Below are 113,085 nucleotides of genomic sequence, written 5' to 3' on the forward strand. Positions count from 1 at the left end.
TACGACTCAGACGACGCCCGATCCGCCACCTACGCCGCTTGGCTCCATCACTACAATCACCACCGACCCCACACCGGAATCGGCGGATCAACCCCCGCAGAACGCGTCCACAACCTCACGGGGAACTACATCTAGCGGACATGTCCGCTTGCGGACAGAAGTGCCGGGCGAGCGACCCGTGCCGCGGACTCGGCCGTTCGTCGATCCGACCGGCGTGCCCCGCCGTCCGCCGGCCGACCCCTCACTCGGGTGCAGGGATGGTCCGGCGGAAGGTGATCACCTCGGAAGCGACCTCCCGCAGGTCGAGGGTCAGCGCTCGGGCCTCGTCGCGCAGAGCGGCGAACGCCGCGTCCGCGCTCAGGCGCAGGCTCACGCTGAGGAAGCCGACCGCCTGCAGGACCGGCACGTCGTCGTCGCCCACCTCCTCGAGCGCGCCGACCCAGGACAGGAAGGGGCCCGGCTCCTCGCCCGGCTCAGTCACGGCGGTCTCCGCCGCCGGCCGGGAAGGAGCTCCGGAGGGCGTTGCTCAGCTGCTGCACCGTTCCATGGTCGGCGATGCGACGCCCGGGCGGGGACGGGGTTGCCGGGACCGGCGAGCAGGAGGTAGCCGACCGCCGCTCGTCCTGCGGAGCGAGGCGCTCCGCGCGGCCGCGCAGGTCGGGTCGGCTCCGCACTGCGGCGCCCGTCGGTCACGCCGAAGTGCGCGCAGCCGACGGGAACCCGCGCAGAGGCGGCGCCGCCAGGACAGTGAGCCCCCTCCTCACGGCCTCCGATCCGGATCCGGAACCCCGTGTGTCTGCAACCTAGACCTCCCGAGTCGCTCTGGGAAGCGCTCGGGGGAGCCAGGAGCGGGATGTCGCACCGATATCGACGAAGCGTGAGGATTCCGGCCCGTTCGGGCGTAGCCTCCGTTCCGACCCCATCCGGACCCCTTTCGCGTGGCCACGGCATCCATTCCGGATGCACCCGACGTCAGGATCCCCATGGGACGACTCGTCTACGACTCGCGGCTCGACGTGGACTTCGAGGACCGCCTCCTCGGTCACCTCCAGGTCGTCATCGGCACCAAGCTCGGCCGGGGCGAGAGCTTCTACCTCTCCTGGAAGGACCTGCCGGCCGTGGGCAGCGGTCGCACCTCGATCTGGCTGCATCCCGCCAGCGCGCTCCGTTTCCGGTACGCCAATGCCGATCGCGTCGTCCTCAACCAGGCCTGGGTGCGGCGCTGGATCGCGGACTCCTACGCCCCGGGCGGGCTGCGCCTCACCGACGAGCCGGAACCCGAGGGGGACCGTCCGACGAGGACCGTGACTCCGGCATCGTCCCCGCGGGCGCCGCGGCTCTGACATCGTCCCGGGGACCGTCAGTCGCGCGCCCCGAGGGCGGACTCGGATGTGCTGCCGTCCCAGGCCGCGAGCAGGCGGAGGCGGTCCGCGCTGTCGCCCTGCTCGTCGGGGTAGTAGATCACCAGGACGAGCCCGTCGACCGGCAGCTTCTCGCGGTGCAGGTCGAGGGGACCGACGCGGGGGTGGTCGACCGTCGCGGTGCCGCCGCGGAGCGGGCGGACGTCGTGCCGGGCCCAGAGGGTGCGGAAGCGGGCGCTGGCGAGGGACAGCTCGCCGACGAGCTCGACCGCGCGGGGGTCGCTCGCGTCCTGGCCGAGGGTCTGCCGGGCCACGCCGACGAACGACTCGACCGCCGTCTCCCAGTCGCGGTGGAACAGGCGCTCCTCCGGATCGAGCAGCAGCGACCGCAGGCGGTTGTGGCCGGGAGCGAGTCGCGGTGAGAGCGACACGGCCGCCCGGTTCGAGGCGAGGACGTCGAAGTAGCGGCCCTCGACGAACGCGGGGACCTCGAGTGCGGCGAGGAGGTGGTGCAGCCGCGCGGGGACCTGCTCCGCCGGCCGCGCGCGCCGCCGCACGCGGGGCTTCGGCGCGGCGAGGTCGTGCAGCCAGGCGGTCTCGACGTCGTCCAGCTGCAGGACGCGGGCGAGGGCTTCGAGCACCTGCGCGGAGGGATTGTCGTCGCGGCCGCGCTCGAGCCGGACGTAGTAGTCGGCGCTGATGCCGGCGAGGAGGGCGACCTCCTCCCGGCGGAGGCCCGGCACCCGCCGCCGCGTCCCCGGTGGCAGGCCCACCCGCTCGGGAGCGACGAGCGCGCGCCGGGCCTGCAGGTACTCGCCGAGCGCGTTCGCCGGTGCGTCGACATCCATGGGGCCGACGATACCCACCCCGTCGCGCGGGGAGAGAGAGGCCCTGCCACTCCCCGGATCCGCCGGGACCTGGCTGCCCCCGGCGGCGGCGACGACCATCGACCCGAGCCGCTCACCGCGGACCCGTTCCCCCAGGAGGAGACACCATGGACATCACCGACCGCACCGTCCTCGTCATCGGCGGTACCTCGGGCATCGGCCTCGGCCTCGCCCGCCGCTTCGCCGCCGCCGGGAGCACCGTCGTCGTCGGCGGACGCGACACCGCCCGGGTCGACGACCTCGAGACCGTCCGGATCGACGTCACCGACGCCGACTCCGTGATCCGGGCGAGGGACGAGGTGCTGGCGGCGCATCCCGGCCTCGACACGGTCGTCACCATGTCCGGGGTCCTGCTCCAGGAGGACCTCCGCGACCCCGCCCACTTCGCCACCGCGGAGCGGACCGTCGCCGTCAACCTGCTCGGCACGATCCGCGCCGTCGACGCCTTCACCCCGCACCTCCTCGGCCGGGGCGGCGGCGACATCGTCACCGTGTCCTCGGGGATCGCCTTCCTGCCGTTCCCGCTGATGCCCAGCTACGGTGCGTCGAAGGCGGGCGTCCACGCGTACACCGAGTCGCTGCGGGCGCAGCTGGCCGGCGCGGGCGTCCGGGTGACCGAGCTCGTCCCGCCGGCCGTCGCGACCGCGGGTCAGGAGGCCGTCAACCCGGCGGCCCTGCCCCTCGACGCCTACCTCGACGAGGTCCTCGAGCTGCTGACGCAGGAGCCGACCCCGGACGAGATCGTCGTCCGGGCCGCGCAGCGACTGCGCTGGGCCGAGCGGGACGGCACCTACGCCGAGCTCCTCGCCGCGCGTTCCCGGTCGCTCGACACCCTGCCGGGGCGCTGAGCCGGCGCCGGGAGACCGCGAGGCACTACCCGGGGAGGCGCGAGCGGCCCGGCAGTCGTATCGTAATCGAGGAGGTCGTCATGGTTCGTTCGGCAAGCAGGAAGACCCGTCCGTTCATGCCCCGTCTGCTCGTGCTCTCCGTCGCGGTGATCGGCGGACTCGCCGGCGTGACGGGCTGCTCGACGGGCACGGCTCAGGAGACGCCGGCGTCGATGGCGCCCTCGGCGTCCACGTCGACGGCTGCGTCCAGCGCGACGGCCGAACCGGCGAGCCCTTCCGCGTCCGCACCGTCGTCCGCACCGCCCGCGTCCTCGGCCGGCTGCACCCCGAACGACACCCCCGTCCCGGCCGGCGTCACGACGGCGGAGATCGGCGACGTCGACGGCGACGGCCGGGCGGACCAGGCGTTCTACGACGAGGACGGCGGCTTCGACTACGGCATCCGCACCGCCTCGGGCGCGACCTTCCTGCAGCAGGACACGCTGGCGGGCCCGGCGACCCACCAAGGTTGGACGGTCGCGGTGAGCCCGACCCTCGCGGCCACCGTTCTCAGCGACGGCAGGACCGCCGCGCTCTTCGCGTTCACCGACTGCGCGTTCGTGACGCCGGTCGGTGTCGACGGGGAGCCGTACCGGTTCGTGCTCGCCGGGTTCGGCGACGCCGGCACGGGCGTCACCTGCGGCACGGCCGACGCCGACGGCTACCACTCGATCTCCGGCGTCCTCGCCGCGCGGGACGCCGATGGGCGCTACAGCATCACCTCGACGCAGGTGGAGCTCTCGGCCGACGGGCGCACCGCGACCAACGGTGCCGTCACGAGCGGCGGCGACGACCTCGCGCAGGACGACCCCGCGGTCGTCGCGGCGATGACGGCGACCTGCGACGGCGTGGCGAGCGTTCAGACCAGCGGGGAGTGACCGCCCGGAGTTCCGCTCGGTCCGAGCGGGGCGCCCGGACCGCGGAGATCGACAGCACTCGACCACCTCGCCTCCGGCGGTGGCGTCGAGGCGTCACCGATGTCCGCCGCGCGAGTCGAGGACGGCGCGTGTCGGTGACATCGGGGGTCAAGCGGGGTCGTACCCGCCCTCCTCGTCCCACTGGTCGAGACCCTCGCGGGCGGGCGACCGGGGGGCCGGGGCAGGGCGCCGCCACGTCGACAGAGCGGCGTCGGCCCAGGCGGTGAGCGACCCGGGTGCGGCGTCGTACGAGGCCCAGAACCGCGTGTGGCGAGCCGCCTCCTCCTGCAGATCGTCCGCGGGGACGACCGGCACGGCGGTGCGCGGTCGAGGTGCCACCGGGAGGCGTGTCATCGGGGATCCGGTCGTCGGCGCCGTGCTGATGAGTGCGGTCATGGCCGGACCATACGCCCTTCTCGAGGCCTCGAACGGAGGAGCCGCGAACACGTCCGCGCAAGCGACTCGAAGTCGGTCCGCCGCACCCCTCCGCGGCGGCTCCGGTCCTGACTCCGGGTGCTCTGGTCCGCCTGGTGCTCCTTCACACGCCTGTTGCGGAGAGCTCGTTCGGGTGGGGCCACCTCAGAGGGCCTCGATCTCTCCTCTGACCTGCCCACGTGAGCAGGGGGCCCACAGCATGTTGGGGGCGCTGAACGCGAGTGGAGGGGCGACGGGTGCTCGACGTCGACGTTGGGTAGCTTCGGGACATGGATGAACCCACTGAGCCGTCCGCTCGAGGGTGGCGAATCGATTTCAACGAGCCGCCGAGCCTTCTGTGCAGCGAAGCGGAGGCAGCTCTCGTGCGCGCGTCGGAGGAGAGTGCACTTCTTCGGAGTCGGCCCTCGGGATCCGGGGGGAGGGAGAGAGTCGTCTCCGCTGCATGCTCCGCTGCTCTTCTCGGTGCCAACGAGCACGAGCTCGCCGTCACGATGGGGTTCACGATCGAGGCCGTTCAATCGATGCTTCGCGGCGCTTGAACTAGGCCCGGGTCGTCCCGTATGGGGATGGTCTACCGAGATGCCGGGGTCGATACTGAGGAGCGCTGTCGGGTGGATGCCAGAGCGTCGAGTCCGCAGTGTCCTGTGAGCCCGGGCCGGCGATGCCCTGATGACGATCGGATCGACCATGCAACGCAAGCAGGCAGTCCTCGTTCTGGCCTCGTTGGTGCTTCTTGGAGCGACCGTCACCGGCGCGGGTATCGCACTGGCCGCACCCCCGGCAGTGCCCAGTGCGACGCCCAGCACGGTCACCCTTCCGAGCGAAGTCGTGGCGACGATCGCTCCTGGCACGCTGCACAGCGGGGAAGCATCCGCACCAACCGAAACGCCGTCGCTCGAGCCCGGTGCTCCCGGTGCCGAAAGGGCGCCGGTGGAGTCGGCTGATGCCGCGATCGCCCTCGCCCTCCAGGACGAAGCGTCCATCGAAGTCGCCACGAGCACCGATGCCGTCAGGACCACCTCGGAGGAGGCGTATGGCAGCGAAGGACTGCTCGCTGGCTTCTCTCCGCCGTCGGACAGCCCCTCCGCCGACGATCTCTGGCTCGTCGGTGTCACCGGCGAGATCCGCAACAGCTTCGGCGCCATCGCGGTTCCCCTCGACTGGATGATTTTCGTCATCGATGCGAAGACAGGTGCTCTCATCGGCCGGTGGGGCGACACCGGTAACTTGCCGGACATCTTCGACTGACGCCGTGATTGAGGCTCGGCGAGCAAGCCGTAACAGCGCAGGCCGACCGTCCCGAAAGGGGATGGTCTGACGGACGCGAAGGCTGGGGTCAGGGCAGAGGGGCGACGTAGACACTCGAGCTCCCGGCTCGGCCCGCCTGAGTTCGCTCTACTTTCACGATGTGGGTCGGGTCGAGTCCGGCGGGTGTATCGAGGACATAGCTGGCGAGTACGTAGCTCTCCGAGCACCCCTCCTCCTGCGGGTCCTCCTGCAGCTTCGACTCGATCCGTAGGTGGTCGGGCGCGACGACCTCGAGAGCGACGGGTTCGTTCAGGCACTGACCGCTCCCGCCCGTGGTCATCGTGAAGGTGCTCCCGTCCTCCAGCCACTGAATCGGCCGGCTCGAGGTCGGATTCTTCAGTCCACCCCAGTAGCCGTATCGGTACACCGCGCCCGCGGGGGAGAAAGTCGGTGCGGCGGTCGGTGCGCCGGCGGAGGGCACCCGGTCCGGCCACCTGCCCGCGTAGTCCCCGAGGAGCCACAGGCTCGCTCCGGCTGCCACCGTCAGTGCGGTGATGCGCAGGACCTTCGAGAGACCATGGCTTCGGTGAGTGGACACCACTCGATTCTGCCTTCGCGAAACGCCGGGTGCGCAATGATCCCGTCTGTCTCTGGAAGAGCAGTGAGATGGTGCGAGGCATGTGGACTCCCGGCGGGTGGAGCGGCGCGCTCCGTTCGGCTGAGCAAAGCACGCTCGCGCCGGTGCTGCTACGCGCTGAGCAGTTCCAACGCGACCAGACCCCTGCATGTCCGGGGAACGTCGACGATGCGTCGTCTGTCCCGAAAGGCAATCGCCTCACGCGTCACACCCGGCGTATCTCTCCAGATCCGAGTGCCTGTTCCGAGGGCAGCGGGGACAGCAGGTCACCGAGTTCGCGCTTCGCCTTCTGGTATCGACTGCGTGCCGTGGACGGTGGGACGGAGAGGATCTGGGCCGCCTCGCTGAGAGAGAAGCCCTCCCAGTGCACGAGTCGCACGACCTCTGCCAGCTCCGGAGTGAGTTTGCTCAGCGCTGCTCGAACGTCGAGGACGACGTCGGAAGGTTCTCCGATCACGCCGATGGGGTCGACGATGCCGCGAAGCTTCTCGGCGAGGAGGTCTTGACGCCTGCGCGTCCTACTGGTGTTCAGCGCGACGTTCCGCGCTACCCCGAACAGCCACAGGCGGGCGTCCTCGTCCGGCAAGGGCATGGACGACGACCGGCGCCACGCGATCGTCATCGTCTCGGAGAGCGCATCGGCAGCGTCATCGGTGCCGACTCGGCGTTCGAGGTAGTTCAGAAGGTCACGGGCTGTGGCGTCGAGGATGGCCACGATGCGATCGGCTTGCGTGTCGCGGCGGCTCACTGGGTGAGGTTCGCCTGGGTGAATTTTGCGCAGTCGTCTTGGCTTCCGAAGGAGAGATCTGATCCGGTGACGGGATCGACCACTCCTCGGTCTTCGAGCTCGTCCCAGACGACGTTGATGATCGCGCCCACCACCGCTTGGCGGTACAGCTCGTCTCCCGAGTACAACTCGGTCGCGGGCACCACGGTGTCGCCGTCGTCGCCGCGGACGGTCACGTCCCGAGCGACGATCCGGGCCAGCTCGCCGTCGATGTCCGCGAGGGCGAGCACATCGGTGGTGCGAAGCACGTCCTGCGCCTCCTTGACGTCCTCCGGGTCGCCTTCCCTGGCGACGCTGCGGAACTCGCATTCTCTTCCGCTGGGCAGCGTGAAGTGGACGACGGAGTCCGGATTCGTCACCCACGGCTCCCACCCGGAGAGCGTCGTCGCCGCGGCCGCACCCGCGCCGCCCAGCGTGAGAGCGACGACGGTGCCGATCACGGCGGCACGAGGCGTGACTGGCCGCCGGCCGCGTCGTGTCTCCCGCTCCGCCCCGCGGACCATCTCTCGAAGGGCGTCGTCGGGGACTGCATCCGCCAGTGGAGTCGGTGGCACCGATTCGTCGAGGAGCGCCTTCATCGCCCGATCGCTGGCGGCGTCGTGAGGTTCGGTCGTCATGATCTGCTCCTGGGTGCTCGACTGGCCTTCACTCTGTACATGTCCAGCAGGACCCCGAACTGACGACACGAAGAGGGAATCAGTCGAGAACGTGTCCCGCTCGAGCGGGCATCGTCTCCTGCAGGGGTCGCTCGGCCGGGACGGTCTGTGAGTGGTGAGCGTCAGCGCGAGCGGACGTTCGTGTCTTCACCCTGCCGTGACTGCGGTGCGACCGTTGTCGCTTATCGGTTCGAGCCGGAACGAGCGCATCGGCCGTCTCGCCTGATCATCGATCATCGGCTCACCGGTGCCCGCGGTGAGCGCCGATCCAGAGGAGCAGCACTCCGACGATCGCCGCGACGGCTCCGAGTGCCATCACCGTCGCGTCCGCGGGGTGCATCGCGCAGGCCGCGGCCACGTCGTCGTCGGCGCAGGTGCGCCACGGCTGGAAGAGGAACACGACGGCCACGATCACTCCGAGGGGAGCGAGAACCGCTCCGGTCGTGGTCAGCAGGTCGATTCGTTCTCGCGCAGCCATGTCCTGAAGGCAGCTCCCACCGTTGCGCCTCTACTGGTGCTCGATGCGCGACGCCGGGTCCAGGCCGAAGGTGCGGAGGGGGTCGGGGCCGTCGAGAGTGATGGACGTGCTCGGGTCGCCAGCGAACTCGTCTGCTGAGCGCTCCTGGGTTCCACGGCCCGCATACACGTCGCGGAGGACACTGGCTGCGGCGCCGGCGGGAGCCACGGCTTCTCGGAAGCGTCGGAGGAGTCCCAGAGTGAAGCCGACCGCGATGACGAGGCCGAAGGCCATGATGAGCAGTGCTTCGGACATCGTGATCTCCGTTCGTTGATGTCGGTTCAGTCGAACACGCCCGCTCAGCGAATGCAACGCCGCCCGTGGGCGACCGGGCCTCCCCTCAGGGGAGGAGCCCGGACGTATCGCCGAGTCGTCTGCAATCGCTCCCTGAAGTCTGAGACGAAACCGTGCTCTGGGGGCATTCACTACTGAGGGGGGTGATGTCGGTGGTCGGTGCTGCTGAGCTGACGCTGGTGGATCGTCTTCGCAGCGGCGACCCCTCGGCGCTGGATGCTCTCTTCCGGATGCACGGCCGCGCGGTCCACCGGGCCGCGGGGAGCTTCCTCGTCCAAGCCGACCAGGCGGAGGACGTCGTGCAGGAGACCTTCTTCCTGCTCTGGAAGCGCCGCTCGGGTGTGCGCATCGTGGGGGAGTCGGTGCTGCCGTGGCTGCTGGTGACGGCGCGCAACCTCAGCTCCTCGATTGACCGCCGCGAGCAGCGCCGACGCCACCTGCCCCTCTCCGACGACACCGCCTCTCGCGGCGTCGATGCGGACACGAGCGACCGGCTGCTCGACGTGCGGCGTCTGGTCGAGCAGATGAGTGCGACGGACCGCGCGATCTGGACGGCCTGCATCGAGGACGACCTCAGCTACAGCGACGCCGCTCGCTCCCTCGGCCTGTCCCACGGGACGGTCCGCAACCGCCTCTCGCGGGTGCGGGCATCACTGGCGAGAACCCTGACGGAACGGACAGAGGACCATGGACGATCCTGACCTGAGCGACGAGCAGCTCGAGCGCATCAGCGCACGCCTCGCGCACCGCATCCGCCGCCGCCGACGTCTCGGCCAGGCCGCGGCGGTGACGCTCGCCGGCATCGCCGGCGCGGTCCTCAGCGCCGCAGTCGTCACGGCAGTGCCGACGGACCGCGGCATCCCAGTCGCGGCGCCCGTCACCTGCTGGGAACAGGACGGGCAGGGCGTCGCCCTGTCGGGCGAGATCCGGACTCCGGCAGAAGAGCCCACCGAGTCGCTCGCTGCGGCATGCGCTGCACTCACGGAGTCGGGTACCGACGGCGTCACAGACGCGGCGGACGCCGCACTGTTCTCCCTCGCGGGAACCCAGGTGTGCCAGGAGGGCGGGCGGATCCGGATCTTCACGGGACTGAATACCCCGGTCGACTGCACCGACCGGCCCGTGAACCAGAACGGAGTCGACCAGTGATCACCAGTCGCGCGAGAAGCCTCCCCTTCAGCATCCTCTGCCTCTCCGGGGCGCTCCTTCTCAGCGGATGCGGGACGAGTGCCACCGTGTCCGGCGCGCCGTCGTCATCGCAGGTCCCGGGTGAACAGCTGCGAGCCGAAGACGTGACGAAGCTCACCTACGAGAGCACCGCGGTCATCGGTGATCAAGGATCAGGCGGGTGGGTGCTGAATCATCCGGTCGGCTTCCACATCGTCAGCATCGACGGCCAGTCGAAGCTCAGCGTGAACGAGCCTTGCAACGGGCTCACCTACGAGCTGCAAGCGGCCGGCCTGCAGCCTTCCGTCTGGGTCATCACCGCGGGCCCTGCGACGACGATCGTCACCTGCAACGACGGCGAGCAGTGGCTGATGGACGTCCTGGGCGCCGAGGACGTGAGCCTCACACAGACCACGACCACGATGCGCATCCGCTCCGGCCCCGTCACCATCGACGCCACCGCGAAGACGACGCCCACCTCGACGGAGACACGGGCAGCACCGGCCTCGACTCGGGACCCCCAGCCGTCTTCACTCCCGACGGAAGCCCCGCCGTGCCCCCTGACTGCTGACACCGCAGACGGGCCGATGATCGACGTCCAGCAGCTGACGAACCCGGCGCTCGACCTGGCCGACGGCGCCGGAAGTCAACTCTCCACGCTCAGCGCGGAGGAGAAGAAGCAGTACCCGATCTATGCGGTGCGGGCGACGTATGCGGAGCTGTCCTCCTGCGCCCCGGGACTCGGCGGCGACACTCGAATCTCACCGGAAGCGCCGATGTGGGCTCTGAGCGTGCACGCCCCTGTCATGAACGACGCGCCCTACGGGATTCCGGCCAAGAGGTGGGACGTCTACACCGTCGTCTACGACGGCGATACCGGAGAGGCGATCGTCTCCTCGACGGGTGTCGACCTCCAGGCGCTCGGGATGCGCGGTGAGGTGATCACCGCACGGTAGACGATCTCGGAGGTGATCGGCGATGGTGCACCGGCCGCCTCATCGGCCGGAGAGACCATCCCGCGACCGTCTCGAGAGGCGGCATCGATCTCGAGACCCTCGGCGCGCCGGGCGCACTGATCACCGCCGACTGGATCCGCAGTCGACCGCCTCGGAAGAGGGGGATCACGCGGGCGGATCGTGGGAGAAGTCGAGCGATCCGGCGAGGATGAGTGCGGCCACGTCGCGCACTCCGATGCCTTCCGCGAAGGCGTAGGCGCGGATGATCGCGAGGGCGTCCGCCGGTGTCGACCGGGTCTGGCCGATCACCATCCCGGTCGCCTGGTGCACTTCCCGGCGCGAGAGCGCGGGATCACGGGCGAGCCTCCCGTTCTCCGGCAGGCTGATCGCCTGATCGACCACGGCCCTGGCGAGCGCTCCTGAGAGTCGGCTCGCGAGCTGCAGCTGTTCGGCGTCGAGCCGCATCGAGGTGCTGCTGTACAGGGTGACCGCGCCGATGCTCGAGGTGCCGATGACCAGGGGGACGGCGAGGACCGTCCTCGTTCCTGCCGCCTCCGCGGAGAGCGCGAAGACGGGCCAGGCGGCGAAGTGCCGCTCGTCGTCGACCTGCATCTCGACGGGGCGGTAGGCGCGGTACGCGCTCCAGGCGGGCCCTTCGCCGAGGTCGATCTGCGTCTCGTCGAGAGTCGCCGCTCGACGGCTGGTCGCCGCGAGTGTCTGCATGTCGAAGGGAGCGCCGAGCACGGAGGTGGCCGCGTCTTCGGCGGGCAGCAGCGTGGCGAAGGAGGCGAGAAGCCGGTCGATCTCCTCGCCGAAGGCGCCGCCCGCCCGGCTGGTGCTCACGAGAGGAGGCCGGGTACGCGCGTGCACTCGCTCGTGCCGAGCTCCGTCCCGATCATGAGCTGCAGGGGAGCGAGGAGCCGGTCGTCGACGTCGGTCCCGCGGCCGGAGTCGTCGTGCAGCCTGCCCATGGGGGTCCCGCCGTCGCGTGCGCCCGGGAAGGGTGCGGTTCGCCACGCGAGGTCTCGGATGGGCTCTGAGACTAACCCCGTTCCGCACTGCCCGCACCGATCCGGGACGATCGGTCGCGCAATCGCCCGGACGGAGACGCGAAGGGCTGTTTCTGCGGTGTCACCGGGATATTCGTGAAACACCTCTCCGGGGTCGTCCGAGGCGTACTGTGACGGATGCCGGCCGCGTCGCGGAGGTGCACGACCTCTCTCCCGCCGATGGGTGACATCGCTCGGCCGAGCGGGCTTCTCCTAGCGATCCGAGCCGCCATGACCCCGCGGGACGAGAATCAGCACGACTCCGTCCGTGCCCTCCAGGACCTGATCTCCGCGTTCTCCGGACCGCACTGGGTGCACCCCGCCTACGTCGAGCACGTCCTCGCGCATGCCGCGGACCTGCTCGCCGCCGCGCTGATCCTCGGCGAGCCCGAGCGGAAGCGCATGCCGACGCTGATGTGGCCGCGGTCGGCCGTCTTCGAGATCCCGAACCCACCACCGGTGCCACCTGCCGCCCTCTGAGCGGCAGGCGTCTCCGGCCCTCGCTCGAGACGTCCCGGTTGAGCCGATGCGCAGGGCAGCGCGACCGACGTCCGAGCAGGGGAGGGGCACCAGCGCCGCCGGTCGCGAGTGTGGTGGAGTGGAGCGCACCGCCCGTCACCACCCCCGAGGAGCCACCATGCACGTCGTCGTCATCGGCGGGAGCGGCCACATCGGCTCCTTCCTCGTCCCCCGGCTCGTCCGCGCCGGGCACGAGGTCACGACCATCACCCGCGGCACCAGCACCCCCTACACCGCCGGCCCGGAGTGGGAGCAGGTGCGGAGCGTCGTCGCCGATCGGCAGCAGGAGGACGAGGACGGCGTCTTCGCCGCCCGGGTCCGCGATCTGGCTCCGGACGTGGTGATCGATCTGGTCTGCTTCACCGTCGACTCGGCGCGTGACCTCGTCGAGGGGCTCCGCGGGCACGTCGGCCACCTGATCAGCTGCGGATCGGTCTGGCGCTACGGCCCCACCCTGAAGCTCCCGATCCGGGAGGGCGAGGGGACGCCCGCGATCGACGAGTACGGCCGCCAGAAGGAGGCGATCGCCCTCCTCCTGAAGGCCGAGACCGCCGCGGGCGGCCTGCGCACCACCACGCTGCACCCGGGCCACATCAGCGGACCCGGCTGGGCGCCGATCGGCCCGCTGGGCAACCTCGACCCCGCCGTCTGGGAGACCCTGGCCACCGGCGGGACGCTGCGCATGCCGGGCTCGGGCGCGGAGTCCCTGCACCACGTGCACGCCGACGACGTCGCCCAGGCGTTCGAGCTCGCGGTCGCCCGGCCGGAGGCGGCCGCGGGGGAGGACTTCCACATCGTGGCCCCCTCGGCGCTCACGGTCCGCGGGTTCGCGCAGATCGCCGCGGGCTGGTTCGGGCGGGAGGCCGTGCTGGAGAGCGTCGGCTGGGAGGAGTTCCGCCGCAGCGCGGGCGACGACCTCGCCGACGCGAGCTGGGGCCACCTGCACCGCAGCCAGTACTTCTCCATCGAGAAGGCGACGACGCTCCTCGGCTATGCGCCGCGGTACGAGCCGGAGGCCGCCGTCCTCGAAGCCCTCCAGAGCCTGGTCGAGCGCGGCGAGCTGACCCTCCCGGTCGCGCTCCAGCCGCGAGCGCATTAGGCCGCAGCATCCGGCGCGGCCGGGCTTCGCGCGGGTCTCGATACGCGCCCACGGCGCTACTCGACCAGCATGGGTCGGACTCGGTCGAGCGTCTGCAGGGCATGAGCGATTCATGCTGATCGAGCAGCCCGCGGAGCGGGCTTATCGAGATCCACATGTGCACGGAGGCGCTGGTCTCGATACGCCCCTAAAGGGCTACTCGACCAGCATGTGTCGACCAGTATGCGTGTGCCCTCCCATGCTGATCGAGTAGCCCGCGGAGCGGGCGTATCGAGATCCACCGCGTATTCGAGAGCCCTTGCTGCAGTCCGGCGGGTGCCCGCATCACTCGGTGGCGCGGCGGTCCTCGGCGAGGAGGAGCGCCAGCTCGTCGCGGCTCAACGACTCGACGGGTGCCTGCGCGGCCATGGCGAGGTAGCCGCCGTCCGCCGCTTCGTAGCTGCCCGCGCCCCCGCCGAGGAGGGCGGGACGCTCGCCCTCGTGCAGGAAGAGCAGGTAGGAGCTCCCGGGTACGAGCAGGGGCTCCTGCACGGTCGTGTAGCGGACACCGTCCAGGACGCCGCCGGTCTGCGTGATGGTGAGCCGGTCACCCGCCTCGCCCTTGTGGACGGCGGTCACCTCGAGCTCGACCTCCGTCACGGCGATGGCGCCCTCGAGGCTGGCGGCGCGCTGCTCCTCCTCCGACGCCTCGCTCAGCGGATTCAGGAGCGGATCGGTGCCCTCGTAGGTCGGATACAGGACGGCGTCGCGGGTCGAGACGGCGGTGCCCTCGATGATGCGATCGGCCTGCCCGACGAGCTGCGGCAGGTCGTAGGAGGGGTAGTCGACGGCCATCTGCGACGTCCGCTCGACGATCGGCTCCGCGGGAGTTCCTGCACAGCCGGAGAGCAGAGCGGACGAGAGAACGGCCGCCGCGACCACCGAGATCCGGACCGCTGTCGTGGGCTGCATGCGGATCACCCTCTCACGGGAGATCGCTCAGGCCGGGGCCGTCCCGTCAGGGGGTCGATCACCGCCACGAGTGGTCAGCGGTTCCAACGTCCGTCCCCGGCACGTGCTCGATCGGATGCGGCTCCACGAGTTCGACCTCGAGAGGACGCCGGAGAGGGAACCATAGTCATGCCGGCGGCACCCAGCCCGACGGCCACCGACGTCGCCGTCCAGCTACCGGAGGAGGTCCGTCGTCCCTCTCGACGTGTCCGATCGATGCGGCGTCCGGCGACTCGGGCCCCGGCGCGGGTAACCTGTGACGCATGATAGAAGGCGTCGGCGCTCAGCTTCGAAAGGGCGTTGCTGAGTTCTGCATCCTCGGGCTCCTGGACAGTGTGCCGATGTACGGGTGGGAGCTGTCGACACGCCTGCAGGAGGTGGGGGTCATCGGGAGCATCGGGACGCTGTATCCCCTTCTGGGGCGGTTGCGTGATCGGGGGTCCATCGCTGCTGTCGTCGTGCCGAGCGATCAAGGCCCTGCGCGGAAGTACTACTCACTGACTGACGTGGGGAAGATCGAACTCGGCCGTTTCAGAGCGGAGTGGCCGTCGTTCGTCAGTCAGGTGAACCAGACGATCGGAAGGGGAACCCCATGACTGCCTCCACCTCGCGGGTAGCTGACCGCTACCTGGAAGAGTTGAAGGTCGCGCTCGCCGATGTGCGCGCCGAACTCCGCGAGGAGATCTACGGGGGGGATAGCGGAGGAACTGGACGGCCTCGATGACGACGCTGCGCGAGAGCGCATCTCCGAGCTCGGGACCCCTGCGCGTATCGCTTCGGCGGCCGGCGGGTCGTCCAGCAGTAGTGGACTCGTCTTCGATCGCCCGTGGTTCGCCGTTGCGAGCTCGTTGTCGTACGCGTTCGGCTGGCTGCTGATCCCGGGCGCGGGCTGGCTGATCGGGATCGTTGCGCTGCTGCTCTGCTCCTCGTGGACTCTCGCAGAGAAGAGGGCGGCCGTGATCGCACCGGTGGTCACGGCTGCAGTCGTCGGCGGTGGCACCGGGCTCTTCTACTGGGTCACTCTCACTCCGAGTTCCACCATGACGACCTGGACGGTCCTGGTCGCAGCGACGCTCGTCGGCGGGGTGGTGAGTCTGATCCTGGGAACGCGCTTGTGCGCCCGCTACGCGAGAACGCGGCGGGCGCACGAGGCGACGATGCAGTCGTGTAGCCGATGATGCACATCTGCGCGTTGATGTTCATCTGGGCACTGAGCCGGCGGCGCAGAGAAGGCGGCACCACCGGGCCGGCGGGAAGCTCCGTCATGCTGATCGAGTAGCCCGCGAAGCGGGCGTATCGAGATCCACCGCCGCCGGAAGCCGGGTCTGCGGACCCGCCGTGCTGATGACGGCGGGTCTCGATACGCCCCTCTGGGGCAACTCGACCAGCATGTCTGCAAGCGTCTCTTCCAAGGAGATCGACCGCCCTCGGAAGCCGGGTCTGCGGACCCGCCGTCCTCAGAAGGCCGCGCCCGCGCGGAACGCGGCACCGGGGTGGCCCGCGGGCAGCGTGGGCGCGGTGAGTCCGAGGATCCGCTCGCGCATCGATCCGGAGCGGGGCGTCTCGGGCAGCATGCCGCGCTCGCGCAGCAGCGGCACGACCTGCTCGGCGAAGTCGCGGTAGGTCTCCCACGCGCCGTAGGTGTATTCGATCAGGAAGCCGTCGACGTCGGTCCGGTCGACGATCTCCTGCAGCTGATCGGCGACGGACTCCGCGGTGCCGGTGACGCGCATCCCTCCGATCGAGGACGTGATCACGTCGAGGATCTCGGCGACGGTCGGGCTGTACTCGGGCTGCTGGAACATCGCCAGCATGGTCTGCCCGACCTCGGTCGTCACCTCGGCGAGGGTCGCGTCGAGCGGGAACGACATCAGGTCGACTCCGCTCCACCCCATGAACAGCGCGGCGGCGGCCTCGCGCGAGGGGGTCGCGTCGAGCTCGGCGCGCAGTCGAGACGCCTCCTCCTCGGTGTCTCCGACGATGATCGAGACGGAGGGGATGACCGTGATGTGCCGCGGGTCGCGGCCGTTCGCCTCCGCCCTCGTCCGCAGGTCGGCGACCGTGGCGGCGGCCTTGTCGAGGTCGCGGTCCTGGATGAAGACGCACTCGCCGTACCGGCCGGCGAAGGCGCGACCGGCGGAGGAGGTGCCCGCCTGCAGCAGCAGCGGTGTGCGCTGCACCGACGGGATCGCCGGGAAGTAGCCGTCGTAGCGGAAGTACTCGCCCTGGTGGGTGATGCGGTGCACCTTGGCGGGGTCGGCGTAGGTCCGGGTGGCCTTGTCGTACACGACCGCGTCGTCCTCCCACGCGCCCTCCCAGAGCTTCAGGCACAGCTCGACGAACTCGGTGGCGCGGCGGTAGCGCTCGTCGTGGGGCGTGACTCCGTCGTGCCCCAGGAGCTTCGTGAGTGCGACCTGGTTGTCGGAGGTGACGATGTTCCAGGCGATGCGTCCCTTCGTCAGGTGATCGAGCGTGGTGAAGGTCCGTGCGTTGAGGTAGGGCTGCTGTGCCGTGGTGGAGGCGGTGACGACGAAGCCGAGGCGATCGACGGTCGCCGCGAGACCACTGACGAGGACGAGCGGATCGTGCACGGGGACCTGCACGGCTTCGCGGATCACCACCTCCGGAACGTCGTCGCCGCTCATCGGATAGCCCAGTGCCTCAGCGAGGAAGAGGAAGTCGAAGCCGGCGTCCTCGAGCTTCCGGGCGAGGTCCTGCCAGTACTCGAGAGTGGCGAAACCGCGGGTGTCGCCGCGGGGGTGGTGCCAGGCGTTGCTGATGAAGTTCGGCGTGAACTCCTCGAACGCGCCGAGGAAGATCTGCTTGGTCACGGTGCTGCCCTTCGGTGGCGATCGGATGCTCCCGAGCGGAGGGCTGATAACCTGACGTTATCAACCCGCTGATGATAACCGTGGGTTATCATTCTCGGCAAGACCGCCGCACCGCACCACCCGGGAGGACCGATGAGCGATGACGCCGTCGTGGCGCCGGCCCTCGCCTCCGAGATCGGCGTGCTCGTGCGCACCCTGCGCACCGCACGCGGACTCTCGATGCGCGCGCTCGCGGCCGAGGCCGGGGTCTCGCAGCCGTTCCTCTCCAAGCTCGAGAACGGCCGCCTGCTGCCGAGTCTCTCGACCCTCTACGCGCTGGCCGCAGCCTTCGACGTGCCGCCGGCCGAGCTGGTGCCGGCGATCGCCTCCTCCGACGACACGACACCGGAGGCGCATCTGCGCGCGAGCGACGCGCCGCACGCCCCGCGCGCTCGGCTGGTGGCGGGCGGCCCGGGCCGGCGGACGGAGGCGTACCTCTTCACTGCGCAGCCGGGACAGTCCGACGACGTCGACTTCGTGCATCAGGGCGAGGAGTTCGTCTTCGTCACCGAGGGCACCGCGGTGCTGACCTACGCCGACGGAGCGTCTCACACGGTGTCGGCCGGCGAGTCGATCACGATCGAGACGTCGCGCCCGCACCGCTGGTCGGTGCCCGCGGACGCTGGAGGCGCGGCACGGTACCTGCTCGTGACCACTCCTCCAGGTGCCCCCGCGGGCTGAGGGCGAGCGCCGGCGACGGGAGGCGATCATCGCTCGTCTTTTGTGAGGACAAGCCGAGGCGCCGCCGCATCGCAGGGCGCGCTCGTCGGCGCTATTCGACGTACTCTCCCTCGATCCCGAGCGCTTCGATGTCCGTCCCCGTGCCGGAGGCGATCATGTCGCCCGTGGGTCCATCGCAGACGAGTGTGTAGACGTCCCAGGTCTTGGCCACCGTGCCCGAGAGCGCGCCCCAGTTCTGGATCGTGTGATGCACCGTCAGGACGTAGACCGGATGGTCGGCAGAGATCTGCACGTCCGAGGCCAGACTCGGCAGGGCGACCCGCAGATCTCCGTAGGACAGGAGGGCTGCGTAGACAGGGCTCTTCTCGGCGCCGACGTCGACGACCGCTCGTGCGGAGCCGACCAGCTCGGCGACGGGCACCAGAGGCTGAGAGGCGTCGTACGGTTGAAGTGCAGGGAAGTGCTCCACGCGTTCTGCAGATGCTTCGTCCGGCGAGACGGCGGGCTCAGCAGCGGCCGGTTCAGTGCGAGCGGTCTCCACGGGAGTGCTCGGACCATCTCCGCCGGCCTGCGCAGCCGAGACACCCATCGTCGTCGCCACTGCCGCCGCCGCAAGCACGGCGCCGGCGATGCCGAGCGTGATCCTCGTGACTCTCATCAGTACCCCGTCCCCCAGAGCGACGCCGCACGCGTGCTCGCCGTCCGTCCGGCAGTCACGTCCCGGCTCAGCCACTCGGTCTTCGCGAAGGCGAAGAGCCGGTCGCCGTCACTCGTATCTGGACCGTACTGCCCAACCGTTCCCTCCTGCGACCTTTCTCCACGATCGGACCGGCCTGCGCGAAGCGACCTGACGGGGGAGCTGCGTCCCATCGAGGGAGCGGACATCAGCATGGTCCTCCCCAGGAGTGGAGCCGGTCGCCGTCACCGGTTCTCGGACCGGGCGCTCGTGCGAGCGCTCCTTTCAGCGGAGTGGTGAGTGAACCTGTGATGAGCAATATCTGTCGGTCGTCGACTCGCGGCGAGGTCGAACGAACTCGGACATTCGCTGGCGATCGAGCTCGGTGCTCTCGATGAATCAGACGTCCGGAATCTCGTCAGGAGGACCGCGTCTCCGCTAGGTTCCCCGAGTGACGACAGAAAGCTCTCCTCCCGCTCAGAGCGGTTCTCCCAGCGGCCGAAGGACGATGACCGAGAGCCAGCAGCGCTCGAATCGAGTGGTGACGATCGTCGGATTCGTCCTCGCATTCATCGGTTTCCTCAATGTGGCGGGGCTGATCCTCAGTCTCATCGCGCTCATCCGATCTCGGCGAGCGGGTCAGAGGAACGGCCTGGCCCTCGCCGGTGTGATCATCGCGGCAGTCGGAGTGGCCTTCATTGCGGTGCTTCTCGTCGTCCTGGTCCCGATCCTCGTGGATGCGGCACAGACGTGCTCGCGCTTGGGCGAGGGAGTCCACGTCGTGGGCGGCTCCACCTATACCTGCACGGGGACGTCGTTCTCCGTCTCCTCGCGGCCGTGAGAGGGCGCGCCCCGCACCCGTGGAAGAACCGTCAACCGGTCGATTCCACTGCGTGCCTCCTGCGTCTCCACTCGTCCGCGAGGATCGCGTAGACCGCTGAGTCGATCCAGGTCTCGCCGCGTCTCTCGCTCTGCAGGAAGAGGGCCTCGCGCCGCAGTCCCAGCCGCTCCATCGCGTGCACGGAGCCGCGGTTGTCGGCTGCGGCGCGTCCGATGATGCGATGCAGGCCGAGCGTCCCGAACCCGACGTCGAGGAGAGCGCCGCCCGCTTCGAGCGAGTAGCCCAGGCCGGCCGTGTCCGGGTGGAGGAACATGCCGATCTCACCCTGCTGCCCGTCCGCCGATCGGACGAGGACGGCGTCACCGACGAGCGCCGCCGTCGCCCGGACCTCGATGCCGTAGAAGCGGCGGTGACCCGGCTCGCGCAGGTCCCACTCGGCGTCCCGCTCCTCGAACCAGGAGGCGTACTGCCCCTCCGCGAGCAGACCGTGACCGAGGAACCGAGAGGCGCGGGCGTCACCCCGGTACGCCGTCACCGCTGCCTCGTCCTCCCGGGTGAGTCGCCGGAGCCGGAGTCTCCGTGTGAGCAGATCGACCGTGCCGTCCATCCGCCCAGGGTAGGGCCGGTGATCCCGGGCCCGCGGGACACCGATCCGTCCGCGGAGGTGAGACGCGACATCGCCGCCTCGGGCTCGGACCCGCTCGTAGGATCTCTCCGTGGGATCGGCCGCTGCCTATGCTCGCCGGTACCACTCGCCACCGGAGAGGATCGATCGTGACGCGCAGCTCTCGCACCGTGCCGCTTCTGGCGGGCCTCGCGGCCACTGCACTGCTCACCGGCTGCGCCCCGACCCTCTACGGCCCCGGTGACGCGACCAGGGAGGTCGCCGAGACGACCGCGCGCGAGAGTGCCGCCGCGCTAGCGGATCGGATCGGCACAGACCGGCCGGATGACATCGACGAGGTCGCGAGGGAGGCCGCCGCCGAGGGCGCCGACCTGGTCGGGATCGAGTCTTTCGACGCGCCCGAGCTCGACGATGCGTTCGGCGCCCTCACCACGCGCATGGTCGGCGTGGACGGACAGCCCTACTGCTTCCGGATCGAGTTCGACTTCTACGGCCGGCACAGCGTCGACGGCGTCACCGTCTTCGGCACCACGACCGGGGTGCAGGACGTCGAGTGCGACGCGTCGACGCCGAGCGTCACTGCGCCGCCCGACACGCGCGAGGCCGTCGTGCCGGCCGCGAACGCGGAGGAGGCCGCGGTCGAGGTGCTGACCGCGCTGCCCGAGGACCCGGGCACGATCGAGGACATCGCCGCCGCGATCAGCGAGCGTCTGGCGGCTCCGACGGGACCTCGGGAGGTGGCCGCACAGCCGACGGTCGTGCTGCGGGGCACGGACGTCGGAGTGGCGATGGGGCACGCCGAGGACTGCGTCCTCGTCAAGCGCGAGGCGGGCGCCGTCACCCGCGTCGTCGTGGCGCCGGTGCTGCTCCAGCCGGGCGAGCTCGGCTGCACCGCCGACACGGCTCTGAGCCCGGCCGAGTCGCTGCGCCCACCGCACTGACCCGACATCCAGACGTCGAGCGCGACGCGGCGTCAGCGCGACACGCGTCGGCCGGCCCGCCGGTTCTCGATCGCGAGGATCGCGGCGGCGAGGAGCGCGCCGAGGACGGCGCCGATGGTGTTCATCAACCAGTCGTTGGTGTCGCAGGAGCGGCCGATCGCCGGGACGCTCGCCTGGACCAGCTCGATCAGGGCGGACAGGCCGGAGACGGCGGCGGCGACGAGCACCGGGCGGCCGACCGCCACCGCGAGCAGCAGGGCCCCGGGGAGCAGGAGGGCGATGTTCGCGAGGGTGTCGATGCCGTCGAACGGCACCGAGAACTGCACGGTGCAGAAGACCGGCGGCGTGCCGTCCGGCGGGTACATCGTCAGCGCGATGCCCGCGAGGAAGGCCAGCGCGGCGAGGACGAGGAGGGTCCTCCTCGCGCCGCGCCGGTGCAGCAGCCAGGCGAGCGCCGTGACCAGCGCGACCGCGATCCAGAAGCCGATCGGCACGAGCGCGGCGTGCTCGACGAGGAAGGTGCTGATCATGGCGCTCTGCTCTCGGGTGGCGGGGTGGCGGGATCGGTATCAGCGGGCGGAGGGACGGATGCGCGATCACCGACGGCGTCGACGTACGGGGGAGACGTCCGCGCAGCCCGAATCGAGCCCTCGGCGGAGGCAGGCCCCGGAGGTCGGCCCCGGAGACCGGTCCCGGGGGTCAGCTGCGGAGCGGAGAGCCCACGACGTCGAAGCGGTGGCCGCCGAAGGCGCCGCTGAGCAGCGGGCGCGCCCACGCGATCGCGGCCTGGACCTGGGGGAGTGCCAGCGAAGACCGGTGCGCCTCGGCGCTCTCCCACAGCTCGACGACGAAGACGGTGTCGGGCTGCTCGTCGTCCACGCCGACCTCGTAGGCCAGGCAGCCGGCGTCGACGAGGGCGCCGTTGTGCTCGATGAGGAGGGCGACGAGCTCGTCCCGTCTGCCGGGTGCGGCCCCCAGGGTGCCGACGTTCGCGAAGGTCATGCCGCGAGGCTACCGGTGCCGGCGCCTCCGCTCCTCGCCTCGATCCTCCGCGCCGGTGCTCGGCGGCCGGCTCCGGCGGCGGCCGTCGCGACCGCGGCGACGGCGAAGGCGACCGTGGCGCCGGCCCCTCCGAGCAGCGCTCCCGGCCCCACGGCGCCCACAGCCTGGCCCGCGATGAGCACCACGAAGAGCAGTGCCGTGCCGGTCGCCGCGCGGTACGGGTCGAGGGCGGTGGTCCAGGCGATGAGCGCTCCGGTTCCGGCGGTGCAGCCCCAGCCGAAGAGGAGGCACGCCAGGAGGGCGAGCGGCGAGGAGGCCGTGAGCGCCAGGCCGAGGGTCCCGACGGCGGCCGTCGCCGTGGTGATCGTCCAGGCCGTGCGCGGCGGCAGGGCGCTGGTCCAGCGGGCGGTGGCGATCGCGACGGTGCCGCCGATCCCGAGGACGATCCACGCGACGACCGACTCCGCGGTGCTGCTCCCGCCCTCGACCAGCAGGGTCCTGCCGAAGTTCCAGACTCCGGCGGATCCGGCGCCCAGCAGCGCCGCCGCCAGGATCGCCCCGCGATGTGCGCGCAGCCAGGCCGTGGAGAGAGCGGTCGGGGTCTCGCGGCGCGGGGTGGCGCCGTCGAGAGCGGCGACGGCGAGGGCGGCCGCGACCACGACGACCGCCGCGACGACCCACAGGGCGCGCCAGCCCGGGAGCAGCGTCAGGGCGAGGGCACCCGCTCCGACCAGCCCGGGGCCCGTCCCGGAGTTCACGATCGTCTGCGCTCGCGCCTGCCGTCCCGGGCGGACGCCCGTCGGAGCACGTCGACCAGTGCGGGGGAGGCGAGGCCTGCGCCGACGGAGCTCATGACGGCGGCGATCGCGAAGGGGACGAACTCCTGGCTGAGCGCCATCCCGAGCGACCCGGCGCCCGCCGTCGCACCGGCGGCCAGCACGAGGACGCGGGCCGCGCGGGAGGCGAGCACGAAGCCCGCGACGGCGCCGAGGCAGTAGGCGAGGGAGGCGCCGGCCGAGACACCGCCCGCCGTGGCCGCGTCGAAGCCCAGCTCGGAGCGCATCTCCGGCAGCAGGAGACCGTAGGCGAAGCGCACGAGACCGTAGGTCGCCGCGATGAGCCCGGTGGCGGCGAGGACGAGGGGGACCGGGGACGAGAACGAAAACGTGCGTTTCATATACAGAGTCTAGGCTGGAGGCATGTCCACTCCACTCCGAGCCGCGTCGATCAGACCTCGTACCGAGGCGAAGCTGCTCGACGCGGCCGAGGAGCTCTTCTTCAGCCGCGGGATCGCCGCGACCCCGATCGACGCCGTGCTGGCGCTGGCCGGCGTCTCGGCCGCCACCCTCTACCGCGGCTACTCCAGCAAGGAGGCGCTGGTCGCCGCCGCCCTCGCCCGTCGGCAGATGGCCTGGCTCGAGACCTGGGACGCCGAGATCGCGCGGGCGGACTCGGACCGGGAGCGGCTGCTGGCCGTGCTCCCCGCACTCGAGCGCTTCCGGGAGCGGCCGCACGGCGCCCGCTGGTGCGCGTTCCTGGCGTCGTCCGCGGAGTACCTCGACCCGCCGGCCGAGCTCGCCGACGCGGTCCGCGCCGATACGGAGTCACTGCGCGGACGGCTGACCGAGCTCGCCGCACCGCTGGTGGGGGAGGAGGCGCCGCAGCTCGCGGAGGAGCTCCTGCTCGTCGTGACCGGCGAGCTCGCCATGCGGCTGCGCGGCGGCCCGCTCGGCGAGACGAGCACGGCCGGGCGCGTGGCGGACGCGGTGGTGAGTGCGCACCTGCAGGATCAGGGCCTGCGGGCGGAGCGGTAGCGGCACGGAGGGCGTCGCCGCCGTCGGGGTCGACGCAGCTGCCGAGGACGCCGGCACTGGCGACCGCGACTGCCGAGCAGCGAGGCGTCGACGACAATCACACGCTTCCGGAACAAGATCAAACTGACATGATCTCGATCATCGCCCAAAAATGGCACTCGGCCCTCCTCAGCGCGAGCCTGCAGCCCCTCATCCGCATGCCGCCCGATCACCGACGTCTACGAGTGGACGACGAAACCAGGCGACGAGACGGCCGGAGACATCCTGGCCTCGAGCGATTTCCCGCTGATGGCCAAAAGCTTGCAGGGCGCAACGCGGTTGGAGCACCGGGAGCGCGGGTCGGTGTACTCCACTGCCCGGCGCATGGCGTCCTGCTTGAAGGACTCCGGCACCCGCCAGTGGGTGAACCGCACCGGCGAGAACGACACCCGGCCGGAGTTCGACCCGGCAGCCTTCGTGCGCTCCACCGGGACGCTCTACAGCCTGTCCAAGGAGGGCGCCGGCAGCGCCGGCCCCCTCGTCCTCGCCCTCACCGCGGCGACCGTCGAAGCCGCGGAAGAGCTGGCGGCCGTCTCGCCGGGAGGTCGGATGCAGACACCGATGCTCGGCGTGCTCGACGAGGCAGCGAACGTCTGCCGCTGGCGGGACCTCCCCGACCTCTACAGCCACTACGGCTCCCGAGGCATCCCCATCATGTCTGTGTTCCAGTCCTGGTCGCAGGGCGTCAGCGTGTTCGGACGGGAGGGCATGGACAAGCTCTGGTCGGCCGCGAACGCGAAGATCTACGCCGGCGGAATCTCCGAGACGGGCTTCCTGCGGATGGTGTCCGAGCTGATCGGCACCTACGACCGCGAGACGACCTCCGCGAGCATCAACAAGGGCGTGCGCTCCACCACCAGCGCGTTGAAGCGGGAACTGATCCTCGACGTCGCCGAGCTCGCGAACCTCCCCACACCGAAAAAGCGACGCAAGATCGGGAGGGCGATCCTCATGTCCTCCGGCTCCCGCGCCGCCATCCTGCGCCCCGTCCCATGGTTCGACGGCCCCAAGCCGCTCGTCGCCGCAATCAACGCTTCCCTCGCGAACCACAGACCAGGTCCAGCGCCACCGCTGACGCCCACGCCGTCCACCGAGCAGGGGCACGACCTCACGCCGGCGACTCACGCATGAGCGACTACGACGACGACGACCCGTTCGGCGCCGACGAGCCCACCACCGCAGCGGTGAGCGTCGACGTCGACGCGGGGGAGCAGCCGACAACGCACTTCGGATCCGCGGATGAGTTCGTGCGCAAGCAGCTCATTGGCACCTACCGGCGCCGAGTCATGGCGCAGGGCTCCGGCGGCGGTTCGCGGTGGAAAGCAGCCTGGTGGGAGTCCAAGGAAGCGCAGCAGCGCATCGAAGCCCTGTGGCGGGCGTGGGAGGCCGCACGCGCCGACCCGAAAGCCGGGATGAGCGCGTGGTGGATCAACCACTGCGACCCGCACATGAGCGTCCTACTCTCCCCAGACGGGCCCTTCGCGGACTCCACCGACGAGAACCGCATCGGGGAGGCGCTGCCCTACGAACCACCGGTCGAGGGTGCGTTCCCACCCGACCTACAACCGCCGCTGTACACGCAGCGTCCGCGCAATGAGCACCGGTGATTTGGAGGAGGCGGCACGATTCCGGCCGTGATTGCCGGGCTGGCGATCGCGACGCACCACCCGGTACCGAGAGACCCTCGAAGCAGCGGGAACATCGGTAATAGGCATCCCCGGAGCGGAAGACGCCACATTCCCCGGCGCGCTACGTGCCGCCGTGGACTCCGGAGTCACGGCCGTCATGGCCGGTGACGACCCGACCGCGGTCAGTGCTCTGGAAGTACTCGCCACCTCGGGAATCTTGAGTCCTCAAGCCGTCTCTGTCACCGGGTTCGACGGAGTTGGCGTGTACCGGTCGCCACTTTTCGGCCTCGCAACTATGCGCCAACCCGTGGAGGCGATGGCGATAGCAGCGACCGACATCATGATGCGCCGCTTGGACAACACCCAGACCGAGCCCGCGCACGAGGTATTCCGAGGAGAATACGTGCCCGGAACCACCCTCGGATTGCTACAAGCTGAGCACGCACTTAATTCGAGCGCCTGAAGTACTTTCGCTCAGGGTCTTCGGTCCGAAGACATCGAGAATCGTCGTTGCAACTTTCTTGAACGAGATGTAGCCCGCGGCGCGACCTGCGGTCGATTCGAAGCTTCCAGCCTGTGTCCTGTGATCGGGCCCAACGGGTGATGAGTGCGTACGATCCGAGGGCGCGACTGGTCCGATCGCGGTGGGCATGCTCGCGCAGGGTGAGTGCGCGAGCGGACGGGAGACGACCTTGCTCGTACTGGTCATCTCAGCAAGCAGCGCCGAAGCGTAGCTGTCAGCCGCCTCATCCGCAGGTAGTGATCGGCTTGCTCGGGAACGCTTCTGCGCTTGAAACCCGGCTCTCGGACGGAGAACGGAGCCGTGTTAGAGCTCGGCCCGTGTTGGGGGATCGGCGCCTGCTCGGGATGTTGTCACGCCCGCGACGCAAGCGGCCCACCGCCCGATCGCGCGCAACGACGGTTCATCGAGCAGCATCCCCTGCGGCGCGCCCAGCCCCTGCCGGAAGGCCTCGTCGAGGATCGCTCCCATCGCGGAGTCGCCCGCGCCGATCGTGTCCGCGACCACGATCCTCGCGGCGGACACCGTGACGCGCGCAACGGAGGAGGCGAGCAACAGCCCCTCGCCTCCACGCGTGATCACCGCGAGCTGCGCGCCGAGTGCGAGCAGCCGGGTCAGCACTTCGTCGAGCTGCATTGTCGGGTAGAGCCACTCGGAGTCCTCGTCACTGAGCTTGACGATCTCGCAGGTCGCCGCGACCCGCTCGAAGCGCGCGAGTGCCTCCCGGTGTTCTCCAACAAGGGCCGGGCGGATGTTCGCGTCGACACTCGCGGTGACTCCGGCCGGCAGCCCCTCGAGTAGCTCGAGCACGGCGGAGCCGCCCGGCTCGAGGTAGAGAGCGATGGAGCCGGTGTGCACGTGGGTGGCGTCGCTCGGATCGGCTGTAGGCGGGTTCCACGAGAGGTCGAAGACATACTCGGCCGAGCCGTCCTCACGCAGCACGGCGCGAGCGGTCGAAGTGCGTGGCGCGTCACCGTGGATTACATCCACCCCGGAGGCGCCGAGGTGCTCGGCAATGCGCCGGCCGCGGTCATCATCGGCGATGTCGGTCACTAGGGACACGTTGCGGCCCAGACGGGCGAGGGTGAGAGCGACGTTGGCGGGGGAGCCGCCGACGTATTCCTTGCTCGCGCCGTCCCTCTCGACAATGTCAATCAGAGCTTCACCGATGACCAGGATGTGGGGAGCCACGCTATTAGGGCGCTGTTTCTCGATAGCCGGCTGATGCCCTGTCGTGGTCATTCTTCCCTCCGGGGCTTGTGTCTTCGAGATGGTGTTGTTCGACGCGCGACAGCGCCTGCGCCGATAGAGCCGTGGGTGGTGGCTTATTGGTGTAGGCACGGTTGCTGCTGGGTTGGTGTTCTCAGCGGCGCTTGTAGAGCTGCTGTCGGCGGAGGTGGTCGACGGCGACGGCGCAGACGAGGATGGCGCCGACGACGATGTTGTTGAACTGGGGTGGGATGCGGGACACGATGAGCGCGTTGTCGATGAGGGAGAGCAGGACGGCGCCGATGGCGACGCCGGTGATGTTCCCGAGTCCTCCGAGCAGGCTCACGCCTCCGATGAGGACGGCGGTGACGACGACGAGTGTGGTCGCGGAGCCGCCTGCTTCGACTTGCCCGGCGCCCACTCGTGCGGAGTAGAGCAGGCCGGCGATGCCGCCGGTGACTGCTGCGATGGCGTAGAGCGCGAGGTCGAGCTTCTTGACGTGAAGTCCGTTGGCGACGGCTGCTGCTCGGTTGCCGCCGAGGGCGCGGATGTTGACACCGAATCGGGTGTGTTCGAGAGCGAACCAGGTGACGATGCCGACGAGGACGGCGATCCAGATGATGTTGGGGATGCCGATGAAGTAGCCCTGTCCGAGACGGACGAACTCAGGAGGGAGGGGGAGGACGTCGAGGCCGCCGGTGATGAGGGAGTTGGCGCCGAGGACGACGAAGAAGACTCCGAGGGTGGCGATGATCGGCGGGACATGCCAGTAGGTGATGATCAGGTGGTTGAGCACGCCGACGAGGGCGGCGATGACGAGGGCGGCGAGGATCGCGAGGGGGATCGGAACACCGATCTTCATCAGCGACGTGCCGGTGAGGGCGCTCAGCGTGAAGATCGCGCCGACGGAGAAGTCCAGTCCTCCGCCAATGATGAGCAGCGCCGCGCCGCAGGCCATGACGAAGTAGATCACGGAGCTGCGGAGGATCTCCGTAATGTTGTCGCCGGTCAGGAACGCCGGGTTGATCAGTGTCGCCGCGATGACGATGACGGCGACGACACCGAGCAGGGAGGCTTCTTGGCGGACTAGAAGCGAGGGGATCCGGCGTGCTGCTTTCGCGGTCACGACGGGAGCGGGGGCGGTCGAGGTGATCTGTGTCATGACTTCTCCTTCGATGCGGCAGCCGCAGCGCCGCGGGGGATCGCGCCGGTGATCATCCCGATGATCTCGTCGCGAGTCGTTTCGGCGGTGCGACGCGTGCCCACGCTGTTCCCCAGCCGGAGCACGGTGATGCGGTCGGAGTGCTGGAAGACGAAGTCGAGGTCGTGGCTGATGACGATGACGGCCTTGCCTGCAGCGCGGAGTTCGTCGAGCATCCGTCCGACCTGAGCTGTCTCCTGCACTCCGAGGGCGGCGGTCGGTTCGTCGAGCAGGATGGTGGGGGTGTCCATGCGGACGGCGCGCGCGATGGCGACGACCTGACGCTGGCCGCCGGAGAGCAGCCCCACGGGGGTCTTCACATCACCCACACGCACGTTGAGGTCGGTGAGCACCTTGGCGGCGTCTCGGTCCATGCGCTTGCGGTCGAGGAGCATTCCGAAGCGCTTGGGGAGGTTTCCGAGCGCCATGTTGGTGGAGATGTCGAGGCATTCGACGAGGGCGAGGTCCTGGTAGACGACGGCGATCCCCTTTTCGAGGGTGCTGGCGCCGTGGCCTTCGACGATGTCGCCGTTGATCAGGATGTCTCCGCCATCGCCTCGGTGGATTCCGGTGATGATCTTGATGGTGGTGGACTTTCCGGCGCCGTTGTCGCCGACGATGGCGTGAATCTCGCCCGGGTAGGCGGCGAGGTCGACGTGCTCGAGGGCGGCGACGGATCCGAAGAACTTGCGGATGCCTCGGAGTTCGAGGGCGGCGGTGTCGGTCACGACCAGCCCTTCTCGACGTACTCGGCGTAGTCGTCCTTCGTGGCCATCCGGGTGCCCATGTCGATGAGGGTGGCGTCGCCGCCGGCAGCGGTTCCGCTCTCGAGGCGGTCGGCGACGGCGTCGAGCGCGTCCTTGCCGCCATCGCAGAGCGCCTGGAGCAGGAAGCGGTACTCGGTTCCGTTCTCGATGGCTTCCTTGCCGCCGTTATCGGGGCCGTTGCCGATGAAGGAGACCTTCCCGGTGAGTCCCTTGGACTCGATGGCGGAGATGCCGCCCTGAGTGGCGGTGCCCATATTGGTGACGATGACGTTCACCTCGGGGTGCGCAGTGAGAAGGGCATTGGTCTGAGCGAGGGCCTTGGCGGAGTCATCGCCGGTGTACACCTCGCCGACGATCTCGATGTCGTCGGAGTCGGCGACGGCGGCTTTGACGCCGTCCATGAAGAGCTTGCCGATTCCGGTGTCGGCGCTCGTGACGATTCCGAGCTTCTTGTCGCCGGGGAGCTTCTCGACCTCGTCGATGTAGACCTTGCCGAGCTCGGTCCAGTTGATGCCGACGTTGATGTCGGCGCCGCTGCCCTCCGCGCCGTCTCCGTACATGGTGGCGGTGACGATCCCCGCGTCGCGGGCCTGCTGGAGCAGAGGACCGAAGGCGTCGCTGGCCGGGAGCGTGATGATGCCCGACTTCTTGTTCGCGATGGCGCCCTGGATCTGCTCGATCATCGTGGTCGGGTCCATGGCCTGCCCGGTGGGCCCGGTCTCCGTGAAGTCGACTCCGCGTTCTTTGGCCTGGTCGGCCATGCAGTCGCCGATCACGCGCCAGGCCGGGTAGTTGGGCAGCGGGTTGACGAACTGAACGCTGACGGCGTCGCTGCCGGCGTTGTCGGTCGTGTCGCTGGACGCGCCGATCGGTCCGTCGCTGCAAGCGCTGAGGGACACTGCGAGGGCGGCGGTGCCCACGAGCGCGATCATGCGGCTGGTGCGGTTCATGATGATGCCTTTCTAGAAGCGGAAAGAGAAGGGAGAAGAGGGAGTCAGCGGTTGGGGGTGGCGGCCGGGAGAAGTGGAGCACCCTGTCGGCGGAAGTGGTCGAGCGAGAAGGTGTACGCCGCTCGGAAGGTGGGGTCATCGCCGAGCGTGCTGAACCAGTCGGGACGATCTAGGAATGACCCGGAGACGACTCGTTCGTCGAGGAGTCCTTGCTCAACGTCTCCCGCTTGGCGGTCCTTGAGGGGCTGAGTGGAGCGGCGGCTCTGGTCAGCAGTTGCAACCCAGCTGGCGATGACAGCGGCCGTGGCGGGCGCTATCCGATTCTGATGGAGGAGATCCTGAGCGATCGGGACGACGAATTTGGGGATGCGGTCGCTGGCATCGGTAGCGAGGCGCTCGAGCGTGTCGCGGATTGCGGGGTTGGAGAACCGCTGCTGGAGCAGGGCACGGTAATCGTGCAAGTCGATTCCCTCGACGGGTGGCACTGTGCTTTGCGCCTCCGTCATGAAGACGTCCACGAAGGTTGCGACTGTGACGTCGGCCATCGCTTCGTGCACGAAGGTGTAGCCGTTCAGGAGACCGATGTACGCGAGCGCCTGGTGGGACCCGTTGAGCATTCGGAGCTTCATCGTCTCGAACGGTGCGACGTCCTCGACGAGCTGCGCCCCGACGTTCTCCCAGTGGGGACGGCCGGTCGGAAAGTTCTCTTCGATCACCCACTGGGTGAAGTCTTCGCTGATGACCGGCCACGCGTCCTCATACCCGGTGGTCGCGCGGACCCACTCCCGATCCGCGTCAGTCGTGACGGGGGTGATGCGATCGACCATGCTTCCGGGGAATGCGGTGGTCTCCTCGACCCAGTCGGCCAGATCAAGGTCGGTCATTCTGATAAAGGATGCGAGTGCTTCGCGCGCCATGTCGCCGTTGTTCTGGATGTTGTCACAGGACATGACAGTGAACGGCTCTACGCCCGCGCGTCGCCGACGGCGCAGAGCGGCGGCGAGATAACCGAAGACGGTCATTGGCTGCTCGCTCCGCCACGTGTCGGCGCGCATCGTGCTGTTGCTGGTATCGAACCGTCCGGTGGTGTCGGAGAGGTTGTAGCCACCTTCGGTAATGGTCAGCGACACGATGCGAGTAGAAGGGTCGGCGAGCAATTCGATGAGCGCGGCGGGGTCATCAGGGCCGTAGAGGTAGCCGGAGATGGACGCGACGCGGTGCACCTCATCGGTGCCGTCGGCGGCACGCTCGACGAGGGTGTAGGTGTAGTCCTGGGCCTGGAGGGCGTCGCGCATGCGGACGTCTCCGGGAAGCAGCCCGGCTCCGACGATGGTCCATTCGAGGTCGTGGCCTTGCTGGTGCAGCTCGTGAAGATACTTGGCTTGATGGGAACGGTGGAAATTGCCCACACCGAAGTGGACGATGTGCGAGGTGGTCATGGCGGTGTCCTTTCGGCCAGGTCAGCGCGTCGGCGCCGGCAGCAGGGGAGAGGGGGCTCCGGTGCTGGCGATCGTGATCGCGAAGGCGGTGTAGGCGCGTCTGAGGGCTCTCGTCGCCGCGGGAATGCGGGGGACCATCTGCTGGAAGCCGTGAGTGAGCCCGGGATTGGGCAGGTAAGTGGTCGGCACTTCGGCGGCGATGAGGCGTGAGGCGAGTTCGCGGTCTTCATCGCGAAGCGGGTCAAAATCCGCGCTGACCACGACCGCCGGCGGGAGCCCTTCGAGCTCCGCGAAGCGGGGGGCCGCGCTGGGATGACGGCGGTGCTCATCCAAGGGCACGTACAAGTCCCAGAATCCGCGCATGGCATCGGCTGTCAGAAGGTAGTCGGCACCGTTGTCGGTATAGGAGAGGTTGTCGAACGCCGTCGGATCCACCACGGGGTAGAGCAGGAGCATCGACGACACGATGCTCTCGGTCTTCAGGGCGATCGCGGCACCGAGGGCAAGGTTTCCCCCGGCACTGTCTCCGGCGAGGGAGAGTGATCGGTGAGGACCCCGTTGCAGCTCACGGAGGACGGCGATGCAGTCCTCGATGGCCGCCGGAAACGGGTGCTCAGGCGTCCGGCGGTAGTCGATCGCGACGACGGGAAGCCTGAGGTGCGCGGCGAGCCGGCGAACATCCGGGTCGTACGAATCGACGTCACCGGCGAGCCAGCCACCTCCATGGAGGTACACCACGAGGTCGTTGTTGGCCTGTCGCTCATCGCCGTACCAGCGAACGCGCACTCCAGCGACGGAATCCTCTCGCGTCGGAACACGGTCGAGTTCGGGCTCAATGTCGCCCCGCATCCACGAGTGGAGGCGAGCCTCCCTGGTCCTGATCTGATCTGCCGTCGCAGCGGGATCGATGTTCAGGATGGCGGGTGCGTCGGCGATCAGAGTCACGACGTCGGGATCGACGGGGGCGCGAGAGGTCATCATTGTCCTTCCGGGGCCGAAACGAAGCGTGGCCGCAGCTGTAGAGCGATGCTGCGCCTACGGGATTCGAGACGACTTGAGGTGTGCCACCGACGTTACGGTTGCCACCCAAATCCCCTGACCGCCATTTGGCTGTCTTCACGGCACGAAACTCGCCGTTTGTCGATTCAGGTGCGAAGAGCCCATCGGAGTGCGGTGATCTGGTCTGCCAGGGCGCGCTTTCCTACGTTGGTCATCCGGTAGCCGTCGAAGCCGTGGATGGTGCCCGGGTACTGCATGATCCCGACGGGGACGCCGGTGGCCATCAGCCGCTGCGCGTAGGCGTAGCCCTCGTCGCGGAGGGGATCGTATTCCGCAACCCAGATGGACGCGGGCGGCGCACCGGCGACGTCATCAGTGAGAGCCGCAGCAGCCCGATGGTCTACCGGCACCGCGGAGTCACCCAAGTAGAGCTCCCACATCAGGAGGTTCTGCTCCCGGTTCCAGCCCGGCGTGGTCGTGAATCGATGCATCGAAGCGGTCTCACTCCGGCAGTCCAGCACAGGATTCACAAGGAGCTGATGGACAAGGGAGGGTGCTTCGTCGGTGCGCGAGGCCAGGGCGATGGAGGCCGCGATCGCACCCCCAGCACTATTACCTCCGACGCTCAACCGCCGGCTGTCGATTCCGAGCGAAGTCGCTTCGTCGTGCATCCACCAGAGCGCATCGACGCAGTCGTGGAACGCTGCCGGGAAGGGATGCTCGGGTGCTAGTCGATAGTCGATGGAAACGACCGTGCAGTGCGCATCTCGCGCGTAGTAGGCGCAACGGTCGTCCTCCGTGTCCAATCCGCCGAGGACGAAACCGCCACCGTGGATGTACAGAACGGCCGGCAGAACCCCGATCTGTTCGGGGCGGTAGATCCGGGCGGCGACAGTTGAACCATCGCGACGCGGAACGAGTACATCCTCGGTGACCACACCCTCGACAGTCCGCCTGCCTTGAGCGACGAGCTCTTGCTCGAAACGGCGCGATCCCTCAACGTCGGTGAAGTCGAAGCTGGGGATCATCACGCTGATCGCAGCCAGCTCAGGATCAAGGCGCAAGGGGAGTCCGTCGACAGTCACTCCGCCATCATCCCGCTCGCCACCCGCTACGCAGACCGCCAATTGGCAGATGTCATCGTTGTGACCAGACGGATGGCGGTCACAGGGCGATCCTGCTCGTAGGATCAGAGCATGCAGGGCCTCATGGTGAAGCTGCTCAACGTCGACACTCCCGGAGAGCGTGCGCTTCGTGTCGTCGCATACTTCGACCAGCTGGCCTCCAACAACCCGGACCTTGACGCCGTGGTACGAGCGACAGCAGTTCTCGCCGACTGTCCCGCAGGAGTAGAGCTCCCCTCTCGAGGACTATCGACCCGGTACTCCAGCGACGGCGCACTGTTGGCGGGATCGGCAGCTCACGTCTCGCAGCACGCGAACGTCGATGCGGGCAGCAACGAACACGGCACCCTCTGGTTGGAACGAGGCGACACCCGTCACGAGCTCGACGAGTTCATCCTCGAGCGCTTCGCGTTGACTGTCACGGCTGTCCTAGCGCGCCAACGTCCCTCAGGTGGGGTAGACGCCGCATCAGGGCTTTCAGACCCGGCCCTCGCGCAACTCCTCGTTAACGCAAGGAGCACAGAGGCGGAAAGGTCTCGCGCTGCACGCCTTATCGGGTTACAACCAGCGACTTCTATCCAACTCATCGCGGTCGAGTCAGAAGGATCAACGCTGGATGAACCCGCCACCCGTTTTCTCCGTACTGCTTGGCAGCGGCCGGTGCACATCGCACCACTGTCGAAGCACCTCTCGCTGGTGATCGCTGTCGGCTCGGAACCCGTCGACTGGACAGCCGCGCACGGCATCACCGGGCGAGCGGCGAGCGGACCCATCGTCGGCATTCTCGACGCACCACGATCCTGGGTCATCGCACGCGACACGCTCCGCTTCGCCGGCGCCACCTCATCATGGCCGCGACTACTCGATTCCGACACACTCGGAGCCCTACGCCTGGTCAGCTCTCTCGACCCCGCGGTCGTAGCGGAACAGCCCGACGTGATTCACCTCGAACGACTGGCATCAGGGCCACACGGGGCAGAGGCAATCGACATCCTCGACCACTACCTCCATGCAGACTCTCTGAGATCAGCAGCGCGTGCCGCCAACTTCCACCACAGCAGCATGCAGGGCCGCATCACTCGCCTTGGCCAAGCTCTACAAGTTGATCTTCGATCGCCCGCAGGCCGCGAGCGCATGGCCGTCGCCATGCTGATCTGGAGACTCTTCCGAAGCCACAACGGCTGACTCGGCCTTTCGACCTTCCGGCAGCCCATCGAAGAGGTGGGGCGAACCGCTGTCGACTTGCTCGTCGGTCGCCTGGAAGATCGAACGAGCGAGGACCGCTTCGTGGCGTTGCGCGGCTGCGCGCCCCCATCGAGGCGCGCGGCACAGGTAATGCCCTGCCGTTCAGCAGCATGTCGTCGAAACCGCCCGAAGCGAACCCGTCCCGCGATCCCACAACTCAAACCTGACATAATGTGCATTATCGGATGTTGCACAGCGAGCGGCCGGGAGTGTCAATCGTCGGCTGCCGTCTCGCATTCGAGGGCTTCCGCAAGCCGTAGGCGTCGACCGGATGATCGAAACTGCGCAGCAGGCTACGAACGACCACCGACATGGGCGGTCCGCGAGGGCCGCTGCCGGCCGAGCGGTCGGCTCTCCTCGCGCTCGAGCGGGGCCCGGGGTAGCGTGCCCCATGCCCACTCCGCCCCGTGTCCTCCGCCGCCTCGGCAGCGTCTCGCTCTCCGTCGCGAACCGCGCCGAGACCGGGCTGCGCGATCGCCTCTCCGCTCGGGCCCGGAAGCAGGGCTGGTCCCCCGCGCTGCTCCCCTTCTCCGGCTACGCGAGCGCGGGAACGGCGCGGGTCCTGGCGCGGGTCGTCCTCGCCCCGGCCGCGGTGGAGCCGTCCGCGCGGCGGGGACTGCGCGCCTGGCACCGCCTGCTCACCCTCGAGCGCCCCGGAGTGCCGGTGCGGATCGAGTTCGCGGGCGCGAGCGCCACGGGGACGAGCGACGGCGCGGGGATCGTCGACGCGCGATTCGCCGTGCCCGACGGTCTCGAGCCCGGGCCGGCGGAGGCCCTGCTGCACGTCGCCGGTCGCGCTCCCGTTCCGGTGACGGTGCACGTCGTCACCTCGGAGCCGGCCCGCGGGGTCGTCTGCGACGTGGACGACACGGTGTGGGTGACCGGGATCTCGCATCCGGCGCGCGCGGCCTGGCGGACCTTCTCGACGACGAGCGCCACCCGGCGGTCGGTGCCGGGGATGGCGGAGCTGCTGCGGGAGGCGATCGCCGGGCAGGACGGGACCGCCGTCGTCTACGTCAGCAACGGGCCGTGGAATCTGGCGGGCGTCGTCTCGCGGTTCCTCGCCCGGCGCGGCTTCCCCACCGGACCGGTTCTGATGACCGACTGGGGCACGAGCCCGCGGCGGTGGTTCCGCGACGGCGAGGAGCACAAGCGGGACTGCCTCGCCCGCCTGCGCGAGGACCTCCCCCAGCTCTCCTGGGTCCTCGTCGGCGACGACGGCGAGCACGACCCGCGGCTCTACAGCGACTTCGCCCGCCGCCACCCGGACGCCGTCGCCGCGATCGCCCTCCGCCGGGTCGCACCGGCCCGTCCCGGAGCGGCGCCCGACGTCGACGACGTCGCCGGCGTCCCCGTCGTGCGCGGCGTCGACGGCGACGCCCTCCGACCCCTCCTGCAGGAGGCGCTCGGCCGCTCCCGTCGCTGACGCGCCTCCGGGCTCCTCGCCCCGGCGCCGGGGACGCAGCGAGTCCTCGGCCGCCCCCGGAAGGGGCCGGTCGGCGAGGCCGCGCGCAGGAGGCGGCCCGCCGTCCCGCCCGTAGAATCGCGGCCGTGCACTCCCCCGTCCTGACGACCGTCTTCCAGCCGATCGTCGACCTCACCACCCGTCGGCCGGCGGCGTACGAGGCGCTGACACGGGTCCAGGGGGCCGGCGGGGACGCCTTCCCGTTCGAGCTCCTCGAGGCGGCGCAGGCCGACGGCCGGATCGCCGAGTTCGACGGCGCCTGCTGGCGGAGCGCCTTCGGCTCCGCGACCGCGGCGGGCCTCACGACTCCGCACGCGCTCTTCGTGAACGTGGAGGCGGAGTCGCTGCGCGGGGGCCTCCTCGAGCAGATCGCCTCCCCCGCGCCGATCGTCCTGGAGGTGACCGAGCGCGCCCTCCTGGCCTCGCCCGGCGGCCTGCTCGCGGTGATCGAGGAGGCGCGCCGGGCCGGCCACGCGATCGCCATCGACGATCTCGGGACCGACCCCGCCTCCCTCGCCCTGCTGCCGCTGATCGATCCCGACGTGATCAAGATCGACATGCGCATCATCCAGGGGCACGCGGACACCGACGCCGCCCGGATCATGAGCACCGTGAACACGCTGGCGGCGGCGCGCGACGTGGTCGTCGTGGCGGAGGGCATCGAGACCGAGGAGCATCTGCTCACCGCACGGGCGATCGGCGCGACGCACGGGCAGGGCTGGCTCCTCGGCCGGCCGTCCCCGGTCGTCCCGGCGGCGCCCTCCGCCTCGCTCCTCCGGCACGTCGTCGGGCCCGCGGCGGACGAGGCGGGCGCGGGGACGCCCTTCGAGATCGTGGCCTCCGTGCTGCCCAGCCGCCGCTCCTCCCGCGATCTGCTCCTGCAGATGAGCCACTTCCTCGAGGCGCGTGCGCGGGCGAGCGGCGACTCCGCGATCCTCCTCTCGACCTTCCAGCAGGGGTCGAACCTCACGCCGCGCACCGCCGTCCGCTACGCGGCGCTGGCCGAGGAGTGCGCTCTGGTCTTCGCCTTCGCGGCGGGAGCGCCGGACTCCCTCTCCCCCGCGATCCGGGTGCAGGAGATCGACGAGGACGAGCCGCTCGCGGCGGAGTGGGACGTCGTCGTCCTGACCGTCGACTTCGCCGCGACCCTCGTCGCACGGGAGGTCGATCCGGCTCGGCACGCGGCCGGGCTCTACGACTTCGTGCTCACCCACGACCGCGGGCTCGCCATCGACGTCGCGCGCCACCTGCTCCAGCGGACGACCCGGAGCGCCTGACGCGGGACGCCGCCGCCGACCGCGCCCGCTGATCGCGCCCCCTGACCACGCGAACAGCGCAGCACTACCAGGTCCGAGCGGCTTCCGGAGCACCTTGTGGGCGAGTCCTCGTCCCGGCACTCTCGTGCCGAGACGGACTGTTCGTCACCGAGAGGGAGTCATGGACGACGAGACCCTGCTGGGCATCCTGCTGCGCGGGCGGCCCGCGACGCTCGAGGACGCGGTGCTCGCGACCCACCTCGAGCCCGCGCAGGTCGCGGCGGCCGTGCAGCGGCTCCGCGACCGCGGACTCATCGGCGGCGCGGGCGACCTGCTGGCGTATCCCCCGCCCGCGGACTGGGCGAACGAGGCCGTCTCGGTGCACACCCGCCGGGTCCGGGTCGCGGCCGAGGACGCCATGTCCGGCATCGAGAAGATCCTCGAGAACCTGCCCACCGTGCTCCGCGCCTGGTCGACCGGCGAGGCGGCGGCCGACCTGGTGCCCACGGTGCTGCGGCACGGGCCCTACGCCGCGGAGGACCTGCTGTGGGAGCTCGTCGGGACCCCGTCGGGCTCCCTGGTCGCGGTGTTCGCCAGCATCGACCGGCTGATGACGGCGCCGATCGACCGGGCCGTCCGCTTCGGTGACGCCCTGCAGGAGAGGGACACGGTGCGGATCATCGTCCCCTCGTCCGCGGCCGCCGACCCGCGAGTGCTCGAGCGGATGGCCGTCTACGGACGGGTCGGCCTCGAGTACCGCTCGCTCGACCGGCCGCCGGGCTGGTTCTGGGTCGACGGAGACCACATCGCGCTCCCCTTCGTCTGGGGCGAGGCGACCCCGACGAGCGTGCTCGGAGTCCGCCACGCGGGCCTCGCGAACATCGTCCGCGCCTACTTCGACGAGCTCTGGCAGCGCGCGGACCCGCTGGGCAGCGACGAGCACTCCTGGCTGCCGCTCCTGCGTCTGATGCAGCAGGGCAACACCCTCGACAGCGCCTCCAACCGCCTCGGCATCAACCCCCGCACCGGCCGCCGCCGCATCTCCGCCGCGATGGAGCACTACGGCGTGGACACGCTCTTCGGCCTGGGTGCGGCGTGGGGCGCGGGCCGGGCGGGCAACGCGACGAGGCCCGGGGGGTGAATCCGACACGGCCGATCCGGCGGGGTCTCCGGCGCCTCCTGTCGCACGCTCTCGGCCATCAGTGGGAGATCGCTGCGGCGAGATGTGCTCGGGCGCGCGTGAAGCGGCCGCGCTCCCGCTGAGCGTGACACAAAGTGAATGGAATCCTTGACGGGTCAGTTCCACTTGTGTCATGGTCTCCCCAAGAGATCACGGAGTCGTGATGCGGAGAGGCGAGACGATGAAGCTCGAGAACGTTCTTCTCGGAGTGCTGCTGCGGCACCCGAGCACCGGGTACGAACTGAAGAAGTTCATGGATACGCACGGCCGTTTCCTGCGCTCGAATACGCAGATGAGCCAGGTCTACCGCGCACTGGCCGGCATGGAGGATCGCGGCTGGGTGAGCCACACCGTCGAGAGCCGGCCCGGTGCCACCGATGCGAAGACCTACCGGGTGACCGAGGAGGGTTCGACGATCTTCCTCGACTGGCTGACCGGTCCCTACACGCCGCCGACGCGGTTCGAGGACCCCGACCTGGGCGTCCGGATCACCTTCGCGGGCTTCATGACCCGGGAGCAGCTGCTGCATCTGCTCGACGTCGAGATCGAGGCGCGGCAGCACGAGATCGCGCTGTACCGCAATCGCGACCGCCGGGCCGACGTCGAGACCTCGATCCCCTTCGACCCCGAACTGGCCGAGCTGGTCGCCGAATGGCAGCACCAGGGCGGCGCCCGGTCCAAGGACGCGCACGTCGCCCGCTGCATCGCTCTGCGATCGCTCCTCCTCGACGCGCCGGAGGGCGCGCCGCTCCCCTCGCTCCCGCCCCTCACCACCGCGATCGGAGCAGAGCTGTGAAGGCGATCGTGCTGATGTTCGACAGCCTCAACCGCCACCTGCTCTCGCCGTACGCCGACACGATCGTCGATGCCCCGAACTTCGCCCGTCTCGCGGCGCGCGCGGCGACCTTCGACAACTTCTACGCCGGCTCGATGCCCTGCATGCCGGCGCGCCGGGAGATGCACACCGGCCGCTACAACTTCCTGCACCGGTCCTGGGGTCCGCTGGAGCCGTTCGACGACTCGATGCCGGAGCTGCTGCGCGACGCCGGCGTCCACACTCACCTGGCGAGCGACCACCCGCACTACTGGGAGGACGGCGGTGCGACCTATCACACGCGCTACTCGACCTGGGAGTTCTTCCGCGGCCAGGAGGGCGATCCCTGGAAGGGACACGTGTCCGAGGTCGATCCGTCCGCGCCGGTGCATCAGCGGATGCTGCGTCAGGACGTCGTCAACCGCTCCTACATGCCGACCGAGGCCGAGCACTCGCAGACGCTCACCGTCGACGCGGGGCTGCACTTCCTCGACACGAACGCGGACGCGGACCGGTGGATGCTGCAGATCGAGCTGTTCGATCCGCATGAGCCGTTCTTCGCGCACCAGCAGTACAAGGACAGGTACCCGCACGAGTACGACGGACCCGTCTTCGATTGGCCGGGCTATCAGAAGGTGACCGAGCCCGAGTCGCAGGTCGAGCACGCCCGCCTCGAGTACGCGGCGCTGGTCTCGATGTGCGACCGCTCCCTGGGCCGGGTGCTCGACGCGATGGACGAGCACGACCTGTGGGACGACACGATGCTGATCGTGAACACCGACCACGGCTTCCTCCTCGGCGAGCACGGCTGGTGGGCCAAGTCCGTCCAGCCCTGGTACAACGAGCTCGTGCATCTGCCGATGTTCCTCTGGGACCCGCGCACGGCCGAGCGCGACACCCGCCGCGGCGAGCTCGCGCAGACCATCGACATCGCGCCGACCCTGCTGCGCTTCTTCGACCTCGAGCCCACCCCGGACATGCAGGGCATCGACCTCGCCCTGCCGGAGGAGGCGCTGACCCGAGACTCGGTGCTGTTCGGGATCCACGGCGGTCACGTCAACGTCACGGACGGCCGCTACGTGTACATGCGCGCGGCGGCGGAGCAGTCGAACACTCCGCTCGAGGAGTATACGCTGATGCCCACGCACATGCGCTCCCGGTTCGCGCCGGCAGAGCTGACGGCCTGGGAGCCGTCCGAGCCACTCCCCTTCACGAAGGGCGTCCGCACGATGCGGATGCCCGCGACGCCGGGGTGGATGAACCCGTGGCAGCACGGCACCCTCCTCTTCGACCTCTCGACCGACCCCGGCCAGGAGCACCCACTCGTGGACGACGAGGCCGAACTGCGCATGATGCGGCTGCTCGTCGACGCACTGCGCGCCGCCGACGCTCCCGCCTCGCAGTTCACCCGACTCGGACTCCCGACCGAGGGTGATCCGGGCAGGGAGCACCTGCTCGTGCGCGCCCAGCGAGAGCGTGCCGCGGCCGTGGCCGAGCCCCTTCCGCGCGCGGAGGATCTCGCCGCTCACGAGCTGCTCATGCTGCCCCTCGTCGACCTCCTCGCCGTGCCCGGAGCCCGCTCCGCGCTGGAGGCGCACGTCCCCGGACTCGTCTCCACCGAACCCGTCTCCGTCCCGATCGGGATGAGCGTCCTCGACCTCGCCCGATCGGCCGCCCTGACCGCCGCACAGCTCCTCGCCCTCGGCGACGCACTCACGAAGCTCGTCCCCGTCACCGCCTGAGAAGGCGTCCCTTCTGCCGGCCGATCCTGCCGGCGCCACTCCCCTCGCATCCCCGAGCGGCGTCACCACCTGCGTGGCGCCGCCCTGCGGTGCACCCTCTGCACCTGACGACGAAGACAGGACCTCCTGATGAACACCTCCCTGCCCACCACCACCAGCGCCCCGACCGGCATCCCCGCCGCCCCCGTGAAGGTGCCGCACCGCTGGCGCAACCTCGCCACCCTGACCGGCGTCACCGTCGTCGACAACACCGAGGCCGGCCTGACCACCACCCTGTTCCCCTCCATCGCCGCAGCCCTGAGCCTGAACAGCGGGCACCTCGGCGTCCTCGCCGCCGCGGGCAAGGTGATCGCCGTCCCGGCCGGGCCCTTCTGGGTGTGGCTCGCCTCCCGGATCGGGCGCCGCGCCGCCCTCGTCCTCACGACCGTCATCGGCGGGATGTTCGGCATCGCCGCGGGGTTCTCGCAGGACTGGATCCAGCTCCTCATCTTCGCGACGCTGATGTCCGCCAGCCTGATCGGCGGCTCCCCCATCGCGAACGCCGTGATCTCGGACTCCTTCGACGACGCGAACCGCTCCAAGGCGGTCGGCTACTTCTACGGCGGCGTCAGCGGCATCGCCTCCGTGGTCGGCCCCGCCATCGCCCTGTTCACCGGCCTCACCGACGGCTGGCGGTACGGGATGTGGACGATCGGCGCGGTCTGCATCCTGTCCGGGATCCTGGTGCGCCTGGTGTTCCGCGACCCCGGTGTCGGCGCCTCCGAAGCCCAGCTCGCGACCCTGGACGAGAGCGAGCGCGCCAAGCAGAAGGTCACCGTCCGGTCCGTGCTGTCGCTGTTCACGATCCCGACGTTCTCGATCATGATGCTCTCCCGGCTGCTGTCCGGGCACCTGCTCATCACCATCTTCGGGATCCAGTTCCTCGTCGTCGAGCGCGGCTTCGAGAACCCCGTCGCCGCTCTCGTGCTGCTCCCCTTCGGTCTCGGCTACATCGTCGGCACGATCGGCGGCGGATGGACGATCCCGGTGCTGGACCGCACGCTGGGCCTCCGCGGCCGCGTCGCGTTCATCCAGCTGGCGCAGGTGTTCTTCGCGGTCGCCGCGTTCTTCGCCACGCAGCAGCCGCACGAGAACATCGGCGTCTACAGCGTCTTCTGGGCCCTGATGGGCCTCGCGCAGGGCATGAACCCGCCGGTCAACCGCCCGATCGTCTCCTCCGTCGTCCTCCCGGAGCTGCGGGGCCAGGCGTTCGCGATCTGGCTGACCGTCTTCGAGACCGTGGGCTGGGCCGTCTTCTCCCTCGGTGCCGGAACGCTGGCGCTCACCCTCGGTCTGCAGGGCGTGTTCCTCTACGTCCTCGTCGGCGCCATGCTCCTCAATGCGGTCGTGCTCGGCGCGCTCTACCTCGTGTACCCGCGCGACGTCCGCCGCGTCGAGGCCGAGCTGAACCGGCGCGCGGCGCTCGCCCGCGTCTGACCCACCGTGATCCGCACTCCCCCGCGCTCGCCCCGTCCGGTCCTCACGACCGGGCGGGGCGAGCGCCATCCCCGAGCTCGCTACCTCGCCGGTCGCGCGACGCGACAGCGCATCCTGCACGCCGCCCTCGCCTGCCTCACCTCGAGGGGGCTCGCCGGCGTGACCGTCAGCGCCGTCGCTCAGAGGGCGGAGCTCAGCACGACCGGCCTCCTCCATCACTTCCGCTCGAAGGACGCTCTGCCGCTCGGCCTCCCACGAGCTCCAGGAGGCGGCACGACTCCGAGCCCGGCCGCCACCGTCAGGACGGACGCCTCGATTCCTCCCGCAGCCGCATCGCGGCCTCGTCGTCGAGCCAGTTCGGCCCGGTGTTGCGGAGGAACACCGCGTAGACCACCAGGGAGACGGCGATCACGGCGGTCGCGTAGCCGATGAAGGCCGGCACCTGGTCCGCGCCGAGCGCGCCGGCGTAGAGCAGCGGCGCGGTGCCGCCGAAGACCGAGTTGGCGAGCGCGTAGCCGAAGCCGAGCCCGAGGGCGCGGACGTGCGTGGGGAACAGCTGCGCCTTCACGACGGCGTTGATCGAGGTGTAGCCGGTGAGGATCACGAAGCCGCCGACCAGGATCGCGAAGGCGGCGAGCGGGGCGGTCTGCTGCGGCAGGGCGGTGAGGAGGAACCAGGTGTAGAGCACTCCCCCGATTCCGAAGAAGACCAGGAGGGTCTTCCGGCCGATGAGGTCCGAGAGCCAGCCGCCGAGCGGCTGCAGGAGCATCAGCGTCGTCAGGGCGATGAGGTTGATGACGGTGCCCGTGACGACGTCGTCTCCGGCGAACGCGCTCTTGATGATGCTCGGACCGGTCACCGAGTACGTGTAGAAGGCGACCGTGCCGCCCATCGTCACCGCGAAGCAGAGCAGCAGCGGCCGCCACTGGTGGACGAGGAGCTCCCGCATCGAGCCGCTCCGGCGGGACTCCCCTGCTCTGACGGCGTCGATCCGAGTCGTCGCCAGCGATTCGTCCATGCTGCGGCGGAGCCAGAACACGACGACCGCGGCGACGCCGCCGATGCCGAAGGCCACCCGCCAGCCCCAGGCCGAGATCGCCTCGTCGGGCAGGGTCAGCACCATGACGAGCAGCGTCAGCTGAGCGAGGACGTGGCCGCCCACGAGGGTGACGTAGTGGAACGACGAGAGGAAGCCGCGCCGACCGGGGATCGCCGCCTCCGACATGTAGGTGGCGCTCGTCCCGTACTCCCCGCCGGTGGCGAAGCCCTGCAGCAGGCGCGCGAGCACCAGGAGGACCACCGCTCCCCCGCCGATCGACTCGGCCGTCGGCGCGAACGCGACGAGGAGGGAGCAGGCGGCCATCACGGAGACCGAGACGGTCAGCGCCAGGCGGCGCCCGTGCCGGTCGGCGAAGCGGCCGAAGAACCAGGAGCCGATCGGCCGCATGAGGAAGGTGACCGCGAAGATCGCCCAGATGTAGAGCGTCGAGTTCTTCTCTCCGGGAGCGAAGAACTGCGACTCGAAGTAGACGGCGAAGACGGAGTAGACGTAGACGTCGAACCACTCGACGAGATTGCCCGCCGATCCCTTCAGGGTGTTCGACACGGAGCGTCGGAGGCTGGTGGGGGTCGTCGTCGTCGTCGACATGATGGTCCGATCATCAAGGGTTCGGGGTGGGAAGGGTTCTCGGAGCGTCGAGGGAGCTGCGGCGTCGTCGCCGTCGGCGCCCCGCGTCGCCGCGAGCCCAGGGGCATCTCTACCGCATTTCCGGTGGCGGATCCGGAAACCTAACGGTCTCCTGACGCGATCCGCTTCGGACCGCGACGAGGTCGCTCCGTCTCGCGCCAGTCAGGCGGCGATACCGACCAGACCAGTATGGTCCCTCGGTGGAGGTAGACACATGAGGATCCGTACTGAGAACTCGCTGCGATCATCGGCGACGAGGGCTCTTGCCGTCGTTTCGATCGTCACCATCGCCGCTTCGCTCTCAGGGTGCTCAGCGGGAGACGCCGCGCCGCCGAAGCCGACCGTCCCTCCCCTCCCGGCTGCCGAGGTGGAGAGCGCACTGGCCGAGAAGCAGGATGCCGCCTGGGAGCTGCTGGCGGTGAAGTATCCGAACGCGGTCCGACCCGAGGTCGACGTGATCCGCACCGTGAATCCCTCGGAGTCGACGTCATCGATTGCGGATTGCATGGTTTCGGCCGGCTTTCCGGAGACCAAGGCCACTCCGGACGGCGGCCTCGACTACGGTTCCTTCCCCACGGAGCAGACGCAGACTCACGACATCGCCCTGTTCGTGTGCGAAGCGCAGTACCCGATGGATCCGAGATTCGACACGGCTCCGACCGAGGCGCAGTACGAGTACCTCTACCACTATTTCGCGCACGACCTCACCGAGTGCCTGGAGAGTCACGGCATCGACGTGCCGGAGGCGCCCACCTACGAGACCTTCCGCGACACCATCAATTCGCGCGAGGCGTGGAGTCCCTACATCAGCTACGAACCGACCGGGGACACGCAGTGGCTCGCCGTGAACACCGACTGCCCGCAGATGCCTCCGGGCTACTTCGGCGAGTGAGGAGCGCCTCGCTGCTCCACTCGCTTGAACGCTGCGACCGCCGATGACAGTCGCCCTCTGACCGATCTCCGTGCGAAAGGCCTCTGCTGGTGAAGGACGATCGATCGCCTCGGAGACGTCTTCTCTCTCCCGTCGCCGCTCTCGCCTTTTGCCTGGTGGTGCTGGCCGGTGCGGCGGGGCTCTGGGCCGGAGCGGTGATCTTCACGCCCGCGGAGGAGGTCGTACCGGTGACCGACTACACGACCGCTGTCGCTCGCGCCGGTGCTGTCGGCGCGTCGGTGAACCTGGTGGCGACCGCCCACTGGACCCAGTCCCCCGCGGGGACCAATTCGGCGCAAGGCACGGTGACGACGGTGAGTCATGTGCCCGGCGAAGTCGCCACCAGGGCGAGGAGCTCTACACCGTGGACCTTCGGCCCGTGGTTCTCGCGCGCGGCGTGATCCCCGCGTTCCGGGACATCGACGGGACGAGCGAGGGCGAGGACGTGGAGCAGCTGCAGGAGCTGCTGGGCGACCTCGGGTACTACCGCGGCGCTGCGGACGGTGCACCGGGACCGCGCACCGCGGCCGCGATCAAGGAGTGGCAGAAGGCCGCAGGATTCCCGGTGGACGGCGTCGTCCGACGGGGCGACCTGGTCTTCGTGCCCGAGGTGCCGACCCGGCTGGTCGTCGACCAGACCCTCATCACCCGGGGAGCCGTGGTCTCGGGCGGCGAGGTCGTCGCGAGGACGCTGCCGAAGACGCCGACCTTCTCCGTCACGGCGACAGCGGCGCAGGCCGCCCAGATCGGCGTGGGAGTCGTGGCGGAGATCACCGGACCGGACGGACCCTGGCGGGCGGTCGCGGCGGGCCAGGAGGTGAAGCCCGACGTCGGGGTGTCGATCGCGCTCGCCGGCGTGGACGGCGAGGTCATCTGCGGCGAGGAGTGCGCGGATCTCGATGTGACGCAGGACACCCTCCTCCCCGTCCTCCTCACGACGACACCCGAGACGTCCGGCCTGACCGTCCCGACCGCGAGCATCCGGACCGACGTGAACGGGGATCTCGAAGTGACCGATCCGGCCGGCGAGAGGCATCGTGTCGAGGTCGTCGCTGCCGCGAAGGGCGTCTCGGTCGTGACCGGTCTCGTGGAGGGCACGGAAGTGCGCGTCTACGGCGATGACGCTGCACCCCGATGATCACTGCTGAGAGCATCGGCTTCCGCTATCGACGAGGTCCCCGGATACTGACGGACTTCAGTGCTGCCGTGGCGCACTCCGAGATGGTCGCGATCACCGGCTCGTCGGGGAGGGGCAAGTCGACCCTGCTCTACATCCTGGGCCTGATGGCGACGCCGGAATCGGGACGAATCCGGATCGACGGCGTCGATGTCAGTGGCATGAGCGATCGATCGAGGTCGGAGTACCGAGCCGAGAACATCGGGTTCGTCTTCCAGGACGCCGCTCTGGATCCCACGAGAACGGTCCTCGACAACATCGTCGAGACGGCTCTCTATCGCGGGTGCAGGGACTCGGCTGTGGAACTCGCGGCGCGCGGGCTGATGGAGCGCTTCGGGGTCGCCCTGCGCGCCTCGGCGAGACCCCACCAGGTCTCCGGCGGCCAGGCGCAGCGGATAGCACTGTGCCGGGCACTCATCAACGATCCGACGATCCTCCTCGCGGACGAGCCGACGGGGAATCTCGATCCGGACTCCGCGGCGGTGGTCGTCGACGCACTGCGAGAGCGCGCCCGCTCGGGATCCTCGGTGATCGTGGTCACGCACGACGAGACGGTCGTCGCCTCCCGCGATCGGAGGATCCGCCTGTGAAGCGGAGATTCGTCCTGCCCGTGCTCCGGGAGGCCCTCGCCTCCTCGCTCGCGCAACCGGTGACCTCCCTCCTCACCCTGGTGATGGTGGTGGCGATGTGCGCCGGGATCGTTCTGACGACCGGGCGGACCGTGGGAGCGGAGCAGAGCGTTCTCGCGACGGTGGACTCGGCGGGAACCCGTTCCATCCTGGTCCGAGCAGAGGTGCAGGCGGGCCTGTCGTCGGACGCACTGGAGAGGATCTCCCGACTCTCCGGAGTGCAGTGGGCGGCGGCGTTCTCGGATGCCACTGACGTCGGGAACTCCCGGATCGCGGAGGGGAGGAAGGTCGCTCTTCGATCGGCGTGGTCCTCCGACTTCGCAGAGCTGGGCATCGATGCGGCGCGCTCTCCCAGCGGGTCGGCGTGGGGGTCCGAGGAGGCGCTCGCGGCACTGGGCTTCGCCGAGGAGACCGGCTCGGTCTCGACGGGCAGTGGAGCAGGGGTCGACGTCGTCGGGACCTTCGCCTCGTCCGAGTACCTGTCCTTCCTCGGCCCGTCCGTCCTGGTCCCGATGCCTCCGTCCTCGACCGGGAGCGTGGGCTACGTGATCGTCATCGCCGAGGGACCCGAGTTGGTCCGCCCGCTGACGCGTTCGATCGGCTCCCTTCTGGCTCCGACGGACCCGCAGGGCGTCACCGTGACCACGAGCGCTCGGTACGCGGACCTGCGCGCCGTTCTCGAGGGCACTCTCGGGGGCTTCGGCCGAGATCTCGTCGGTCTCATCGCCGGCGCCGGCGCCGTCCTGGTCGGTGCGACGCAGTACGGTCTCGTCCTGATGCGACGCAAGGACTTCGGACGCCGAAGGGCTCTCGGCGCCACGAGAGGCCTCATCGTCCTGCTCGTCGTGTGTCAGGTCCTCCTCGTCGCGACGGTCGGCGCTCTGCTGGGGACGGTGGGATCCGCCGTGCTCCTGGTGGCCGGCGGCGACCCGCTTCCCGGCGTCGACTTCCTGGTCGCCACGGGTGCTCTGGCGATCGTCGTCTCCGTCCTCGCCGCCCTGCTCCCCGCTCAGAGAGCGGCGAGCAGGGATCCCCTGCACGAGCTGCGAGTGCCGTGATCCTGAGGCACATCGGTCGCCGCGCCCCCCTGCTCGTGCCTCCGGGCGTGAGCCCGGACACCACGACTCGACTCACCGCCGGTGCGGGCTCAGCACCGCCTCGACGAGGGCGAGCTGGCGCTCGGGGTCGATGACCGAGCCGCGCGTGACCCACTCGACCTGCTGGCCGGACGCGACCGACAGCAGCAGGTCGACGACCGGTTCGAGGGGCGCCTCCGCGGCGATCTCGCCGAGCGCGACGGCCTCCCGCAGCCGCTGCAGGAGCGTGATCCGCCACTCCCCGTCGACGGACGGCGCCGCGCCTGCGGCCGGGCCGAGGACGGCGACGCGGCCCCAGAAGGAGACGACCAGCCGAGCCTCCGAGCGGGTCGTCTCGTCCAGCGGCAGGATCTCGGTCATCATCGCGCGCAGTGCTTCGAGCCCGGAGAGCTCGGCCGTGCGCTGAGCGATGCGCGCGTTCGTGCGTTCGAAGACAGCATCGAAGGCTCCGGAGAGGACGGCGTCGAAGTTCGGGAAGTAGTGCCAGAGCGAGCCCGTCGCCACGCCGAGCTCGGCGGCGATGGCCCGCGAGGTCGCGGCTTCGAGGCCGTCGCGGTGGGCGATGGTGAGCAGGGCGTCGACGACGGCGCGACGCCGGGCGTCGTGGTCGACGATCTTGGGCATGGGTCCATTCTCGCGGCACAGCGGGAGGGACGCCGCCGCTGTCCTCGGCGGCCGCCGACGACGTTCACGCGACCGTAACAGGATCGAAACCGTTGTTGAGCGGTAGCTCAATAACGTGGCGGTCAACGCTTCCCGATGCTCCTCCCGGGATCCGCGCCCGCTCCTCCTCGCACGCCGTTCCTCCTCCCCCGCCGGCCGATGTCGCCGCCGGCCTCCCGCTCCTCCCTCAGCCCTGCTCCTCCCTCAGCCCTGGAGGCTCCCCATGGTCATGCCCGTCGACACTCCCGTCGCCGAACCCGCCCGCCTGCGCGGGTCGCTCGGACCCACCGCGATCGTCTTCATGGTCGTCGCCGCGGCGGCCCCGCTCACCGTCGTCGCCGCCAGCCCGATCGGGATGGCGCTCACCAACGGCGGCGGCGTCCCCGCGAACTACCTCATCGCCGGCGTCGTGCTGCTGCTCTTCGCCGTCGGCTTCACCGCGATGGCCCACCACATCAAGGACGCCGGAGCGTTCTACTCCTTCATCGGCGCGGGCCTGGGCCGGGTCGCCGGCAGCGGCGCCGCGTTCCTCGCGCTCTTCACCTACCTCGCCATCCAGACCGCGATCTACGCCTTCTTCGGCTTCTCCACCTCGGCTCTGCTCGACGGGCTCGGTGTCACCGGGACCCCGTGGACGCTCTGGTCGGCTCTCGCGATCGCCGTCGTCGGCCTCCTCGGCTACCGCGACATCGACCTGTCCGCGAAGGTCCTCGGCGTGCTGCTCGTCCTCGAGGTCCTGGTGATCGTCGTGCTGGCCGTCGCGGTCCTGGCCGGCGGGGGGAGCGAGGCGGAGGGGGTGACCGTCGCCTCGTTCTCCCCCGCCGTGGTCCTCTCCGGGCCGGTCGGCCTCGGCGTGATGATGGCGTTCGGCGGCTACACCGGGTTCGAGTCGACGGCGATCTTCCGCGACGAGGCCCGGGATCCGAAGCGGACCATCCCCCGCGCCACCTACGCCGCCGTCCTCGCGATCGGAGTCTTCTACACGCTCGCCACCTGGGCGCTCGTGGTCGCCTGGGGCACCGGCGGCCTCAAGGGGCTCGCCCTCGAGCACACGGGCGACCTGCTGCAGCTGACCGCGACCACCTACGTCGGCTCCTGGCTCGCCGAGACGATCGCCGTGCTCCTCTGCACGAGCCTGCTGGCCTGCGTCATCTCCTTCCACAACGTGGTCAGCCGCTACCTGCACTCGCTCGGCAGGACCGGCCTCCTCCCCGCTTCCCTCGCCGGCACCCATGCGGCGCACGGGTCGCCGCACCGCGCCTCGGTGGTGGTGACGGTGATCTCCGTCCTCCTGCTCGGGGTCTGGACGGCGAGCGGCTGGGACCCGCTGCTCCAGGTGTTCACCTGGATCTCCTCGGTCGGCGCGATCGGGATCATCCTGCTGTTCGTGCTGGCCTCGGTCGCCGTGATCGCCTTCTTCGCCCGCACCCGTCTCGACCGCCGGGTCTGGAACACGGTCGTCGCCCCGGTGCTCGCTCTGATCGGGCTCGTCGCCGTCCTCGTGCTCGCCGTCACGAACTTCCCGACCCTGACCGGCTCGACCGACCCGGTGCTCAACGCGACCCTCGCCGGCGGTCCGCTCCTCGCCCTCGCCCTCGGTGTCCTCGTGGCGATCCGGGTGCGCCGGGCGCACCCGCTGCGCTGGGCGCTCGTGCGGTTCGACCTCAGCGAACCGGCGGTGCCGATCGACGCTCCGCGCGCCACGACCGGCGTCTGACCCTTCCTCCCTCCGCACCGACCATCTGGAGCAGTTCATGACCTCGACCCTCGACACCGTCGACACGTCCACCGCCACCCCGTCCACCTCCGCCACCGAGTGGACGCCCGTCGCCGCCCATCCCCTCGACCCGCTGCACGCGGCCGAGATCGAGCGCTTCCGCGCTGTCCTGGAGGGCGCGGGGCTCGTCGGCGCGTCGACCCGCTTCGCCTCCGTGCTGCTGCGCGAGCCGCACAAGCGCGACGTCCTCGCGTTCGAGGCGGGCGCGGTGCCGCCCCGCGAGGTCACCGCGCTGCTCACCGATCTCGCCGCGAACACGCTCAGCCAGGTCGTGGTCGATCTCGTCAGCGGAGCGGTGGCGGTCGAGCGCCTCGATCCCGCGGTCACCGGCTGGGGGCCCTCGCTGAACGAGGACTTCCCCGCCGCCGACGCGCTCGTGAAGGCGGACGCGCGCTGGGTCGAGGCGCTCGCCCGCCGCGGCGTCACCGAGCTCGACCGCGTGCGGACGGTCCCGCTCTCGGCCGGTGTCTACGGCTACGAGGACGAGGTGGGCGTGCGCGTCTACCGGGTGCTGGCCTTCTGGCAGGAGTACCCGACCGACTCGGTGTGGGCGCACCCGATCGACGGCGTCGTCGCCCACATCGACCTCACCCACGGACGGGTCCTCCGCGTGGTCGAGACCGACGTGATGCACGTCCCGCAGGAATCGGGCGACTACCTCGACCCCGCGGTCCGCGGCCCGGAGCGCACCACCCTGAAGCCCATCAGCATCACCCAGCCCGAGGGCGTGTCCTTCGAGCTCGACGGGAACGTCCTGCGCTGGCAGAACTGGGAGGTGCGGATCGGCTTCAACGGCCGCGAAGGCCTGACGCTGCACCAGCTGTCCTACGAGGATCAGGGCCGGAAGCGCCCGATCATGTACCGCGGGTCGATCTCGGAGATGGTCGTGCCATACGGCGACCCCACGCCGACGCACGCCTGGCAGAACTACTTCGACGTCGGCGAGTACCAGTTCGGGCGCCTGGCGAACTCGCTCGAGCTCGGCTGCGACTGCGTCGGCGAGATCAGCTACCTCGATGCCGTCGTCGTCGACGATCTCGGCGCGCCGACGACGATCCGGAACGCGATCTGCATCCACGAGGAGGACGCGGGCATCCTCTGGAAGCACACCGACGACTTCTCCGGCACGAGCGAGACGCGGCGCCAGCGCCGCCTCGTGATCTCCTTCTTCGTCACCGTCGGCAACTACGACTACGGCTTCTACTGGTACCTCTCGCTCGACGGCACGATCGAGCTCGAGAGCAAGGCCACCGGCATCGTCTTCGCGTCGGGGCATCCGGGCGGCGACTACCCGTACGCCTCCGAGCTCGCGCCCGGGCTCGGTGCGCCGTTCCACCAGCACCTCTTCTCCGCGCGGCTGGACATGACGGTCGACGGAGTCGCGAACGCGGTGGACGAGATCGAGGTCCAGCGGGTGCCGAGCGGCCCCGGCAACCCGTGGGGCAACGCCCTCGCCCACAGGGTCACTCCGCTGGCCAGCGAGTCCGAGGCGCAGCGGCTCGCGGACACCGCGGCCGGACGGGTGTGGAGCATCCGCTCGACGGAGACGACCAACCGGATGGGGCACTCCCCCGCCTATGTCCTGCACCCCGAGGGCAGGCCGGTGCTCGCCGCCGCCGACGACTCCTCCGCGCGAGCGCGGGCCGGCTTCTCGACCAAGCACCTCTGGGTGACGCAGTACGACCGCGACGAGCTGTGGGCCGCGGGGACGATCGTGAACCAGAGCCCGGGAGGGGCGGGTCTCCCGCACTACGTCCGCGGCGACCGGCCGCTGCTGGGCGAGGACCTCGTGCTCTGGCACACCTTCGGCCTCACCCACTTCCCGCGGCTGGAGGACTGGCCGATCATGCCCGTCGACACCGCCGGGTTCGTGCTCAAGCCCGACGGCTTCTTCGACCGCAACCCCACGCTCGACGTGCCCGCCACCGCGAGCGCGGACCACTGCGCGCCGGGACAGCACCACGGCACCGGCCACGGCGGCGACGCCGCGGCTCACGCGCACTGAGCGCCGTGCCCGCCCTCGTCACCGGCGCGATGCTCGGCGCCTCGCTGCTGGCGGCCTGCTGCACGATCGTCGATCCGCACCGGGCGGGTCGCGGGTGGATGCGGGCCTCCGCCCTGCTGATGCTGGTCGCGATGACGGACAGCAGCACGGTCGGCGTCGTGCCACCCCTGCTCTGGGCGGTCGCCGTCGCAGTGATGGGCGTGGGCTCGGTCGCCGCCGACCGGAGTGCCGTGGGCGCGACGGCGACCGCGTCGCGCGTCCACCGCGGGTTGGCCGCGCTGGCGATGGGAGCCCTCCTCGTCGGTCACCCCGGGGCGGCCCCAGGCGAGCACGCGCACGCGGCTCTCGGCCTCGGAGTCGTCGTGACCGCCCTCGGCGTGGTCGTGGTCGCTGGCGGGCTCGCGCTCACCGTCGTGCGCTGCGCGAATCGCGAGCGGCTGTCGGCCCGCGAGCGGATCGCCGCCCTCGAACCCGCTCTGATGGCGGTCGCCGTCGGCGCGATGCTGCTCTGACCACCCCCGCCGCCGCTCAGTGCAGGGACAGCTCGACGATGAGCACCGCCGCACTCAGTGCACCGACACCGGTCAGGACGAGCAGCTTCGTCCCGAGGGCGGCTTTCACACGGAGCACGGCGAGGAGCGTGATGACGATCAGGGTCGCCACCAGCACGATCGCGGTGAGACGCAGCGCCTCGGGAAGAGCCAGGGCGCCGGAGGCGCTCACGCACAGGATGAGGACGGGAGCGATGATGACGCGCAGGGAGCCGAAGCTGACGGAGAGCATGTGCCGGATCTCGGCGCCGCGGGGCAGGACGCCTCGCGTCATCATCGACGCCGTCAGATCGGCGACGAACACCGCGAGCAGCGTGCCGAACACGGTGACGGCGAGAGTCACCGCCGCGCTCCGCACGGACGCGTGGTCGACGTCGCGCGCCGAGGAGACCGTGACGACCAGGGCGGTGAACGTCACGTAGATGCGCTCCTTGAGCGCTTCCGACGCCGAGGAGCGGGACGTGTGCGTCGGCGAGACGGTGTCAGCGTCCGGCACAGCGCTCCCGGCGACGCGTGGTCATCGGGTGGCTCGCTCCGGCCGTCATCGACTCTCCAGCATCCGCTGCAGCACCGCGGCCGGAGCGGGGCGCGAGGCGTTGCTCTCGGCGACGGCGCCGGCGCGCGCTGCGTGGTCCGGGTCGGCCAGGAGGCGGCGCAGGGCGCCGGGGAGCTCGTCGAGTCCGGCGATCCCGATCGCAGCGCCGGTCGCCTCGACGCGCTCGGCGATCAGCGGCTGGTCGGCACCGTGGGGCCAGAGGACGAGGGGGACACCGTGCGCCAGCGCGGCCAGCACCGTGCCCGCTCCTCCCACGGTGACGATCGCGGAAGCGCCGCGCAGGAGCCCGTCGATCGGAGTGAACGGCACCCAGGTCACCGACCGGTCGTCGGATCCGACGACGCTCTCTCCGAGCGCGAGACCGGTCGTGACGACCGCGTCCACGCCCGCCTCCGCCAGACGGGCGGCCAGCTCTCCCAGTGCGCCGGCATCGGAGAAGATCGTCCCCATGCTCGCGACCACGCGAGGTCGCCCCGTCGCCGGCGCCTCCGGTGCCTCACCGGAGCCGCGCCCTCGATGGGCGGAGAACGCCATGTCGTGCACGGGTGCGTCCGACCACGTCGAGTCCTCCCCCGCCGTGAGCTCCTCCGGCCAGATCTGCACGGTCCCGGCGGGGTCGCGCGGCTCGAGGCCGGCGGAGCGGTAGCGCTCCCCCGCGGACTCGGCGATCGCCTCCATCCAGGAGGTCGGCGGGTGCACGGTCATGCTGAACCTCCACCACGGCACGTCCAGGAGGGCGCTCAGGAACGGCCCGACCGAGTTGAAGACGTCTGCGACGACGACGTCCGGCATCCACGACCGAGCGGCCGGTATCGCCGCAGGGAGGGACAGGTCGAGCAGGACACCGCCGAACGTCTCGCCGATGCCCTCCACGGTCGGCTGCATCAGGTCCCCCTGCGTGCGCTCAGCGGCCAGCGTGGCGAGCTCGAGCGGCATCGGTCCCGCCGGCAGCAGCTCGACTCCCAAGGGAAGGTCCGACTCCAGCAGGGTACGCAGGTCGGCACTCGCGATCAGGGCCACGGTGTGACCGCTCTCCAGAGCCGCTTCCATCAGCGGCGCCATCGGCAGGACGTGACCGTGGGCGGAGACGGCGGTGAACAGGATTCTCGACATGCGTCCATCCTCTCGGCCCGAGCCACTAAACCACAAATGTTGTTTTGCTCTGCCGAGGACGGATCGCCGCAGCGCCCGGGTTCCGTCGGCGGCGGAATCAGGCCTGCGGTGCCCGCGTGCGCGTCCGCAGCCGGTACAGGCTGGTGGTCGCGGCGATGAAGAGGTCGGTGCCGTCCGGCCCGCCGAAGCAGACGTTCGCCACGACCTCCGGCACGGGCACGAAGAGCAGCTCGGCGCCGTCCGAGGCGAAGACGTGCACGCCGTCTCCGGCGGAGGACCACACCCGGCCGCGCTCGTCGACGGCGATCCCGTCGGGCAGGCCGTGCTCGATCACCGCGAAGAGGCGGCCGTCGCGGGCGCCGGCTCCCCGGTCGACCACGTCGTAGGCGCGGATCCAGTGGCCGGGACCGTCCTCCAGGCCGCGCGCGCTGTCGGTCACGTAGACGGTCGCGCCGTCCGGTGAGAAGGCGATGCCGTTCGGCTGCACGATGTCGGTGACGACCGGCGCGAGTCCGTCCCAGGCGCTCCAGCGGAAGACCCAGCGCGCCCCGTACTCGCGCTCGCCCGGGTGCCCCTCGGCCGGCTGCCGGATGCCGTAGTCGGGATCGGTGAACCAGTAGGACCCGTCGGGCGCGACCGCGACGTCGTTGGGCGAGTTGAGCCGTCCGCCGTCCCAGCTCGAGACGAGCTCCTCGACCGTGCCGTCCGGCCGCTCGCGCTCCAGTCGGCGCAGCCCGTGCGAGCACTGCACGACGCTCCCGTCTTCGTCCAGCAGCCGGCCGTTGGTGAACTCCACGCCCTCGCGGTGCACCGAGGTCTCCCCGGTCGCGCTGTCCCACTGCAGGATCCGGTCGTTCGGGATGTCGCTCCAGCGCAGGCCCCCCTCGGCCGGGATCCAGAGCGGACCCTCGCTCCAGACGGCCCCCGTCCACAGCCGCTCGAGTCCGCCGTCGCCCCGGAGGAGCGCCTCGTCGTCCGTGCGTCCCTCGTCCGCTGTCTCGTCGTTCATCGGCTCCCGCCCGTCCTCTCGTCCTCGTCCTCGCGGAGGGCCGCCCGGACGGCGCCCTCCAGCCTTCCCGTGTCCCCGAAATCCCCGGCGCGCTCCGCCACGACGGTCAGGAGGACCTCGTCGGGCGCCACTCCCGCGGCGCGCAGCTGCACCACGCGATCCAGGACGCGGCGCAGATGAGCGTCGTAACCGTCGATCAGCTCCGGACCGCCCGTCGGACCGTGGCTCGGGACGATGATCGCGGGTGCCATGGCGCGCAGCCGCTGGAGGCTCCGCAGCCACGGTCCGATCCGCGAGTGCGGGCTCGCGAACGCCGGAGCACCGGCCATCGCGAGGTCGCCGGCGAACAGCACGCGGTCCTCCCGCACGAAGGCGACGGTGTCGCCCTCGGTGTGGTTCGTCCCCATGGCGGTGATCAGCACCGCGACTCCGCCGAGGTCCAGCTCGATCGCGTCGTCGAAGACGATGTCGGCGGGCCGGAACACCGCCCCCTCGAGCAGGCGCCGGTAGTGCGGGGACGCCGCTCGGAAGTCGTCGGCCACCGCCGGGGCGGTCGTCTCGAGCTCGCGCACCTGGCTGCGCGCGCGCAGCAGCACGACGTCGGAGGGGAAGGCGCCGGCACCGAGATCGTGCTCGGGGTGGGTGTGGGTGGTCAGCAGCAGCAGCGGGCGCTCCCCCGCGACGGACCGCGCGGCGGCGAGGACCCTCGCGCCGTTCTCCGCGCCCATCCCGGTGTCGACGACCAGGGCCCTGCGCTCGCCGACGACGACGCCGACGTTCGGGACGCGGGCCCGCGAGCCGTCGGGGACGAGGTGCACGTGCTCGGAGAGCCGGTGCAGCGTCTCCGGCCGGATCAGCGGGTCGGGCAGCTCGGTCGCGCCGGGCCCGGTTGCGCGGGGCGCGGTCGTTCCGGGTCCGGTCATGCCGGGATCACCGCCGTCGACTCGCGGACGACCAGCTCGCACTCGAGCGGCAGGACACCGCGCCGCTGCTCGCCGCCGAGCATCGCCAGGACCGACTCGGCGGCGAGGCGCCCGAGCTCGTCGAGCCGCGGATCGACCGTCGTCAGCGGCGGACGGGAGGCCAGCGCCATCACGTCCCAGTTGTCGAAGCCGACGACCGAGACGTCCTCGGGCACCCGCACGCCGTCCTCCTGGAGCTGCTCGACCACTCCGCGCGCGATCTGGTCGCTCCCGCAGAAGACGGCGTCGTAGGGCCGCCCGTCGCGGGTGAGGATGCTGGCGGCCTGCCGCCCCCAGGCCTCGCTCCAGCTGCCCCACATCGCGGTGACGTCCTCGGCGGCGACCCCGGCCGCGGCGAGCTCGTCGAGCATGCCGGCGTAGCGCAGCCGGGCAGCCAGGTGCTTCTGCGGCCCGGAGATGTAGGCGACGCGGCGGCGGCCGAGGGCGAGGAGGTGCGAGACGGCGAGCCGTCCGCCGTGCTCGTCGTCGATGACGATCGACAGGTCATCGGGCTGCTGCGACCGGGCCAGGACGTAGCAGACCGGGACCCGCGTCGAGATGGCGATCGGCGGCCGGGTCTCGGCGCGCCGGCCGGTGACGATCACGGCGTCCACCCGCCGGGCCAGGAACGTCTGCAGGTGGTGGTTCTCCCGGATGGGATCGCCGCGGCCGTCCGCGAGCAGCACCGAGATCTGACCCGCACTCAGAGCGTCCTCGACGCCGAGCATCAGCGGGATCGCGAAGCGGCTGAAGCTGTCGGTGGTCAGCAGGCCGATCGTGTAGGCGCGGGTGGTGCGCACCTCGCGCCGGGCGACGCCCTGGTCGTAGCCCAGCCGGCGGGCGACGCCCTCGATGTGCTCGCGCGTCTCGCCCCGCATCCGGCCGGTTCCGCTCAGCGCCTTCGACACCGTGCTCAGCGAGACGCCCGCCTCGCTCGCGATCCGCGCCAGCGTGATCCGCTGTCCGTCCATCACGCACCTCCTTTGCGCAGTCAGTTTTCCCACTGTTCACCGCCACCGCAAGGTCGATCTGAGAAAGATTGGGAAAGTTTTGCTTTGTGCGCATCCCGACTCCGACACTGGGTGAGGCCCACGGCCCTGTCATCTCGAAGAGGAGAAATCATGAACAGACCGACGCGATTCACGGTCGGCGGCGCGACCGTCCTGGCCGCGACCCTGGCGCTCTCCGCCTGCGGAGCGGCGAGCGGCAGCACCGGCTCCGGCGAGGCGAGCGAGCTCACGATGTGGGCGCGCTCCTCCACCCAGGACTACACGGAGGCGCTCGTCGACGCCTACAACGAGTCGCACGACACGCAGATCGAGCTGACGATCGTCGCCTCGGAGAGCTTCCAGCAGAAGGTCGGCGCGGCGGCCGGAGCGGGCTCGCTGCCCGACATCCTCGCGTCCGACGTCGTCTACGCCCCCAACTACGCCAAGCAGTCGGTCTACCTCGACATCACCGACCGCATCGCCGAGCTCCCCTACGCGGACGATCTCGTCAAGGCGCACGTCGACGCCTCGACCTTCGACGGCAAGAGCTACGCCGTCCCGCACAAGGTCGACTCGAGCTTCATCTTCTACAACAAGGACCTCTTCGCGAAGGCGGGACTGGACCCGGAGAACCCGCCGACCACCTACGACGGCATCTACGAGGCCGCGAAGGCGATCACCGCGCTCGGCGACGACACCTACGGCGCCTACTTCCCCGGCAGCTGCGCCGGCTGCAACGCCTACACCTCCTTCGGAGTGGCGAAGGCCGCCGACGAGGTGCCGTTCAGCGACGACGGCGCGACCGCGGACATCGACAGCGACGCGCTCGCCGACTGGTTCGGCCTCTACCAGCGCCTCTACGCCGACGGCCTCGTCGCTCCCGGAGCCTCGACCGGCGACTCCACCACCCAGCAGGAGCCCTTCCTGCAGGGCAAGGCGGGCATCTGGCCGAACGGCTCGTACTCGATCCCGTCCGTCAATGAGACCGTCGACTTCGACTGGGGCTACATGCCGCTCGCCACGGCGGACGGCAGCGGCACCGGCACGTTCGTGGGCGGCGACGTCATCGGCATCTCCGGAACCTCGAAGAACGCCGACGCCTCGTGGGACTTCATCCAGTGGACGCTGGAGGAGGACCAGCAGGTCGACATCGTCGCGAAGTCGGGCAACCTGCCCGTCCGCGTCGACCTCGCCGAGAACGAGTACACCGCCGCGGACCCGCGACTGGTCGCCATCACCGCCGGTCTGGCGAACGGCTACACCCCGTCGACCCTGGCCTACGGCGAGGCGATCAACTCCCCGAACGGTCCGTGGCTGACCGCCATGCGCGGTGTCGTCTTCAACGGCGAGTCCGGCGCGCTGGCGGACGGCCAGTCGGCGATCCAGTCCCTGCTGGACGGGGCCTACTGATCGTGGCCACCACCACTCTTCCCGCGGGGACGGCGCCTGCGCTCCGTCCCCGCGGGCGGACCGCCGCCTCACGCGAGCAGCTCGCCGGCTGGGCGTTCATCGCCCCGACGGCGGCGACGATCCTCGTCCTCTTCGTCCTGCCCCTGGGCATCGTCGTGTTCATGTCGCTCAGCGACTGGCCGCTGCTCGGGTCGCCCACGGTGATCGGCATCGGGAACTACATCGACATCTTCACCGACCCGGGCTACATCGGCGCCATCCTCTTCACCCTCGGCTACACCGCGCTGGCGACCGCCTCGATCTTCGTGCTCGCCCTGGTGCTCGCGGCGTTCCTCAACTCCACCCGGCGCGGAGCGAAGTTCTACCGGATCGCGATCTTCGCCCCCTACGTCGTCGGACTCTCGACCGCGAGCCTGATGTGGGTCGTGAACTACAACGACCAGGTCGGGATCTTCGCCCAGGCTCTCCGCTGGCTCGGGATCGTCGACGGTCCGGTCGGCTTCTTCGACACCCCGCTCAGCGCAACTCTCGCGGTGACCTTCATGATCGTGTGGAAGTTCGTCGGCTTCCAGGTGGTGATCCTCCTGGTCGCGCTGCAGTCCATCCCGTCGAGTGTCAACGAGGCCGCCCTGATGGACGGCGCCAACGCGTGGCAGCGGTTCCTCTTCGTCACCCTGCCGTTCCTGCGGCCGACCCTCGCGCTCCTGCTCGTGCTGTCGGTCACCGGCTCGCTGCTGGCCTTCGACCAGTTCACCGTCATGACGCAGGGCGGACCCGACAACTCGACCGTGACGATGGTGATGTCGATCTACAACACCGCCTTCACCTCGTTCGACCTCGGCAAGGCCGCCGCCCTGTCGATCATCATGCTCATCGCCCTCGTGGTGATCAACGGCGTGCAGCTGCGCCTGGTGAAGGGATCCGAGAAATGAGCACCACCGCCGTCCGACCTCCCGCGACGACTCCCCCGGAGCCGTCCCTGCACGCGAAGCCGCCCCGGCGCCGGGAGGGCTGGCGGTCGAGGGTGCGGGGCGTCCCGTTCCACGTCACCGGCATCGTCCTGGCGTTCCTCTTCCTCTTCCCCCTGCTCTGGTCGGTGCTCAACTCGTTCAAGACCCCGGGCGAGGCGAGCGCCGCGCCGCCCACGCTCTGGCCGCAGGAGTGGAGCACCGCGAACTACGACGAGCTCGTGCAGAACGGCGAGGGGCTCGGCCAGTACGTCGGCAACTCGCTGATCGTGGCGACGGTCTCGGTCGTCCTGACCATGGTGATCGCGACGCTGGGCGGCTACGGCTTCGCCCGCTTCCGGTTCCGCGGCAAGAACCTCGTCTTCCTCGCGGTGATCGCGGTGCTGATGGTGCCGCACGCCACGCTCGTGCTGCCGCTCTACTTCATGTTCGCCCGGGCCGGCATGCAGGACAGCCTCGTCGCGGTGGGCCTCGTGCTCACGGTGTTCCAGCTGCCCTTCAGCATCTTCCTGATGCGCAACAGCTTCGAGGCGATCCCGGTGGAGCTGGAGGAGGCCGCGCGGGTCGACGGCGCCTCCTCGATTGCCGTCTTCCTCCGGGTCTCGCTGCCGCTGGTGCTGCCGGGGGTGGTGACGGTCGCCCTCTTCGCCTTCCTGGTGTCCTGGAACGAGTTCTTCATCCCGCTCCTGCTGCTGAACGACGGCTCGACGTTCACCCTCTCGGTGATGCTCGTCAACATCCGCACCGGCGCCTACGGATCGATCGACTGGGGGCTGCTGCAGGCCGGCACCACCGTCGCGATCCTGCCCTGCCTGGTCCTCTACCTGCTGCTGCAGCGCTTCTACATCGGTGGTCTCACCGAGGGCGCCCTGCGCGGCTGACCTCTTCCACGCCCTTTCACGAACTGAGGAAACACCTGTGACGATTCACGCCTCCTTCGACGCGCTCCCCCTCGGGTCGGTGCGTCCCGCCGGCTGGCTGCGCCGCCAGCTCCGCATCCAGGCCGACGGTCTCTCCGGACACATCGAGGAGATCTGGAAGGACCTCGGTCCCGACTCCGGCTGGCTGGGCGGGCCCGGCGAGAGCTGGGAGCGCGGCCCCTACTACCTCGACGGCCTCGTGCCGCTCGCGCACCTGCTCGACGACGACGTCCTGATCGAGCGCACGCAGAAGTGGATCGAGTGGATGCTCGCCAGCCAGCGGCCGGACGGGCAGTTCGGCCCGGCCGGCAACGACGACTGGTGGCCCCGGATGGTCGCGGCCAAGGTGCTGCAGCAGCACGCGGAGGTCACCGGCGATGCCCGCGTGCTCCCCTTCCTCGAGCGCTACTTCGAGCACCAGCTGCGCGAGCTGCCGGCCCGGCCGCTGCACGACTGGGCCGCCGCGCGCGCCGCCGAGAACGTCCTCGCTCTGGCCTGGGTGCACGAGCGCGCCCCGCGGGACGAGTGGACGCGCCTGGCCGAGCTGCTCTTCGGCCAGGGACCCGACTGGGACGACGCCTTCTCGGACGGCCTGATCACCGGACGCGCGATGTACTTCGACCACCGCACGCACGGGCCGAACGTCGCGATGGCGCTGAAGAACCCGGCGGTCCGCGCCCTCATGCTCGGCGGCGACGCCCACGAGGCGACCCAGCGCGCGCTGGCGAACCTGGACCGCTGGCACGGGCAGGTGCACGGCCTCTTCTCCGGGGACGAGTGGCTCGCCGGCCGCGAGGCCAACCGCGGCGTGGAGACCTGCCAGATCGTCGAGTACATGTTCACGATGGCGATCGCCGCCAGGGTCACCGGCCGCTCGGAGTACTCCGACCTCCTCGAGGGGGCCGCCTACAACCTGCTGCCCGCCTCGTCGGACCCGCGGATGGTCGCGCACCAGTACCACCAGCAGGCGAACCAGATCGAGGCGTCGACCGCCGACCGCGACTGGTCCTACAGCACCAACGGGGCCAACGTCTTCGGCTTCGAGCCGCACTTCGGCTGCTGCACGGCGAACTACCACCAGGGCTGGCCGAAGTTCGTCGCGGCGCTGTGGCTGCGGCGAGACGACGCGCTGGCCGTCACCGCCTACGGGCCGAGCGAGGTGCGCGCGAGCATCGGCGGCGGCGAGCTGGTCATCGAGGAGGTCACGGACTACCCCTTCACCGAGACCGTCACCTTCCGCGTGGTCTCGTCCACGACGACGGAGCCGACCGGGCTCCTGCTGCGCGTCCCGGGCTGGGCGGCCTCGTTCGACCTCGCGGTCGCCGGCGAGACTCTCGGCGCGACTCCCGACGACGACGGCTACGTCACCGTCGAGCGGCTCTGGGTCGAGGGTGACGAGGTCGTCCTCCACCTGCCGATGAGCCCGCGCCGCATCCGCCGCGAGCGCCAGGCCGTCGGCGTGCGGGTCGGACCTCTGGTGATGGTCGCGACGCCCGACGAGTACTGGCGTCCGGTGCAGGAGGCCCGGGGCATGGGCGAGTGGGAGGTCTTCCCGCAGCGCTCCTGGAACCAGGCGCTCTACCCGGACGCCCCGGTCCCGCTCGAGGAGTGGGACGTGCGCCGGTCGCCGGTCGGCGACGTGCCCTTCGACCGCGCGGACCCGCCCGTTCGCGTGCACGCGGTCGGCATCCGCGACCTCGCCGAGTGGACCCGCGACGGGGCGAGCGCGAGCCACCCGGTCGACGGTCCCGCGCCGGCGCGCTGGATCAACACCATCGACCTCGTGCCCTACGGGACCGCACGGCTGCGGATCGCCGAGTTCCCGACCGTGCGGCCGGTGATCGGGGCCAAGGTGCCACCGGACTTCACCGGCTGATCCAGCACTGCACGAACCACCACCCGACCCCGTCGGCGGACGTCGCCGACGACGAGAGGACCCTCATGACGATCCCCCTGGCCGTGACCACCGGAGACCCCGCCGGCGTCGGCCCCGAGCTCGTCGTGCGGCTGCTCGACGAGCTGCGGGGCTCGGCCGCCGACCCGCTCGTCGTCGTCTCCTCCCGCGAGGAGCTGGCGGAGGGGCTGGAGCGGAGCGGCCTCGCGGTCGCTCTCGACGAGATCCTGGAGCCCGGTCGCGTCCGCCTGGTCGAGCCGGGCGGCTCGTGGCCGTCCGCTCGGGGTGCCGTGAGTGCCGCGAGCGGACGGTGGGCGCTCGCCTGCCTCGAGCGCGGACTCGAGCTGCACGCGGCGGGCGAGATCGGCGGGCTGGTCTTCGGCCCGCTGAACAAGACGTCGCTGCACGAGGCGGGGATGACCGAGCCGGACGAAATGCGCTGGTTCGAGAACCGCCTCACGGGCTCGCACACGGCCTCGGAGGTGAACGTCACCACGTCGTTCTGGACCTCGCGGGTGACCTCCCACGTCGCCCTCCGCGAGGTCGCGGACCTCGTCACGAGCGACCGCGTCCTCGAGTCGATCGTGCTCCTGCACGATCTGCTGGTCGGCGCGGGCACTCCGGCCCCGCGGATCGCCGTCTGCGCGCTCAACCCGCACGCCGGCGAGCACGGCCTCTTCGGCGACGAGGAGATCACCCGGATCCGCCCGGGAGTCGAGCGCGCGGTCGCCTCCGGGCTCGACGCGGCGGGGCCGTTCCCCTGCGACACCCTGTTCCGGAGGGGCTTCGACGGCTCCTTCGACGGGATCGTCACGATGTACCACGACCAGGGCCAGATCGCGCTGAAGACCCGGGCCTTCGACGGCGGGGTGACGCTGGAGGCCGGGCTCGACCTGCCGATCTGCACGCCGGCCCACGGCACCGCCTTCGACATCGTCGGCACCGGAGCGGCGACGCTCGACTCGACCCGCAACGCCTACCGGCTCGCGCGGCGCCTCGCCTCGGCCGGCGTCTCCGCTCACTGAGTCGCGGCGGCCTCGACGGTCAACCCGCGGAGCACCGCGGCGATCGTCACGCGCTGGGTGAGCGCAGCGTCGGCGTCCACGGGCCACTGGCTCACGGTGCCGACGTGCGCCGCGACGACGGCCTTCGCCAGGACGGACGGCTCGACGATCGGGACGCGGCCGTGCACGGCGGCGAGAGCGACGAACCGCTCCCCCAGCTCGCGGGGGACGCGGCCGTCGTCGATCAGCATCAGCGCGGCGAAGGCCGGGTCGGCGGCGGCCCGCGCCAGCAGCACCGACCGCAGGGAGAACCACTCGCGGCTGGTGGGCAGCGCGTCGAGGAGGGCGCGCACGGCGTCGTCGAGCGTCTCCTCGCGGCCGTCCTCCTGCACCTGGGCTTCGAGGGCGAGGTGCAGCCGCCCCCACACCCGCGCGGCCTGCTCCTCGTGCAGGGCGAGGTAGAGCTGGTCGACGCCGGCGAAGTTGGAGTAGAAGGCGCCGCGGGTGAAGCCGGCCTGCGCGCAGATGTCCTCGACGCGCTGGCCAATGGTGCCGCTGCTCTCGAAGAGGGTGGCGGCCGCCGCGAGGAGGCGTCGACGCGTCTCGCTCCGACGCCGGACCGGGGTGGGCTCGCCGTTGTTCACAGCGTCAGCCTAGGCGGGACCTTGCTCGGCGCGCACTTCTTCAGTACGTTCTGTATGCGATGCGAAACGTACTGAAAGCAGAGACAGACCCGGCGGACGAAGCGTCGGGAGGGGTTCGACGGAGGTCGCCGTGGCTGCCCTTGGCGGTCGTCGGCCTCGTCGGGGCGGTGCTCGCCTGGCTGAATCAGGTGCCGTGGTGGGGCTGGCTCGTCGTCGCTGCGGCTCTGGCACTGGTGGCGTTCGCCGCGAGGACGTGGCGGCGCCGGCGATGGTTCGTCCGGGGAGCGGCGTGGGTCGCGGCCGCGGGTGTCGTCGGAGCCGCAGCGCTCGCGGCCGGTCCGCCGCCCGCGACCCGGACCCTCGACGGTCCGCACACGGCACCGGTGGCGACCGCCCAGGGCGACGTCATCGGAGTGCGGGACGCCGCGGCCGGTGTCGACGCCTTCGCGGGCATCCCCTACGCCGCTCCGCCGGTCGGGGCACTGCGCTGGGCGGCGCCGAGCCCGGCCCCGCAGCGCTCGACCGTCCTCGTCGCCGACGACTTCGGACCCTCGGCCGTCCAGCCCGCGCCGTCGTTCGTCTCCCGGGCCGCCACCCGCGTGCTCGACCTGCCGCTCGAGGAGACGCTGCTCGGCGGCTACGACACGGACGAGGACAGCCTGCACCTGAACATTTGGCGGCCGTCCGCCGCGGCCGCCGAGCCCCGCCCCGTGCTCGTCTACCTGCACGGCGGCGGATTCGTGGCCGGCTCCGGCGCTCTGCCCGCCTACGACGGCACGGCGCTGGCCTCTCGTGGCGGCACCCTCGTCGTCACACTCAACTACCGGCTCGGGGTCTTCGGCTTCCTCGCCGAGGACGCCCTCGGCGGCAGCACCCCGGGCAACCAGGGCCTGCTCGACCAGGTCGCCGCTCTGCACTGGCTGCAGGACAACATCGCCGCGTTCGGCGGAGACCCGGACCGGGTGACCGTCGCCGGTCAGTCGGCCGGCTCGGGCAGCGCCTGCCTCCTCGGCGCCTCGCCGCTGGCGGCCGGACTCCTGCACGGGATCATCGGCGAGAGCGGCGGCTGCCTGGGAACGGCGGGCGACCGCGACCAGGGCGACCTCTACGACACCGCCGCCGTGGCGCGCGAGGCGGCGGTCGGACTGAGCGAGGCCCTCGGCGGGGCGAGCCTGGCGGAGATGCGGGCGATGCCGGCCGCGCGCATCGCCGAGGCCGCGAAGAGCCTCTCGACGCACTGGTGGCCGACCGTCGACGGCGTGGTCCTCGTGGACACCCCGAGCGCCGTCTACGCGGCCGGGCGGCAGAACGACGTCCCCCTCCTCCTCGGCAGCAACTCCGACGAGACGTCACTCGACCTGATCAGCGGCGTCGACTCGGACCCGGAGACCTGGGCCCGGGAGGCGCGGGAGGACTACGGCGAGGATGCGGACCGCTTCCTCGAGCTGTACCCGGGCGGCGACGCGGACCAGGTCACGCAGTCGCGCCTGCGGGCCGGCACCGACGAGTCGATGACCGCGCCGATGCGCCGGTGGGCGCTCGCGGCCGCCGCCTCGGGGTCGGCGCCCGTCCACGTCTACTCCTTCACCCGCACCCCGCCCGGCCGCGGCCTGGAGCGCTTCGGCGCCTATCACGGCGCAGAGGTCATGTACGCGTACGGGAACCTCGGCGCGGACGGCGACGCCGACTACACGGCCGTCGACCGCCGGCTCGAGAGCGAGATGAGCGGGCGCTGGCTCGCCTTCGTCGCCGGCGAGGAGCCGGACACTTCCGGCGGGGAGCGCTGGCCCTCGTTCCAGGAGTCTCCCGACAGCGTCCTGGAGTTCGGCGATGTCGTCCGCGTCACCGATCGCCCCACCCCGGACGCGGTCGACTTCTGGCTGAGCCGGGCGAGCTGACCCGGGGCCGTCAGGCCGTCTTCGAGGTCGGCCGGACGTCCGGATCCTTGCCGAAGCGGCGGACGAAGGTCTGGCGCAGCTCCTCGAGCTGCTCGCGCTCGCGGTCGCTGATCGGATCCGCCTGTCCCGCAGCGATCCGACGCTGCAGGCTGTTCGCTCTCCTGATCACCTCGACCACGGGAACCACCTCCGTCTTCCGTTTTCCGTCGCCTCGGGCAGCGTGTCCATGCTCCGCGGAGGCGCCGATCACGACACGTTCGCGACCGCGGCGCCCGCCCTGGCGGAGGACCGCGGTCTCCGGTCGTGGGGTGACGGGTCTCGCTCGTTCGGGGGGTAGGGACGGCGCGAGATGACGGCCGGGACCCGTTGTCGCGGGTCATCGCGAGTGCCAGGGTCGGCACTGGGCGAGTCGTGCAGGCGCCCGGTCGCTCCGTCCGTAGAGGAACCCGCTGATGCGTTTCACTATCCGCCGATCCGCTGTCCGCCGATCCGCTGTCCCCCGCAGTCTCGCCGTCGCCGTGCTGGCCGTCGCGCTCATCGTCTCCGGCGCTCCCGCCCAGGCGGCGCCCGCTCCGGCGCAGGCGGCAGCAGCGGCAGCACCCGTGGTCGGCCCGATCACCGGGGTCGCCTCGAAGCGCTGCCTCGACGTGCCGAACGGGTCGACCGCGAACCGGACGATCGTGGTCCTCTACGACTGCAACAGCGGCGCCAACCAGAAGTGGACGATCGCCACGACCGGCGAGATCACCGTCTACGGCGGCGCGAAGTGCCTGGAGGTGCGCAACCGCTCGACGACGGCCGGCGCCGACGTGCAGATCTCGGACTGCGTCGGCGGGGACGGACAGCGCTGGCGGGTCGAGAGCGACGGCACCATCCGCGCCGTCGCCTCGGGCCTCTGCCTGAGTGTCAAGGACCGGAAGACGGCGAACCGCTCATCGGTGCAGATCGCGGCCTGCGCCGGCGGCGACTGGCAGAAGTGGCGGACCAGCGCGGTCGTCGCGGACACCACGGCCCCGTCCGCGCCGGGGAGCCCGCGGGTGACGAACCTCGCCTGCCGCACGGCGACCTTCTCCTGGAACGCGTCCACGGACGCCGTCGGAGTGGCGGGATACGACGTGTACCACGACGGCCAGTTCATGACGTCGGTCGCCGGGAACGTCCTGTCCACCGGCCTCGATGTGGTGCCGGGCGCGCAGTGGGGCCTCTACGTGAACGCCCGGGACGCCGCCGGCAACGTCTCACAGGCGAGCGCCACCGTCGCGGTCACGGTCCCGCAGTGCAGCACCGACACGCAGGCGCCGACGAGCCCGACCGGGCTCACCGCGAGGGCGTCCGGCACCGCTGTCACCCTCACCTGGACCGCGAGCACCGACGACGTCGGGGTGCGCAGCTACACCGTCTTCCGCGGCTCCGCGCAGGTCGGCACGGTCGCCGGCAGCGGCACGACGGCGCCGGTCACGACGTTCACCGAGAGCGGGCTCGCGGCGAACACGGCCTACTCCTACACGGTCGCGGCCGTCGACGCCCAGGGCAACACCTCCGCTCGCAGCGCCGCCGCCGCGGTGACCACGGGCGGCGCCTGCAGCACCGCGTTCTGCACCGTCACCCAGACCGCCACCGACACCGACATCCCCTGGGGGCTGACCACCGTCCCCGACGGGACCGTGCTCTACTCCCGCCGCGACGCGCAGGACATCGTCCGCCTGAACCCCACGACCGGCGTGAAGACCAGCCTCGGGACCGTGCCGAACGTGCAGAGCACGGACGGCGAGGGCGGTCTGCTGGGCATCGCGGTGTCGCCGACGTTCGCCACCGACCAGTGGCTGTACGTGATGCACACCTCCCCCACCGACAATCGGGTGATCCGCCTCAAGCTCGTCGGCGACCGCCTCGACACGAGCACGGTGCAGGTCCTCGCCTCCGGGATCCTGCGGAACAAGTACCACAACGGCGGACGCCTGCGCTTCGGCCCCGACGGCAAGCTCTACGTCAGCACCGGCGACGGGCAGAACACCGCCACCGCGCAGAACCTGAACTCCCTCAGCGGCAAGATCCTGCGGATCAACCCCGACGGCTCGATCCCCTCGGACAACCCGTTCGGGAACGCCGTCTGGAGCTACGGGCACCGGAACCCCCAAGGGCTCGCCTTCGACTCGCAGGGCCGTCTGTGGGAGCAGGAGTTCGGCAACAGCGTCATGGACGAGACGAACCTCATCGTCCGCGGCGGCAACTACGGCTGGCCCGCCTGCGAGGGGACCTCCGGCAGCTGCGGCACCGCCGGCCTCCTCGCCCCGAAGGCGACGTATCCGACGTCCGCGGGCTCCTGCTCCGGCCTGACGGTCGTCCGCGACGTCGTCTACATCGCCTGCCTCCGCGGCACCCGCCTCTACCGCGCGCCGATCACCGGCGACGCGCTGGCCACCCCGACCTCCGCCTTCGTCGGCACCTACGGCCGCCTGCGCACCGTCGAGCCCGACGGCCAGGGCGGCCTCTGGATGACGACCTCCAACACCGGCGACAAGGACAGCATCCCGAACAACAGCAGCGAGAAGATCCTCCGCGTGACCCTCGGCGGCTGACCCGCCAGATCGGCCGGCAGACCCGTCTTCTGACGCTGGTGGATCTCGATACGCCCGCTGCGCGAGCTACTCGATCAACATGCATCCGCGCTCGACGGCCGCATGCCGGCGTGCCCCACGCATGCTGGTCGAGTAGCCGCCTGCGGCGGCGTATCGAGACCCACCGTCCTCCGCGGGGTGGTCTGCAGACCTGCCTTCCGGTGCGGGTGGATCTCGATACGCCCGCTGAGCGGACTACTCGATCAGCATGGATCCTCGCTCTGCGGGCTATTCGATCAGCAGGCATCCGTCCTCACTCTTCGTGCGAGGCGTGCGCGGCCTCTGACGATCGCGATTGACTACGCAGTCAAACCGTGTTGTACTCGTCGGACCGCGCAGTTGACTGCGCTGTCAACCTCAGGTCGAGGACGAGCGAAGGAGCTGCGACGTGGACGCATCGAAGGCCGTGCCGCAGCCGGACGACCGCGGTCGCCGGGTCTCGATGGCCGACGTGGCCCGCGCCGCCGGAGTGAGTCAGAAGACGGTCTCCCGCGTCGTCAACGGGGAGGCGCACGTCTCCCCCGAGATCGGCGAGCGCGTGGCCACGGCGATCCGCACCCTCGGCTTCCGGCCGAACGCCGCCGCCCGAGCCCTGGTCACCCAGCGGAGCCGCCGGATCGGCATGGTGACGATGAGCACCTCGCTCTACGGTCCGTCCGCGATCCTCGACGGCGTCGAGCAGGCCTCCCGTGCCGCCGGCTACTCCCTCAGCGTCGTGCGCACGGCGGAGAACAGCGGCGCGGAGCTGCAGGAAGCGGTCGACGCCCTCGTCGATCAGGGCGTCGACGGCATCATCCTCTCGGAGCCGGTCGACTTCGGGCATCCGCGCCTCACCATCCCCGCCGACGTCACGGTGCTCAGCTTCGACCACCCGAGCGAGGCGCACCGCCCCGAGGAGCTCGTCGTCGGCACCGACGAGGCCGGGGCCGCCCGCAGCGCCACCGAGCACCTCCTCGCCCTCGGCCATGAGACGGTCTGGCACATCGCCGGCGCCGGCACCTGGTCGGCCACCCGCCGTCGCATCGACGGCTGGCGGACCGCCCTCGCCGACGCCGACGCCGCCGAGCCGCCCGTGCTGAGCGGCGACTGGAGCCCGCGCTCGGGGGCGGAGGCGATGGCGTCGATCCTGCACCGCCGCGATGTCACCGCCGTCTTCGCCGCCAACGACCAGATGGCCGTGGGGGCGATCCATGCCGCCGAGGCGGCCGGCCTGCGCATCCCCGAGGACCTCAGCGTCGTCGGCTTCGACGACGATCCGATCTCGGAGTTCCTGCACCGGCCGCTCACCACGGTCAAGCAGGACTTCGCCGAGGTCACGCGCATCGCGATGCACCGGATGATCCGCACCCTCGACGGCCACGCGCCGACCGAGCGGCACCGCTCGGTCCCCGCCCAGCTGATCGTCCGCGCGTCCAGCGGGCCCGCGAACCCCGAGCGCGCGGCGCTGGCGCCCGCGTCGCCCGTCCCTGTCCCGTAGCTCCCCGTCCCGGCCCTCGGCCCTCGGCTCCCCCTTCCCGCCCTCCCCGTCCCTTCCCACCGCCGTCCGTGCGGTCAGCACGAGCCGCCTCCGCGCGGTCCCTCCGGCGCGCCCGTCGGCCCGTCCCTCCCCCTTCTCCGAAGGAGCTCCTCCATGCACCCACTGTCCCCCGCGCTCTCGCGCCGCGGGCTGCTCCGTCTCGGCGCCGCCGCCGGCGGCTCGGCGGCCCTCGCCTCCCTGCTCGCCTCGTGCGCCGCGACCGGCCCGCAGGCGGCCGTCGAGTCCGGAGCCGTCGACCTCTCGTTCTGGACGCACGACGACGGCTACGTGACGTTCTTCACGGAGGCGCTCGCCCTCGCCGATGCACGCACCGACTTCTCCTACTCGCTCGATGTCACCAAGATCGGCGCGACCGACATCGTCACCAAGCTGATCGCGCAGGCCGTCGCGGGCTCCGGCACGCCGGACCTCGTCGGCATCGAGGTCGCGAACTTCGCCCGCACGCTCCGCGGCTCGATCGCCCCCGAGCTGCTGGTGGACCTCACCGAGGCGACCGCCCCCTACCGCGACGACCTGATCGCCGCCCGCGTCGACGCGTTCAGCAAGGACGGCGCCCTCTACGCGCTCGACTCCGACACTCCGCTCGCCGTCTACTACTACCGGGAGGACGAGTTCGCGCGCCTCGGCGTGCCGACCGACCTCGAGACCTGGGAGGAGTTCGCCCGCGTCGGCGGCGAGATCAGCGCGCGGGAGGGCGTGTCCTTCGGCGCGCTCTCCGTCGGAAGCGATCTGCCGCAGGTCGTGCAGGGCTACCAGCTGCTGCTGATGCAGCGCGGCGGACAGCTCTTCGACCGTGACGGGAACCTCGACCTCGCCACTCCGGAGGCCGAGGAGGCCCTGCAGTTCGCGGTCGACGGACTCGCCTCCGGATTCTTCACGACCGTCGCCGACTACTACGGCCCGAGCATGCAGAGCGGCCTGAAGCAGGGCTCGATCCTCGGGGTCGACATGCCCACCTGGTACTCGAGCTACGGCATCAAGCCGAACGTGCCCGAGCAGGCCGGCCTCTGGCGGGTGAAGACGCTCCCCCGCTTCGCGAACGGCGGCAGCCGCACGGCCGTGGGCGGCGGCACCGGCTTCGCCGCGGTCACCGGCAAGGCCAACAGCGACGCCGCGGTCGAGCTCGTCCTCGCCGCCTACCTCGACCCGGCCCAGCAGGTGAAGCGCTACCGCGACCTCGGCTATCTGCCGACACTGCGCTCGGTCTACGACGACCCCGAGCTCGCGACGATCACCGACGACTACTTCGGCGGCCAGGCGCTCTTCGACGTCTACGGCGAGATCATCGACGAGGTCCCGTCGCTCTTCCAGAGCCAGGACCAGCAGATCCTCACGACCGTGCTGTCGGGCTACCTCCTCCAGGCCTACAAGGGCACCCTCTCCCCGGCGCAGGCGCTCCGCGCCACGGCCGAGGACTTCCGCGGCCAGGCCCGCAGCTAAGGATCGATGATGTCGACTCTCACCACGGCCGGGGCGCCCGCCTCCGCTCAGGACGGCCGCGGCGGCTCCCCGCTCGAGGCACGGCGCGCCGCGAAGCGGAAGCGCCTGAACACCTCCGGCGGCCGGGCCCCGTACCTCTTCATCGCGCCGTTCTACCTGCTCTACGCGCTGTTCATGATCGTCCCGGTCGGGGCGGCGATCTACCTCAGCCTCACCGAGTGGGTCGGCCTCGGCTCCCCCGAGTTCGTCGGGCTGGCCAACTACGGCAACCTGCTCGGCGACACGAGCTTCGGCGTCGCGCTGGTGAACACGCTGATCTACACGCTGATCGCGGTGTTCGTCATCGTGCCGTGCTCGCTGCTGATCGCGCAGGGCCTCAATGCCCGCGGGCTCAAGGCGCGCGACCTGTTCCGGCTCACCTTCTTCATCCCGATGGTGCTCTCGCCGATCGTCATCGCGCTGATCTACAGCCTGATCTTCGACCGCAGCTACGGACTACTGAACTCGCTGATCCGCGCGGTCTTCGGGTTCGGTGACATCGACTGGCTCGGCGACCCGACGCTCGCCAAGGTCGCGATCGGCTTCGTCCTGCTCTGGCGCACGGTCGGATACCTGACGATCTTCTTCCTCGCCGCACTGCAGGCCGTGCCGAAGGAGCTGTACGAGGCGGCCGAGCTCGACGGCGCCGGCGTGCTCGCGAAGTTCCGCACCGTCACGCTCCCCGCGATCCGCCCGGTGACCGCGTTCGTCGTCGTCACCTCCTTCATCAGCGCCGCCCAGCTCTTCGACGAGCCGTACCTGCTCACGCGGGGCGGACCAGGCGAGGCGACCCTCTCCGTCTCGATGTTCATCTACCGCGCCGCGTTCGAACGCCAGCAGTTCGGCTACGCCGCCGCGGCCGGAGTCGTGCTCTTCGTGCTCGTCTTCGCCGTCAGCCAGATCCTCAACCGCGCCCTCGCCATCGGGAGAACCTCATGACCGCCACCACGGGAATCGTCACCGCCGACGCTCCGGAGCGCCGCATCCCGCGGAGGCAGCGCCGGGCGAGCGGCGGCGAGCGCGCCCGCCGCGGACTGCTCTACGTCACCCTCTCGGCCCTGCTGCTCGTCTTCGTGTTCCCGCTGCTGTGGGCGCTGAGCGGCTCGTTCAAGAACCGCGGCGACATCTTCTCCACTCCCCCGTCGCTCGTCCCGAACCCGGCGACCACCGACAACTACGTCAACCTGCTGACCACGCAGCCCTTCTGGGCCTGGTTCGGCATGAGCGTCGGCACCTCGCTGCTGGCGACCGCGGTCTCGGTCTTCGTCTGCGCGATGGCGGGCTACGGCTTCGCGAAGTTCGCCTTCCGCGGCAAGAAGGTGCTCTTCACGATCATGTTCTCGTCGCTGTCGGTGCCGTTCGTCGTGATCCTGGTGCCGCTGTTCATCCTGATCGTGAAGGCGGGGCTCTCGAACCCGTGGTTCGCGCTGATCGTGCCGTGGGTCGCTCCCGCGTTCGGGATCTTCCTGATGCAGCAGTTCATCGTCCAGTCCATCCCGGACGAGATCATCGAGGCCGCCCGGATCGACGGCAACAGCGAGTTCGGCACCTTCTGGCGCGTGGTGCTGCCGCTGCTGCGCCCCTCCCTCGGAGCGCTGGGCGTCTGGGGCTTCCTGCAGAGCTACAACAGCTTCCTCTGGCCGCTCGTGCTGCTCTCGGACTCGTCGCAGTACACGATCCCGCTCGGGCTCAACATCCTCTTCGCGTCCGAGAACCGCTCCTACGACCTCGTCCTCGCCGGCGCGGTGCTCGCCTCGGTGCCGACGATCCTGGTGTTCTTCCTGCTGCGCAAGCAGCTGCTCGACGGGCTGACCGCGGGCGCCGTCAAGGGCTGACACCCCCACCGCCTTCCTCCGCCACTCCTCTCCCGAACGTCCGAAAGGCCCTCCCATGCAGCACCTCACCGACCGCATCCTGTTCGGCGCGGCCTACTACCACGAGTACCAGCCGACCTCCCGGCTGGGCCGCCGCGACCTCGCCGAGGACTTCCGGCTGATGAAGGCCGCGGGCTTCACGGTCGTCCGCGTCGGCGAGTCGGTCTGGTCCACCTGGGAGCCCGAGAACGGCGTCTTCGAGCTCGACTGGCTGCAGCCGGTGCTCGATGCGGCCCACGAGCACGGCATCGCGGTCGTGCTGGGCACGCCGACCTACGCGGCGCCGATGTGGCTCGCTCGGCTGTACCCCGAGATCAACGTCGAGCGCTCGAGCGGTCGGCCGATGGGCTGGGGAGCCCGGCAGGAGATCGACTACTCGCACCCGGCCTTCCTCTTCCACGCCGAGCGGCTCATCCGGAGGATCGTCGAGCGCTACGCCGCGCATCCCGCGGTGATCGGCTTCCAGGTCGACAACGAGCCGGGCAACGAGATCTTCCACAACCGGCAGGTCTTCCAGCGCTTCGTCGACCACCTGCGCGCGCGCTACGGCACCGTCGAGACGCTGAACGACGAGTGGGGGCTGACCTACTGGTCGCACCGCCTGTCGACCTGGGCCGACCTCTGGACCCCGGACGCCAATCAGCAGCCGCAGTACGACCTGGCCTGGCGCCGCTTCCAGGCCTCGCTGACCACGGACTTCATCGGCTGGCAGGCCGACATGGTCCGGGAGATCACCGCGCGGGCCGGCCGCGACGACCAGTTCGTCACCACCTGCATCTCCTACGAGCGCCGGACGGTGCAGGACGAGGAGCTCGTGCGCTCCCTCGACATCGCCGCCGGCAATCCCTACTACCGGATGCAGGACGGGCTCGAGCTGCCGGACGCGCGGGTGTTCGATCAGCACTGGACGACCTCGGGCACCTGGGCGCTGTACGCCACCGCGGACCGCATGTACGGATCGAAGCAGGCGCCGTTCCTGGTGACCGAGACCGACGCGCAGGCGATCGGCATGCCGTGGTCGAACGAGCCCGGCTACGACGGGCAGTGGCGCCAGGCCGCCTGGGCTCTGGTCTCGCGGGGCGCGACGATGATCGAGTACTGGCACTGGCACACGCTGCACCACGGCGCCGAGACCTACTGGGGCGGGATCCTGCCGCACTCGCAGGAGCCGGGCCGGGTCTACGAGCAGATCGCCGCGCTGGGTGCCGACTTCGCTGCCGCCGGCGACCGGGTGACCGAGCTGACCCCCGACTCCGATGTGGCGATCCTGTTCTCGAACGAGAGCAAGTGGGCGCTCGAGGAGTACCCCTCGTTCAGTGACCCGACCCAGGGCACCGGCGCCGCCCGCGGCGTGCCCGTCGCGTCGACGCGCACCTTCCAGACCGTCTTCGACTCCTTCGCGCGCGGCGCCTTCGACGCGGGGCTGCAGTCGAACACGGTGCACCCCTCGCAGCTGACCGAGACGACGCCCGCCGCCTACGCGGCCGCGCATCCCGTGCTGGTCGCCGCGGCGTTCACCATCGCCGACGACGCGCAGCTGCAGTGGCTGGAGGCGTACGCGGCCGCGGGCGGGCACCTGGTCGTGGGCGTGCGCACCGGCTACGAGGACGAGGAGGCGCGGGCCCGGCTGCAGCGCAAGCCCGCCTTCCTCGACCAGGCCGCCGGTGTTCACTACGACGAGTTCGCGAACCTCGCGGTCCCGCTGCCGGTCGTCGCGGAGTCGGGCTTCCCGCTGCCGGTGGGCGCCACGGCGACCCTGTGGGCGGACGGCCTGCAGCCCGACGACGCCGACGTGCTGGTGCGCTACGTCCATCCGCACCACGGCCGGTTCGCCGCCGTGACGACGCGTGCGCACGGCGCGGGGCGGGTCACGACCGTCGGCACGGTGCCCGACCTCGAGCTGGCGCGTGCCCTGATGTCCTGGGTCGTCGGCGACGCCGCCTCGGGGTGGCGCCGTGCGGCCGCCTCGCAGACGGTCACCAGCGCGACCAACCGCCACGGCGAGCGGATCCGCTTCGTGCACAACTGGTCCTGGGAGCCCTCGGTGTACGCCTTGCCGGCCGCGGCCACCGATGTGCTGACCGGAGTCGAGCTGCGCGCCGGCGCCGAGCTCGAGCTCGGCCCGTGGGACGTGCGGGTCCTCGCCGCGGACGACTGAGCGACCGGCCCGGAGACCCACCGTGCCTGCAGCCCCGGCTCCTGACACGGTGGATCTCGATACGCCCTTCGGGCTACTCGATCAGCATGGATGCGGCGCGGCCGACCTGGGGTCGGCGGCGATCATGCTGGTCGAGTAGCCCCGCAGGGGCGTATCGAGACCCACCGCCCTCAGCAGTGCGGCCTGCAGCCCCGCCTCCTGGCGCGGGCGGGGGCTCCGCGTCTCTGCCAAGGTGGTCACGCGCCGGGTCTCCAGGCGGCCGACGCGGTGTGAAGGGGGTGGCCGACGCATGAGCGATGCGGCTGCGGGGTACTCGACGGCGCGAGCCGAGGATCCGCCGGCCTCACCCGAGGTGCTCTCGGAGCGCAGCGGACCGCGCTCGGTTCGCGCGCTCCGGCTCGGCGTCGGCGGCGCGGGCCTCCTCCTGACGCTGGTGCTGCTCGTCCCGCACGCACCGGCGCTCCCGGGGCTGTGGCTGGCGTTCCTGGTGCTGCTCGCAGCGATGTGGATCACGGCCTCGTTCCGGCTCGAGCTCGCCTCCGGCATCGGCACGGTCACCTTCGGGGTCGGCGTGTCGGTGCTCGCCTTCCTGGCGCAGGACGTGCCGCGCGTCCAGGCGCTGCTGCTGTGGGTGCTCGCGATCGCGCTCTTCCAGGTGATCTCGCGGCGCCCCTGGGCCGCCGTCGTCTACTGGACCGGTCTCGCCGCGCTCTCGGGCGGGGCGTTCCTGCTCGTCCTCTCCCTCTTCCCGCAGACGGGCTGGTGGCCGGTCCTCGCGGCGGTGCCGGCGGTGCTGGCCTACGGACTGCTCTCTATCGGAGCCGAGTACCTGCAGGCCTGGCTGACCCTGGCCGACGTCAGCGACGTGCCGCGGCCTGCGCTCCGGGCCGACCGGGTGCTGCTCGCCCTCGGCCTCAACATCGTGCTGGTGGCTCTCGCCTACGGCGCGCACCTCTCCGCCGGGGTCGAGCGCATCGATCTCGGCGCCGGCCTCGAGATCCGCTCGGCGAACACGCTCCTGATCGTCGCGCTGGCGGTCGCCGTGGTCAGCCAGTACCTCCGCCGCGCCCGGATCGAGCGCAAGCTGAACGGCCTGATCGAAGCGGCACTCGCTCTGCCGTGGGGCGACCAGGAGGCGATCTTCGAGACGCTCGAGCGGGCGGCCCGCACGGCGATCCCGTCAGCGAGCACGCGGATCTCCGCCACTCCCGGGCGCGCGTTCGAGCTGTCGGCGCCGATCACCACGCCCGGCCTGGGCCTGCGGCACGTGGTCCTGACGCGGCGCCCCGACTCCGGCGGCTTCACCGCACTCGAGCACCGCACCCTCCTCGCCCTCGCGCACATCGCGACCCAGGCCCTCTACGATCGCCGCAGCACCCGCGTGCTGCGCGACCAGGCCACGACCGACTCGGTCACCGGTCTCAGCAACCTCCGCGGCCTGTACGAGGAGTTCGCGGCGATCAGCGATCAGGAGGAGCGCGCGGTGCTGTTCATGGACCTCGACGACTTCAAGGCCGTCAACGACACCCACGGCCACTCGACGGGCAACACCGTCCTGCAGGAGGTCGCCCGTCGCATCCGCGAGAGCGTGCGCGGGGACGACGTGGTCGCGCGCATCGGCGGCGACGAGTTCGCCGTCCTCCTGGACTCGGTCACCGCCGGAGCCGTCGCGCTCCGGATCGCGCGCGCCGTCGAGCGGCACCTGGTCGTCGGCGACGCCGAGCTCCACCCCCGCATCAGCATCGGCGCCCCGGTCGCTGTCGACGGCGGCTCATTCGACCGGGTGATGCAGGAGGCGGACGAGCGGATGTACGAGACGAAGAAGGAGCGCAAGGGCGAGGAGGCTCAGGACGCGGCGGTGCAGGAGGTAGCGGTGCAGGAGGCGGAGTCGAAGGAGCTGGATCTCGTCGCCGAGGTCCGCGTCGCCGTCGCCGACGGGACGGTGCGAGTCGCCTTCCAGCCGGTGATCGACGTCGCCGAGCGGCGCATCGTCGGCTTCGAGGCGCTGGCCCGCTACACCCGGACCGACGGCACCGCGCTGAGTCCGATCACGCTCGTCGACATCGCGCGCTCGCTGGGCCTGCTGGACGAGCTGACGGTGCAGATCGTCGACCAGGCGGTGGCCTGCATGATCGAGTTCCGCGCGATCGATCCGTCGGTCACGTTCCTCAGCGTCAACATCGAGGCGGAGCAGCTGATGCACGACGGCGTCACCGAGGTGATCTGCGCACATCGCACCGCCGAGCAGGGCATCCAGCTCTGCCTCGAGCTGACGGAGGGCTCGATCGGGCACGTCGACGAGGCCGTCATCGAGCGGGTCCGCGCCCTCACCGCGGACGGCATCGCGATCGCGCTCGACGACTACGGCCAGGAGCACGCGGCCGCTGCGGCGCTGCTGACGGTGCCGCTGAGCATCGTCAAGATCGACCGTGTCTTCCTCGCCGACGAGGAGAACCCCCGGCACGCGACGATCCTCCGCTCGATCATCAACCTGGTCTCGGACCTCGACATGCACACGATCGTCGAGGGCGTCGAGACGACCTCCGCTCACGAGCTGCTGACGAGCCTGCATGCCGACCGGGCCCAGGGCTACTTCTATGGCCGCCCCCTCTTCCCGGAGCTCGTCAAGGAGCGCCTGCGCGCCACGGGCACGGCGGCGATGCCGGAGCAGCCGCCGGCGTAGCCCGCGGGGCGGCGGCCGCCTGCTCATCGAGCAGCCCGCAGCTGCCCCTGCATGCTGATCGAATAGCCCGCGGAGCGGGCGTATCGAGATCCACCGTCCGCCGGAGCCGGGTCTCGATACGCGCTGCGCGCTACTCGACCAGCATGTCTGTGGGCATCTCTTCCGAATTGATCCACCGTGCGGCGGGACCCGGCTCCTGGTGCGCGCCGCTCGACCGTCCCGCGGCGACGTGCTCGGGAGCTCTTGACAGCCGCGTCTAACGCGCGTTAGTTTGCTTCTGGCGCGCGACAGGGAGGTTGCCGGATGACACGCAGAGCAGTCACGATGAGCGACGTGGCGCGCCACATCGGCGTCTCCCGCTCGGCGGTCTCGTTCGCCTTCAACGACGAGAAGCAGGTCTCGAGTGAGACGAAGGCCCGGGTCCTCGCCGCGGCGGCCGAGCTCGGCTACCGGCCGAACGCCGGCGCCCGCGCCCTCGCCGGCCGCACCACCGACCTGTTCGGACTGGTCACGGACATCGTCTCGACCCCCTTCGCCGGCGAGCTGATCGCCGGAGCTCAGGAGTGGTTCTGGGAGCACGGCAAATCGCTGATCATCGTCGGCACCCCCACGCCCGACCGCCCGGACAGCAAGTCGGTCGAGATGATGCTCGAGCACCGGGTGGGCGGCGTGATGATCGCCACGACCTACAACCGCGCCATCGAGATCCCGCGCGAGCTCGACGACATCGACGTCGCTCTCGTGCACTGCTACGACGAGGCCGGCACGCACCCCTCGATCGTCCCCGATGAGCAGGACGGCGGCTACACGGCCACCCGGCTGATGCTCGAGCGCGGACGCCGCCGCATCGCGCTCGTCGGGATCGACGAGCACCTCGACGCGGCCCGCGGCCGCCTCGCCGGCTACCGGCAGGCGCTCGAGGAGGCCGGTGTCCCGGTCGACCCCGCGCTGATCGTGGCCGGCGGAGCGGACGCGACGTCGGGCTACGACGCCACGAGGGCCCTGCTCGCCCGCGCGCGGCCCGACGGCCTGTTCTGCGGCAACGACCGCATCGCCATGGGCGCCTACGACGCGGCCCGCGAGGCCGGCCTGGGCATCCCGAGCGACCTCTCCATCGTCGGCTTCGACAACCACGAGGTCATCGCCGCCTATCTCCGTCCCTCGCTCACCACCATCGCGCTGCCGTTCCGCGAGATGGGCCGGCTCGGCGCCGAGCTCCTCGTGCGCGGCCCCGGCGATCACGACGTGCCGCGGCTCACCGTCCGCTGCCCTCCGATCCTGCGCGACTCCGTCTGACCGCGACTCCGCCTGACCCCGACCCCGCCTGACCCCGACTCCTCCACCGAGACGGCTCCCTCCCCCACCCCTGACTCCCTCCGCCCCGGCGGAGGCGCACCCCGCGGCGACGATCCCGGCCCCCGGCGCTCGCCCGTTCCATTCACAGTCGAAAGGAAAAACCATGTCCCGACCTTCTGCGCGACGCTTCTGGCGCGCGTTAGTAGTCCCCACGGTCCTCGCCACCGCGGTCGCCCTCGGCGCCGCCGGCTGCACCACCGCTCCGAGCACGAGCACCGGCGACACCCTGCGGATCGCCTCAATCGGCAACGCCTCCTTCACCCGCAACTTCAACCCGTTCTCGCCGTCCGCGCTCAAGATCACCAACCGCGCGATCTACGAGTCGCCGATGGTGACGAACCTCGCGAAGGGCGAGATCGAGCCCTGGCTGGCCAGCGGCTACCAGTGGAGCGACGACGGCCTGCAGCTCACCTTCACGTTGAACGACGGCCTGACCTGGTCGGACGGCGAGGCGCTCACCGCCGAGGACGTCGCCTACACCTTCGGTCTGGTGCGGAAGGTCCTCGGCGACGCGACATACGACTACGTCGACTCCGTCGCGGCTCCCGACGAGAAGACCGTCGTCTACACCTTCAACCGTCCGTACACCCCGGGCCTCTACGAGCTCGGCGTCCAGGTCGTCGTGCCCGAGCACGTCTGGAAGGACGTCGACGACCCGGCCACCTTCCAGAACCCCGACCCGGTCGGCTCCGGCCCGTTCACCCAGGTGCAGAGCTTCTCGGCGCAGTCCTTCGACCTGCTGCGGAACCCGGACTACTGGCAGACGGACAAGGCCGACTACTCCGGGATCCGCGTCATCGCCTACGGCGCCAACGACGCCGCCAACATCGCGGCGATCAACGGCGACATCGACTTCGGCCTCGGCTTCATCCAGGACATCCAGAAGACCTACGTGGACCCCGATCCCGAGCACCGCGGCTACTGGTTCCCCGCCGTCGGCAACACGGTCTCGCTCACGCTCAACACCACTCAGGCGCCGTTCGACGACGTGCAGCTGCGCAAGGCGATCAGCATGGGCATCGACCGCGACAAGGTCGCCGCGACCGGCATGAGCGGCTACACCCACCCCGCCGACTGCACGGGCCTGAGCGACGCCTACGACTCCTGGCGCGACGAGACCGTCGTCGCCCAGTGCGACTGGACGACCTACGACGTCGACGCCGCGAACGCGATGCTCGACGCGGCGGGCTACGCGAAGGGCTCCGACGGCATGCGCGTCGCGCCCGACGGCACCCCCGTCTCGTTCTCGATCGGGGTCGGCTCCGCCTCCACCGACTGGATCGCGGTCGCGCAGGTGATCTCCGACGACATGAAGGCCATCGGCGTCGACGCCCCGCTGAAGGTGCAGGACTGGTCGCAGATCAACCAGGCGCTCTTCGGCGGCACCTTCCAGGGCAACATCGCCTGGAGCCAGACCGGCGTCACCCCCTACGAGTTCTACCGGGGCATGCTCTCCTGCCGCACGGTCCAGCCCGAGGGCGAGCAAGCCACGCAGAACTTCCAGCGCTTCTGCGACCCGCAGGCCGACGTCCTGCTCGATCAGTTCGCCGCGGCGACGAGCGAGGACGAGCAGCGCTCGGTGATGAACCAGCTGCAGGCCCTCTACTCCGAGCAGGCGCCGACCGTCCCGCTGTTCCCCGGCCCGGAGTGGGGCGCCTACAACAGCACCACCTTCGTCGGCTGGCCCAGCGAGGAGGACCCCTACGCGACCCTCTCCCCCGAGTCGTCCAGCACGGTCAAGGTGCTGACCACGATCCACCCGCGCTGATCCCGCCCGTCGGTGGCGGAGCCTCCGGGCTCCGCCGCCCCCTCCTCCTGTGAAAGGGACTCCCGTGACCCTGTTCTACAAGCCCGAGCGCGCGCGCCTCGGCGACACCATCCCCTACTTCGCGGACGGCGTCTTCCACGTCTTCTACCTCAAGCGCTACGCCGACGACACCCACGACCGCATCGAGACGGACTGGTGGCACGTCTCGACGACCGACTTCGTCGAGTTCGAGGAGCACGGCCCGGCCGTCCGCCGCGGCGGCCTCCGCGACGCCGACGCCTCGGCGGCGACCGGCAGCGTGATCCGCATCGGCGACCGCTGGTACGCCTACTACACCGGCTTCGGCGAGTGGCAGAAGGAGCAGGGCGGCCGTCACCAGACCGTCCTCCGCGCCACCAGCACCGACCTCGTCACCTGGGAGAAGGAGGCGGACTTCGCGCTCGTCGCCGACGCCGAGCGCTACGACGCGCACGAGTGGCGGGACCCCTTCGTCCTCGAGCAGGAGGACGGCACGTACCTGATGCTGATCGCCGGGCAGAGCCTCGACGGTCCGGCGCTGCGCCGCGGAGTCACCGCCACCGCCACCTCCCCCGACGGACTGACCTGGACCGTCGGCGAGCCGCTCTGGGGGCCGGGTCTCTTCTCGATGCACGAGTGCCCCGACCTGTTCCGGATGGGCGACCGCTGGTACCTCGTCTACTCCACCCTCACCGACCGCACCGTCACCCGGTACCGCACCGCGACCTCGCTCGAGGGCCCCTGGACCGCGCCCGACGACGACGAGCTCGACGGCCTCGGGCTCTACGCCGCGAAGACGATCTCCGACGGCGAGCGCCGCTACCTCGTCGGCTGGTGCCCGAACTACGCCGTCGGCAAGGACGGCGCGCCGTGGCTCTGGGGCGGGAACCTCGTCGTGCACGAGCTGCTGCAGAACGAGGACGGCACGCTCCGCGTCGTCGAGGCGGCCCTGACCCGCCGGACGCTGCAGCGGGATCGGGCGGCCGCTCCGGTCGCCCTCGCTGCGACGAGTGTCGGCTCCGAGCACGGCTTCGAGCGGCAGGTCCTCGCCCGGATGCCGCACACGGGACTCGTCGACATCGTGCTCACTCCGTCGCCCGGTACGAAGGCTTTCGGAGTGGAGCTGCGCACCGACGAGACCGGCCGCCCCGGCTACTCCGTGACGATCGAGCCCGGGAAGCACCGCGTGCGGATCGACCGCCTCGACCGGTTCGGCTCGGACGCGCCGTTCGACGTGCGCCCGTTCGAGGCGCCGGAGGGCGAGCTGGCGATGACGGTCGTGTTCGACGGCGAGGTCTCGGTCGTCTACCTCGGCGGCACGTCCGCCTTCACCTTCCGCGGCTACGACCAGCGGGGCGACTCCCTCGCGGTCTTCGCGCAGGAGGGGCGCATCGAGGTCTCCGGGGAGCTCCGGAGCATCCAGGACGAGAAGGAGGACGACCGATGAGCAGCGAGTTCCTGACCCGCTCGAACGCCGCACTGACCGCCGGCGACCGTTCGCGGTCCGTCACGGCGGAGAATCCGACCGGTGCCCCCGGCGAGGGCGGCCGCGCCTCCTCGATCCTCGGCCCGGGCCGGAAGGGCGCCCCGTGCATCACCCTGCCGGCCGGTGAGACGACGGTGCTCGCCGATCTCTCCGGCGCCGGCGAGATCCGGCACGTCTGGTTCACGGTCGGCATGCACACCGAGGCCGTCGGCTTCGTGCTGCGCGACCTGGTGCTGCGGATGCACTGGGACGGCTCCGAGAGGCCCGCCGTCGAGGCGCCGCTGGGCGACTTCTTCTGCAACGGCAACGGCCAGCGCAGCCTGGTCACCTCGAGCCTCGTGCTCGTCGCGCCGACCGGCGGGATGAACGCCTACTTCGCGATGCCGTTCGCCGAGGGCGCGCGGATCACGATCGAGAACCAGCATCCGGTCGACGTCGGCGGGCTGTTCTACCAGATCGACTACGTCGAGAAGCAGGACGCGTCGGCGATCGGCCCGCTGCGCTTCCACGCGGAGTACCGGCGCGAGAACCCGACGGTGCGCGGCGTGGACTACACGGTCCTCGACGGTGTCGAGGGCTCGGGCGTCCTCGTCGGCACCTCGCTGACGATCGTCCAGCTGGAGCGCTACTGGTGGGGCGAGGGCGAGATGAAGTTCTTCCTGGACGGCGACACCGAGCACCCGACGATCTGCGGCACCGGCACCGAGGACTACTACGGCGGGGCCTGGGCGTTCCAGGACAGGCTGTCGAAGGAGTTCGAGCCGCAGGTCCTCACCTACAGCGCCCCGTACGTCGGCTACCCGACCTACGCCACCCGGGACGAGTCGCAGCAGGCGGTCTACGCGACCGCGATGGCGCCCGTCCACGGCATGTACCGCTGGCACGAGCCCGACCCGATCTACTTCCACTCGAGCCTGCGGGTGACCCTGCAGCAGATCGGGCAGGTCGGCCCGGACCTCGTCGAGCGCTCGGACGACGTGTCCTCGGTCGCCTACTGGTACCAGGACGCGCCGAGCCGCCCCGCTCGCCCCTTCCCGGCTCGCGCGGACCGTGTCCCCCGCTGAGTCCGTCCCGTCCGGCGCGCGCCGGGCGGGACGCCCCTCCCCCTCCCTTCGATCCTCCGGAGGACCGCAGTCATGACCTTCGTGCTCCGCCGCCTCGGCTTCTACCTCATCGCCTTCTGGGCGTCGCTGACGATCAACTTCCTGCTCCCGCGCCTCATCCCCGGCGACCCCGTCGGCCGGATGATCGGCACGATGCAGGGCACGCTCACCGACGAGCAGATCGATCAGTTCCGCCACCTCTTCGGCCTCGACGACCGCCCGCTGCCGCTGCAGTACGTGCAGTACCTCGGCGACGTGCTCACCGGGCACCTGGGCATGTCGATCTCGCAGTTCCCCACCCCGGTCACCGAGGTGATCGGGACGCAGCTCGGCTGGACCCTGCTCCTCGGCGGCTCGGCCCTGATCGTCGCCGTGGTCCTCGGCAATCTGCTCGGGATCGTCGTCGCCTGGCGGCGGAACGGCGTGCTCGACCGGATCCTCCCGCCGCTGCTCGTCTTCGTCGGCTCGTTCCCCTACTTCTTCATCGCGATGGGCGCGCTGTTCCTGTTCGCGGTGTCGCTGAAGTGGTTCCCGATCGGGCAGGCCTTCACTCTCGGGTCGCAGCCGTCGTTCTCGCCGCAGTTCCTCGGTGACGTGCTCACGCACCTCTTCCTGCCGGCGGTGACCATCGTCGCCGTCTCGATCGGCGGCTGGATGCTCGGCATGCGCAACACGATGATCGCCACCTCGGCCGAGGACTACATCACGATGGCCCGCGCCAAGGGCCTGCGGGAGGGCCGGATCATGTTCCGCTACGCCGCCCGCAACGCGATGCTGCCCTCGATCACCTCGTTCGGCATGTCCATCGGCTTCGTCGTCGGCGGCGCCCTGCTGACCGAGGTCGTCTTCGCCTACCCGGGCATCGGCTACCAGCTGCTGCGCGCCGTCCAGGCCCTGGACTACCCGCTGATGCAGGGGATCTTCCTCACCCTGACCGCGGCGGTCCTGATCGCCAACTTCCTGATCGACATCGTCTACGTGCGGCTCGACCCGCGCGTGCGAGTGAGGTAGTCATGTCCCTGCAGAACCCGATCCCCGTCACCGCCGTCGACGACCCGCTGAGCGCGACGCCCGCGCCGCCCCGAGTGGTCCGCAGCCACTTCCTCGCGCGGATCCTCCGGGACCGCCGGGCGCTCGTCGGCGTCGTGATCCTCGCCCTCTTCGTGCTGCTCTCGCTGGCGGCTCCGCTCCTCTCGCCCGGCGACCCGAACACCGCGGTCGTCGCCGGCTCCGAGCCGCCCTCGCTCGCGCACCTGCTCGGCACGACGGCCAAGGGCGAGGACGTGCTCGCCCTGCTGATCTGGGGCTCCCGCAGCTCGCTCTCGATCGGCTTCGCGGTCGGCATCGCCGCCACCGTCGTCGGCCTGATCGTCGGCCTCGCCTCCGCCTACTTCGGCCGCGTCGTCGACGACGTGCTCTCGGTCGTCACCAACGTCTTCCTGCTCATCCCCGGGCTGCCGCTGCTGATCATCCTCGCCGCGTTCCTGCCGCCGGGGCCGGCCACGATCGTCCTGGTCCTCGTCGCCACCGGCTGGGCGGGCTCGGCCCGCGTCATCCGCTCGCAGGCGCTCTCGCTGCGCGGCAAGGACTTCATCGACGCCTCCGTGGTCACCGGCGAGCGCTCGCCGCACATCATGCTGCGCGAGATGCTCCCCAACATGGCGTCCGTCGTGATGAGCACCTTCCTCGCCTGCGTCATCTTCGGCATCGGCGCCCAGGCCGGCCTCGAGTTCCTCGGCCTCGGCGACGTCTCCTCGGTCAGCTGGGGCACGAACCTCTACTGGTCCAGCATCGAGGGCTCCCTCATCCGCGCGACCTGGTGGACCTTCGTCCCCTCGGGCGTCGCGATCGCTCTCGTCGCCTTCTCGCTCGCCCTCATCAACTACGCGGTCGACGAGATCACCAACCCGCGTCTCATCCGCGCCACGAAGAAGGGCTCCCGGAAATGAGCACCCTCCCCTCCCAGGACGACGTCGTCCTCGACGTCCGCAACCTCACCGTCGAGTACGAGACCGCCACCGGAACCGTGCGCGCCGTCGACGACGTGTCCTTCACCATCCGCCGCGGCGAGACCTTCGGCTTGGCCGGCGAGTCCGGCAGCGGCAAGTCCACCATCGCCACGGCGATCCTGCGGCTGCTCGGCGCCAACGGCCGTGTCGTCTCCGGCTCGATCCACTGCGACGGCGTCGACGTCACCTCGCTCGGCGCCGAGGAGCTGCGCCGCTTCCGCTGGAGCCGCGTCTCGATGGTGTTCCAGAGCGCGATGAACGCGCTCAACCCGGTGATGACCGTCGGCGACCAGATCGTCGACGTCCTCACCACGCACCGCGGCGACAGCCGGCGGGCGGCCAGGGCCCGCGCGGCCGAGCTGCTCGAGCTGGTCGGGATCGACCCCGCCCGCATCGACGCCTTCCCGCACCAGCTCTCCGGCGGGATGCGCCAGCGCGCCGTCATCGCGATCGCCCTCGCGCTCGAGCCGCCGATGCTGATCATGGACGAGCCGACCACCGCGCTCGACGTGGTCGTGCAGCAGGAGATCATCCACGAGATCAAGGAGCTCCAGCGCCGGCTGGGCTTCGCGATCCTCTTCATCACCCACGACCTCTCGCTCATGGTCGAGATCTCCCAGCGGCTCGGCGTGATGCGCCACGGCCGGCTGCTCGAGAGCGGGATCTCCCGCGAGGTCTACGCGAACCCGCAGAGCGACTACACCCGGACGCTGATCGCGGCGTTCCCGCCGATTCAGAAGGGCGGACCGGGAGCCGCCGCGGTCGCGCCCACGCCGCAGGAGACCGACGTGGTCGTCTCCCTCGGCGGGCTGACCAAGGAGTTCCGCACGGGTGGGCTCTTCTCGAAGAAGTCGACCGTCGCGGTGGACCACGCCGACCTCGAGCTGCACCGCGGCGAGATCATGGCCCTGGTCGGCGAGTCGGGCAGCGGGAAGAGCACCATCGCCCGGATGCTCGCGCGGCTGGTCGAGCCGACCTCCGGCCGCATGGTGGTCGGCGGCGTCGACGTGCTGGCGAAGGAGCCGCGGCGGGCGTCCCGCTCCTACCGCCGCACCGTGCAGATGGTCTTCCAGGACCCGTTCGGCTCGCTGAACCCGACGAAGAAGGTCCGTCACTTCCTCGAGCGGCCCCTGGTGCTGCACGCCCCCGAGCTGAGCGCCCGCGAGCGCGCGGCCCGCGCCGAGGAGCTCCTGCTCTCGGTCGAGCTCGACCCGGCCTTCCTCGACCGCTACCCGCACGAGCTCTCCGGCGGCCAGCGCCAGCGGGTCGCCGTCGCGCGGGCCCTCGCCGCCGACCCGACGGTCATCCTCGCCGACGAGCCGACCTCGATGCTCGACGTCTCGGTGCGGATGGGCGTCCTCCAGCTGCTGCGCCGCCTGCGCGACGAGCGCGGGATCTCGATCCTCTACATCACCCACGACCTCGCCTCGGCCCGCTTCCTCGCCGACACCACCAGCGTGATGCTCCAGGGCGTGATCGTCGAGGGCGGCAGCAGCGCCGAGGTGATGGACACTCCCAGCCACCCCTACACGCGCCTGCTGATCTCGGCCGCACCCGACCCGCACCGCACCACGGCCTTCGACCGCGCCGACCGCGCCCGGGCCCGCGCCGAGATCGCGGGCATCACCGCCCGCCGCAGCGCGGGCGCCGACCGCGGGGCCGTGCACTGGGTGACCGCCACGCACTGGGTGAACCGCGACGGCATCGAGGACGCCGACCGGCCCGTCGTCGGCGCCCTCGGCGGCAGCCCGTCCCTGGGCACCGCCGATCCGACCCTGCTCCCGAACTCCGGAAGGACCCCTCGATGACCACCACCGCTCTCTCCGTGCGCCCGGCCGTGCACTTCGCACCGGCCCGCCACTGGATGAACGACCCCAACGGCCTGATCCACCACGACGGCCGCTACCACCTCTACTTCCAGCACAACCCGAGCGGCGACGACTGGGGCAACATGAGCTGGGGCCACGCCTCCAGCGCCGACCTCCTCGAGTGGATCGAGCACCCGGTCGCCCTGCTGCACGACGAGCACGAGGGCGTCTTCTCGGGCTCGATCGTGTCCGACCGCACGAACTCCTCCGGGCTGGGCACCGCCGAGCGGCCGCCGCTCGTCGCGCTGTACACCTCCGCCCGCGAGGGCAGCCAGGCGCAGGCCCTCGCGTCGAGCCTGGACGGCGGCGAGACCTGGACCAAGCACGGCGTGGTCCTGGACCGCGGCACGGCCGACTTCCGCGACCCGAAGGTCTTCCGCCACGGGGACCACTGGATCATGGCGACCGTGGAGGCGCTCGACCGGCAGGTCCACCTCTTCCGCTCGGAGGATCTGCGCGACTGGGAGCCGCTCTCGGTCTTCGGCCCGGCCGGCTCCACCGAGGGGATGTGGGAGTGCCCCGACCTCTTCCCGCTCGACGACCGCTGGGTCCTCGTGATCTCGACCAACCCGGGCAACCCGGCCGGCGGCTCGGGCATGCAGTACTTCGTCGGCGACTTCGACGGCACGACCTTCACGGCGACGTCCTGGGACTGGCTCGACCGCGGCCGCGACTTCTACGCGGGCGTGACCGTGGCCGACGCTCCGGAGCCGACGATGATCGGCTGGATGAGCAACTGGGACTACGCCCACACGGTGCCGACCTCTCCCTGGCGCGGATCCGCCGCTCTGCCCCGCCTGCTCTCGCTCGAGGGCGAGCGGCTGGTGCAGCGTCCGGCGCTCCCGATGACCGGGGAGCCCGACTTCTCCTCCGACGACGCCTCCCCGGAAGCGGGGCTCTTCACGGTCCCGGAGAGCGCGCACGGTCGGGCTCTGCGGATCCGCCTCGTGGGCCGGCCCGCCGAGGCTCCCCTCGAGCTCGTCGTGCGCGCCTCGGCCGACGGCCTGCGCGGCACGATCGTGCGCCTCGAGGAGGGTCGCCTGAGCATCGACCGCCGCGACTCCGGCGACAGCGCCTTCTCGCCCGCCTTCGCGAGCGTCTCGGCGGCCGCGCTCCCCGCCCGCGCCGACGGCACGGTGGAGCTCGACGTGTGGGTCGACGCGTCCTCGATCGAGGTGTTCGCCGACGACGGCCGGATCGTCCTCACGGACCAGATCTTCCCCGCCGACGACGACATCGCCGTGCTGCTGCGCTCCGAGTCCGCGGTCCTCGCGGGCGTCTCCCTCGACGTCACCGTGCTCGATGGCCGGTGAGCGGGGCGGAGGTGAGCGGGGCGCCGCCGACCGTCCCGCGGTCCTCGTCCTCGGCGACGTGCTGATCGACGAGCTGCGCACGCCGGACGGGTCGACCGACGTCGCGGGAGGCTCCGCACTGAACGTCGCGGTGGGGTTCGCGGTCCTGGGCGTTCCGGCCGTGCTCGCCGGCATGGTCGGCGACGATCCGGCCGGCGCGCTGCTCCGCGGGCACCTCGAGGAGCACGGCGTGCCGCTGCTGGCGACCGCGGCTCCGCTCGGAACCGGTCGCGCCGTCTCGGACCGCACCGCGGGCGAGCCGCGGTACTCGTTCTCGGAGGCGTCGCGGCGGCGGACGATCGTGCCGACTCCGGCGCTGCGGCGGGCGGCCGCGCGGGCCGACCTGATCGTCGTCAGCGGGTTCCCCTTCGACGACCCCGACGAGGTGCAGACCCTGACGGCGCTCGTGCCCCCCACGGCTCGGCTGGCGATCGACGCGAACCCGCGGCCCGGCCTGCTGCGCGACCGGGCCGCCTTCGCCGAGGGCCTGCTGCGACTCTCGGCCCGCGCCGATCTGGTGAAGCTGGGCGCCGAGGACGCCGAGCTCGTCTTCGGCGCCTCTCTGGCCGACGGCACCAGGCGGCTGCTCGCCTCCGGTGCGCGGGCCGTGCTCGAGACGGCGGGCTCCGCCGGAGCCGCGCTGGTGCGCGGTTCGGAGCGCACCGACGCGCCCGTCACGACGGCCCCGGGCGCGATCGTCGACACCATGGGTGCCGGTGACGCCACGTTCACCACGGTCGTCGCCGCCCTCGCCTCCGACGAGAGCGACTCCGCCGTCCTCGGCAGAGCCATGGCGATCGCCGCAGCGACGATCCGCTCCCCCGGTGGGCTGCTCCGGCCGGCCGTCTGACGCGACGCCCCCCTCGGCCCCGGATGCGCTCCCCGCGCACCGGGGCCTCGGTCGTGCACACGGACGACTCGCGCTGCGTCCGGTGGGCATCGCTTTGGTTAAACGGTTGATCAATCGCCCTCCGAGCCGGTAGGGTCTGCGTAACCGATTAACCACACAACGGAGTGACATGAGTCAACGCGGCTTCTTCCGCCCCGAGAACGCCTGGGTCGGGGATCTCATCCCCTGGCAGGCCGACGGGGAGTTCCATCTCTTCCACCTGCACGAGACCCGGGCGACCCCGAAGGAGGGCATGCCCTGGCGCCGCGTGATCACGCGGAACCTGATCGACTTCGAGGACGCGGGAGTCGCACTCGCCTCCGGCGGTCCGCTCGCCGACGACTTCAACGTCTACACGGGCAGCGTCGTGCAGGACTCCGACGGCGTCCACCACGTGTTCTACACCGGGCAGAACCCGGAGCGCCGGGGCACTGACGGCCTCCCGCTGCAGCTGGTCCTGCACGCGACCAGCCGCGACGGCATGCGCTCCTGGCAGCGCCGCCCCGCGGACACCTTCGGCGCGACACCCGGGTACGAGACGGCCGACTGGCGCGATCCCTTCGTGCTCCGCGACGAGGAGGCCGGAGTCTGGCGCATGCTGATCACCGCGCGGCACGCCGACGGCCCGTCTCGACGGCGCGGCGTGATCGCCCAGTGCACCTCGACCGACCTCGTCACCTGGGACGCGGCCGAGCCGTTCTGGGACCCGCGCCGCTACCTCGCCCACGAGTGCCCGGAGGTCTTCCAGTGGGGCGGATGGTGGTACCTCGTCTGGTCCGAGTTCAGCGACTCCTTCACCACCCGCTACCGGATGTCGCGCGATCTGCACGGGCCCTGGCTCGTGCCGGAGCACGACACCGTCGACGGCCGGGCCTTCTACGCCGCGAAGTCGGCCGAGCGCGACGGACGCCGCTTCTTCTTCGGCTGGATCGCCTCCCGCGAGGGCTCGAGCGATGACGGCGCCTGGCAGTGGGCCGGCACCCTCTCGGTGCTCGAGGCCGAGCAGCGCGGCGACGGCACCCTCGCCTTCCACCCGACGGAGGAGCTGCGCGAGAGCTTCGAGGAGCCGCGGCCCCTGGCACCGGAGGGGAGCGTCCTCGACGCGCCCGACGGCTACGCGCAGCTGCTGAGCGGGGAGGAGGCGCCCAGCGCGTTCCGACTGGTCGCCACCCTCGACATCGGCGCCGGCACGACCGAGTGCGGCGTGCTCCTCCGGGCGAGCGCCGACGGCGACGAGAGCTACGTCCTGCGTCTCGAGCCGCGTCGCCACCGTCTCGTCCTCGACCGCTGGCCCCGCCGCGCGACCGGGACGGAGCAGTGGCAGATCTCCGGAGACGTCCCCTTCGCCGTCGAGCTCGAGCGGCCGGTCCGGCTCGAACCCGGGCGCCACGAGCTCGAGGTCGTCGTCGACGGCGACCTCTGCATCGCGACGGTCGACGACGCCGTCGTGCTCAGCGTTCGCCTCTACGACCGCCCTGCCGGCGACGTCGGCGTCTTCGTCGGCGAGGGCTGGATCGAGGTCCTCGGCTTCGCGCTCGCCGCCCGCCGCCCCTCGAGCGGCACCGACCGGACGCACCGGCTCGTCTCCGCCGGCGCCTGACCGACCACCGCCCGACCACCCCAGCCCGACGACCCCAGCCCGACCACCACCGCCCCCACCTCACCGCACACCGATCAATGGAGATTCCGACCATGCCCGCCATCACGCGCAGAGGCTCGTTCCTCGCCGCAGCCTCGACCGCCCTCGTCCTCCTGCTCTCCGGCTGCGCCGGGGGCTCGGCGGGCGTCGCTCCCACCGACGTGCACCCCGAGGGCGAGATCGTCCCCCGCCCGATCTCGTGGCTGCTCTCGAGACCCGCCGACGGAGGCGTCATCACCGCGATGCAGCAGATCGCGGACGAGTACGCGGCCGATCACCCCGGCTTCGAGCTCGACCTGATCACGACTCCCGACCGTCCCTCCTACGTGCAGAAGTACGAGACGCTCGCCGCGGCGAACAAGCTGCCCGAGCTCTTCGACACCGACGCCACCCCGTTCGCGCAGAAGCTCGCCTCGCAGGGCCGCATGATGGACATCGACGCGCTGCTCGAGGACCTCGGACTCGCGGACGACTACCGCACGGCCGCCCTCGACTACCAGCGCTTCGACGACGGCTCCCTCCACATGGTGCCGTTCGAGTTCCAGCTCGAGTTCTTCTGGTACAACTCGGCGCTCCTCGAGAAGGCCGGCGTCCCGGTCCCGGCGACCCTCGACGACTTCCCGGCGATGTGCGAGGCGCTGCGCGCCCAGGGCGTCACTCCGATCGCCCTCGACGGCCAGGACCAGTGGCCGCTCGAGCGCTACATGGCCTACTACCCGTTCCGCACGGCCGGCCCGCAGTACGTGCAGGACCTCAAGAGCGGGAAGGCCTCCTTCTCGGACGCGCCCGGTCGCGCCGCGGCCGAGTGGCTCTCGTCCCTCGGTGAGGCGGGCTGCTTCCAGGAGGGCTTCTCCTCGACCGGCTACGCCGATGCGCAGGCGCTCTTCACCTCGGGGAAGGCCGCGGTCTACAACATCGGCACCTGGGAGCTGGGCAACCTCGCGACCGAGTCCCTCGACCCGGCCGTGCGCGACTCCGTCGACTACTTCACCCTGCCGAGCGTCGAGGGAGCGGTGACGGCCGACGACGAATACGTCACGCCGTCCGGCATCGGCATGGCCGTCAACGCCCGGACCTACGACCCGCTGGTGCGCGACTTCCTCGCCTTCGCCCTGAAGCGCTACCCCGAGGTCTACGCCGCCACCGGCGCCCTCTCGCCCACCACCACGGCCACCACGGCGGTCCCCGGCGACGCGACCCCGCTGTACTCCCGCGCGGTCGAGCAGGCCGACAGCGTCGGCTCCGCCATCGCGATGCCCTGGGACACCCAACTCGACCCCGCGACCAACACCCGCCTGCAGCAGGAGCTGACCCTGCTCGTCCAGGGGGACACCACGCCGGACCAGTTCGTCGAGACCATGGACGCGGCCCTCGCGGAGAACAGCGATGACTGAGCTCGCCCACACCCCGACGCGGCGGCGCGCGCGTCCGGCCGTCACCTCGATGCTCCCCCGCCGCTCCCGCCTCTCCGTCCTCGTCTTCCTGCTGCCACCGCTCGTGGTCTACGGCCTGGCGGTGCTGCTGCCGATCGTGCAGTCGCTCGTCCTGAGCTTCTTCCGCTGGGACGGCATCACCGACATGGCCTTCGTCGGGCTCGACAACTACATCAAGATGCTGACCCGCGACGACGTCTTCTGGACCTCGTTCGGCAACGCCCTCGGCTATCTGGCGATCTGCCTCGTCCTCCAGCTCGGCGGCGCTCTGATCGTGGCGAGCCTGCTCACCGCCCTCCCGCGGTTCCGCGAGCTGGTCAAGACGCTCTACCTGCTGCCCGCGGTCATCTCGACGGTCGCGATCGCGATCCTGTTCCAGCGGATCTACTCGCTGGAGCCGCTGGGCCTGGTCAACCAGGCACTCGGCTGGATCGGGCTCGACGGCCTGCAGACCGCCTGGCTCTCGAACGTCTCGACCGTGCTCGCCGCCGTCTCGATCCCCGAGGGCTGGCGCTTCACCGGCCTCTACATGCTGATCATCTACGCCGCCCTGCTCGCGGTGCCGCGAGAGCTCGAGGAGGCGGCGCGGCTGGACGGCGCCACCTGGTGGCAGCTCTTCCGGCGGGTGCGCTTCCCCTACATCCGCCCGGTCTGGATCACGACGACGATCATGGCCACCACCTTCGCCCTGCGCGGGTTCGACATCCCGTACCTGCTCACCAACGGCGGACCGGGCCAGTCGTCCGAGCTGCTGACCACCTACATGTACAAGACGGCCTTCGTGCACACCGACTACGGCTACGCCAGCGCGATCTCGGTGTTCATCGTGATCGAGTGCCTGATCGCGGTCGGCGTCATCCTCCTGCTCCTTCGTCGAAGGGACGACTCATGACCACGCCCGTGCTCACCCGCCCGGCGGCGACCCCGTCCGCCTCCGCGCCCGGACCCCGCCCTCGCCGACCGCGCCGGTCCCCGCGGCTCCGGGTGCAGCGCACGCTGCTCACGGTGACGATCGTCGCGATCGTCCTCGTGCAGGTGTACCCGCTGGCCTGGCTGTTCCTGACCAGCTTCCGCACCGCGGCCGACTTCGCCGGCGGCGACCCCTTCGCGCTGCCCTCGGCGGTCACGCTCGAGAACTACTCCCGGGCCTTCGCCACCGGGAACCTGGGTCTGAACATCGTGAACAGCCTCATCGTCACCCTCGGCGCCAGCGCCGTCATCGTCGTGGCCGGCATGATGGCGGCGTTCGCCCTGCAGGTGCTCGGATTCCGGTTCAGCAGGCTCGTGCGATCGCTGTTCCTGCTCGGGATCATCGTCCCCGTGCAGATCGCGCTCGTCCCGCTGTTCATCGACTACTCGCAGGTCGGGCTCCTCGACACGCACCTGTCGATGATCATCCCGCTCGCCGCTTTCGCGCTGCCGATGGCGGTGTACCTCTTCTCGTCGTTCTACGAGTACATCCCCGCGGAGATGTACGAGGTGGCCTCGCTGGACGGAGCCGGGCCGTACAGGATCTTCCTCCGGATCACCTCGCCGCTCTCGGTCAACACCATCATCACGGTGGTGCTCGTCAACAGCATCTTCATCTGGAACGATTTCATCTTCGCCAACACCTTCGTCCTCTCGGACGGATTGAAGACCATTCCGCTCGGCCTGCAGAACTACATCGGCGCGATGGGGAACACTGACTGGACGGCCACCTTCGCGGCGGTCTGCGTGACGGTGACGCCACTGCTGCTGGTCTTCCTCGTCCTGAACAAGGCCATGATCCAAGGCCTGGAGAGCGGAGCGACCAAGGGATGAGCACGACGGACCACGGACGCAACGGACCGGTCGTCACCATGCGGGATGTGGCGAAGGCCGCCGGTGTGTCCGTGGCGACCGTCTCGCACGTCATCAACGACAAGCCGGGAGCGCGCATCGGCGAGGGTGCGCGCCTGCGGGTGCAGGAGGCGGTGGCCGCTCTCGGCTACCGCCCGAACGCCCTGGCGAAGACGCTCCGGCACGGGAGCTCTCGCTTCATCGGCCTCGTGGCCGACGCGATCGCGACCACTCCCTTCGCCGGCCAGATCATCCACGGCGCCCAGGACGAGGCCTGGAAGCACGGCTACGTCCTGCTGATCGCGAACACCGAGGGCAACCGCGCCGCCGAGGACGAGGCGATCGCGATGATGCTCGAGCACCAGGTGCACGGCATCCTCTACTCGACATGGGTCCACCGCGAGATCGTCGTCCCCGAGATGCTCCAGCAGGCCGGCACCGTTCTCGTCAACTGCTTCGCCCCCGGCAGTGGGCTGCCGGCGGTCGTGCCGGACGAGGAGCAGGGCGGGAGGACAGCAGCCGAGGAGCTGCTCGCCGCGGGCCACCGGCGCATCGCCTTCCTGAACACGACCACCGACTCCCCCGCGCGCAACGGCCGGCTGGCCGGCTACCGCGCCGCTCTCGCCGCGGCCGGGATCTCCTTCGACGTCGAGCTGGTCGTCGACACCTCCCCCGAGCAGGAGGGCGGCTATCTCGCGACGGAGCGCGTCCTCGCCTCCCGCGCCACCGCGGTCTTCTGCCACAACGACCGCGTGGCGATGGGTCTCTACGACGGACTCCGCGAGCGCGGACTGCGGATCCCCGAGGACGTCGCGGTGATCGGCTTCGACAACCAGGACGTCATCGCGGCGCACCTCCGCCCTCCGCTCAGCACTGTCGCGCTGCCGCACTACGAGCTCGGCGCCGCCGGTGTGCGCGCTCTTCTCGGCACTGAGCGCGGAGCCGCCGACCGCCCGCAGCTGATCCCCTGCCCACCCGTGCGACGCCGGTCGATCTGACCCGGAGGACCGTCCGTCGCGAGCGAAACCGGAGGGCACCGGCTCGCCCTCCTCGGGCCTGCCCGAGAACCACTGTCTCGGCGCTCGCTCGGTCGAGCAGGCGTCTCTCGAATGCGGCCCGTCTTCACATATCGGACCTCAGCGGCTTTCGAAAGAATAGCGCGGACTTTCGCAAGTACGGCTTCTCGGACTTTCGAAAGAATAGCGTTCCCCGGCTTCGCGGGAACTCGCTCGAGAAGTACACGAAACGTTTCGTTTTCTTATTGACACGGGTGTTATCGGCTGCTTAGTCTCGTCCTCGTTCCGAATCACCGGCGATTGGATGCTCTCGACATGACGACCCGACCTGGGGCACGCGACGCCTGCACGGCGACCCGTCCGCCCCTCCTCCCGACACCGGTCGGCACGGCATGGTGATGCCGCTGACCGGCGCGCCCGGGACCACCGTCCCCGGCTCGACCGTGCCCGGCGCCCCCGGCCCGGAGGCGCCCGTCCCCGGCGGCCCGGCGTCGATCCGGGGCCGCTCGAACGCCCGCGGCTTCCGCGCCGCCCGGCGCAGCTTCCGGCGGCACTGGCAGCTCTACCTGCTGATCCTGCCGCCGCTGCTCTACTTCATCGTCTTCAAGTACGTGCCGATGTCGAACGCGATCATCGCGTTCAAGGACTACAACGTCATCGACGGCGTCTGGGGCAGCCCCTGGGTGGGCTTCAAGCACTTCGAGCGGTTCTTCTCGAACCCGATCTTCTGGACGCTGCTGAAGAACACCTTCCTGCTCTCCGCGTACGTGGTGCTGGCCGGCTTCCCGTTCCCGATCCTGCTCGCGCTGGCCCTGAACGAGGTGCGGCTGCGCTTCTTCCAGCGCACCGTGCAGATGGTCACCTACGCGCCCTACTTCATCTCCACCGTCGTCGTGATCTCGATGACGATCCTGTTCCTCTCGCCCAAGCTCGGCCCGGTCAGCGACGTCACGTCGTTCTTCGGACTCGGGGCGATCGACTTCCTCGGCGACCCGGACTTCTTCCGGCACATCTACGTCTTCAGCGACGTCTGGCAGACGACCGGCTATTCCGCCGTCCTCTATCTCGCGGCCCTCTCCTCCATCGACACCTCGCTCTACGAGGCCGCCCGGATGGACGGCGCGAGCCGGCTGCAGAAGATCTGGCACGTCGACATCCCGGGCATCATGCCCACGGCGATCACCATCCTGATCCTCGGCGTCGGCAATGTGATGGCGATCGGATTCGAGAAGGCCTTCCTCCTGCAGAACTCCCTCAATCTCTCGCAGTCCGAGATCATCCCCACCTACGTCTACAAGGTGGGTCTGCTCAACGCCGACTTCAGTCAGGCCGCGGCCATCGGGCTCTTCAACGGAATGATCAATCTGGTCCTGCTCCTGGGCGTCAACTCGCTCGCGAAGCGGATCACGGGACAGGGGCTCTGGTGACCGCACTCGACACGCCATCGACCACCGCTCACGAGGACGGCGAGGCCTCCCGGCCGCCGCGTCGCCGGCAGCGAGCGACCCGGATCAAGGACCCGATGGTCGACCGCGTCTTCATGATCGCCGTCTACGTCCTGCTCACGACGTTCCTGCTCGCAGTCCTCCTGCCGCTGCTCTACATCCTGGCCAGCTCGTTCAGCTCGCCGCTGGCCGTCTCGTCCGGCCGGGTGAGCTTCTGGCCGATCGACTTCACCCTCGAGGGCTACGAGCGCGCCCTCGGCGACTCGACGATCGTCACCGGCTTCGCCAACTCGCTCTTCTACACGGCCGCCGGCACCTTCGTCAGCCTCGCGCTGACCGTCGCGATCGCCTATCCGCTCTCGCGGAAGGACTTCTGGGGCCGCGGCGGGATCACCCTCGGCGTCATCTTCACGATGCTCTTCGCCGGCGGCATCATCCCCACCTATCTGGTGGTGCAGCAGCTCGGACTGCTCGACACCCGCTGGGCGCTGATCCTCCCCCAGGCCGTCGGCGTCTGGCAGGTGATCATCGCGGTCGTATTCTTCCGCTCCTCCATCCCGGACGAGCTGTACGAGGCGGCGCAGCTGGACGGCGCGAGCGATCTGCGCTTCCTCTGGACGATCGTGCTCCCGCTCTCGAAGCCGCTGCTCGCGGTGGTCGCGCTGATGTACGCGATCTACCAGTGGAACTCCTACTTCGACGCCCTGCTCTATCTCCGCGATCCGAGCCTCTATCCGCTGCAGCTCGTGCTGCGGAACGTCCTGATCCTCAATCAGGCGACACCGGGCATGGACGCGGCCGCGCAGATCGAGCGCCAGCAGCTCGCGGATCTCCTCAAGTACTCGCTGATCGTCATCTCGACGGTCCCGGTGATGGTCCTCTACCCCTTCGTCGCCCGGTACTTCAACAAGGGCATCATGCTCGGCGCCGTCAAGGGCTGAGCACCCCGAGCCCGGCCCGCACAGGGCCGACTCCCCCGGCCGCGCGGAACTCCCCCGCGGCTCTCTCACCCATGGAAGGAAACACCTTGTTCTCTCGCACACAGCACGGCAGAGTCGCCGCGCGGAGGAAGCACCTCCTCCTCGGCGCCGTCCTCACCACCGCGATCATCGGGCTCACCGGCTGCACCGGCGAGAGCCCGGAAGCGGACCGCAAGGTCATCCGGATCTTCGGCGAGCAGGGCGCGCAGATCGACCTGAACACCAATTCGTTCACCAAGGTCCTCGAGGACAAGTTCGACGTCGACATCCAGTTCGAGACCACGTCCTACGGCGCGTCCGAGGCGGCCGAGGCGCGGCAGATCTCGCTCGCCGGCGGCGACCTGCCCGAGGCGTACATGCTCGTCCCCTGGGCCTCGCAGTTCAGCCGCGCCGAGCTCCAGCGCTACGGCGACCAGGGCCTGCTCGTGCAGCTCAACGACCTCATCGACGAGAACGGCCCGAACATCAAGGCGGCCCTCGACGCGGAGCCGGGCTTCAAGGAGCTCACCGAGACCCCGGACGGGAAGATCTGGGGCCTGCCGCAGTGGAACGACTGCTACCACTGCTCCTACCCCTACAAGTTCTGGATCAACACCGACTGGCTCGACACCCTCGGCCTCGCGGCCCCGACGACCCCCGACGAGTTCTTCGCGGTGATGCAGGCCTTCAAGACCCAGGACCCGAACGGCAACGGCCAGGCCGACGAGATCCCGCTGACCGGCAGCACCCAGCAGTCGCTGGTGCCGTACATCATGAACGCCTTCATCTACAACGCGTTCAACACCGGCTCCGGCGCGAACGGGCAGCCCGTCTCGCTCGGGCTCGACGGCGACACCGTGCAGCTGCAGACCATGCAGGACGGCTGGCGCGACGGCCTCAAGTTCCTCCGCAAGCTGTGGGACGCCGGCCTGATCGACCCCGCCACCTTCTCGCAGGGCGGCGACCAGATGACCGCGACCGGCAACGCGGCGCAGGGCGTGCTCATCGGCGGCTTCACCGCCATCCACCCCGGCTTCGCCGTGACCATCGGCCAGGAGGACGGGCGCGACACGCAGTACGACCTGCTCCCGCCGCTGACGGGCCCCGGCGGCCAGAACGCCACCTTCCTGCTCCCGAGCGTCCCCGGCGCGACCTTCGTCGTGACCAAGGCGGCCGACGAGGTGGAGCAGAAGGTCATCGTCGAGATGATGGACTACCTCTTCTCGCCCGAGGGTCACGTCCGCGGCGAGTTCGGCGAGGAGGGCATCGGCTGGCGCGCGCCCGAGGAGGGCGAGATCGCGCTCGACCAGAGCCTCGAGCCGTCCCTCGTCGACACCAAGATGGACGAGTCGAACGAGGCCGACTACAACGGCAACTGGGGCCCGATGGCCCAGGTGTTCGACACGGCCGAGTTCCGCGCCAGCCAGGTCCAGCCGCTCGACATCTACACCGAGGCGGGCTTCGAGCGCCGCCTGTTCGAGGCGACCGACCAGTACGCCGGCAAGGAGTCGGACGCGATGTTCCCCTACTGGAACATCTGGGTCCCCTCCGAGGACGCCAGCGAGCTCTCCACCCTCACCGCCAACGTCGAGAGCAGCGTCGCCACGGCGACCGCCGAGTTCGTCACCGGGGTCCGCGACCCCGGGAGCGACGCCGACTGGCAGTCCTACCTCGACGCCCTGACCAGCCTCGGCGCGGACCGCTACGCCGAGATCTGGCAGAGCGCCTACGACCAGTAGCGGCTCACCCGTCCCCTCCCCTCGCCCGCGACCCGGGCGGCGGGAGGGGACTCCGCTGTCCGCCCCCGCACCGCTGCATGTCCGACGCACCAAGCCCGACGCCCCACGCACGACGCACCCCCAAGGAGCACCGCATGACCCTCGCCCAGGAGTGGAACGATCCCGACGTGTTCGAGTGGGGCACGGAGCCGGCGCACGCCGTGCTCACCCCCTTCGCCACGCTCGACGCCGCACTGGCGGGCGACCGCGCGAGCACGCCGCTCGCGCACAGCCTCGACGGCGACTGGCGCTTCCACTGGGCGCCGAACCCGGCAGCCCGCCTGGACGGCTTCGCGGCCGAGGACTGGGACGACTCGGCCTGGCCGACCGTCCCGGTCCCCGCCAGCTGGCAGCTGCACGGCTACGACTTCCCGATCGGCACCAATCTCGTGCTGCCGTGGACCGGCGCGAACGGGCGGCACGAGCAGCCGGATCCGCGCGGCGACTACCCGAACGCGCCGACCCTCTACAACCCGGTCGGCCAGTACCGCACCGCCTTCGAGCTGCCGGACGGCTGGGCCGAGCGCCGCACCTTCCTCCAGTTCGACGGCGTGGAGTCGGCATACTCGGTCTGGCTCAACGGGCACCGCCTCGGCTACCGCGAGGACAGCTACACGACCGGCGAGTTCGAGGTCACGGAGCACGTGCGGGCCGGCTCGAACATCCTCGCCGTCGAGGTGCACCGCTGGTGCACGGGCTCCTACCTCGAGAACCAGGACAACGTCCGCCTCTCCGGGATCTTCCGGAGCGTGCGGCTGCTCTCGCGCGCGGCGGCGATGATCCGCGACGTCACGGTGCGCACCCCGCTCGATGACACGTTCACCGCCGGGTCGGTCGAGGTGTCGGTCGCGATCGACGCGCACGCCGGGGCGCCCGCGGCCGGTCTCGAGCTCCGCACGCGGCTGTTCGACGGCACCGCGCCGGGTGCGGCGGAGACGGGCGAGCAGAGCCGGACGGTCGCTCTCGACGCCGACGGACGCGCGGCGAGCCTGGCGAGCATCCCCGTCTCGTCCCCGCGACTCTGGTCCGCGGAGACGCCCGAGCTCTCCACGCTCGTCGTCGAGCTGAGCGACGCGACCGGCGCCGTCCTCGAGCGCGTCGCCGTGCGGGTCGGCTTCCGCCGCGTCGAGATCGTGGACGGCGTGCTGCTCGTGAACGGCCGAGTGGTCTCGCTCCGCGGCGTCAACCGGCACGAGTGGAGCCCGCGCACCGGCCGCACGCTGAGCCGCGACGACATGATCGCGGACATCCGGCTGATGAAGCAGAGCAACATCACCGCCGTCCGCACCTCGCACTACCCGAACGACTCGCGCTGGTACGACCTGGCCGACGAGTACGGGCTCTACCTCGTCGACGAGGCGAACAACGAGACGCACATCAACCGCATCGACGACGACGGGACGCCCTTCCTGCCCGGCGACCGCCCCGAGCTGCGCGCTCCCCTGCTCCAGCGGATGCGCAGCATGGTCGAGCGGGACAAGAACCACCCCAGCGTGATCGCCTGGTCGATCGGCAACGAGTCCGGAGTCGGCGCGAACCTGCAGGCGATGTACGAGTGGGCGAAGGAGCACGACCCGACCCGCCCCGTCAGCTATCAGGACCCCGTCGGCTCCGGCACCTGGGTCGTCCCGGCCGGTCTCTCGGACTTCGACGGCGACTTCTACCCGCCGGTCGCGCAGTTCGCCGAGCGCTCGCGCCGGGATCCGCGCCCCTACCTTCTGATCGAGTACGCCTTCAGCCAGGGCAACACCTCCGGCTACCTCGAGGAGTACTGGGCGGCCGCCCGCGAAGACCCGCGAGCGATGCCCGGCGGCTTCCTCTGGGACTGGGCCGACAAGGGCCTGTACTGGCCGCGCCCCGATCGGCCCGAGGAGGAGTTCCTCGCCTACGGCGGCGACTGGGGCGACGAGCCGAATCAGGAGAGCGCCCACATGAGCGGCCTCGTCCTCGCCGACCGCACCCCGACCCCGAAGCTGGCCGAGGCGGCGCTCGCCTACCAGCCGGTCTCCGTCACCGCGGTCGATCTGCGCGCCGGCGAGCTCCTCGTCGCGAACGAGCACCTGTTCACCGGGCTCGACGGCTACGTCGTGCACTGGACCGTGTCGGCGGACGGCGAGCCGGTGCAGCAGGGGTCGCTGCCCGGCGCGGAGTGGGCCATCGGCCCGCAGGAGGAGGGGCGGGTCACCCTGCCCTACCCGCTGCCGGAGCCCGCTGCGCAGGACGCGGCGCGCGAGTACCGCCTCGACGTGCAGCTGGCCCTCGCCGCGCCCACCGCCTGGGCGGAGGCAGGACACGTCGTCGCGCGCGCCCAGTTCGAGCTGCCCGTCGACGCCTCTCCCGCCCGCCGCCGGGCGCCGCGGGATCTGCCGCCGGTGACCGCGACCGAGGAGGGCGCGGCGATCGTCGTGCGCGGGCCCGCGTTCTCCGCGACCGTCGACCGCTCCACCGGGCGCCTGACCTCGCTCCGCTACGGCGGTCGCGAGCGGCTCGCCGCGCCGCTGCTGCCGAACTTCTGGCGCACCCCGAACGACCCCGAGCTCTCGATCCCGGACATCCGGCTCGAGCGCCCGGAGCCGTCGCTGCCCTGGCGCGGCGTCGGCGAGGAGTGGGCGATCGATCGGGTCGACGTCGAGGAGACGCCGGGCGCCGTCCGCATCACGGTCGACGGGTCGGTGACCACGGCGGTGCCGTTCCGGCCGAGCGGCCGGGTGACGACCTCTCCGCAGTCGATCGTCTACACGATCCACGGCACGGGCCAGGTCGACGTGCTCTCCACTTTCTCGCCGGTCGAGGGCACGCCGAACCCGCAGGTCGTCGGCACCACGTTCGGGCTCGCGCCGGAGCTCTCGACCCTGCACTGGCACGGCCGCGGCCCGCACGAGTCGTCCGCCGACCGCCGCGCGTCGGCGTTCTTCGGCCGCTGGAGCGGTGCCGTCGCCGACCAGCCGACCCGCTACAGCCGACCGCAGGACAGCGCGAACAAGGCCGACACCCGCTGGGCCGCCCTCGTCGACGGCAGCGGCGCGGGCGTGCTCGTCCTGGCCGGCGACGGCACGTCAGGCGACGGCACGTCAGGCGGCGGCACGTCGGTCGAGAGCATGTTCTTCAACGCTCAGCCGAACAGCCCGGACGAGCTCGCCGACCGCCGGCACTGGCACGAGGTCCCCGCGTCGACGAGGACGGTCGTCCGGGTCGACGCCGCCCAGGAGGGCCTCCAGGGCGGCAACTGGGACGTGCAGACCCGCCCGGAGAAGTACAGCAACACCCCGGAGAAGGGCCCCTACCGCCAGTATTTCCGCCTCCTCCCCCTGCGCAGCGGCGAGGACCCGGCGTCGGTCGCCGCCGCCGCCGTGCCCACCGAGTCCCCCGTGTCGCAGCCTGAGCGGGTGCCTGCCTGACCGCGGCGGGTCCCGATACGCCCCTCGGGCTCCTCGACCAGCATGTGCGGACTCACACCGACGTCCTGCGCGCGCGATTCATGCTGATCGAGTAGCCCGCGGAGCGGGCGTCTCGAGATCCACCGCCCTGCACGACGTGGGTCTCGATACGCGCTGCGCGCTGCTCGACCAGCATGTGAGGGCGCACGCCAGCGCACCCTGCGTGCGTTTCGTGCGGCATGTGCGGGCTCACACAGGCGCGTCCTGCGGGCGTTTCATGTTGATCGAGTAGCCCGCGCAGAGGGCGTATCGAGATTCACCGCTCTGCACGTCGTAGGTCTCGATACGCGCTGCGCGCTACTCGACCAGCATGTGCGGACGCACGCCGGCGCACCCTGTGCGGTTCCTGCAGTACGTGCGGGCTCGCACCGACGTCCTGGGGGCGATGCATGCTGATCGAGTAGCCCGCGGAGCGGGCGTATCGAGATCCCCCACCGTCAGAACGGTGCGGGAACATCGACGAAGTGCGGCCGAGGGGGCGGGTCGGGCGGCCGCCCGGGCAGTGGGGGCGGGCGGTTGCTGATCCGCCGGCCGGTGGGGCTCGTCCACACGAGGGTCCCCTGGTCGTCGATTCTGTCGTAGCTCCACTGGTCCCCGTGCCGGACGTGGTGGTGCGAAGTGCAGAGCGAGACGAGGTTCTCGAGGGAGGTCTCTCCGCCGTTGCGCCACTCGAGGGTGTGGTCGGCCTCGCTTGTGCTGGCGGGCCGGGTGCAGCCGGCGAAGCGGCAGGTCTGGTCCCGCAGCTGCAGGTGCAGGCGCATCTGCGGCGGTGGGACGCGGTAGGTGCGGCCCACGGAGACGACCGCGCCGGTATCGGAGTCGGTGAGGACGCGGGTGAAGGAGGCTGCGGTGCGGATCAGCTCGCGCGCGATCGGTGCGGGGACCGGTCCGTAGCCGTCGAGGTCCGCGGGCGCATCGTCGAGACCGACCGCGGTCGAGGCGGCGAGGGTGAGGCGCACCTCGGCCCGCACTCCGGGGACGAAGGTCGGGTCGGGTCGGTGCTCGGGGTCCGGGGTGGTGCCGGCGATGTCGCCGTCGCAGAGCAGATCGACCGCGGCGTCCGCGCTGAGCTGCTGCAGGGTGCGGGGGTCGCCGTCATCGCGGAGGGTGAGCGCGATGCGGCGCAGCCGGTCGTACGCGCCCGTCACCGCCGGCGCGGGAGCGTGAACGCAGAGCGTGGCCATGCCGTCGACATCCGGGGTGACCCAGACCGCGCGGTTCAGCGTGGCTCGGGAGTGGCGCTCGGTAAGGGGCTGCTCGTGCAGCGCCTCACGCCATCGACTCAGGGCGCGGCGCAGCTGGGTCGTCGTCATCGTGAACGCGGCGTCGGCCGCGCGCTCGTCGAGGGCCGCGCGGGAGGCCTCGGGAAGGCTGATCGCGGTTCTGCAGATCGCCTCGCCCGCCTCCCAGAGGATCCGCGCGTCCCTGAGCAGGGCGCGAGTGAGCGGCAGGTGCTCCATCAGCATCTGCGCGGTCTCGAGGCGGCGCGAGACCTACCGCTCGGAGACGCCGAGCGTCACCGCGAGTTCGGCGCGGATGGAGCGCTCGACGAGGTCACGGGTCTCGCTCCGGGAGGCGCCGCGGGCGAACGCCTCCGGGACGGTGAGGGCGACGCGGTAGCCGCGGTGGATGCGTTCCGCGGCTCTCAGGCGCGTCGGGGACGCGGCGCGCTCGGTGGCCGCGGCGTCGGTGAAGCAGTCGCGCACCTCCGCGAGTGCTGCCGCATTCTCATCTTCTGACATACGCGTATTGAAGCAGGAGCCACCGACACCGGGACCGGAACCATGGGCTGATCGGGGACAACGCCGTCGATCGACGAGTGTGGAGGAGACTCGCTCCCGGATGTCTCGGCGACGTGGGGTCTCGATACGCCGCCGAAGGCGGCTACTCGACCAACGGGTGGGTCTACTGGCAAGAGACGTCCGCAGACATGCTGGTCGAGTAGCCCCGAAGAGGCGTATCGAGACCCGCCCAGCGTGAGGACGGCTGTCTCTTCCCCGCCCTGCGCCGGCACCGAAGGCGCCCCCTCCGCTCGATCTGCCGCTGGAGGCGGCTACTCGACCAGCACGATGGGCTGCCTCGGTGGCTCTTCGTGGCAGCAGGAGTGGCCGCATCGGTGGCCGCTGGACGGGCACGAGCGGCCGCCCTGCGGGCTGACCGGCGACCGCGCGGGGCCCTGTCACCGCACCGTAGCGACCACGGGCCCCGTCCCGACCTCGTTGCGCGCGTGGGTTCGGCGGCGTCGCCGTCAGCGCCGGGTGAGGAGCGCGACATGGATCTCCTCCGCGAGGAGGTCCAGCGCTCGCGCGTGAGCGGCGAGGGAGTCCCGCCCGGCACGCGTGATCGAGAACTGCGCGATGCGCAGCAGCATCGTTCGACGGTGTCCTTCCAGGAGCACCATGCCTCGGTTCGTGAGCTCGCGGAGTCGTGACCGCAACTGCACGAGGCCGATCCGGTGATCCACTCGAACCGCCAGAGCCGACAGCAGGCGCGACTCATCGCAGTTCACGCCTCGCGCCAGCTCGATGAGGATCAGGGCGTCGAGGGACCGGCCGGCGGCGCAGGAGCGGCAGGTGATGGGAACCGCGTCAGGGCGGAAGGCTGCCATCAGGAGCGGAGGCCGAGTGATCGGGGGTGCGGTGAGCGCAAGGTCATCCCTGGGGGAAAGGGGCGGGCGGTGGCGGGCGGGGACGCCGGCGTGCTGATCGAGGAGGCCGCGGAGCGGGTGTGTCGAGATCCACCGTGGTGGGCGGGGTGGGTCTCGATACGCCGCCTGCGGCGGCTACTCGACCAGCAGGAAAGAGGCACGCCGGCGGCTACTCGGTCGGCGTGCGCCGGGTCACTCGAAGAGGGAGAGGGTGAGCGTCGAGCTGTAGTCGCCGGCGTCGACGGTGGTGGGGGTCTTGAGGGTCAGGGCCGCGTTCGCGGTCCAGGAGCCCTCCTCGGCGACTCCGGCGGAGTCGTTGGTGATGGCGAGCAGCTCCTGGTCGACGAGGCCGACGCCGTCGGGGCCGCCGTCGAGGGCGGTGTCGACGACGTCGCCCTCGGCGACGAGGCCGGAGTCGCCGCCGTCGATCAGGTTCGGCGCCCAGCCGAGGTTCTCCGCGCCGATCGTGTCACCGGTCGACGAGGTGAAGTCGCTGGCGGTTCCGAGGACGTACCAGCCGGCACCGGCCGGGATGTCCGCGGCGTCGCGGGTGTCGGTGACGGTGACCGTGGGCAGGGTGCCGGTGAACTGCCGGGCCACGCTGTTCGAGCCGTTCTCGGTCAGCGCGGTGGCGTCGCTCGCGACCGTCATCGAGAGCGAGCCGGGTGTCGTCAGCGGGGCGATCTGCACGTTGACGTCGACGTCGTCGGCGCCCTGCTGCTCGTCGGCGAACGCGGTGCCGGCGACGCCGAGCAGGAGCAGGCCTCCGGCGATGCCGGCGGTTCCGCGGAGGAGGAAGGAGCGAGCCGTGGAGGTGTGGTTCTGCATGCGGGTGTTCTCCGTTCTCGAGACGGCGTCGTCGCCGTCCGGTTCAGTGGTGTGGGGTCGGTGGTGTCGGGTGGTCGGTGAGGTCGGTGGGAGGCGGGAGCGCGTCAGCCGCAGCTCGCCGCCGCGTACGGCGCCGTGGCCGTGGCGGTGGCGGGCTTGCCCGCGACGAACGCGGTGGCCGTCGCGGTCGCGGAGCCGGCGGGCAGCGCGGCGGTGCGGGTCGTGAAGGAGTGGGTGACGCTCTTGCCGGCGGCCACCTCCGCGAACGTCTTCGAGCCCGAGGTCGAGGTGACGACCATCTTCACCGGGAAGGCGTTCGGGTTCGTCGCGACGACCGAGAGGACGACCTTGCCCTGCACGCAGCGGGTCGAGGCCGTGGCTGTCGCCGTAATCGCGGGGGCCGCCGGGGGCGCCGTGGCCGTGATCGTCGCCACGGCGAGGGTCGCCGACGAGTTCTGCAGTCGTCCCGTCACCTGGACGGTGTCGCCGGCCTTCTTCAGTCCTGAGAGGTCGGCCGTGCGCCAGGTCACGCCGACGGTCTCGCTGTGGCCGTCCCGGAAGCCGGCCGAGACGGTGGCCGGCAGTGCCACCGTCGTGGCGCCGGCCGGGGCGGTGGCGGCGACGGGCTTCACGGAGGTGACCAGGAGGGCCGGGTTCCACTTCGCGGCGAGCGCGTCGCGCTCCTTCGCCGTGATCGACAGGACGGAGCCGTGCCGGGGCGAGCTCGGCAGCGAGAACGCGGCGGGGTAGGTCCACTGGATGTCGCCCTCGAGCGAGTTCGTCGCGAGCGGGATGTAGCCCACTCCCCCGTAGTTGTCGACCCAGAGGAAGTACCGGTAGCCGCTGGTGTCGCCGGGGTTGGCGCGGAAGATCTCGGGTCCCTCCACCTCGGGAGTGCCGGCGGTGCGGCCGATGCAGGTGTCGAGGAGGCTCCAGGCGCCGGAGGCGGTGGTGGCGCGGAGGTCGCTGGATCGCTGGGCGATGATGTCCGGCGACGGGCACCCGGAGCTCTGGGTGGCCTTGGTGAAGCGGTAGTACTGATCGCCCTCCCTGAGCACGGTCGCGTCGATCAGGCCGTTGCCCTTGTTCAGCCCGGCGATGTCCGCGGAGGCGAACCACGGCTCCGGCTCGGTGAAGGTGCGGAAGTCGCGGGTGATCGAGGTGACGATCTGCGGCCCGTTGCCGTCGGGCCGGGTGCGCGCGTCGTCGAGGTACATCGAGGAGGTCCAGTAGACGACGTAGGCGTCGATGGCCGGGTCGTAGGTCGCCTCGGGCGCCCAGGTCATCCCGGCGTTCGGGACGTTGACCTCGATGTGGCGCTGCTCGCCCCAGTTCACGAGATCGGTGGACTCCCAGACCTCGAGGTGGCGGCTGCCGTTGCTGGTCGCGTCTCCCCAGCCCGAGCGGCCGACGGAGAGGTCGGTCGCGAGGAGGAAGAAGCGATCGCCCTCGGCCGAGCGCAGGATGTACGGGTCTCGGAGCCCCTGGGTCCCCTCGGTCGAGGTGAGGACCGGCTGGGCGTCGTTGAGGGTCTTCCACTGCAGGGCGTTGTCGCCGTCGGACGTCGCGAAGCGCAGCTTCTCGCCCTCGACGCTGTCGCCGGTGAAGTAGACGAACAGGTAGGCGTTCAGGTCGGCGGGGTCGAGAGGCGAGGCGGCGAGCACCGTGACCGGCAGCGACACCGTCACCGGCGTCGTCCCGTCGACGCGCACGGTGGCTGTCAGAGTGACGGGGGTGTCGGTGCTCCCGCGGGTGACCGAGCCCTTCCGGACGACGTCCGGCTCCGCGCCCTCATCGACGGCGCTGACGACGGCCGGTGCGGAGGAGGACCACTCGATCACCGCGTCCGCGGCTCCCGCTCGGGAGGCGACCGCGTCGAGCTCGGCTCCCGAGTCGGGCAGCGAGAGACTGCCGCGGACCGGCCCCTGCAGCGCCGGGTCGCTGCGCACGGCGTCGGCGACGGCGCGAGCGAGCTCGGCCTGCGCGCTGTCACCGGCGGCGAACGCCTTCACGGTGACGGTGATCGGTGAGCCGATGACGGTCGCCGCCCCGTGGGTGGCGGTCGGGGTCAGCTGCACGACGGCATCGGAGCTGCCGGCGGGCGGCCGGGTGACCGCTCCGGTGCTGGAGACCGTGCGGGGAGCGCTGGAGGACCAGGTGAGAGTCGATCCGTTCGCACCGCCGGCGGGGAGGGACAGATCCGCGGTGACAGCGGACGTGCCGCCGAGCGACACCGCCGCGTCCTTGGTCGCGAGCGCGGAGTGGACGCCCGCGGCGCTCTGCTGGATCTGCTCGGCGGACAGTGCCGAGGACCACACTCGGACGTCGTCGAGTGCACCGGCCCAGAAGGCGTCGGCGCCGTAGAACGACTTGCCGAGGTAGCCCGAGAAGGTGCTGGAGCCGATCGCGGCCGCCGCGGTGGACGTCGTCACCCCACGCCCGACCAGGCTGCCGTCGAGGTAGGTCGAGACGGAGTCGCCGCCGTCGACGACGACGGCCATGTGGACCCAGCGGGCGGCGGGGGCCGGAGCCGGAGCGGACGCGCGCACCTCGGTGCCGTTCGTGAGCGCCCCGTAGGCGGACGCGCCGCACTGCGTGGTCGCGAGCAGGTGCGCAGAGAAGCCCGACCCGAGGGTGAAGGGCCAGGTGCACTCCGGCGAGCCGCTCCAGAGCAGCCACGCCGACATCGTGACGTCCACCGTGCCGGCCGGGATCAGCCCCGGGGCGATCCGGAGGGAGGCGGCGGTCGATCCGCTCGCGCCTCCGGGAAGGGAGAGCGCGCGATCGGAGGCGGAACCGGAGGGCCCCGCGACCGAGCGGGCTCCGGACCCGACGACGGTGCCGGGGTGCGGACTCGAGGCTCCGTCCGCGACGATCGCCCCGTCAGGGATCGCCGACCCGACGACAGCCGAGGTCCCGCTCTCGTCGAAGCTGTAGCGCAGGATCGGCTCCGGCACGGTGGTCGCCGCGCCGGCTGCTCCGAGCGGGGTCATCGCCCCGGTCAGCAGCAGTGCGGCGATCGCCAGGGTCGGCCAGCCGGCCCTGCGTCGTCGGCCGCGGGCCGACTCGGCGGAGGGGCGTCCGGAACGCGGAAGTCGTGACGTCATCAGTGACGCATCCTCTCGGGCTCTGCTTCGAACCATCGGCCGGCCGCGGACGGAGGAGTGTCGTCCCGGTGGCGGCGTCTTCACCGTAGCAACAAAATGTTCACGGTAACAAGTTAATTATCGATTCCGCGGATAACGGACAGTCGTCGGCATCCGGAATACTTCTCGAACGCCGATCGCTCACAAAGCCGAATGGCACTCGGCATGGCGACCTGTCCCCCACTCGGGGCGTCATTCCGGCTTGACAGCAGTCGTCCGGCACGCAGAAGATCGGACCAGGAAGAGTGTTCACGATAACAATCCGCTCGTCCCCGAAAGATCCGGATTCCGGCCTCTCACTCTCCTTCAGTCGCGTCTCTCGACCTCCTGAAGAATGCGTCGGAAAGCCGGATCGACCATCTTCTCACCGTATCCGCGGTGGAAGGAATCAGTACGTCGACCACCCGTCAGGGCGGCCGAAGAACCTGAAAGGCATCGCATGTCCAGGACAGTGAAGTCCACCATCACGACACGCCTCCTCGGAACACTGACGGCAGCACTGATCGCGGGTCTGACCACCCTCGGCGCCGCCGCACCGGCCGAGGCGGCGACCGCGCCCGTCGGGGTCGGCGCGGCCCAGGAGATCCGCAATCAGCACAGCAGCATGTGTCTGGACGATTTCGACTTCGTCACTCAGCCGGGTGCCGAAGTCCGCCAGTGGAGCTGCTCGGAAGCGAGCAATCAGCGCTGGCAGATCCGCGATCTCGGGACCGGTTATGCCGAGATCAAGAACGTCTTCAGCAACCTCTGCTTGGACGACTTCAACTTCGGAACCGCTCCCGGCGCCGAGGTGCGGCAGTGGACCTGCACCGGGGCCGCCAACCAGCAGTGGCAGATCACGGACGTCGGCGGCGGATCCAGCCAGATCCTCAACCGGCACAGCAATCTCTGCCTCGACGACAGGGACTTCGCTCAGACCGACGGCGCCGCGATCCAGCAGTGGACCTGCACCGGTTCGAAGGTGCAGCGGTGGAGCATCACCGACCCGACCGTGCAGAAGATGACCTACGCCCTCGTCCGCTCAGCGAACCCCTCCGCCGACGAGCTCGACGCCTACGCCCGGATCACCGATGCGATGGATCGGGCGGTCGCGCGCTACAACCGCCTCTCGAACATCGACCGGTTCTACACCGTCTACTACGTGCCCGGCGTGCCCACCGCCGACGCGAACCCGAACGGCACCATCCGCTTCGGCGCCGACCGCGGCTACATGCAGGAGGGCACCGCCCTGCACGAGCTCTCGCACACCGTCGGAGTCGGCTACGACGCCTTCGTCGACCGCTGCCAGAACAACGGCTGGACCTCTGCCCTTCCGCTGCTGCGCACCTGGGACGGCCCCACCGCGACCATCAACTGCGGCGGCGGCCACATGTGGCCCTACGGCCTGAACTACAACCCCGAGTACACCGAGCTCAACTCCGAGCGCCACGTGAAGCTCGTGCAGGCGATGCTCTCCGACGGAATGTAGTCCGAGAGATCCACCTGCGGGCCCCGGCCCGGCGAGCGACCTCAGCACGAGGTCGCCTCGCCGGGCCGGGGCTTTCTGTCTTCTCCTGCCGCGTCACGATTCTGGAATCGACGAGGCCGCGCCCACAGCGCATTCAGATTCACTCGGATACTCGCATCATTTATCGCCATCGCCATCGCCATCGCCGTCGCCATTTGAATTGCCATCGCCCTTGCCCTTGCCCTTGCCCTTGCTATTGCCGTGGCCATTGCCGTGGCGTCCCGCCCGAGAATCGACGCGAGATCACGCTCGTCCTTCGATTCTCGGTGTCTCTCCTGCCCCTCTTTCTCGAGAGTGCCTCGCCGACCGACTCGGACACGAGAGCGGAGAATCACCACGCGTGTCGCTCCAGCTCCGGTCCGAGTCATCATTCGCTGCGCGGCGCCGCCAGGCGTGTGCGCGATGCCGGGGAACGCCGAGAGGGGGCCCGCCCACTC

Annotated in this window: 104 protein-coding genes and 2 pseudogenes; 67 read left to right on the forward strand and 39 right to left on the reverse strand. The window is 70.5% G+C overall.

Features of this window, described 5'->3' with window-relative positions:
- Positions 1–135, forward strand: a 135-nt coding sequence (locus MT351_RS07995) for an integrase core domain-containing protein (RefSeq protein ID WP_243582044.1), incomplete at its 5' end; no start/stop codon positions are given.
- A gap of 106 nt (positions 136–241) precedes the next feature.
- Here MT351_RS07995 and MT351_RS08000 read toward each other — a convergent pair.
- Complete coding sequence (locus MT351_RS08000) at positions 242–481, reverse strand: ANTAR domain-containing protein (RefSeq protein WP_123737003.1); 240 nt, start codon at positions 479–481, stop codon at positions 242–244.
- Between the two features lie 502 nt (positions 482–983).
- Here MT351_RS08000 and MT351_RS08005 point away from each other — a divergent pair.
- Entirely contained in the window at positions 984–1,343 is a 360-nt protein-coding gene (locus MT351_RS08005) for an ATP-dependent DNA ligase (protein ID WP_243581852.1), read from the forward strand.
- 17 nt (positions 1,344–1,360) lie between these two features.
- Here MT351_RS08005 and MT351_RS08010 read toward each other — a convergent pair whose 3' ends face one another.
- Positions 1,361–2,209 (reverse strand): helix-turn-helix domain-containing protein, encoded by an 849-nt coding sequence (locus tag MT351_RS08010; RefSeq protein ID WP_243581853.1) that lies wholly within the window; start codon positions 2,207–2,209, stop codon positions 1,361–1,363.
- A gap of 146 nt (positions 2,210–2,355) precedes the next feature.
- Here MT351_RS08010 and MT351_RS08015 point away from each other — a divergent pair, with 146 nt between their 5' ends.
- Positions 2,356–3,096: an SDR family oxidoreductase gene (locus MT351_RS08015; protein WP_243581854.1), complete on the forward strand. Its 741-nt coding sequence runs from the start codon at positions 2,356–2,358 to the stop codon at positions 3,094–3,096.
- An 80-nt stretch (positions 3,097–3,176) separates the two neighbouring features.
- A complete protein-coding gene (locus MT351_RS08020) occupies positions 3,177–4,013 on the forward strand; it encodes a hypothetical protein (RefSeq protein ID WP_243581855.1) in 837 nt (278 codons plus the stop codon).
- A gap of 147 nt (positions 4,014–4,160) precedes the next feature.
- Here the strand turns inward: MT351_RS08020 and MT351_RS08025 are convergent, their stop codons facing one another.
- Positions 4,161–4,448, reverse strand: coding sequence for a hypothetical protein (locus tag MT351_RS08025; protein ID WP_243581856.1), 288 nt, complete (start codon positions 4,446–4,448; stop codon positions 4,161–4,163).
- A 726-nt stretch (positions 4,449–5,174) separates the two neighbouring features.
- Here MT351_RS08025 and MT351_RS08030 point away from each other — a divergent pair.
- Positions 5,175–5,735 (forward strand): hypothetical protein, encoded by a 561-nt coding sequence (locus MT351_RS08030; RefSeq protein ID WP_132436101.1) that lies wholly within the window; start codon positions 5,175–5,177, stop codon positions 5,733–5,735.
- Between the two features lie 842 nt (positions 5,736–6,577).
- Here MT351_RS08030 and MT351_RS08035 read toward each other — a convergent pair.
- The 4 genes from MT351_RS08035 to MT351_RS08050 form a co-directional block, all read right to left on the reverse strand.
- The gene (locus tag MT351_RS08035; RefSeq protein ID WP_243581857.1) at positions 6,578–7,120 is read right to left on the reverse strand and encodes an RNA polymerase sigma factor; all 543 of its coding nucleotides are present in this window, start codon (positions 7,118–7,120) and stop codon (positions 6,578–6,580) included.
- Positions 7,117–7,737 (reverse strand): hypothetical protein, encoded by a 621-nt coding sequence (locus MT351_RS08040; protein WP_243581858.1) that lies wholly within the window; start codon positions 7,735–7,737, stop codon positions 7,117–7,119. The genes MT351_RS08035 and MT351_RS08040 overlap by 4 nt, the downstream gene beginning before the upstream one ends.
- 319 nt (positions 7,738–8,056) lie before the next feature.
- Positions 8,057–8,293 (reverse strand): hypothetical protein, encoded by a 237-nt coding sequence (locus tag MT351_RS08045; protein ID WP_132436099.1) that lies wholly within the window; start codon positions 8,291–8,293, stop codon positions 8,057–8,059.
- 30 nt (positions 8,294–8,323) lie between these two features.
- Positions 8,324–8,587, reverse strand: coding sequence for a hypothetical protein (locus tag MT351_RS08050; RefSeq protein WP_132436098.1), 264 nt, complete (start codon positions 8,585–8,587; stop codon positions 8,324–8,326).
- A 218-nt stretch (positions 8,588–8,805) separates the two neighbouring features.
- On the opposite strand from MT351_RS08050, the gene MT351_RS08055 reads away from it, so the two are divergent.
- From MT351_RS08055 to MT351_RS08065, 3 genes are all read left to right on the forward strand, one after another.
- Entirely contained in the window at positions 8,806–9,327 is a 522-nt protein-coding gene (locus tag MT351_RS08055; RefSeq protein ID WP_243581859.1) for an RNA polymerase sigma factor, read from the forward strand.
- Entirely contained in the window at positions 9,314–9,775 is a 462-nt protein-coding gene (locus MT351_RS08060; protein WP_132438523.1) for a hypothetical protein, read from the forward strand. The genes MT351_RS08055 and MT351_RS08060 overlap by 14 nt, the downstream gene beginning before the upstream one ends.
- Positions 9,776–9,861: 86 nt before the next feature.
- On the forward strand, positions 9,862–10,749 hold the full coding sequence (locus MT351_RS08065) for a hypothetical protein (protein ID WP_243581860.1): 888 nt from the start codon (positions 9,862–9,864) through the stop codon (positions 10,747–10,749).
- Between the two features lie 165 nt (positions 10,750–10,914).
- Here the strand turns inward: MT351_RS08065 and MT351_RS08070 are convergent, their stop codons facing one another.
- The gene (locus MT351_RS08070; RefSeq protein WP_132437247.1) at positions 10,915–11,592 is read right to left on the reverse strand and encodes a GAF and ANTAR domain-containing protein; all 678 of its coding nucleotides are present in this window, start codon (positions 11,590–11,592) and stop codon (positions 10,915–10,917) included.
- Entirely contained in the window at positions 11,589–11,720 is a 132-nt protein-coding gene (locus MT351_RS19940; protein ID WP_279389005.1) for a hypothetical protein, read from the reverse strand. Before MT351_RS19940 ends, MT351_RS08070 begins: the two co-directional genes overlap by 4 nt.
- Before the next feature lie 309 nt (positions 11,721–12,029).
- On the opposite strand from MT351_RS19940, the gene MT351_RS08075 reads away from it, so the two are divergent.
- Together MT351_RS08075 and MT351_RS08080 are read left to right on the forward strand one after the other, a co-directional pair.
- Positions 12,030–12,278 (forward strand): hypothetical protein, encoded by a 249-nt coding sequence (locus MT351_RS08075; protein WP_132437246.1) that lies wholly within the window; start codon positions 12,030–12,032, stop codon positions 12,276–12,278.
- A 157-nt stretch (positions 12,279–12,435) separates the two neighbouring features.
- Positions 12,436–13,416, forward strand: a complete 981-nt coding sequence (locus tag MT351_RS08080) for an NAD(P)-dependent oxidoreductase (RefSeq protein WP_132437245.1) — start codon at positions 12,436–12,438, stop codon at positions 13,414–13,416.
- Between the two features lie 324 nt (positions 13,417–13,740).
- Here the strand turns inward: MT351_RS08080 and MT351_RS08085 are convergent, their stop codons facing one another.
- Positions 13,741–14,367: a hypothetical protein gene (locus MT351_RS08085; protein ID WP_132437244.1), complete on the reverse strand. Its 627-nt coding sequence runs from the start codon at positions 14,365–14,367 to the stop codon at positions 13,741–13,743.
- A gap of 302 nt (positions 14,368–14,669) precedes the next feature.
- Here MT351_RS08085 and MT351_RS08090 point away from each other — a divergent pair, with 302 nt between their 5' ends.
- The gene (locus MT351_RS08090; protein WP_123733258.1) at positions 14,670–15,002 is read left to right on the forward strand and encodes a PadR family transcriptional regulator; all 333 of its coding nucleotides are present in this window, start codon (positions 14,670–14,672) and stop codon (positions 15,000–15,002) included.
- Between the two features lie 60 nt (positions 15,003–15,062).
- Positions 15,063–15,584, forward strand: coding sequence for a hypothetical protein (locus tag MT351_RS08095; RefSeq protein WP_132437243.1), 522 nt, complete (start codon positions 15,063–15,065; stop codon positions 15,582–15,584).
- 279 nt (positions 15,585–15,863) lie between these two features.
- Here the strand turns inward: MT351_RS08095 and MT351_RS08100 are convergent, their stop codons facing one another.
- On the reverse strand, positions 15,864–17,237 hold the full coding sequence (locus tag MT351_RS08100; protein WP_165909109.1) for an NtaA/DmoA family FMN-dependent monooxygenase: 1,374 nt from the start codon (positions 17,235–17,237) through the stop codon (positions 15,864–15,866).
- 132 nt (positions 17,238–17,369) lie between these two features.
- On the opposite strand from MT351_RS08100, the gene MT351_RS08105 reads away from it, so the two are divergent.
- Positions 17,370–17,957, forward strand: a complete 588-nt coding sequence (locus MT351_RS08105; RefSeq protein ID WP_123737022.1) for a helix-turn-helix domain-containing protein — start codon at positions 17,370–17,372, stop codon at positions 17,955–17,957.
- 91 nt (positions 17,958–18,048) lie between these two features.
- Here the strand turns inward: MT351_RS08105 and MT351_RS08110 are convergent, their stop codons facing one another.
- Entirely contained in the window at positions 18,049–18,615 is a 567-nt protein-coding gene (locus tag MT351_RS08110) for a hypothetical protein (protein ID WP_243581861.1), read from the reverse strand.
- A 526-nt stretch (positions 18,616–19,141) separates the two neighbouring features.
- Between MT351_RS08110 and MT351_RS08115 the strand changes: the two genes are divergently transcribed.
- On the forward strand, positions 19,142–19,474 hold the full coding sequence (locus MT351_RS08115) for a TMEM43 family protein (RefSeq protein WP_243581862.1): 333 nt from the start codon (positions 19,142–19,144) through the stop codon (positions 19,472–19,474).
- 31 nt (positions 19,475–19,505) lie between these two features.
- On the opposite strand, the gene MT351_RS08120 is transcribed toward MT351_RS08115, so the two are convergent.
- A complete protein-coding gene (locus MT351_RS08120) occupies positions 19,506–20,081 on the reverse strand; it encodes a GNAT family N-acetyltransferase (RefSeq protein ID WP_132437239.1) in 576 nt (191 codons plus the stop codon).
- Positions 20,082–20,248: 167 nt separating this feature from the next.
- Between MT351_RS08120 and MT351_RS08125 the strand changes: the two genes are divergently transcribed.
- Positions 20,249–21,040, forward strand: a complete 792-nt coding sequence (locus tag MT351_RS08125; RefSeq protein WP_132437238.1) for a hypothetical protein — start codon at positions 20,249–20,251, stop codon at positions 21,038–21,040.
- A gap of 32 nt (positions 21,041–21,072) precedes the next feature.
- Here MT351_RS08125 and MT351_RS08130 read toward each other — a convergent pair whose 3' ends face one another.
- The 4 genes from MT351_RS08130 to MT351_RS08145 form a co-directional block, all read right to left on the reverse strand.
- A complete protein-coding gene (locus MT351_RS08130; protein ID WP_132437237.1) occupies positions 21,073–21,570 on the reverse strand; it encodes a VanZ family protein in 498 nt (165 codons plus the stop codon).
- Positions 21,571–21,739: 169 nt separating this feature from the next.
- The gene (locus MT351_RS08135) at positions 21,740–22,042 is read right to left on the reverse strand and encodes a putative quinol monooxygenase (protein WP_132437236.1); all 303 of its coding nucleotides are present in this window, start codon (positions 22,040–22,042) and stop codon (positions 21,740–21,742) included.
- On the reverse strand, positions 22,039–22,800 hold the full coding sequence (locus MT351_RS08140; protein ID WP_207901739.1) for a hypothetical protein: 762 nt from the start codon (positions 22,798–22,800) through the stop codon (positions 22,039–22,041). Before MT351_RS08140 ends, MT351_RS08135 begins: the two co-directional genes overlap by 4 nt.
- Positions 22,797–23,219, reverse strand: a complete 423-nt coding sequence (locus MT351_RS08145; protein WP_207901737.1) for a YbfB/YjiJ family MFS transporter — start codon at positions 23,217–23,219, stop codon at positions 22,797–22,799. Before MT351_RS08145 ends, MT351_RS08140 begins: the two co-directional genes overlap by 4 nt.
- A 22-nt stretch (positions 23,220–23,241) precedes the next feature.
- On the opposite strand from MT351_RS08145, the gene MT351_RS08150 reads away from it, so the two are divergent.
- The 4 genes from MT351_RS08150 (at position 23,242) to MT351_RS08165 (ending at position 25,986) form a co-directional block, all read left to right on the forward strand.
- On the forward strand, positions 23,242–23,856 hold the full coding sequence (locus MT351_RS08150; protein ID WP_132437235.1) for a TetR/AcrR family transcriptional regulator: 615 nt from the start codon (positions 23,242–23,244) through the stop codon (positions 23,854–23,856).
- A gap of 363 nt (positions 23,857–24,219) precedes the next feature.
- A complete protein-coding gene (locus MT351_RS08155) occupies positions 24,220–25,026 on the forward strand; it encodes a type IV secretory system conjugative DNA transfer family protein (RefSeq protein WP_243581863.1) in 807 nt (268 codons plus the stop codon).
- Positions 25,023–25,502, forward strand: a complete 480-nt coding sequence (locus tag MT351_RS08160) for a DUF4913 domain-containing protein (RefSeq protein WP_123737029.1) — start codon at positions 25,023–25,025, stop codon at positions 25,500–25,502. The genes MT351_RS08155 and MT351_RS08160 overlap by 4 nt, the downstream gene beginning before the upstream one ends.
- 31 nt (positions 25,503–25,533) lie before the next feature.
- Positions 25,534–25,986: a substrate-binding domain-containing protein gene (locus MT351_RS08165; protein WP_132437233.1), complete on the forward strand. Its 453-nt coding sequence runs from the start codon at positions 25,534–25,536 to the stop codon at positions 25,984–25,986.
- Positions 25,987–26,349: 363 nt separating this feature from the next.
- Here MT351_RS08165 and MT351_RS08170 read toward each other — a convergent pair whose 3' ends face one another.
- The 7 genes from MT351_RS08170 to MT351_RS08200 form a co-directional block, all read right to left on the reverse strand.
- Complete coding sequence (locus tag MT351_RS08170) at positions 26,350–27,285, reverse strand: carbohydrate kinase (protein ID WP_132437232.1); 936 nt, start codon at positions 27,283–27,285, stop codon at positions 26,350–26,352.
- 121 nt (positions 27,286–27,406) lie between these two features.
- On the reverse strand, positions 27,407–28,414 hold the full coding sequence (locus MT351_RS08175; RefSeq protein ID WP_132437231.1) for an ABC transporter permease: 1,008 nt from the start codon (positions 28,412–28,414) through the stop codon (positions 27,407–27,409).
- Positions 28,411–29,181, reverse strand: a complete 771-nt coding sequence (locus tag MT351_RS08180) for an ATP-binding cassette domain-containing protein (protein WP_207901735.1) — start codon at positions 29,179–29,181, stop codon at positions 28,411–28,413. The genes MT351_RS08175 and MT351_RS08180 overlap by 4 nt, the downstream gene beginning before the upstream one ends.
- Positions 29,178–30,170 carry a sugar ABC transporter substrate-binding protein gene (locus MT351_RS08185; protein ID WP_123737034.1) on the reverse strand — a complete coding sequence of 331 codons (993 nt, stop codon included), beginning with the start codon at positions 30,168–30,170 and terminating at the stop codon, positions 29,178–29,180. Before MT351_RS08185 ends, MT351_RS08180 begins: the two co-directional genes overlap by 4 nt.
- A gap of 44 nt (positions 30,171–30,214) precedes the next feature.
- Positions 30,215–31,609: a mannitol dehydrogenase family protein gene (locus MT351_RS08190; protein WP_243581864.1), complete on the reverse strand. Its 1,395-nt coding sequence runs from the start codon at positions 31,607–31,609 to the stop codon at positions 30,215–30,217.
- Between the two features lie 21 nt (positions 31,610–31,630).
- A complete protein-coding gene (locus MT351_RS08195; RefSeq protein WP_165909108.1) occupies positions 31,631–32,587 on the reverse strand; it encodes an alpha/beta hydrolase in 957 nt (318 codons plus the stop codon).
- Between the two features lie 167 nt (positions 32,588–32,754).
- A complete protein-coding gene (locus MT351_RS08200) occupies positions 32,755–33,693 on the reverse strand; it encodes an alpha/beta hydrolase (RefSeq protein ID WP_132437228.1) in 939 nt (312 codons plus the stop codon).
- A 111-nt stretch (positions 33,694–33,804) separates the two neighbouring features.
- Here MT351_RS08200 and MT351_RS08205 point away from each other — a divergent pair, with 111 nt between their 5' ends.
- From MT351_RS08205 to MT351_RS20420, 8 genes and pseudogenes are all read left to right on the forward strand, one after another.
- Entirely contained in the window at positions 33,805–34,917 is a 1,113-nt protein-coding gene (locus tag MT351_RS08205; RefSeq protein ID WP_123737038.1) for a helix-turn-helix domain-containing protein, read from the forward strand.
- 451 nt (positions 34,918–35,368) lie between these two features.
- A complete protein-coding gene (locus MT351_RS08210; protein WP_243581865.1) occupies positions 35,369–36,403 on the forward strand; it encodes an App1 family protein in 1,035 nt (344 codons plus the stop codon).
- Positions 36,404–36,528: 125 nt separating this feature from the next.
- Entirely contained in the window at positions 36,529–37,719 is a 1,191-nt protein-coding gene (locus MT351_RS08215) for an EAL domain-containing protein (RefSeq protein ID WP_243581866.1), read from the forward strand.
- Positions 37,720–37,879: 160 nt separating this feature from the next.
- Positions 37,880–38,839: a hypothetical protein gene (locus MT351_RS08220; RefSeq protein WP_243581867.1), complete on the forward strand. Its 960-nt coding sequence runs from the start codon at positions 37,880–37,882 to the stop codon at positions 38,837–38,839.
- 247 nt (positions 38,840–39,086) lie between these two features.
- On the forward strand, positions 39,087–39,674 hold the full coding sequence (locus MT351_RS08225) for a PadR family transcriptional regulator (protein ID WP_243581868.1): 588 nt from the start codon (positions 39,087–39,089) through the stop codon (positions 39,672–39,674).
- A complete protein-coding gene (locus tag MT351_RS08230) occupies positions 39,671–41,434 on the forward strand; it encodes a sulfatase (protein WP_243581869.1) in 1,764 nt (587 codons plus the stop codon). The genes MT351_RS08225 and MT351_RS08230 overlap by 4 nt, the downstream gene beginning before the upstream one ends.
- Before the next feature lie 129 nt (positions 41,435–41,563).
- A complete protein-coding gene (locus tag MT351_RS08235) occupies positions 41,564–42,910 on the forward strand; it encodes an MFS transporter (protein ID WP_243581870.1) in 1,347 nt (448 codons plus the stop codon).
- Positions 42,911–42,916: 6 nt separating this feature from the next.
- A pseudogene (locus tag MT351_RS20420) lies at positions 42,917–43,138 on the forward strand (TetR/AcrR family transcriptional regulator); the annotation flags it as partial.
- Positions 43,139–43,208: 70 nt separating this feature from the next.
- Here the strand turns inward: MT351_RS20420 and MT351_RS08240 are convergent.
- Positions 43,209–44,558, reverse strand: a complete 1,350-nt coding sequence (locus tag MT351_RS08240; RefSeq protein ID WP_243581871.1) for an MFS transporter — start codon at positions 44,556–44,558, stop codon at positions 43,209–43,211.
- Between the two features lie 253 nt (positions 44,559–44,811).
- On the opposite strand from MT351_RS08240, the gene MT351_RS08245 reads away from it, so the two are divergent.
- The 5 genes from MT351_RS08245 to MT351_RS08265 all read left to right on the forward strand — a co-directional run bounded on the left by MT351_RS08245 (position 44,812) and on the right by MT351_RS08265 (position 48,392).
- Positions 44,812–45,489, forward strand: coding sequence for a hypothetical protein (locus MT351_RS08245; protein ID WP_243581872.1), 678 nt, complete (start codon positions 44,812–44,814; stop codon positions 45,487–45,489).
- An 89-nt stretch (positions 45,490–45,578) separates the two neighbouring features.
- Positions 45,579–45,929, forward strand: a complete 351-nt coding sequence (locus MT351_RS20270) for a hypothetical protein (protein ID WP_243581873.1) — start codon at positions 45,579–45,581, stop codon at positions 45,927–45,929.
- The gene (locus tag MT351_RS08255; RefSeq protein WP_243581874.1) at positions 45,908–46,666 is read left to right on the forward strand and encodes a peptidoglycan-binding protein; all 759 of its coding nucleotides are present in this window, start codon (positions 45,908–45,910) and stop codon (positions 46,664–46,666) included. The genes MT351_RS20270 and MT351_RS08255 overlap by 22 nt, the downstream gene beginning before the upstream one ends.
- Entirely contained in the window at positions 46,663–47,295 is a 633-nt protein-coding gene (locus MT351_RS08260; RefSeq protein WP_279398173.1) for an ABC transporter ATP-binding protein, read from the forward strand. The genes MT351_RS08255 and MT351_RS08260 overlap by 4 nt, the downstream gene beginning before the upstream one ends.
- Positions 47,292–48,392, forward strand: coding sequence for an ABC transporter permease (locus MT351_RS08265; protein WP_243581876.1), 1,101 nt, complete (start codon positions 47,292–47,294; stop codon positions 48,390–48,392). The genes MT351_RS08260 and MT351_RS08265 overlap by 4 nt, the downstream gene beginning before the upstream one ends.
- Before the next feature lie 72 nt (positions 48,393–48,464).
- Here MT351_RS08265 and MT351_RS08270 read toward each other — a convergent pair whose 3' ends face one another.
- A complete protein-coding gene (locus tag MT351_RS08270; RefSeq protein ID WP_243581877.1) occupies positions 48,465–49,055 on the reverse strand; it encodes a TetR/AcrR family transcriptional regulator in 591 nt (196 codons plus the stop codon).
- Between the two features lie 268 nt (positions 49,056–49,323).
- Here MT351_RS08270 and MT351_RS08275 point away from each other — a divergent pair, with 268 nt between their 5' ends.
- From MT351_RS08275 to MT351_RS08285, 3 genes are read left to right on the forward strand one after another with little or no spacing between them, the layout of a single operon-like run.
- Complete coding sequence (locus tag MT351_RS08275; protein WP_243581878.1) at positions 49,324–50,811, forward strand: APC family permease; 1,488 nt, start codon at positions 49,324–49,326, stop codon at positions 50,809–50,811.
- 37 nt (positions 50,812–50,848) lie between these two features.
- Positions 50,849–52,876 (forward strand): primary-amine oxidase, encoded by a 2,028-nt coding sequence (locus MT351_RS08280; RefSeq protein WP_243581879.1) that lies wholly within the window; start codon positions 50,849–50,851, stop codon positions 52,874–52,876.
- A gap of 5 nt (positions 52,877–52,881) precedes the next feature.
- Complete coding sequence (locus MT351_RS08285) at positions 52,882–53,388, forward strand: hypothetical protein (protein WP_243581880.1); 507 nt, start codon at positions 52,882–52,884, stop codon at positions 53,386–53,388.
- A gap of 16 nt (positions 53,389–53,404) precedes the next feature.
- Here MT351_RS08285 and MT351_RS08290 read toward each other — a convergent pair whose 3' ends face one another.
- The 5 genes from MT351_RS08290 to MT351_RS08310 all read right to left on the reverse strand — a co-directional run bounded on the left by MT351_RS08290 (position 53,405) and on the right by MT351_RS08310 (position 58,038).
- Positions 53,405–53,845 (reverse strand): hypothetical protein, encoded by a 441-nt coding sequence (locus tag MT351_RS08290; protein ID WP_243581881.1) that lies wholly within the window; start codon positions 53,843–53,845, stop codon positions 53,405–53,407.
- 123 nt (positions 53,846–53,968) lie between these two features.
- Positions 53,969–55,096: a glycosyltransferase gene (locus tag MT351_RS08295; protein ID WP_243581882.1), complete on the reverse strand. Its 1,128-nt coding sequence runs from the start codon at positions 55,094–55,096 to the stop codon at positions 53,969–53,971.
- A 97-nt stretch (positions 55,097–55,193) separates the two neighbouring features.
- Entirely contained in the window at positions 55,194–56,105 is a 912-nt protein-coding gene (locus MT351_RS08300) for an SMP-30/gluconolactonase/LRE family protein (protein WP_243581883.1), read from the reverse strand.
- The gene (locus tag MT351_RS08305; protein WP_243581884.1) at positions 56,102–57,028 is read right to left on the reverse strand and encodes an MBL fold metallo-hydrolase; all 927 of its coding nucleotides are present in this window, start codon (positions 57,026–57,028) and stop codon (positions 56,102–56,104) included. Before MT351_RS08305 ends, MT351_RS08300 begins: the two co-directional genes overlap by 4 nt.
- Positions 57,025–58,038, reverse strand: coding sequence for a LacI family DNA-binding transcriptional regulator (locus MT351_RS08310; RefSeq protein WP_243581885.1), 1,014 nt, complete (start codon positions 58,036–58,038; stop codon positions 57,025–57,027). Before MT351_RS08310 ends, MT351_RS08305 begins: the two co-directional genes overlap by 4 nt.
- Before the next feature lie 150 nt (positions 58,039–58,188).
- On the opposite strand from MT351_RS08310, the gene MT351_RS08315 reads away from it, so the two are divergent.
- From MT351_RS08315 to MT351_RS08335, 5 genes are all read left to right on the forward strand, one after another.
- Positions 58,189–59,466, forward strand: a complete 1,278-nt coding sequence (locus MT351_RS08315) for a sugar ABC transporter substrate-binding protein (RefSeq protein ID WP_123737056.1) — start codon at positions 58,189–58,191, stop codon at positions 59,464–59,466.
- 2 nt (positions 59,467–59,468) lie between these two features.
- Positions 59,469–60,398: a carbohydrate ABC transporter permease gene (locus MT351_RS08320; protein WP_243581886.1), complete on the forward strand. Its 930-nt coding sequence runs from the start codon at positions 59,469–59,471 to the stop codon at positions 60,396–60,398.
- On the forward strand, positions 60,395–61,315 hold the full coding sequence (locus MT351_RS08325; RefSeq protein ID WP_123737057.1) for a carbohydrate ABC transporter permease: 921 nt from the start codon (positions 60,395–60,397) through the stop codon (positions 61,313–61,315). Before MT351_RS08320 ends, MT351_RS08325 begins: the two co-directional genes overlap by 4 nt.
- A 37-nt stretch (positions 61,316–61,352) precedes the next feature.
- A complete protein-coding gene (locus MT351_RS08330; RefSeq protein WP_243581887.1) occupies positions 61,353–63,230 on the forward strand; it encodes a beta-L-arabinofuranosidase domain-containing protein in 1,878 nt (625 codons plus the stop codon).
- A 65-nt stretch (positions 63,231–63,295) separates the two neighbouring features.
- Entirely contained in the window at positions 63,296–64,273 is a 978-nt protein-coding gene (locus MT351_RS08335; protein WP_243581888.1) for a PdxA family protein, read from the forward strand.
- Here the strand turns inward: MT351_RS08335 and MT351_RS08340 are convergent.
- The gene (locus MT351_RS08340; protein WP_243581889.1) at positions 64,267–64,896 is read right to left on the reverse strand and encodes a TetR/AcrR family transcriptional regulator; all 630 of its coding nucleotides are present in this window, start codon (positions 64,894–64,896) and stop codon (positions 64,267–64,269) included. The two genes, MT351_RS08335 and MT351_RS08340, sit on opposite strands and share 7 nt — an antisense overlap.
- Positions 64,897–65,036: 140 nt before the next feature.
- Here MT351_RS08340 and MT351_RS08345 point away from each other — a divergent pair, with 140 nt between their 5' ends.
- Positions 65,037–66,794 (forward strand): carboxylesterase/lipase family protein, encoded by a 1,758-nt coding sequence (locus tag MT351_RS08345; protein ID WP_243581890.1) that lies wholly within the window; start codon positions 65,037–65,039, stop codon positions 66,792–66,794.
- 10 nt (positions 66,795–66,804) lie between these two features.
- On the opposite strand, the gene MT351_RS08350 is transcribed toward MT351_RS08345, so the two are convergent.
- Complete coding sequence (locus MT351_RS08350) at positions 66,805–66,972, reverse strand: hypothetical protein (protein WP_243581891.1); 168 nt, start codon at positions 66,970–66,972, stop codon at positions 66,805–66,807.
- A gap of 274 nt (positions 66,973–67,246) precedes the next feature.
- Here MT351_RS08350 and MT351_RS08355 point away from each other — a divergent pair, with 274 nt between their 5' ends.
- The 25 genes from MT351_RS08355 (at position 67,247) to MT351_RS08475 (ending at position 104,481) form a co-directional block, all read left to right on the forward strand.
- Entirely contained in the window at positions 67,247–69,373 is a 2,127-nt protein-coding gene (locus tag MT351_RS08355) for a PQQ-dependent sugar dehydrogenase (protein ID WP_243581892.1), read from the forward strand.
- Positions 69,374–69,800: 427 nt separating this feature from the next.
- Entirely contained in the window at positions 69,801–70,889 is a 1,089-nt protein-coding gene (locus MT351_RS08360; RefSeq protein ID WP_243581893.1) for a LacI family DNA-binding transcriptional regulator, read from the forward strand.
- 153 nt (positions 70,890–71,042) lie between these two features.
- Complete coding sequence (locus tag MT351_RS08365) at positions 71,043–72,389, forward strand: ABC transporter substrate-binding protein (RefSeq protein WP_127886662.1); 1,347 nt, start codon at positions 71,043–71,045, stop codon at positions 72,387–72,389.
- Between the two features lie 9 nt (positions 72,390–72,398).
- On the forward strand, positions 72,399–73,367 hold the full coding sequence (locus MT351_RS08370) for a carbohydrate ABC transporter permease (protein ID WP_123446502.1): 969 nt from the start codon (positions 72,399–72,401) through the stop codon (positions 73,365–73,367).
- Positions 73,364–74,263 carry a carbohydrate ABC transporter permease gene (locus MT351_RS08375; protein ID WP_243581894.1) on the forward strand — a complete coding sequence of 300 codons (900 nt, stop codon included), beginning with the start codon at positions 73,364–73,366 and terminating at the stop codon, positions 74,261–74,263. Before MT351_RS08370 ends, MT351_RS08375 begins: the two co-directional genes overlap by 4 nt.
- Before the next feature lie 55 nt (positions 74,264–74,318).
- Complete coding sequence (locus tag MT351_RS08380) at positions 74,319–76,460, forward strand: beta-galactosidase (protein ID WP_243581895.1); 2,142 nt, start codon at positions 74,319–74,321, stop codon at positions 76,458–76,460.
- 289 nt (positions 76,461–76,749) lie between these two features.
- Positions 76,750–79,143, forward strand: a complete 2,394-nt coding sequence (locus tag MT351_RS08385) for a bifunctional diguanylate cyclase/phosphodiesterase (RefSeq protein ID WP_243581896.1) — start codon at positions 76,750–76,752, stop codon at positions 79,141–79,143.
- Between the two features lie 303 nt (positions 79,144–79,446).
- Positions 79,447–80,439: a LacI family DNA-binding transcriptional regulator gene (locus MT351_RS08390; RefSeq protein ID WP_243581897.1), complete on the forward strand. Its 993-nt coding sequence runs from the start codon at positions 79,447–79,449 to the stop codon at positions 80,437–80,439.
- Positions 80,440–80,602: 163 nt separating this feature from the next.
- Complete coding sequence (locus MT351_RS08395) at positions 80,603–82,267, forward strand: ABC transporter substrate-binding protein (protein ID WP_243581898.1); 1,665 nt, start codon at positions 80,603–80,605, stop codon at positions 82,265–82,267.
- 64 nt (positions 82,268–82,331) lie between these two features.
- The gene (locus tag MT351_RS08400) at positions 82,332–83,732 is read left to right on the forward strand and encodes a family 43 glycosylhydrolase (protein ID WP_243581899.1); all 1,401 of its coding nucleotides are present in this window, start codon (positions 82,332–82,334) and stop codon (positions 83,730–83,732) included.
- Positions 83,729–84,835, forward strand: a complete 1,107-nt coding sequence (locus MT351_RS08405; protein ID WP_243581900.1) for a glycoside hydrolase family 172 protein — start codon at positions 83,729–83,731, stop codon at positions 84,833–84,835. The genes MT351_RS08400 and MT351_RS08405 overlap by 4 nt, the downstream gene beginning before the upstream one ends.
- A gap of 72 nt (positions 84,836–84,907) precedes the next feature.
- Complete coding sequence (locus MT351_RS08410) at positions 84,908–85,885, forward strand: ABC transporter permease (protein ID WP_132437196.1); 978 nt, start codon at positions 84,908–84,910, stop codon at positions 85,883–85,885.
- A 2-nt stretch (positions 85,886–85,887) separates the two neighbouring features.
- Entirely contained in the window at positions 85,888–86,823 is a 936-nt protein-coding gene (locus MT351_RS08415) for an ABC transporter permease (protein WP_243581901.1), read from the forward strand.
- Entirely contained in the window at positions 86,820–88,691 is a 1,872-nt protein-coding gene (locus MT351_RS08420; RefSeq protein ID WP_243581902.1) for an ABC transporter ATP-binding protein, read from the forward strand. The genes MT351_RS08415 and MT351_RS08420 overlap by 4 nt, the downstream gene beginning before the upstream one ends.
- A complete protein-coding gene (locus MT351_RS08425; protein ID WP_243581903.1) occupies positions 88,688–90,064 on the forward strand; it encodes a glycoside hydrolase family 32 protein in 1,377 nt (458 codons plus the stop codon). The genes MT351_RS08420 and MT351_RS08425 overlap by 4 nt, the downstream gene beginning before the upstream one ends.
- The gene (locus MT351_RS08430; RefSeq protein ID WP_243581904.1) at positions 90,054–90,953 is read left to right on the forward strand and encodes a carbohydrate kinase family protein; all 900 of its coding nucleotides are present in this window, start codon (positions 90,054–90,056) and stop codon (positions 90,951–90,953) included. The genes MT351_RS08425 and MT351_RS08430 overlap by 11 nt, the downstream gene beginning before the upstream one ends.
- Before the next feature lie 169 nt (positions 90,954–91,122).
- Positions 91,123–92,592 carry a GH32 C-terminal domain-containing protein gene (locus MT351_RS08435; protein WP_243581905.1) on the forward strand — a complete coding sequence of 490 codons (1,470 nt, stop codon included), beginning with the start codon at positions 91,123–91,125 and terminating at the stop codon, positions 92,590–92,592.
- A gap of 92 nt (positions 92,593–92,684) precedes the next feature.
- Positions 92,685–94,025, forward strand: coding sequence for an ABC transporter substrate-binding protein (locus MT351_RS08440; protein WP_243581906.1), 1,341 nt, complete (start codon positions 92,685–92,687; stop codon positions 94,023–94,025).
- Between the two features lie 49 nt (positions 94,026–94,074).
- On the forward strand, positions 94,075–94,956 hold the full coding sequence (locus MT351_RS08445; RefSeq protein ID WP_243582045.1) for a carbohydrate ABC transporter permease: 882 nt from the start codon (positions 94,075–94,077) through the stop codon (positions 94,954–94,956).
- Entirely contained in the window at positions 94,953–95,867 is a 915-nt protein-coding gene (locus MT351_RS08450) for a carbohydrate ABC transporter permease (RefSeq protein WP_279398174.1), read from the forward strand. Before MT351_RS08445 ends, MT351_RS08450 begins: the two co-directional genes overlap by 4 nt.
- A complete protein-coding gene (locus MT351_RS08455) occupies positions 95,864–96,883 on the forward strand; it encodes a LacI family DNA-binding transcriptional regulator (RefSeq protein WP_243581907.1) in 1,020 nt (339 codons plus the stop codon). The genes MT351_RS08450 and MT351_RS08455 overlap by 4 nt, the downstream gene beginning before the upstream one ends.
- Positions 96,884–97,293: 410 nt before the next feature.
- Positions 97,294–98,328, forward strand: a complete 1,035-nt coding sequence (locus MT351_RS08460; protein ID WP_243581908.1) for a sugar ABC transporter permease — start codon at positions 97,294–97,296, stop codon at positions 98,326–98,328.
- On the forward strand, positions 98,325–99,287 hold the full coding sequence (locus MT351_RS08465; RefSeq protein ID WP_243581909.1) for a carbohydrate ABC transporter permease: 963 nt from the start codon (positions 98,325–98,327) through the stop codon (positions 99,285–99,287). The genes MT351_RS08460 and MT351_RS08465 overlap by 4 nt, the downstream gene beginning before the upstream one ends.
- An 86-nt stretch (positions 99,288–99,373) precedes the next feature.
- Complete coding sequence (locus MT351_RS08470) at positions 99,374–101,044, forward strand: extracellular solute-binding protein (protein WP_185020234.1); 1,671 nt, start codon at positions 99,374–99,376, stop codon at positions 101,042–101,044.
- Between the two features lie 134 nt (positions 101,045–101,178).
- Positions 101,179–104,481: a glycoside hydrolase family 2 TIM barrel-domain containing protein gene (locus MT351_RS08475; RefSeq protein WP_243581910.1), complete on the forward strand. Its 3,303-nt coding sequence runs from the start codon at positions 101,179–101,181 to the stop codon at positions 104,479–104,481.
- A 476-nt stretch (positions 104,482–104,957) separates the two neighbouring features.
- Here the strand turns inward: MT351_RS08475 and MT351_RS19945 are convergent, their stop codons facing one another.
- The 6 genes and pseudogenes from MT351_RS19945 to MT351_RS08500 form a co-directional block, all read right to left on the reverse strand.
- Positions 104,958–105,281: an HNH endonuclease signature motif containing protein gene (locus tag MT351_RS19945; RefSeq protein ID WP_279398190.1), complete on the reverse strand. Its 324-nt coding sequence runs from the start codon at positions 105,279–105,281 to the stop codon at positions 104,958–104,960.
- Positions 105,267–105,998: pseudogene (locus MT351_RS08480) on the reverse strand (hypothetical protein); the annotation flags it as partial. The pseudogene MT351_RS08480 and the gene MT351_RS19945, both read right to left, overlap by 15 nt.
- 15 nt (positions 105,999–106,013) lie before the next feature.
- Positions 106,014–106,262, reverse strand: coding sequence for a hypothetical protein (locus tag MT351_RS08485; RefSeq protein ID WP_243581912.1), 249 nt, complete (start codon positions 106,260–106,262; stop codon positions 106,014–106,016).
- A 506-nt stretch (positions 106,263–106,768) separates the two neighbouring features.
- The gene (locus tag MT351_RS08490; RefSeq protein ID WP_123703838.1) at positions 106,769–107,128 is read right to left on the reverse strand and encodes a hypothetical protein; all 360 of its coding nucleotides are present in this window, start codon (positions 107,126–107,128) and stop codon (positions 106,769–106,771) included.
- Between the two features lie 231 nt (positions 107,129–107,359).
- Positions 107,360–107,995, reverse strand: coding sequence for a hypothetical protein (locus tag MT351_RS08495; RefSeq protein WP_123737071.1), 636 nt, complete (start codon positions 107,993–107,995; stop codon positions 107,360–107,362).
- A gap of 104 nt (positions 107,996–108,099) precedes the next feature.
- A complete protein-coding gene (locus MT351_RS08500; RefSeq protein WP_243581913.1) occupies positions 108,100–111,102 on the reverse strand; it encodes a LamG-like jellyroll fold domain-containing protein in 3,003 nt (1,000 codons plus the stop codon).
- Between the two features lie 478 nt (positions 111,103–111,580).
- On the opposite strand from MT351_RS08500, the gene MT351_RS08505 reads away from it, so the two are divergent.
- A complete protein-coding gene (locus MT351_RS08505) occupies positions 111,581–112,609 on the forward strand; it encodes an RICIN domain-containing protein (protein ID WP_243581914.1) in 1,029 nt (342 codons plus the stop codon).
- Positions 112,610–113,085 lie beyond the last annotated feature (476 nt).

Origin of the sequence: Rathayibacter sp. VKM Ac-2926, assembly GCF_022815565.1 — a bacterium.
Taxonomy (GTDB): Bacteria; Actinomycetota; Actinomycetes; order Actinomycetales; family Microbacteriaceae; genus Rathayibacter; species Rathayibacter festucae.

What these genes read in the sequence shown, in the direction of transcription:
- MT351_RS08210 (WP_243581865.1), top strand. Translation starts at nt 35,369, where the DNA reads ATGCCCACTCCGCCCCGTGTCCTCCGCCGCCTCGGCAGCGTCTCGCTC.
- MT351_RS08440 (WP_243581906.1), top strand. Translation starts at nt 92,685, where the DNA reads ATGCCCGCCATCACGCGCAGAGGCTCGTTCCTCGCCGCAGCCTCGACC.
- MT351_RS08390 (WP_243581897.1), top strand. Translation starts at nt 79,447, where the DNA reads ATGACACGCAGAGCAGTCACGATGAGCGACGTGGCGCGCCACATCGGC.
- MT351_RS08455 (WP_243581907.1), top strand. Translation starts at nt 95,864, where the DNA reads ATGAGCACGACGGACCACGGACGCAACGGACCGGTCGTCACCATGCGG.
- MT351_RS08475 (WP_243581910.1), top strand. Translation starts at nt 101,179, where the DNA reads ATGACCCTCGCCCAGGAGTGGAACGATCCCGACGTGTTCGAGTGGGGC.
- MT351_RS08185 (WP_123737034.1), bottom strand. Translation starts at nt 30,170, where the DNA reads ATGAACCGCACCAGCCGCATGATCGCGCTCGTGGGCACCGCCGCCCTC.
- MT351_RS08105 (WP_123737022.1), top strand. Translation starts at nt 17,370, where the DNA reads ATGAGCGATGACGCCGTCGTGGCGCCGGCCCTCGCCTCCGAGATCGGC.
- MT351_RS08395 (WP_243581898.1), top strand. Translation starts at nt 80,603, where the DNA reads ATGTCCCGACCTTCTGCGCGACGCTTCTGGCGCGCGTTAGTAGTCCCC.
- MT351_RS08045 (WP_132436099.1), bottom strand. Translation starts at nt 8,293, where the DNA reads ATGGCTGCGCGAGAACGAATCGACCTGCTGACCACGACCGGAGCGGTT.
- MT351_RS08245 (WP_243581872.1), top strand. Translation starts at nt 44,812, where the DNA reads ATGAGGATCCGTACTGAGAACTCGCTGCGATCATCGGCGACGAGGGCT.
- MT351_RS08195 (WP_165909108.1), bottom strand. Translation starts at nt 32,587, where the DNA reads ATGACCTCTCGCGCCCCCGTCGATCCCGACGTCGTGACTCTGATCGCC.
- MT351_RS08060 (WP_132438523.1), top strand. Translation starts at nt 9,314, where the DNA reads ATGGACGATCCTGACCTGAGCGACGAGCAGCTCGAGCGCATCAGCGCA.
- MT351_RS08375 (WP_243581894.1), top strand. Translation starts at nt 73,364, where the DNA reads ATGACCGCCACCACGGGAATCGTCACCGCCGACGCTCCGGAGCGCCGC.
- MT351_RS08445 (WP_243582045.1), top strand. Translation starts at nt 94,075, where the DNA reads ATGCTCCCCCGCCGCTCCCGCCTCTCCGTCCTCGTCTTCCTGCTGCCA.
- MT351_RS08080 (WP_132437245.1), top strand. Translation starts at nt 12,436, where the DNA reads ATGCACGTCGTCGTCATCGGCGGGAGCGGCCACATCGGCTCCTTCCTC.
- MT351_RS08025 (WP_243581856.1), bottom strand. Translation starts at nt 4,448, where the DNA reads ATGACCGCACTCATCAGCACGGCGCCGACGACCGGATCCCCGATGACA.
- MT351_RS08430 (WP_243581904.1), top strand. Translation starts at nt 90,054, where the DNA reads ATGGCCGGTGAGCGGGGCGGAGGTGAGCGGGGCGCCGCCGACCGTCCC.
- MT351_RS08385 (WP_243581896.1), top strand. Translation starts at nt 76,750, where the DNA reads ATGAGCGATGCGGCTGCGGGGTACTCGACGGCGCGAGCCGAGGATCCG.
- MT351_RS08415 (WP_243581901.1), top strand. Translation starts at nt 85,888, where the DNA reads ATGTCCCTGCAGAACCCGATCCCCGTCACCGCCGTCGACGACCCGCTG.
- MT351_RS08130 (WP_132437237.1), bottom strand. Translation starts at nt 21,570, where the DNA reads ATGATCAGCACCTTCCTCGTCGAGCACGCCGCGCTCGTGCCGATCGGC.
- MT351_RS08175 (WP_132437231.1), bottom strand. Translation starts at nt 28,414, where the DNA reads ATGACACAGATCACCTCGACCGCCCCCGCTCCCGTCGTGACCGCGAAA.
- MT351_RS08150 (WP_132437235.1), top strand. Translation starts at nt 23,242, where the DNA reads ATGTCCACTCCACTCCGAGCCGCGTCGATCAGACCTCGTACCGAGGCG.
- MT351_RS08305 (WP_243581884.1), bottom strand. Translation starts at nt 57,028, where the DNA reads ATGACCGGACCCGGAACGACCGCGCCCCGCGCAACCGGGCCCGGCGCG.
- MT351_RS08135 (WP_132437236.1), bottom strand. Translation starts at nt 22,042, where the DNA reads ATGACCTTCGCGAACGTCGGCACCCTGGGGGCCGCACCCGGCAGACGG.
- MT351_RS08405 (WP_243581900.1), top strand. Translation starts at nt 83,729, where the DNA reads ATGAGCAGCGAGTTCCTGACCCGCTCGAACGCCGCACTGACCGCCGGC.
- MT351_RS08275 (WP_243581878.1), top strand. Translation starts at nt 49,324, where the DNA reads ATGCCCGTCGACACTCCCGTCGCCGAACCCGCCCGCCTGCGCGGGTCG.
- MT351_RS08160 (WP_123737029.1), top strand. Translation starts at nt 25,023, where the DNA reads ATGAGCGACTACGACGACGACGACCCGTTCGGCGCCGACGAGCCCACC.
- MT351_RS08190 (WP_243581864.1), bottom strand. Translation starts at nt 31,609, where the DNA reads ATGACCACCTCGCACATCGTCCACTTCGGTGTGGGCAATTTCCACCGT.
- MT351_RS08485 (WP_243581912.1), bottom strand. Translation starts at nt 106,262, where the DNA reads ATGTCAGAAGATGAGAATGCGGCAGCACTCGCGGAGGTGCGCGACTGC.
- MT351_RS08115 (WP_243581862.1), top strand. Translation starts at nt 19,142, where the DNA reads ATGACCGAGAGCCAGCAGCGCTCGAATCGAGTGGTGACGATCGTCGGA.
- MT351_RS08490 (WP_123703838.1), bottom strand. Translation starts at nt 107,128, where the DNA reads ATGGCAGCCTTCCGCCCTGACGCGGTTCCCATCACCTGCCGCTCCTGC.
- MT351_RS08495 (WP_123737071.1), bottom strand. Translation starts at nt 107,995, where the DNA reads ATGCAGAACCACACCTCCACGGCTCGCTCCTTCCTCCTCCGCGGAACC.
- MT351_RS08085 (WP_132437244.1), bottom strand. Translation starts at nt 14,367, where the DNA reads ATGCAGCCCACGACAGCGGTCCGGATCTCGGTGGTCGCGGCGGCCGTT.
- MT351_RS08120 (WP_132437239.1), bottom strand. Translation starts at nt 20,081, where the DNA reads ATGGACGGCACGGTCGATCTGCTCACACGGAGACTCCGGCTCCGGCGA.
- MT351_RS08505 (WP_243581914.1), top strand. Translation starts at nt 111,581, where the DNA reads ATGTCCAGGACAGTGAAGTCCACCATCACGACACGCCTCCTCGGAACA.
- MT351_RS19945 (WP_279398190.1), bottom strand. Translation starts at nt 105,281, where the DNA reads ATGCGCCTGCACCTGCAGCTGCGGGACCAGACCTGCCGCTTCGCCGGC.
- MT351_RS08410 (WP_132437196.1), top strand. Translation starts at nt 84,908, where the DNA reads ATGACCTTCGTGCTCCGCCGCCTCGGCTTCTACCTCATCGCCTTCTGG.
- MT351_RS08315 (WP_123737056.1), top strand. Translation starts at nt 58,189, where the DNA reads ATGAACAGACCGACGCGATTCACGGTCGGCGGCGCGACCGTCCTGGCC.
- MT351_RS08450 (WP_279398174.1), top strand. Translation starts at nt 94,953, where the DNA reads ATGACCACGCCCGTGCTCACCCGCCCGGCGGCGACCCCGTCCGCCTCC.
- MT351_RS19940 (WP_279389005.1), bottom strand. Translation starts at nt 11,720, where the DNA reads ATGGGCAGGCTGCACGACGACTCCGGCCGCGGGACCGACGTCGACGAC.
- MT351_RS08325 (WP_123737057.1), top strand. Translation starts at nt 60,395, where the DNA reads ATGAGCACCACCGCCGTCCGACCTCCCGCGACGACTCCCCCGGAGCCG.
- MT351_RS08170 (WP_132437232.1), bottom strand. Translation starts at nt 27,285, where the DNA reads ATGACCACGACAGGGCATCAGCCGGCTATCGAGAAACAGCGCCCTAAT.
- MT351_RS08295 (WP_243581882.1), bottom strand. Translation starts at nt 55,096, where the DNA reads ATGTCGAGAATCCTGTTCACCGCCGTCTCCGCCCACGGTCACGTCCTG.
- MT351_RS08145 (WP_207901737.1), bottom strand. Translation starts at nt 23,219, where the DNA reads ATGAAACGCACGTTTTCGTTCTCGTCCCCGGTCCCCCTCGTCCTCGCC.
- MT351_RS08310 (WP_243581885.1), bottom strand. Translation starts at nt 58,038, where the DNA reads ATGGACGGACAGCGGATCACGCTGGCGCGGATCGCGAGCGAGGCGGGC.
- MT351_RS08280 (WP_243581879.1), top strand. Translation starts at nt 50,849, where the DNA reads ATGACCTCGACCCTCGACACCGTCGACACGTCCACCGCCACCCCGTCC.
- MT351_RS08110 (WP_243581861.1), bottom strand. Translation starts at nt 18,615, where the DNA reads ATGAGAGTCACGAGGATCACGCTCGGCATCGCCGGCGCCGTGCTTGCG.
- MT351_RS08040 (WP_243581858.1), bottom strand. Translation starts at nt 7,737, where the DNA reads ATGAAGGCGCTCCTCGACGAATCGGTGCCACCGACTCCACTGGCGGAT.
- MT351_RS08355 (WP_243581892.1), top strand. Translation starts at nt 67,247, where the DNA reads ATGCGTTTCACTATCCGCCGATCCGCTGTCCGCCGATCCGCTGTCCCC.
- MT351_RS08380 (WP_243581895.1), top strand. Translation starts at nt 74,319, where the DNA reads ATGCAGCACCTCACCGACCGCATCCTGTTCGGCGCGGCCTACTACCAC.
- MT351_RS08240 (WP_243581871.1), bottom strand. Translation starts at nt 44,558, where the DNA reads ATGTCGACGACGACGACGACCCCCACCAGCCTCCGACGCTCCGTGTCG.
- MT351_RS08205 (WP_123737038.1), top strand. Translation starts at nt 33,805, where the DNA reads ATGCAGGGCCTCATGGTGAAGCTGCTCAACGTCGACACTCCCGGAGAG.
- MT351_RS08260 (WP_279398173.1), top strand. Translation starts at nt 46,663, where the DNA reads ATGATCACTGCTGAGAGCATCGGCTTCCGCTATCGACGAGGTCCCCGG.
- MT351_RS08500 (WP_243581913.1), bottom strand. Translation starts at nt 111,102, where the DNA reads ATGACGTCACGACTTCCGCGTTCCGGACGCCCCTCCGCCGAGTCGGCC.
- MT351_RS08220 (WP_243581867.1), top strand. Translation starts at nt 37,880, where the DNA reads ATGGACGACGAGACCCTGCTGGGCATCCTGCTGCGCGGGCGGCCCGCG.
- MT351_RS08270 (WP_243581877.1), bottom strand. Translation starts at nt 49,055, where the DNA reads ATGCCCAAGATCGTCGACCACGACGCCCGGCGTCGCGCCGTCGTCGAC.
- MT351_RS08020 (WP_243581855.1), top strand. Translation starts at nt 3,177, where the DNA reads ATGGTTCGTTCGGCAAGCAGGAAGACCCGTCCGTTCATGCCCCGTCTG.
- MT351_RS08435 (WP_243581905.1), top strand. Translation starts at nt 91,123, where the DNA reads ATGAGTCAACGCGGCTTCTTCCGCCCCGAGAACGCCTGGGTCGGGGAT.
- MT351_RS08460 (WP_243581908.1), top strand. Translation starts at nt 97,294, where the DNA reads ATGGTGATGCCGCTGACCGGCGCGCCCGGGACCACCGTCCCCGGCTCG.
- MT351_RS08090 (WP_123733258.1), top strand. Translation starts at nt 14,670, where the DNA reads ATGATAGAAGGCGTCGGCGCTCAGCTTCGAAAGGGCGTTGCTGAGTTC.
- MT351_RS08425 (WP_243581903.1), top strand. Translation starts at nt 88,688, where the DNA reads ATGACCACCACCGCTCTCTCCGTGCGCCCGGCCGTGCACTTCGCACCG.
- MT351_RS08095 (WP_132437243.1), top strand. Translation starts at nt 15,063, where the DNA reads ATGTGCGCGCCGAACTCCGCGAGGAGATCTACGGGGGGGATAGCGGAG.
- MT351_RS08370 (WP_123446502.1), top strand. Translation starts at nt 72,399, where the DNA reads ATGTCGACTCTCACCACGGCCGGGGCGCCCGCCTCCGCTCAGGACGGC.
- MT351_RS08010 (WP_243581853.1), bottom strand. Translation starts at nt 2,209, where the DNA reads ATGGATGTCGACGCACCGGCGAACGCGCTCGGCGAGTACCTGCAGGCC.
- MT351_RS08015 (WP_243581854.1), top strand. Translation starts at nt 2,356, where the DNA reads ATGGACATCACCGACCGCACCGTCCTCGTCATCGGCGGTACCTCGGGC.
- MT351_RS08235 (WP_243581870.1), top strand. Translation starts at nt 41,564, where the DNA reads ATGAACACCTCCCTGCCCACCACCACCAGCGCCCCGACCGGCATCCCC.
- MT351_RS08075 (WP_132437246.1), top strand. Translation starts at nt 12,030, where the DNA reads ATGACCCCGCGGGACGAGAATCAGCACGACTCCGTCCGTGCCCTCCAG.
- MT351_RS08300 (WP_243581883.1), bottom strand. Translation starts at nt 56,105, where the DNA reads ATGAACGACGAGACAGCGGACGAGGGACGCACGGACGACGAGGCGCTC.
- MT351_RS08155 (WP_243581863.1), top strand. Translation starts at nt 24,220, where the DNA reads ATGGCGTCCTGCTTGAAGGACTCCGGCACCCGCCAGTGGGTGAACCGC.
- MT351_RS08005 (WP_243581852.1), top strand. Translation starts at nt 984, where the DNA reads ATGGGACGACTCGTCTACGACTCGCGGCTCGACGTGGACTTCGAGGAC.
- MT351_RS08365 (WP_127886662.1), top strand. Translation starts at nt 71,043, where the DNA reads ATGCACCCACTGTCCCCCGCGCTCTCGCGCCGCGGGCTGCTCCGTCTC.
- MT351_RS08420 (WP_243581902.1), top strand. Translation starts at nt 86,820, where the DNA reads ATGAGCACCCTCCCCTCCCAGGACGACGTCGTCCTCGACGTCCGCAAC.
- MT351_RS08030 (WP_132436101.1), top strand. Translation starts at nt 5,175, where the DNA reads ATGCAACGCAAGCAGGCAGTCCTCGTTCTGGCCTCGTTGGTGCTTCTT.
- MT351_RS08335 (WP_243581888.1), top strand. Translation starts at nt 63,296, where the DNA reads ATGACGATCCCCCTGGCCGTGACCACCGGAGACCCCGCCGGCGTCGGC.
- MT351_RS08050 (WP_132436098.1), bottom strand. Translation starts at nt 8,587, where the DNA reads ATGTCCGAAGCACTGCTCATCATGGCCTTCGGCCTCGTCATCGCGGTC.